Origin of the sequence: Paracidovorax cattleyae (assembly GCF_900104515.1) — a bacterium.
Taxonomy (GTDB): Bacteria; Pseudomonadota; Gammaproteobacteria; order Burkholderiales; family Burkholderiaceae_C; genus Paracidovorax; species Paracidovorax cattleyae.
In genome coordinates this window covers 224,115-330,615 of the sequence record NZ_FNJL01000001.1, presented here as the reverse complement: position 1 = coordinate 330,615, position 106,501 = coordinate 224,115, and the positions used below count along the sequence as shown (strand labels likewise).

Here is a 106,501-nt window from a genome sequence, read left to right as displayed (position 1 = left end):
CGCAGGTCTTCGAGCTCCACGCGTTCGTCCGCGCGCTTGGCGTGCGATTCGAGCACGGTGCGCGGGCCGGCGCCGTAGATCACGCCGGGAATGCCGCGCTCCACGTAGAGCCGCACGTCGGTGTAGAGCGGCGTGCCCACCGCCGGCGGGCGCTCTCCGAACACCGCTTCGGCATGGCGCTGGATCGCGTCCACCAGGGGGCGGTTGCCCGCGAGCGGGGTCATGGCGTTGGCCAGCAGCAGGCGGCGCACTTCCACGCGGATGCCCTCGAAGCCGGCGGCGGCCTCGTCGATCACGCGGCGGATCGCGGCTTCCACCTCCACGGGGTTCTCTTCCGGGATCATGCGCCGGTCGAGCTTGAAGACCACCTTGCCGGGCACGACGTTGGTGTTCGTGCCGCCTTCGATGCGGCCCACGTTCAGGTAGGGGTGCTTGATGCCCTCGACCTTCGACGTGACCTGCCGGTAGGCGGTGTTCTGCCGGTAGAGCGCGTTCAGGATGTGCACGGCCCCCTGCAGCGCATCGACACCCGTGTGCGGCACGGCGGCATGGGCCATCTTGCCGTGCACGGTCACTTCCATCTGCAGGCAGCCGTTGTGCGCGGTGACCACCTCGTAGCTGAAGCCCGCGGCGATCATCAGGTCGGGCTTCGTCAGGCCCTGAGCGAGCAGCCAGCCCGGGCCGAGTTCGCCGCCGAATTCCTCGTCGTAGGTGAAGTGCAGTTCCACCGCGCCGCGCGCCGGGCGGGCCACGGCCTCGAGCGCGCGCACCGCGAAGGTGAACGAGGCGAAATCGCTCTTGCTCACGGCCGTCGCGCGGCCGTACATCTTCCCCTCCGCGATCTCGGCGCCGTAGGGGTCGTGCGTCCAGCCTTCGCCGGGCGGCACCACGTCACCGTGGGCGTTCAAAGCCACCGTCGGGCCGCCCGCGCCGTAGGGGCGGCGCACGATCAGGTTGGTGACCGATTCCATGCCGCAGGCGCGCACTTCGGCGTCGGGCACGGCGTGCTTCTCCGCTGCGTAGCCAAAGCCCTGCAGCAGTTCCGCGGTGCGTTCGGCGTGCGGGGCGTTGTTGCCGGGCGGCGTGTCGGTGGGCACGCGCACGAGGGCCTGCAGGAACTGCACCTCCTCGTCGAAGTGCCGGTCGATCCAGACGTCGATGTCTGCGTAGGTGCTGCTGCTCATGGGTTCTTTTCCTGGGCGAGTTGGTTCAGGAGATGGGAGAAGGCGAGCGCGGCGAGCTGCATGTCGTCGCTCGTGGTGCTTTCCAGGGGGTTGTGGCTGATGCCGCCGTTCTGGCCGCGCACGAACAGCATCGCCTGCGGCAGAATCTCGTGCAGCTTCATCGCGTCGTGGCCGGCGCCACTCGGCATCCGGAAAACCGGCAGCCCCGCGGCCTCGACCGCGGCTTCCCAGCGCTGCTGCCAGGCCGCTGCGCTGGGCGCGGCGCTGGCCTGCATGGACCGCCGGGCCGTATGCCGCAGTCCGCGGCGGCCGGCGATCGCCTCCAGTTCGGCCAGCACGTCGGCGACGAGCGCGTCGCGCTGCGCGTCGGTGGGCGCGCGCAGGTCCAGGCTGAACGTGCAGCGGCCGGGAACCACGTTGACGGAGCCCCCGGGCACCTGCAGCTGCCCGATGGTGCCCACCGAGTCGCCGTCCTGCGCGGCGCGGCGCTCCACGTAGAGCGCCAGTTCCGCCACGGCGGTGGCCGCATCGCGCCGGCGGTCCATGGGCGTGGTGCCGGCATGGCTCGCCACGCCCAGCATCTCGCACACGTAGCGCGCGCTGCCGTTGATGGAGGTGACCACGCCCAGCGGCAGGCCGAGCTCGTTGAGCACCGGGCCCTGCTCGATGTGGACCTCGACGAAGCCCAGGTAGGCGGCCGGGTCGCGCCGCAGCTTCGGGATATCGTCGATGCACAGCCCGGCATGCTGCATGGCCTCGCGCAGGGTCACGCCGTCGGCGTCGCGCTGGTCCAGCCATTCGGGGCGGAAGTCGCCGATCAGGGCGCCGGAGCCGAGGAAGGTGGCGGCATAGCGCTGGCCTTCTTCCTCTGCGAAGCCCACCACCTCGATGCCAAAGGGCAGGCGGCGCCCCGCGCGGTGCAGCTCGCGCACGCAGGCCATGGGCACGAAGATGCCGAGGCGCCCGTCGTACTTGCCGCCGTTGCGCACGGTGTCGTAGTGGCTGCCCGTCATGAGCCATTTCTGCCCGGCGGGAGTGGCCGCGTGGTAGCGCCCGACCACGTTGCCCACGGCGTCCACTTCGACCTCGTCGAAGCCGCAGTCCCGCATCCAGTGGCTGATGCGCTGTGCGCAGGCGCGGTGCGCGTCGGTCAGGTAGGTGACGGTGAGCTGGCCCTTCTCGGCAAAGCCCGGGTCGCTGTGCTGCGCGAGCTTCTCCTGCCAGTCCCAGACGTCGTTGCCCAGCGCGGGCTCCACGCCGAACTTGTCGTTCAGGCGGATCTCGGCGATGCGGTGAATGTTGCGCAGCGCCTCGGCGAACTCGGCATCCGGGTGGCTGTCCAGGCGCCGCGCGAAGGTCTCGATGATCTCCTGGCGCGGCAGGCCCGTGCCGCGCGGGCCGCGCACGGCCAGGATGAAGGGGAAACCGAAGCGCGCGTTGTAGTCGGCATTGAGCTGCTGCAGGCGATCGAATTCCTCCGGCGTGCAGTGCGTGAGGCCCGCCCGGGACTGCTCCCCGGTCGATTCGGCCGTGAGCGAGCGCGCCACCATGGCCTTGCCGGCCAGTTCGGGGTGGGCGCGGATGAGGGCGAGCTGCGCCTCGCGCGAGGCCGCGTCCAGCACACTCACCATCGCATGCTTGAGCTGCGCGAGCGTGCGGAAGGGGCGATCGGCGAGTGCGCCCTGGGCGATCCAGGGCGAATGCTCGTACAGGCCGTCCAGCATCCGCGCGGCTTCGTCCACGGGCGCGGCGTTGAGCTGGTCGAGGGTCAGGGTCATGGCGTCACCTCCGGGCAAGGATGGGTCGCGGCCCAGTGGCGCGCGATGTCGATGCGGCGGCACACCCAGGCGTGCTCGTGGCGCTGGACGTGGTCAAGGAAGCGCTGCAGCGCCGTGATGCGGCCCGGGCGGCCCAGCAGGCGGCAGTGCATGCCGATGCTCATCATCTTGGGCCGGTCGTCGCCGGCCGGGTCGCCCTCGGCGTAGAGCGCGTCGAAGGTGTCCTTCATGTATTGGAAGAACGGGTCGGCGTGCGAGTAGCCCTGCGGCAGCGCGAAGCGCATGTCGTTGCAGTCGAGCGTGTAGGGCACGATGAGTTGCGTGGCATCGGTGCCGTCGGTCTTCTTCACCTTCATCCAGAAGGGCAGGTCGTCGCCGTAGTAGTCGCTGTCGTAGGCGAAGCCGCCGTAGTCGGCCACCAGGCGGCGGGTGTTGGGGCTGTCGCGGCCGGTGTACCAGCCCAGCGGGCGTTCGCCCGTGAGGCGCCGGATGATGTCCATGGCCTCGGCCATGTGGGCGCGCTCCACGTCCTCGGGCACGTTCTGGTAGTGGATCCACTTCAGCCCGTGGCAGGCGATGTCGTGGCCCAGCTCGGCGAAGGCGGCGGTCACCTCCGGGTGGCGCTGCAGCGCCGTCGCCACGCCGAACACGGTGAGCGGCAGGCCGCGGCGCTCGAACTCGCGCAGCAGGCGCCAGACACCCGCGCGCGAACCGTATTCGTAGATACCCTCCATGCTGATGTGGCGGTCGGGGTAGCTGGCCGGGTTGAACATTTCCGACAGGAACTGCTCGCTGCCCGCGTCGCCGTGCAGGGTGGCGTTCTCGCCGCCTTCCTCGTAGTTCAGCACGAACTGCACGGCGATACGCGCGCCCCCGGGCCAGCGCGCGTGCGGCGGATTGCGCCCGTAGCCCACGAGGTCGCGCGGGTAGGGCAGGGTGGCGTCGTAGATCGGCGGTGCGGTCATGGTGGTGGTGGCGTTGGGAAAAAGGGCTGCAGGGGGATCAGGAGAGCGCGCGGGACAGCTCGTTGGCGGGGTGCGCGCGGTCGAAGGCCAGGCTGGCCTCCACGTGGCGCAGGTGCTCGTCCATCAGGCGCACGGCCAGGTCGGCATCGCGGTCGGCGAGGGCCTGCACGATGTGGCCGTGCTCCTCGTGCGAATGCGCGGCCTCGTCGGCGCTCTGGTACATGAGGGTGATGAGCGCGCAGCGGGAAATCAGCTCGCCCAGCATCTGCGCGAGCACTTCGTTGCCCATGAGCTCGGCCATGCGCACGTGGAAATCGCCGAGCAGTTCGGTGCGTCCCGGCACGTCGGCCTCGTCCACCGCCTGCTTCTCGCGTGCGACGTGCTCGCGCAGGGCGCGCACCCGGGCGGGCGTCACCTCGCGCACGAAAGCGCGCGTCATCTCGGCTTCCAGCATGCGGCGCACGGCGAACACCTGCCGCGCCTCCTCGGCCGACGGCGCCGCGACGAACGCCCCGCGCGCCGGCTCCAGCGTCACGAGCCGGTTCTGCGACAGCTGGAAGAGCGCCTGCCGCACCAGCGTGCGCGATACCCCGAAATGGTCCGCCAGCTTCTGCTCGGCCAGCTTGGCGCCCGGCAGCAGGCGGTGCTCCACGATGGCCTTGGTCAGGCTCGCGACGATGGCGCTGGTGGTGGACGGTTCCATCCGGCCCATGATAGCGGCGGACCGGATTTTTGTATGCAATTTTTGTGCACCAAGTTCGGGGCGCGTTCCAAGGCATTCCCGCACCAGGGGGTGCGGATTACTGCTCAAGGCTCGCCGCGGTCCTCGGGGCGGTTTCTATCCAGCAGGTATCCATAGCGGTTGCACAGGAGATAGGGAATGAAGGAAACAGGCACCAGCCACCAGATGGACTTCCACCAGGCAAATGCCCAGCAGCCCCAGGCGAACAGGACGCATGCTCTTCGGAGAATGCGGGATGGCGGCAGTGTGTTCATGGCGCGATCTTCACTCCTGCCGTTCCCCAACGTACGTATACGAGGTAGGGCACGATGCGCACGGTTCCTGCCGGGGTGGGAAGGTGGATGGGAATCCGCGATACCTTGTCGATGAAACCGTTGAGCGGGCGCCCGATCCGCGCCATGTACACACCGGCGCCAAAAATTCCGTCGAGGCCATAACTGCTGGCACGAATCATCCCGGTGCGGGCGATACCAGCCGCGCCGGCTTGCGTGGTGAAGTGGATGAGGTGCCGCAGCTTGAACAGCAGGTGGCTCATGGTGCCCGCATCGGTGATCTGGATCGGCGTGCCGCCGTCCTCCCGGCGGCACGCCAAGGGTGCAATGGTCATTGAAGACTCTTGAATGGAAAAAGGGGGCAGCAGAAGCCGCTGCGCGCCAGCCTCCCGCCAGCGGCAGGGAATTCTCGGTGCCTTGGTGCAGTTGCCGGAGTCAATATGTATCCGTGACGTGTCGCCACGGATGCCTGCGCCAGAATCTGCGCATGACCTTCCCCGACCTGCCGTCTGCTGGTTCCTCGTTGCCCGCACCCGATCCCGCCACCGAACCCGTCCGCTTCCTGCGCCACCTCTACGATGTGGCCGTCCAGGCGGCCCTGCCGTTGCAGCGCATGGCCGCGTACCTGCCGCCCCCGCCCCGGGGCCGCACGCTGGTGCTGGGCGCCGGCAAGGCCGGTGGGGCCATGGCGCACGTGCTGGAGGCGCTGTGGCCGGCCGGGGCGCCGCTGTCCGGGCTGGTCGTCACGCGCTACGGCCACGTGCCGCCGCGGCCGCGCGGGGTGCCGGCGCGCATCGACGTGGCGGAGGCCGCGCACCCGGTGCCCGACGCCGCGGGCGAGGCGGTGGCGCGGCGCATGCTGGAGCTGGCGCGCGGCCTGACGGCCGACGACCTCGTGGTCTGCCTGATCTCGGGCGGCGGCTCCGCGTTGCTCACGCTGCCTGCCGAGGGCCTGGCGCTGGAAGACAAGCAGCGCATCAACCGGGCCTTGCTGGAGAGCGGCGCGGGCATCGCCGAGATGAACTGCGTGCGCAAGCACCTGTCCGGCATCAAGGGCGGCCGGCTGGCAGCCGCCTGTGCCCCGGCGCGGGTGGTGACGCTCGCGATCAGCGACGTGCCCGGCGACGATCCGGCGGTGATCGCCAGCGGCCCCACCGTGCCCGACGCGACGACCTGCGCGGACGCGCTGCGCATCCTCGACCGCCACCGCATCGCCCTGCCGCCGGCCGTGCGTGCGGCGCTGGAGGCCGGTTCGCTGGAAACGCCCAAGCCCGTGGAGGGCCAGGCGCCGGAAGTGCACCTGATCGCCACGCCGCGGCAGTCGCTGGAGGCGGCCGCCGCGGCGGCACGGTCCGCGGGGCTGCCGGTGCATATCCTCTCGGACGAAATGGAGGGCGAATCGCGGGACGTGGGGGCCGTGCATGCCGCACTCGCCCGGTCCGTGGCGCGGCACGGCGGTCCGTTCGCCCGCCCCTGCGCCATCCTCTCGGGCGGCGAGACCACGGTGACGGTGCGCGAGCGACCGCCCGGCGCCCCGCGGGGCCGGGGCGGCCGCGCCGGCGAGTTCTGCCTGGGCCTGGCCCGTGCGCTGCAGGGGCAGGAGGGGGTGTGGGCGCTGGCCGCCGACACCGACGGCATCGACGGAGTGGAGGACAACGCCGGGGCCTTCGTCGCACCCGATACGCTGGCGCGCGCCGCTCGGGCAGGCCTGCGCGTGGACGACCATCTCGCGCGCAATGACGCCTACGGGTTCTTCGCCGCCCTGGGCGACCTCGTGGTCACCGGGCCGACGCACACCAACGTGAACGACTTCCGCGCGCTGCTGGTGCTGTAGTGCCGGCCATGGCGGCCATGCCGCCTGCGGCGGACAGGTGCGTAGGACGGCGAGCACGCCGGGACGGGCGTAATTGCTGCACTGCAGCGGGAGCGGGCCGTCCATAGTGGGCCCGCATGACTGAATTTCCTACCATCAACGCCGAATCCATGCGGCGCGCACTCCCGGCCCCGCTGCCGGCTGCCGGGCCGGACCGCATGGATCCCGAACAATGGATACGCGGCAAGTTCACGCACCGGGGCCGCACGCTCGCCTACTGGCTGTGCCTTCCGCCGCGCGCCGAAGGTGCGCAGCCCTGCCCGATGGTGGTCATGCTCCACGGCTGCACCCAGGATGCCGGCGATTTCGCGGCCGGCACGCAGATGCATGTCCATGCACGCGACGCAGGGGTGGCGGTGCTGTACCCGGAACAGGCCCAATGGGACAACGCGCACCGGTGCTGGAACTGGTTCAAGCCGCAGCACCAGGGGCGGGACGGCGGCGAGCCCGCCGTGCTGGCTGCGCTGGCGCAGTCGATCGCTCAGGAGTACCGGATGGACCGGTCCCGCGTGTTCGTGGCGGGGCTGTCGGCGGGCGGGGCCATGGCGGACATCCTGGCTTGCAGCTACCCCGACATCTTCGCCGCCGTGGGGGTGCATTCCGGCCTGCGGGCAGGTGCCGCGAACGATGCCATGTCGGCGCTGTCCGTGATGCGCAGCGGAAGCCCGGCGCCCGGCGGTTGCGCGGGCCGCACCCGGGCAGTGCCGACGATCGTGTTCCACGGCGATGGCGACACGACCGTGCACCCCGGCAATGCCGGCGCAGTGATCGATGCAGCGGTGAAAGCCCACGAGAGCGAAACCCTGCAAGCCATGATTCCCCGGACGACGGCGGGTGTCTCGGTGGGAGGGCGGAGGTTCACCCGAACGGTCTATGAGGACGGCACGGGCCGCTGCGGCGCGGAGCTGTGGGAGCTCCATGGAACGGGCCACGCGTGGTCCGGCGGCGACGGCCAGGGCACCTTCACCGATGTGGACGGCGTGGACGCCAGCGCGGAAATGCTGCGCTTCTTCCTCGCCCACCCGATGCGGCCCGTGGCCTGACGGCGGGTAGGCGCGGGCCGCGGTCAGTAGCCCAGCGTGAGACCGTCCGGATTGCGCGGATCGGAGTAGCCGAACAGCACGCCGTCCTTGCGCTGGATGGTCTGCGTGCGGCCCATGGAGGGCTTGAGTGCCAGGTTGTGGCCGCGCGACTTCAGGATGGCCAGCGTGTCCGGCGAAAAGCCGTTCTCGATGCGCAGCTCGTCCGGGGTCCACTGGTGGTGGATGCGCGGTGCGGCCGCGGCCTCGGCGGGGTTCATGCCGAAGTCGATCACGTTGACCACGGTCTGCAGCACCGTGGTGATGATGCGCGCGCCGCCCGGGCTGCCGGTAACGAGGACCGGCTTGCCGTCCTTGAGCACGAGGGTGGGGCTCATGGACGAAAGCGGCCGCTTGCCGCCGGCCACCGCGTTGGCGTCGCCGCCCACGAGGCCGTAGGCATTCGCCACGCCGGGCTTGGCGGCGAAGTCGTCCATCTCGTTGTTGAGCAGGATGCCCGTGCCCTTGGCCACGATGCCGCTGCCGAAGTTGGTGTTCAGCGTATAGGTCACCGCCACCGCGTTGCCGGCCTTGTCCACCACCGAGAAGTGCGTGGTCTGGTCGCTCTCGTAGGGCTGCGGCTGTCCCGGCTTGATGTCCCTGGCGGGGCGCGCCTTGTTCGGATCGATGGTCTTCGCGAGCGAGGCGGCGTAGGCCTTGGAGGTCAGGCCCTTGAGCGGGACCTTCACGAAATCCGGGTCGCCCAGGTACTCGGAGCGGTCGGCGTAGGCCAGCTTCATGCTCTCGGCCATCATGTGCAGGGTCTGGGCGCTGCCCGGGCCCCACTGGGCGAGCGGCATCGGCTCGAGCATGTTGAGGATCTGCACGAGGTGCGCGCCGCCCGACGAGGGCGGGGGCATGGTGACCACTTCGTAGCCGCGGTAGGTGCCGCGCACGGGCGTGCGTTCCACCACCTCGTAGTCGCGCAGGTCCTGCAGGCCCAGGGCACCGGGATAGGGCGCCATCTCGGCCGCGATGCGCCGTGCGATCGGGCCCTGGTAGAACGCCTTGGCACCCTGCTGCGAGATGAGCCGCAGGGACTGGGCGAGGTCCTTCTGCACCAGCCGGTCGCCGATCTTCAGGGGCGCGTCGCCGCGCCAGAAGATCTGCCGCGTGGCCGGCCAGCGGCCCATGTTGTCGCGCTCCTGCGCCAGCGTCTTGGCCAGCGTGAGGCTCACGGGGAAGCCCTTGTCCGCCAGTGCGATCGCGGGTGCGATCACCTTCGACAGCGGCTGGGTGCCCCAGGTCTTGAGTGCATGCTCCAGGCCCGCCACCGTGCCCGGCACGCCCACGGCGTAGTGCGTGTAGAGCGACTTGCCGTCGATCACGTTGCCTTTCTCGTCCAGGTACATGTCGCGGCTCGCCTTGCGGGGTGCGATCTCGCGGAAGTCGAGCGCCACGCTCTTGCCGCTCTTCGCGTCGTACACCATCATGAAGCCGCCGCCGCCCAGGTTGCCGGCGTTGGGCAGGACCACGGCCAGCGCGAAGCCCACGCCCACGGCCGCATCGACCGCGTTGCCCCCGGCCCGCAGAATGTCCAGCCCCACCTTGGTGGCCAGTTCCTGCTCGGTGGCCACCATGCCGTTGCGCGCCACGACCGGATGGAAGACATCCATGTCCATGTCGTAGGCGCGGCCCGCCGCGCGCGCCGCCGGCGTCTGCTGGGGAGCACCTTCCGGGGCCTGCGCGGTGTCCGCGGGCGCCGTGGCAGTGCCTGGGAGGTTCGCGCAGCCCGCGATGGCCAGCAGCGCGAGCATGCTGCTTCCAGCGAGCAGCCAGGGGCGTTGGAGGCGGGGGGAAGTCATCGGTCGAAGCCCTTTCCTGTCGTTGTAGTGCATGCCGGCGCAGAACGCCGCCGGCAGGGGCGGACAGTGTAGAGCGGGCGTCCCGCCACGCACGTCACGGTTCGTTACAGCCGGCCCCGGTGCGGCGGGACGGGCATGGAGCCTGCATACACTGGGGCACCCAGACACCAGGAGACGCCCCATGGGCCTCAGCACGCACGTTCTCGACACCATGCACGGCTGCCCGGCCGCCGGCATGGCCGTTTCGCTCTACGACACCGCAGGCGGCCAGGCCCGGCTGCTCAAGGAACTGGTGCTCAACCAGGACGGCCGCACCGATGCGCCGCTCTTCGACAACGCCAGCCTGCGGACAGGCACCTACCGGTTGTCGTTCGAGGTGGGCGCGTACTTCCGCGCACGCGGCGTGGCGCTGCCCGAGCCCAACTTCCTCGACCGCGTGAGCCTGGATTTCGGCGTGGCCCATGCCGAGCAGCACTACCACGTGCCACTGCTGGTCAGCCCCTGGAGCTACTCGACCTACCGTGGCTCCTGAACTGCCGAGCCCGCAGGCGTCAGAGCTGGCCCTCGGTCAGCGTGTCGAGCTGGAACCGGCCCGACTTGTGCCACAGCCAGGTGTCGGTGTAGGTGACGCGGCCCATCCGCTCGGGCACGGGGTAGGGCGCCGCGGCGCGCACGGTGCGCTCGATTTCCGCGATCACCTCCGGCGCATGGCGCGGCGCGCGCATCCAGGACAGGCGGGTGACCTGCCCGTTGCGGTCGATATCGACCTGCAGCGTGCCGATGGCGTAGAGCAGGGGCGGGAGCTTGCCCCGGTAGATGCGCGCCTGGTTCAGGCCGTAGAGGTGCGTGGCGGCGTCCTGCCGGTAGGCGCGCGGATTGGCCGCGGCCGAGGTGCGCGCCGAGCCGCGCGTGGCGGGCTCCGGGCCCTTGACGTCGCCGGATGCCTCAGCGGCGGGGGCGCTGGCTTCGTCGGGCGCGGGGGCCGTCTCCGGTCCCGACTTGCAGGCGGCCACGAGGGAGGCGACGGCCGCCATCAGGCCGGCCAGCAGCCAGTGGCGTCCGGCACCCGTCGCGCCGTGGGAGGAGGGGAGGGAAGGCTTCATCGGAGGTCCGTTGCGGGCCGCGGGGAAAGGTGGCGGACATGCGCCGGGCCCTGGATGACCCAACGCGGGGGCGCGCCATGGCGTTGACGCCCGCCCTGCACGCCTTGATCCAGGGGCTGGCCGCGCGGCCGGCCTGCCTGGTCGAGGTGGAGTCTATCCAGGGATCGGTGCCGCGGGAGCGCGGCGCATGGATGGCCGTGTTCGCCGACGGGCCGCTGCTGGGCACCATCGGCGGCGGCCGGCTGGAATGGGATGCCGTGCGCGAGGCGCGTGCGCGCCTGGACGCGCCGGGGCCGGCCGCGCCGCCGGTGGTGCGGTTTGCCCTGGGGCCGAGCCTGGGCCAGTGCTGCGGTGGCGTGGTCCACCTGCGCTTCACCCGCGTGGAGGCGGCGGACCGCGCAGCGCTCGCGACGCGCCTGGCGCCCGCGCGCGCGCCGGTCGCGCTCTTCGGCGCGGGGCACGTGGGCCATGCACTGGCGCGCGTGCTGGCGCCGCTGCCCTTCGAGCTCACCTGGATCGACAGCCGCGATGGCGTCTTCCCTCCGGACGCGGAGGCCGGCGGGGCGCATTGCGAGCATTCCGAGCCCGTGCATGCAGCCGTGCCGGGGCTGGCGCCGGGCTCGCGCGTGCTCATCATGAGCTTCAGCCACGCGGAGGATCTCGACGTGGTCGCCGCCTGCCTCGCGCGGCAGCGCGCCCGTGCCGACCTGCCGTTCTTGGGGCTCATCGGCAGCCGCACCAAGTGGGCCACCTTCTCGCACCGCCTGCAGGCGCGGGGCTTCGGCGCGCAGGAACTGGCGCACGTCACCTGTCCCATCGGCCTGCCGGACATCGCGGGCAAGGAGCCCGAAGTGATCGCGGTGTCGGTGGCGGCCCAGTTGCTCGCCACCCTGCCGCCCACGCCGCTCGGATGACGCCATCCGGGCCGCTCCCGTCGCGCCGGGAACGGAACCTGCATACACTCGGGCCACAGGTCGCAGCGGTGCAAGGCGATGCCGTCTTTTCCGTCGTTGGGGCGGGGGGCGCATCCAGCGCGGCCTTCCCGCTGCTCAGAGCGCCCGCCGTGGTGAGCAGGTTGCCGCGCGGCCGCCTTCGATGCAACGGGCCGCGCACGAAGTTGAGAGCCACCATGGAAAGCTACCTCCTCGACTGGGCCAACCTGCTGCTGCGCTGGGTCCACGTCATCACCGCCATCGCCTGGGTCGGGTCGTCGTTCTATTTCGTCTTTCTCGATTCCAGCCTCACCCGGCCGGTCGATGAGCACCTCCAGCGCCAGGGCGTGAGCGGCGAACTCTGGGCGGTGCACGGCGGCGGCTTCTACCACCCGGTCAAGTTCGCAGGCGCGCCGCCCCAGTTGCCCAGGCATCTGCACTGGTTCTTCTGGGAAAGCTACAGCACCTGGATCAGCGGCTTCGCCCTGTTCACGGTGTCCTACCTCTGGAGCGCCAGCACCTACCTGATCGACAAGTCGCGCATGGACTGGGCACCGGCCACCGCCGTCGTGGTCGCGCTGGCGTTCCTGGCCGTGTTCTGGCTGCTGTACGACGCGATCTGCCGCGTTTTCGGCCAGCGGAAGAACGGCGACGCCATCGTCGGCGCGCTGGTCTTCGTGCTGGTGTGCGCGGCCTCGTGGCTGGCCTGCCACTGGTTCGCGGGCCGCGCGGCCTTCCTGCTGGTGGGCGCGATGATCGCCACCAGCATGAGCGCCAACGTGTTCTTCTGGATCATCCCGGGCCAGCGCAAGGTGATCGCGCAGATGAAGGCCGGCCAGCCGGTGGACCCGATCCACGGCAAGCGCGGCAAGCAGCGCAGCGTGCACAACACCTACTTCACGCTGCCGGTGCTGTTCTGCATGCTGTCCAACCACTACAGCTTCACCTGGAGCCATCCGCAGAACTGGCTGATCCTCATCCTGATGATGTTCGCGGGCGCATCCATCCGCCAGTTCTTCGTGATGCGCCACGGCTGGAAGCTGGGCCGCAATGCGCACCCGCTGCCCTACGCCCTGGTGGGCTGCGCCGTCATCGTCGGCACGATCTCCGGGCTGCGGCTGTCGCAGGCACCCGCCGTGCCGGCGGCGCCATCGTCCCCGGCCGCCGCTGCGCCCGTGGGCTACGCCCAGTTGCAGCCGGTGCTGGCACAGCGTTGCTACATGTGCCACGGCGAGCAGGTGCAGATGAAGAACCTGCGCCTGGATTCCGCCGAATCCGTGGCGCAGCATGCCCAGGCCATCTACCAGCAGGCAGTGGTGCAGAAGCTCATGCCGATGAACAATGCCACCGGCATGACGGATGCCGAGCGCGATCTCGTGCGGCGCTGGTTCGAGGGCGGCGCGCCGGCCCGCTGACCGCTGGCGGGCCGTCCCCGCCGCTCAGGCGGACGCTGCGGCGGTGGCGCCCGAGCCCTGCCAGGCGCGCAGCGGTACAGGCCCCGGAGCGTGCACCAGGGGATCGGTCCGTTCCGCCGTGCGCCAGGCCAGGCCGCTCGCGCAGCCCTTGGCTTCGTGCTTGGCCAGCGCAGCGGCATTGGCCACCTCCTCGGCATGGCGCATGGTGCCCGGCACCACGCGCGCCGCCCCGATCGCCAGCGTCGTGCAGGGGAAGAAGCGCTTCACCCCGTGCCGGTCTTCCGCCCAGATGCCGCCGTCCGCGCGCGCGGCATCGTCGAACAACTGGAACGCCTCGCGCGCGAATTCTTCCACGATGCGCTGGCAGCGCTGCAGCCAGTCGCCGCTCTGGAACAGCAGCATGAAGTCGTCCCCGCCCACGTGCCCGATGAAGTCCCGCTGCGCATCGCAGTGCGCCACGGCCAGCCGCGCCACGAGGCGGATCATCTGGTCGCCGCGCCAGTAGCCGTAGTAGTCGTTGAACGGCTTGAAGTGGTTCAGGTCGGCATAGCAGGCCACGAACTCCGTGCCGCTGTCGATCAGCCGCTGCATGTGCAGGCTGATGGGAATGTTGCCCGGCAGGAAGGTGAGGGGGTTGGCGTGACGCGCCGCCTCGATGCGGGCCTCGGTCACGCTGCGCACGAGTTGTTCGCCAGTGCCCAGGCCCACGTAGCGGCCGTTGTCGGTGACGATGAACCCGTCGCTCAGGTAGCGCTGGTCCTGTGAGGTCAGGATGCCCACGAGCTGGTCCACGTCGCAGTCGAGCTCGACCACGCGCGGCGCCGGGTTCGCGAAGGCCGCGCAGGCCTTGCGGCCGTGCACCTCGCGGAAGTAGAGCGTCGCGTAGTGGTTCATGAACTGCTGGCGGTTGATCAGCGCCACGGGGCGCGCACCGTCGAGCACCGGCAGGGCATGCAGTTCCGGATGCGCCTTGAAGAGACCGGCCACGGTGTCGTTGCTGGTCTCGGCCGTGGCCGTGGGCGCATGCACCACCAGCAGGTTGCGCAGGATGCCCGGCCGGGCGTTCTGGCCGCGGTGCGGCATGATCGCCACGCGGCGGTCGCGCACGGCGTCCAGGGCCGGCGCTTCGATCCGCCCGCGCGGTCCGGGCCCGGGCCGGCCCAGCAGGTAGCCCTGGCCATAGGGGATGCCGAGGTCGCGCAGCGCCCGCAGGTCGTCCTGCGTCTCGATGCCCTCGGCGATCAGGGTGGTGCCGAACGCGTCCGCGATGCCCTTGATGGCCTGCAGCATCTGCAGGCTCCCGGGATGCGCGCTGATGTCGCGCACGAAGTACTTGTCGATCTTCACGAAGTCCGGCCGCGTCTCGGACCAGAGCCGCAGGCTGGAGCGGCCGTCCCCGAAATCGTCGAGCGCGATGCGTGCGCCGCAGGCGTGCACCTGCTTGAGCGACTCGCGCAGCGAGGCCATGTCGCTCACACGCTCGTGCTCGGTGATCTCCAGCACCACGTTCTCCGCCGACACGCCCGCGGCCCGGGCCGCGCCGGCCAGCGTCATGCCGCGGCACAGCGATACCCCGCGCACCAGCGCATCCGCGCTGATGTTCACGAACAGGCGGCCCGCGCCGCCGGACGCCCCCCACTGCCGCAGGGCGATCGCCACGCACAGCAGCTCGAACTCCTGCAGCACGCCTTCCGCGAGCGCAGCCTCCAGCAGGCGGTCGGGCGTGTGCAGGGGCGTGCCCGCCGGGCCGCGGATCAGGGCTTCGTGGGCATAGACGTTGCCCTCGCGGAGATCGGCGAGGGGCTGGAACACGCAGTGGAGCCCGCCGCCCCGCATGAGCCGCACGAGCGGTCCCGTGCCGTCCCGCACCGCAGGCGACAGCGAAGCGACCACCGCCTGGAGCGCGCTGTCATGGCCGGGTGCGATTGTTACATTCATACACAATTGTCGCGAAGTTACTCCCACCCCATGACATCGGAATGACACACTCCGTGCCGCAGCGGGGAATTCCGCTACGTCGGAAGGTGCGTGTCGGCAGCACACGTCTGCATGGGCCACCGCGTACTTCGCCGGGGCGGCCTGCCCGTCGATGCGCAGCTTGCGCCGCAGGTGCAGCCGGTGCGTTTCCACCGTGCGCACCGAGGTGCCCATCTGCTCGGCGATGTCCTTGTTGGAGCGCCCCTCGGCCAGCAGCCCGAGCACCGCCGCCCACCAGCGCGCGCACGCCTTCGCTGAAATGGCTGCCGCCGGCCCGCACCGTCTCGATGGTCTGCACCAGCTGGCCGGCCGGCGCATCCGCATCCTTGCGCACGTAGCCGCGCGCGCCCAGGCCCACGGCACGCCGCACATACCCGGCGTCCTGGTGCATCGACAGCACCATCACGCGCTCCGGGGCCGCGGCGGCGAGATCCCGGGCCTCCTGCACCCCAGGCTGGTGCTGGACGTCTTCGACAGCGAGAACCGCAAGCAGGCGGCCGATTCCGGCAGCGGCTACGGGGCAACCTGCTCGACCTGCGCAGGCAGGTGGCGCCGGGCTTTGGCGTGGATGCGGACGAACGGGCATTTTCCGCCAACACGTCCTCGGGCATGTGCCATGCCATCCTCGGCATCGACTGGCCGCGCGGCGACGTGGTGGTGACCACCAACCACGAGCACGGCGGCGGCGACACGCCGCTCAAGATCGCCGCGGACCGCTATGGCATCGAGGTGCCGCGCATCGAGACGCCCGTGGGCAACCACCAGACCGCGGCCACCTGAGTGAACCTGTTCGACGAGCGCATCCGCGCGCTCGAGGCCCTGGGCAAGCGCGTGCGCGCGATGATGTGGTCCTCGCCCACCTGCAACACTGGCACCATGCTGTCGATCGCGGACCTGATGGGGGTGGTGAAGGCCCACGGCCTCATCAGCATCGTGGACGGTGCCCACCTGCCGGGCACGACGCGCGCGACATCGACCTGCTGGTCGATGCCATGTGGGATCTCTCGCGCAAGATCTGACGATCCGGGGGCGTAAAAAAAAGAGCGCGGGAAGCGATTCCCGCGCTCTTCGCCCTGGAGAAGGGGACTCGCGTCAGAACCGGTGGCGGATGCCGACGCCGAAGCTGTTGCCCTTGGTCTGTGCGGTGATGCGGTCGTTCATCAGCATCGCATAGACGTCGGTGCGCTTCGACAGGAAGTAGTCGTAGCCGACGGTGAAGGTCTTGCGGTCGATGTCGGTCTGCGTCATCTCGGTCTTCACCCACTCGACCAGCACCTTGCCCGACGGGCCGGTGGGGATGGAGGCGCCGATCTGCATGGTCTTGGCCTTGTTGTCGGTGTTGTCCGCCTTGGCCTCGCCATAGCTCAGGAAGGGCTTGACCACCTGGAAGTCGTAGGCGCCCAGCAGCATCCAGTCCTTCTTGGTCGTGCCCAGGTAGGCGCCCTGGCCGGGATTGGCGATCTGGTCGCGCTCGTAGAAGCCGGTCAGCGTGAGCGGGCCGCCGAAGTAGAAGAAGTTCGCGCCCACGTTCTTGCGGCCGTTGTTGCCCGCCTGCTCGCCGAACTGGTACTGGATGTTCGCGGAGAAGCCGCCGATCTTCGGTGTGCTGTAGACGATCTGGTTGCTCCAGCCCGTGTCGGCGGGCGTCGTAGAGGCCCAGCCCGTGCCGTTGAACAGGGGCACGTTCATGTGCAGGATCAGCGGCGAGAAGTTGAACGAGTCGCCCAGCGGATTGCCCACCACGGACGGCAGGAAGTTGGGCGCCATCCACCTGCCCAGCAGCACGGAGCCGAAGTTGCCCGACAGGCTGACGTTGGCATCGCGGGAGAAGAAGGTGTCGCCCGTGAAGCGGCCCTGCGTGCCGGTGTCGGTCTGCAGGAACGACGTCAGCTGGAAGCTGGCCGTCAGGCCGCCGCCCAGGTCTTCCGTGCCCTTGAAGCCGAACCACGAGGTGGTCAGGCCGCCGCTGTTGACCACCGAGCGGCGGTTGGCGTCGCCGGCCATCTTCATGGAGCCCGCGTAGATGTCAGACAGTCCGGTGAGCTGGACCGAACTCTGGGCGTGGGCACCGGCGGCGCACAACAGCGCGGCGCTCAGCGCGATCAGGTTTTTTTTCATAAGGCTCCTGTCCACAACGACAAAGACAAACACAAAGAGAAAGGAAATCGGATGGATGCACCGGAGCAGGGCGTATCGTGACGCCGTGCACCCGGAGAACGCACCACGGCAACCGTGGAATGCCCGCTCCGGCGGTGGCCGTTTGTAACCAGCAATTACCGTGCCGGCAAGATGGGCACTTCCCTTCCCGCACGGCCGGGCACATGCGGCGCGGGCAGGGTGCGCCGTCCCGCATCGCGCGCGGCGCATTTGACCTCGCTCAACACGCCCGGGACGCTGGCGCGCCACAGTGCGCTCCATGTTCCCCATCCCTTCCACCGATCCTTCCGTGCCGTTCGAGGTGGCCGCTGCAGGCCAGGTGCTGCGCCAGCGCCGCCAGCAGTCCGCTTCGGTGCTGCACCTCGATAGTGGCCGCGTGGTCTTCGCGGTGCGCGAGGAGGGTCAGCTCCGGCACCAGCTCGGTGCGGTGGACGGGCCCTTCTGGCTCGATGCCGCGTCGGCCCTGCTCGGCCAGCCCTGCCCCGTGGACATGGTGGCGGATTCGCGGGTGCAACTGCGCCGCGTGCCCCTGGAGGCGTTCCGCGACGAGGTGGCGCTGCTGCCGGACGCGGTGCAGCGCCTGGTGCGCGACATGGCCGCAGGCTACCTGCAGCAGACCGAACTGGCCGTGAGCCGCCTCGCGCAGGACGCGGAAGCCCGCTGCGCCCAATGGCTGCTGCGCCACGCCGAGCCCGGCGACGGCGGCGCGCTGCGCGTCACCCTCAGCCAGCGCAAGCGCCTCATCGCCGCGCAACTCGGCATCGCGCCGGAAACCTTCTCACGGGTGCTGCGGCACCTGCGCGAGCACGGCCTCATCGCCGGCACGGGCAACGTGCTCGTCCTGCCGCAGCCGGGCCAACTGCAGATGGTGGCGGGCGGCTGAGCGCCCTGCGGCGTCCGGCATCCGGGGCCCCTGGGCGGACGGCTCGTGGGCCGCCATGCCTGTTTCAGCGCTGGCCGCCCGTGCGACCCGTCCAGCCGCATGGCAGAGGGACAATGGAACCGTATTCCGGATTATTTATTTTCATCTGATTATTTAATTCGGGTTATTGTAATTTTATGAACGCCCGGGCTTTCCGTGGTGGTGCTGCCGATAATGGCCGCGTTATCAACCACCGGACTGCCGATGAAAATCCATTCGATTTCTCCCGTGAGGGAATGGCCGCACCACGCCCCGCCTGCCTTCCAGGCAGTCCCCATCCACTGCGAAGGAATATGGGAGAGGCGAAAATGAATATTCCGGCAGAACTGAATATTTCAATAATGGATTCGCCCTGCGTCCGGTACACCGGGCCCGGCCAGCGCATTCCCATCGTCAGCCTGGCCGCGCTGCGCTCGCGCGATGCAGTGAAGAAGCGGGAACTGGCGCTCGCACTCGGCGGGGTATGCCGCCAATTCGGTTACTTCTGCGTCGAGGAGCACGGCATTCCCGACGACCTGCTGCACTCCGCGCAGGAGGCCGTGCAGGCGTTCTTCGATCTGCCCCGGGCAGAGAAAATGTCCATCGAGCTGTCGCGGTCGCGCTACCACCGCGGATACGTGCCCCCTGGCGAGGAAACCGCCTATGGCAGCACCGTCCAGGACATCAAGGAAGCCTTCGACATGGCGATGGAACTGGGCCCCGACGATCCCGACGTGCGCGCCGGGAAGTTCTTCCACGGGCCCAATGCCTGGCCGGCGGCGCAGCCGCTGCTGCGGCCCACGCTGTCGTGGCTCTACCGCGAGTGGCTCGCGATGTGCGGCGACATCAGCGAGCTGTTCGCGATCGCGCTCGGCCTGTCCAACACCTACTTCGCCGAGCGCACGCTCAAGCCGCTCGCGCAATTGCGCGCCGCGCGCTATCCGCAGCAGCCCGCGGGCGGCCATTCACAGGCGATCGGCTGCGGCGAGCACACCGACTACGGCATCGTCACGGTGATCTGGCAGATGGACGAGGAAGGCCTCGAAGTCTGCGACCCGGCTGGCCGGTGGACCCGCGTGCCGCGCGTGCCGGGCACCTTCCTCTGCCTGCTCGGCAACGTGACGGGCATCTGGACGAACGACCACTGGCGCGCGACGCCCCACCGCGTTGTGAACGTGTCCGGAAACGTGCGCCATTCGCTCAACTTCTTCTTCGACCCCGACCACGACTGCGTGGTCGAGCCGATGGCGCAGTTCGTCACGGAAACGAAGCCCGCGCGCTATGCGCCCGTCACGATGGGCGCCCATCTGGCGCGCAACTTCGACGGGGTATTCGCCTACCGCAAGCCGTCCCCCGCCGAGGCGGGGCAGGCGGCATGAACATGGGAGTCCAACGCATGAAAGACGGCATGAAGAACATTCTGGTGATCGGCGGCGGCGTGGTGGGCCTGGCCACCGCGATGGAACTGAACGGCAGTGGAGCGAACGTGGTCCACGCCTACCCGCGCGAGGGCGATGCGCTTTCCGCTTCCCGCGCTGCCGGAGCGATGCTCGGCGCCTTCGGTGAAATGTCCGCCGACGACGGCCCCGAGGAGATGGAGGAGTTCGACTTCCGGCTGGCCGCGCAGCGCTACTACCCGCAGTGGCTGGAGCGCCTGCGGGAGGAGGCGGCCGTTCCCGTCTCCCAGGTCGAGGGCACGGTGATCATCGCGAACAACCTCGGGGCGCGGGACCGCGACGGCATCCGCCGCATGCACGCGGAGGCCGCTCTCCGCGGCGAGCCTGCCGGGTGGATCGAGCCTGGCGACGTCCCCGGCCTGAAGCCCAGCCCGGTCCACGCGCCGGCCCTGTGCCTCTACCTGAGGAACGAGCATGCGGTGCATTCCGGTGAATTGCTCGACGCGATGGCGGCAGTGCTCTCGCGGCGTCCGCGCTACCGGCACCTCGATGCGCGCGTGCGGGAGGTGCGCCCCGAGGGGCGAGCCTGGAAGGCAACGCTCTCGGACGGCAGCGTGCAGCAGGTGGATGCCGTGGTCCTGGCCAGCGGCTCCCGCTCGCTCGAGTGCCTGCCCCCGGGGCTGGCGGAGGACGCCGCGCTGCCGGCCCTGAGCTTCGGCAAGGGCGTTTCCTGCCTCATCAGCGAAGCGCCGGCGGTGGCCCACACCATCCGGACTCCCAACCGCACCTTCGCCTGCGGGATCCATCTGGTGCCCCGGCCCGGTACCGGCACCCTGTATGTCGGCGCCACCAATTTCACGGGCGTGGACGAGGACGCCGAGGCCAAGGTGCAGCCCGGCGAGCTGCACGGCCTGTTCGACGAGGCCATCCACCAGATCAACACGGACATCCGCACGAGCCGCATCGAGCAGATCCGCGTGGGCTTCCGGCCCATCGCCGCGTTCAAGCGGCCCCTGGTGGGCAGGACCCGGCTGCCGGATCTCTACATCGCGACCGGCACCTACCGCAACGGCGTGCTCATGGCGCCCCTGGTCGCAGCGATGATCGCTGCGGAACTGGGCCTGCGCACGGCGCCTTACCAGGGCAATCCCTTTTCCGTCCTGGAAGATGCGCAGCGGCCGGCGGGCTGGGACATCGACCGCCTGCTCGACGTCGGCGTGCGCGACCTGGTGGCGTTCCTGCAGGAGCCGCGCAGCCCGCTGCCCTACAGCCGTGCGCGGGAACTGGAGGCCTACCTGCGCAGCCTGCTGCAGGCCGCCGTGCGCAACGATGCGGGGGCCTCGTCCGATTCGCTGCACGCGATGATCCAGGCCCGGCTGAAAGATGCCCCGTTCAACGAGACGGTGCACAAGCTCTTCTACGAGATCGGGGACCGGGAGCAGCGGCCCGCGCTCCAGCCTGCCGAGGCCTGAAGCCGGGGCGCCATCGGGGTTCTCCCGGGGTCGCCCCCCGGGGTTCTACCCAAAGCCGTCCGGCGGAGCGCTGCGTATATTCGTTTGCAAGGGCCCGGCCTGTCCCGGGTGTGCATCCCTGCAACGAACCGACCGCTCCGCATGTCCCGCCCCCGCTGTTCCCGGCCGATTCCCGCGCAGAACGTGGGGCGCGCATGAGCGCGCCGCCCGCTCCGCCTGCGGCGGCCGGGCGCGGGCGCCTGCGTGCCTTCGCCACGGTGCACGACGGGCGCGAGGCGCACTGGCACATGCCCGGCCCGCTGGTGCTGCGCATGATCGCCGCCGCCGTGGCTGCCGTGCTGCTGGCCGGAGGGCTGACTGCCTGGCTGGTGGCGCGCTCCGCGCAGCACGAGGCGCTGGAGCGCCTGATGGAGCGGCAGACCGACGAGGTCGAGGCGATAGCGCTGCTGCTGTCCAGCAAGATCGAGCAGAACCAGCGCGTGCTGGCCGCGCTGGCCGAGAGCATTCCCACGCCGCTGCCCGATTCGCCGGGCGCGCTCGACGCCCTGCTCGGACAGGGGCTGCCCGCGGCGCGTTTCTTCGATGCCCTGCAGATCGCGCGGCAGGACGGCAGCCTCGGCCTGTACTGGCAGAACGGGCGGCTGCACCCCGGCGCGCAGCTGGATCCCGCCGAGCGCGACCAACTGCGGCGCACCTTGCTGGAGGGCAAGCCGCTCGTGTCCGGCGTGATCGGCAACGGTCCTGCCGACGCGCGCATCATGTTCAGCCTGCCACTGCGCGCGGCCGAGGACGGCGGGGTGCAGGGCGCGCTCGCCGGCACGCTGCGGCTGCAGTCGCAGGGCCTGCTGCCGCCGTCGATGGCGCTGCCGGCACGGGCCGGTTCGACGCTGGTGGTCTTCTCGCGCGACGGCGCCATCCTCGCGCACCCGGATACGGCCCGCGTGCTCGGGCTGGTGCGCAACGAGGCGGGGCTGTCGCAGGTGTACGAGCGGGCGCTGCAGGGCGGACAGGCGGCGGTCGCGGGGCGCGGATTCTCGGAGGTGGTGGGCGGGCAGCTCGTGAGCGTGGCGGGCGTGCCGCTGCCCCAGTGGCTGGTGGCGCGTGTGAGCGACGCACGCGCCTCGGACCTGGACCTGCTGGCCGGCGGCGGCCAGCGCGGGCTGGTGCGTGCCGCGGCCGCCACGGCCTGCGCGGCGCTGCTCGCGGCCATCGCCATCGCCGTGCTGGCCCAGCCCCTGGCACGGCTGTGCCGCCGCGTGGCGCGCGCCCGTCCCGCCGGCATCGCCGACGACGCCCCCTGGCCGTCCGGCGCAGGCGAGGTGGACGCCCTCGCGCAGGTCTGCCGCGCGCTGGTGGACGACTGCCGCCTGGCGCAGCACCGGGCGGGCGTGCTGCAGGACCAGTTCCAGGCCGTGCTGGACCATGCGCCCGCCGGCATCGTCATCACCCGCGCCGGGCACGTGATGGTCGTCGGGCTGGAGGCCTGCCGCCTGCTCGGCTACGAACCGCATGAACTGCAGGGTCAGCCCGCGCGGCTGCTCTATGCCAGCGATGCAGCCTATGCCGAAGTGGGCCGGCGCGTGCGTGCCGAGTTCGCCGCGCACGGCGCCTTCGACGGCGATGTCTGCTTCGTCCGCAAGGACGGCGGCGCGGTTTGGGCGCGGGTGCTCGGCCGGGCCGTGCGCGACGGCGCCGTGGCGGAAGGCGGCGGTACCGTGTGGATGCTGGAGGACCTGACAGCGGCGCGCGAGGCGCGGCGGCAACAGGACTGGCCCGCGGGGCACGATCCCCTCACGCAGCTCGCCAACCGCGAAGCGTTCCAGCAGCGCCTGCACGCCCTGCTGGCGGGTCGTGCGAAACTCTCCATGGTGGTGCGTCCGGTGGTTCGGAATGGTGCATTGCCTCTGGATTCGCTGCAGGACCCCGAAGGCCACGCGGACGCCGTGGTGCCCGCTGCTGCACCAGAAGAGGGCGTGCTGCTGTTTCTCGATCTCGACCATTTCACGGTGGTGAATGCGATCGCCGGGCACGACGCAGGCGACGACGTGCTGCGCCACGTGGGCCGGCTCATCGAGACGCAGGTGCGGCACGTGGGGTGGGCCGCCCGGCTGGGCGGTGACGAATTCGCGGTGGTGCTGCCCGGCTGCGCCCTGCCGCGCGGCGTGGCGATCGCCACCCAGCTCTGCGCGGCCGTGCATGCCTGGGAGCCGGCCTATGCCGGCCGCACGTACACGCTGGGCGTGAGCATCGGGCTCGTGCCGCTGGATGGGGACGCCTACGACGTGCCCACCGTGCTGCACGCGGCCGACATGGCCTGCTACGAGGCCAAGCGCGCGGGCCGCAACCGCGTCGAGGTGCGGTGGCTGCGGCCCGAACACCCGCACGAGAGCACCCCGGCGGACGGCAACGTGCAGGCCTGACCGGGGCGCGTCAGCGGGGCCTCCCGAGCACTACCGCGGAGTGGCCGTCTTGTCCATGACGGCTGTGGCAACATTCTGTTCTTCGGAACGCGGGCGGCTGCGGCATCGGCAACGGCGGCTCCGTCGGGCATAGTGCGTGCCGCACGCCGGGCGCCCGTGATGGCGCCGGCAGGGAGCCGGCAGCACCGCTGCCGCGGCGTGCGCCACAGGGAGGAATCCAAAGAATGTCGCTTGCGTACTGGCTTCGGGAGGAGCCTGCAGAGCCCGTCGAGGAGGGGCGTATCCAGCATGGGCCGGGGAAGGGGTTGCCCAAGCTGGTTTTTCAGAGTCTGGATGCTTCCAAGACCATCGTGAAGAAAATCGCGACCGTGGACCGGGTGCGGAGAAAAATCATCCTGATCCAGCCTTCGGACAAGGCTCTGTACCTGTCCGGCCTTAGAGAAAGAGGCGTTCCCGGATACGTTTACATTTTTGCCCACGCACGGTCGAACAGCCTTCAAGGGGTAACGCGGCAGGGAATCATCGTGGATCTCATCCACCGCAGCGGAATATGGCATGGGCAGCCCATCATGATCGATGCATGCAATGCTGGCGCTGACTCGGACGGTATTTCGAGCTCCCTGGCAGTGGCACTGCGTACATTCGTCACAGCCCCGACCACGACCACCTGGAACTACGCAATGGGGGGCACGGCGATCGGTCAGGGCGCTTTCGAGAAGCTGCCGGGCGTACTGGCTGGACTGCCTTTCCCGGATCTGTTCCGTCCCGGGCGCTGGCGTACCTGGGGGCCGGATGGGAAGCCGATTGCCATCACCCGGACCTCTCCACGTGACGGTGGCGAACTCGTCAAAGGTCCGCTGGCAGATGTGTTGATGAAAAAACCATGAAGATATTCCTCTGGTGGAAGAAGTCTTCCCTGGCTGCCAAACTGCTCCTGGCCTTGTTCATGCTGGCAGGCGCCTGGACGGCATGGTGGTGGGCCGACAGCGCGCGTTGTGATCGCCAGGACGAATTCACGTTGCGTGGCATTTGCCTGATCCAGATCCGTGACAGTGCCGAGCAGGGCGAGGTGCTGGCCCAATGGATCTACGGCAATTATCTCGAAGGGGAAGACCGGAAGCAGGAGGGGAACGGCTGGCAGCTTCGCGCCATGCACGGCGCCAGGAAAGGGGTTGAGCTGCACGACAACATGATCGGCTACTGCGACCGCATACCCGGCTTCGAGGCGCGCACGGTCGAAGCCATCATGCAGCGCGTGGCGTCGGACAGCCCCGATGCCCACCTGCGGCTGCTGCAGCTCTACACCCACCAGCGCTGCGGCGCGTTCGACCTGGACAAGGCCGCGGCGCAGATTCCGCTGCTCACGCAGTGCGCCTATCTTTCGCTGGGGCACTACCTGCGTGCAGCCCGGGACACCGGCCACCGCGTCGCTCCGGCGACGCGGCGCGCCATCCGGTCGAACCTGGCGCTGTGCGCGCAGGATGTCGCCCATCCACCGCCCATCGCCGACATGCTCAGCGAATTCATGCCGGTGCGCCAGGCGGACCTGGATGCGCTGTCGCGCGAGCTGGATGCGCTGGAGCGCTGACATGGCAGCAGGGCAGGGGACGCAGGCGATGGCGGCGTGGTGGCTGCGGCGCGGCAGTGGCGCGAAGTTCCTGCTCACCTTCCTGTCGGTGTTCGGGGCATGGACGGGCTGGTGGTGGATCGACAGCGCCCGCACCTGCCCCCGGCAGGAGGCAGCCACGCTGCACGGCCTGTGCCTGATGCAGGTGCGCGAGCGCGCGGAGCGGGGCGAAAGCGCGGCGCAGCGGACCTATGGCAGGTATCTGCAGATCCACGGCCGGGAGGCGGAGGCTCGGGCCTGGCAGTTGCGTTCCTTACAGCGCGCCGGCCCGGCGGCGCCCTGAGGGATGGCGCCCGGTCAGTCCGCCACGCCGCCCAGCGCGCGCAGCACGTTCTCGGCCGTGGCCGGCGACACCAGGTGCACGGGGCTGTCCGCCGAGGTGCCCTTCGGTGCCTGCGCGCGTGCTGCGGCCACCGCATCCCGCAGCGCTTCATAGACGCTCACGGCCAGCATGAAGGGCGGCTCGCCCACGGCCTTGCTACCGCCCACGTTGTCCTCGCGGTTGGCTTCGTGCCACAGGTCCACCCGGAAATGGGTCGGGATGTCGCCCGTGGCGGGGATCTTGTAGGTGCTGGGTGCGTGCGTCGCGAGCCGGCCCCGGCCGTCCCAGACGAGCTGCTCGGTGGTGAGCCAGCCCATGCCCTGCACGAAGCCACCCTCGATCTGGCCGATGTCGATGGCGGGGTTGATGCTGCGGCCCGCGTCGTGGAGGATGTCCACGGCGAGCACGCGGCTCTCTCCGGTGAGCGTGTCGATCGCCACCTCGGTGCAGGCCGCGCCGTAGGCGAAGTAGTAGAACGGGCGCCCGGTGAGCGTCGTCTTGTCGTAGTGGATTTTGGGCGTGCGGTAGAAGCCGTCGCTCCAGAGCTGGATGCGGTTGGCGTAGGCGGCCTGCACCACGTCGCGCCATGCATGCGAGCGCTTCGGCGAGGTGATCCGGCCGTTCTCGAAATGCACCGCGCCCGCGCCGCAGTGGTCCAGCCCCGCGACGAAGGCGGCGAGGTTGTCGCGCACGTGGCGCGCGGCGAACTGCGCCGCACGGCCATTGAGGTCGGTGCCGCTCGACGCCGCGGTGGCGCTGGCGTTGGGCACCTTGCTGGTGTCGCTTGCGGTGACCAGCACCCGGTCGAGCGGCACGCCCAGTTCGTCGGCCACGATCTGCGCCACCTTGGTGTGCAGGCCCTGGCCCATCTCGGTGCCGCCGTGGTTCACCTGCACGCTGCCGTCGGTATAGACATGCACCAGCGCGCCGGCCTGGTTGAAGAGCGTGGCCGTGAAGCTGATGCCGAACTTCACCGGCGTGACGGCGAGGCCGCGCTTGAGCGTCGGGTGGCGGGCGTTCCAGGCCGCCACGGCCCCGCGCCGCCCGCGGTACTGCGAGGACTGCTCCAGCCGGGGGAGCAGGTCGTGCAGGACGTTGTCCTCCACGGCCATCTGGTAGTGCGTGACGTTGCGGTTCTCCAGCCCGTAGAGGTTGGCCATGCGCACGTCCAGCGGATCCAGCCTGAGCGCGCGCGCGATGTCGCCGAGGATGGTCTCGATGGCGATCACCCCCTGCGGCCCGCCGAAGCCGCGGAAGGCCGTGTGGCTCTGGAGATGGGTCCTGCAGCGGTAGGAGGCGATCTCCACGTTCTCGAGGAAGTACGCGTTGTCGCAATGGAAGACCGCGCGGTCGGCCACGGGGCCGGAGAGGTCGGCCGAGAAGCCGCAGTTCACGGCCATGCGCAGGCGCAGGCCCTGGATGCGCCCGGTGCCGTCGAAGCCCACGTCCCAGTCGTAGGCGAAGGGATGGCGCTTGCCCGTGACCATGAAGTCGTCGTCGCGGTCCAGCCGCAGCTTCACGGGGCGCCTGGCCTTGCGCGCGGCCACGGCGGCCCACACGGCCAGGTGCCCGGCCTGCGTCTCCTTGCCGCCGAAGCCGCCACCCATGCGGCGGCAGGACACGGTGACGCGGTGGCTGTCGATGCCCAGCGCATGCGCGACCCAGTGCTGCACCTCGCCCGGGTGCTGGGTGCTCGAATGCACCTGCCACTGGCCCTGTTCCTGCGGCAGGACGTAGGCGATCTGGCCTTCGAGGTAGAAATGCTCCTGGCCGCCCACTTCGAGCGTGCCCTGCAGGCGGTGCGCCGCCGCGGCCAGGGCGGAGGCCGCATCGCCGCGGCGCACGGTGACGGGCGGCAGCACGTAGCTTTCCTGCGCCAGCGCCTCGTGCACCGAGAGCACCGGCGGCAGTTCCTCGATATCCAGCTGGACCAGCCGCGCGGCGCGGCGCGCCTGCGCCACGGTATCGGCCAGCACGAGGCCCACCACCTGGCCGGCGAACTGCACCGTGTCCTGCGCGAACACCGGCTCGTCGTGCGCGAAGGCGGCGAGCACCGGGTCGCCCGGCACGTCGGCCGCCAGCACGATGTCGCGCACGCCGGCCAGGGCTCGGGCCGCCGCGGCATCCACGCCGCGCAGGCGGCCGTGCGCCACGGGCGAGAGGATGGGCGCCGCGTGCAGCGTGCCCTTCCATTCGGGCAGGTCGTCGATGTACTGCGCCGCGCCCGCCACCTGGGCGCGGGCGCTCTCGTGGATGGAAGAGGCTCCCACGGCGCGGCGTGCGCTGCGGGGCGTGCCGTCCAGGCCGGGCGGTGGGGCTTCACCGGCCATCGGGCCGGCCGCACCTTCCGCATCGGCGCGTGCGGCCACCGGGTCCGCGTCCGCGTCGCGGCTCAGGGGCCCTTCGGGGGCGGTGCTGGTGGGCAGGGTGTCGTCGCGGCGGTTCATGCCTGTTCCTCCGCCTGCGCCGGTGCCACCGGCACGAGCTGTTCGAGCGACACGGGCAGCGCCTCGGTTCCTGCGGGGCGTTCCGGGCTCTCCAGCCAGCAGCGCCGCATCAGCGAGGCTAGCACGGCGCGCCGGTAGGCACCGCTGGCGCGCATGTCGGAAATGGGGGTGAACTCCGCCTGCAGGGCCTCGCCCGCGCGCAGCGCAGCGGCTTCGCTCCAGGGCTGGCCAGTGAGCGCAGCCTCGGCGCCGCGTGCGCGCGCCGGCACCGCCGCCACGCCGCCCGCACCGATGCGGGCCGATTGCACCGCACCATGGCGCACCGTGAGCAGCACGGCCAGGCAGACGGCGGAGATGTCGTCGTCGAAGCGCTTGGACACCTTGTAGGCGGCCAGCCGGTCGCCCGGCGCGGGCAGGGGAATGTCGATGCGCGCGACGATCTCGTCCGGCGCCAGCAGGTTGCGGCGGTAGCCCGTGTAGAAGTCTTCCAGCGGCAGGCTGCGCTCACCGCGCACGCTGGCCAGCACGATGCGCGCGCCGAGCGCGATCAGCACCGGCATCGAATCGCCGATGGGCGAGCCGTTGGCGACGTTGCCGCCCAGCGTGCCCGCATTGCGCACCGGCAGCCCGGCGAAGCGCTCGGCGAAGCGCCGCAGCGCCGGCCAGTGCGCGGCCAGCGCGGCGAAGGCGTCGTCCAGCGTGGCCGCCGCGCCGATGGAAAGATGGCCGCCCGCGGTATGGATGCGCCGCAGTTCCCCGGCACGGGTGACGTCCAGCACGCGCTCGAAGCGGCGGTGCTGCTTGGTGATCCACAGGCCCACGTCGGTGGTGCCGGCGACGATTTGCGCGTCCGGATGCGCGGCACGTGCGGCCAGCAGTCCGGCGAGCGTCTCCGGCGCCAGATAGCCGGGCGCGCCGTCCTGGGGTGCCGCCATCGGGGCCTGCAGTTCCCGCAGCCGCTCCAGCACCGCGCCTTCGTCCACCGGCTGGGCCGGCAGTTCGGCCATCCGCCCGGCGGCGTCCAGGATCGGGCGGTAGCCGGTGCAGCGGCACAGGTTGCCCGAAAGCTCCGCCACGGCCATTTCGCGCGTGACGGCGCGGCCCTGGCAGACATGGTTCTGGTACATGCCGAACAGGCTCATCACGAAGCCCGGCGTGCAGAAGCCGCACTGCGATCCGTGGCACTGCACCATGGCTTCCTGCGCGGGATGCAGCGGCGCGGGCGCGCCGGCCTCCCTCGCATCGGCGGGCGCGCCGCGCTGGATGAGCGGATCCTGCGCGAGGTCTTCCACCGTCCACAGCGCCATGCCGTCGATTGCGTGCGCGAGCCGGATGCAGCTGTTCACGGCCCGCAGGCGCAGCCGGCCCCCTTCTTCGGAGCCCAGCACCACGGTGCATGCGCCGCAGTCGCCCTCGCCGCAGCCCTCCTTGGTGCCGCAGTCGCCCAGGTCCTCGCGCAGCACTTCCAGCAGCGTGCGGTCGGGCGGCACATGGGCCAGCGTCACGGGCTGGCCACGGCGGAGGAAGCGGATCGGTCGGGAGGCAACGGTCATTCGCGGGGCTTTCTGGGGCGGGCGCCGGCGTCCAGGAACCAGACGGAGGCATGGAGGCCATGGATTGGAAGCGTAACCGGTCCCGGCGCCGCCTGCCACCGCAAATTCGATGCCAGCACCCGCACTCCCGCTAGCGGCCGCAGTCCTCGCAGACGTAGAAATACACCTCGCCCTCCTTCCCGTCCACCAGCGGCGCGAGGTAGGCCACGCCGCTGTCTGCCGCGAAGGTCATCCGCACGCGCCGCCCATCCGCGAACGATACGTCCACCCAGTCGCTCATGCATTCGCCGAAGGCGCCGTAATAGTTCATCACGTCGATCTGCGACACCGGCACGGCCTTGCGCAGGAACGTCCGCACGTGGCGGGCCGTGATCGTGCGGGACTTCGGGCGCGGTGCGGCGCAGGGCCGGTTGTCGGCATCGAAGTAGCGCGTGCTGCGGATCCGGATGCCCTGGACCGGGCCGAGCGCGTGGGGGTAGGGGCGGGCTTCCGTGCGGCGCTGGTCTGCCTGGGCAGGGGTCAGGTCCGGGGCGGGGCCTGCATGGACGGCAGCGGCGTACAGGGCCGAGCACAGGACGAAGCGGTGCAGCAGCGCACCGCGGTACGGAGAGAGAACCATGGTGTCGTCGGTGGAAGGCCGGATGTAGGCCGCAGGAACTCTTCGGATGATAGAGGGCGCCGGGTCGGCATTCCGCGCACCGGCACGGCACGGGGCTTGCATGGTCCTGTCGGGCGCTCTTCTTTCTGCGCCGCCCAATTCAATCCAAGAGACAATCGTCCGCATGAATGCTCCCCCCTCCCCGCCAGCTGACGCCGGTGCGCCGCCGCGCCTGCAGCTGTCGGGCATCACCAAGCGCTACCCGGCCGTGGTGGCCAACAGCGGCGTGTCGCTCACCGTGCAGCCCGGCGAGGTGCATGCGGTGCTCGGCGAGAACGGTGCCGGCAAGTCCACGCTGATGAAGATCATCTACGGATCGGTCAAGCCCGACGAGGGCGCGGTGTGGTTCGACGGCCGGCCCGTGTCCATCCGCAATCCGCAGGAGGCGCGGCAGCTGGGCATCGCGATGGTGTTCCAGCATTTCAGCCTGTTCGACACCCTCACGGTGGCCGAGAACGTCTGGCTGGGGCTGGACAAGGGACTGGCGCTGGCCGAGGTCACGCGTCGCATCGAGGGCACCGCGGCGCAGTACGGGCTGGACATCGATCCGCTGCGGCCGGTGCACACCCTGTCGGTGGGCGAGATGCAGCGGGTGGAGATCATCCGCGCGCTGCTCACCTCGCCGCGCCTGCTGATCCTGGACGAGCCCACGTCGGTGCTCACGCCCCAGGCGGTGGAAAAGCTCTTCGTGGTGCTGCGCCAGCTGAGCGCCGAGGGCTGCAGCATCCTCTACATCAGCCACAAGCTGCACGAGATCCGCGCGCTGTGCACGGCGTGCACGGTGCTGCGCGGCGGCAAGGTGACGGGCGTGTGCAACCCGTTGGAAGAATCGAATGCCTCGCTGTCGCGGCTCATGATCGGCGCGGAGCCGCCGGCCCTGCAGCACCGGCCCGCGCGCACGGGCGACGCCGTGCTGGAAGTCGAAGGCCTCTGCCTGCAGCGCGGCGATCCGTTCGGGGTGGAGCTGATCGACGTCGGCTTTGCCGTGCGGGCCGGCGAGGTCGTCGGCATCGCGGGCGTGTCGGGCAACGGCCAGAAGGAACTGCTCTACGCGCTCTCGGGCGAGGACACGCGTGCCGCACCCGCCATGGTGCGCGTGGCGGGCCGCCCGGCCGGCCGGATGGGCCCGCGCGCGCGCCGTGCGCTGGGCCTGCATTTCGTGCCCGAGGAGCGCCTGGGCCGCGGCGCCGTGCCCACCATGGGCCTGGCGGACAACCTGCTGCTCACGCGGTCCGATTGCGTGGGCGCGGGCGGCTGGGTGCGCACCGGAGCGCTGGCCGCGCAGGCGCGCCGCATCATCGAGCGCTTCCAGGTGAAGGCCGGCGGCCCGCAGGCGGCGGCGAAGTCGCTCTCCGGCGGCAACCTGCAGAAATTCATCGTGGGCCGCGAGATCGACGCCGGCCCGAAGCTCTTGATCGTCTCGCAGCCCACCTGGGGCGTGGACGTGGGCGCGGCCGCGCAGATCCGCGGCGAGATCCTGGCGCTGCGCGACGCGGGATGCGCGGTGCTGGTGCTGAGCGAGGAGCTGGACGAGCTGTTCGAGATCTCCGACCGCCTGCACGTGATCGCCAAGGGGCATCTGTCGCCCTCGATCGACCGGGCCGACGCCACGGTGGAGCGCATCGGCGAGTGGATGAGCGGCCTGTGGAATGCCGACGTGCAGGCGCACCTGGGCCGCCGGGCAAGCGAAGACCATCCGGAGGGCGTGCATGCTCAAGCTTGAACCGCGTCCGCAGGCCTCGCGCCTGTGGACCTATGGCTCGCCGCTGCTCGCGCTGGCCTTCACCGTGCTGATCGGCGTCCTGCTGTTCGCCGCCCTGGGCAAGGATCCGGTGCGCGGCCTCCAGGTGTTCTTCTGGGAGCCGATCAAGACGCAATATGCGATCGGCGAGCTGATGGTCAAGGCCACGCCGCTGCTGCTGATCGCGCTGGGGCTGGCCGTGTGCTTCCGCTCCAACGTGTGGAACATCGGCGCGGAAGGCCAGTTCGTCATCGGCGCCGTGGCCGCCGGCGGCATCGCGCTGCTGGCGGACAAGACCACCGGGCCGTGGATCGTGCCGGCCATCCTGGTGGCCGGCGTGCTGGGCGGCATGTGCTGGGCCGGCATCACCGCGCTGCTGCGCGACCGCTTCAATGCCAACGAGATCCTGGTCAGCCTGATGCTGGTCTATGTGGCCACGCTGGTGCTGGGCTACCTCGTCTATGGCCCCTGGAAGGACCCGATGGGCTACAACTTCCCGCAGACGCGCACCTTCGAGCGGGTGACGCAGATACCGCGCCTGATGCAGGGCTCGCGCGTGACCATCGGCCTGCCGATCGCGCTGGCCGCCGCGGCGGCGCTGTGGGTGTTCCTGTTCCGCACGCGGGCCGGCTTCGCCCAGCAGGTGGGCGGGCTCGCCCCGGCCGCCGCGCGCTATGCCGGCTTCTCGTCGCGCCGCGCGCTGTGGACGGCGCTGCTGGTCTCCGGCGGCGCGGCCGGCCTGGCGGGCGCGCTGGAAGTGGCCGGACCCCTGGGCCAGCTCACCCCCTACGTGCCGGCGGGCTACGGCTTCGCGGCCATCATCGTGGCCTTCGTGGGGCGGCTGCATCCCGTGGGCATGGTGTTTTCCGCGCTGCTCATGAGCATGTTCTACATCGGTGGCGAACTCGCGCAGTCGCGCCTCGGGCTGCCGAAATCGCTCACGGGCGTGTTCCAGGGCCTGCTGCTGTTCACGCTGCTGGCCTGCGACACGCTGATCGCCTACCGCGTGCGCTGGGTCGGTGCGCCGGCCCGGAAGGGAGCCGCGTGATGGAAGCGTACGCACTGCTCCTGGGCTCCACGCTCAGCGCTGGCACCGTGCTGGCGCTCGCCGCGCTCGGGCTGCTCATCAACGAGAAGGCGGGCATCGTCAACCTCGGCGCCGAGGGCATCATGCTCTGCGCGGCCATCGCGGGCTTCGCCACCGCCGTGCACACCGGCAGCACGTGGGCGGGCTTCGCGGCCGGCATGGGGGCCGGGGCATTGCTCGCCGCGGTGTTCGGCGTGCTGGTCATCTGGCTCAATACCAACCAGTACGCCACGGGCCTGGCGCTCAGCCTGTTCGGCGCGGGCTTCTCGGCCTTCGCGGGCATCCAGTACGTGCAGGCCAAGCTGCCCACCTTGCCGCAATACGCGCTGCCGTTGCTGGGTGACCTGCCGCTCGTCGGGCCGGCGCTGTTCCGCCAGCACCCGCTGGTGTACGGCGCGATGGCGCTCACCGCGGGCCTCGCCTGGTTCCTCTACCGCTCGCGCGCGGGGCTGGTACTGCGCTCCGTGGGCGAATCGCCCGAATCGGCCCATGCGCTGGGCTATCCGGTGCGGCGCATCCGCCTCGCGGCGGTGGTGGCGGGCGGCGCGCTGTGCGGCCTTTCGGGGGCCTACATCTCCACGGTCTATACGCCGCTCTGGGTCGAGGGCATGGTGGCCGGCCGCGGCTGGATTGCGCTGGCGCTCACCACCTTCGCCACCTGGCGCCCGGCACGGGTGTTGCTTGGTGCCTACCTGTTCGGCGGCGTGACGATGCTGCAGTTCCACCTGCAGGCCACGGGCGTGCAGGTGGCCAGCCAGCTCCTGAGCATGCTGCCCTACGTGGCGACCATCGTGGTGCTGGCGCTGATCTCGCGCAATCCGGCCTGGATCCGCGCGAACATGCCGGCCTCGCTGGGCAAGCCGTTCCACCCCGGGGGCTGACCGGGGCGGCGCGCCGTGCCATCATTGCCGTTTCCAAACGTTTCCGATTTCTTCTCTCACCTGTTTCCCCTGGAAGGACATTCGACATGACCGATCTGCACAAGCGCTCGCTGATGAAGGCCGCCGCGCTTTCCGCCCTGGCCGCCGCCGCGCTCGCGGGCTGCGGCAAGAAGGACGAGCCGGCACCGGCATCCACGCCCGCACCCGCGCCCGCCGCCTCGGCCCCCGCGGCCAAGGCCGAGCCGCTGAAGATCGCGTTCGCCTACGTCGGCCCGGTGGGCGACGGCGGCTGGTCGTTCGCGCACGACAACGGCCGCAAGGCCATCGAGAAGGAATTCGGCGACAAGGTCGTCACCAGCTTCGTCGAGAGCGTGCCCGAATCGGCCGACGCCGAGCGCGTGCTGCGCGACATGGCCGGCCAGGGCAACAAGCTGATCTTTGGCACCACCTTCGGCTACATGGAGACGATCCAGAAGATCGCCCCCGACTTCCCGGATGTGAAGTTCGAGCACGCCACCGGCTACAAGACCGCGCCCAACGTGCGCACCTACGACAGCCGCACCTACGAAGGCGCCTACATGGCCGGCGTGATCGCGGGCGCCATGACCAAGACCAACACGCTGGGCGTGGTCGGCTCGGTGCCGATCCCCGAGGTGATCCGCAACATCAACAGCTTCACGCTGGGCGCGCAGTCGGTCAACCCGAAGATCAAGACCAAGGTGGTGTGGGTGAACGAATGGTTCAGCCCGCCCAAGGAAACCGAAGCCGCCACCTCGCTGATCAACGGCGGGGCCGACGTGCTGTTCCAGAACACCGATTCGCCCGCCGTGCTCAAGACCGCCCAGGAAAAGGGCAAGCGCGCCTTCGGCTGGGATTCCGACATGACCGCCTACGGTCCCAAGGCCCACCTGGGCTCGGCCGTCATCAACTGGGGCCCGTACTACGTCAAGGCCACGCGCGACGTGCTGGAAGGCAAGTGGGCCACCGGCCAGAGCTGGTGGGGCGTGAAGGAAGGCGCGATCGACCTCGTCTCCATCGCCGACGACGTGCCTGCCGAGACCAAGGCCAAGGTGGACCAGGTCAAGGCCGGCCTGAAGGACGGTTCATTCGCGATCTGGAAGGGCCCGATTCTCGGCCAGGACGGCAAGGAACTGCTCGCCAAGGACGTGGTCGCCGACGACAAGTTCCTCTCGGGCATCAACTTCTACGTCAAGGGCGTGGAAGGCACCGTGCCGGGCGGCGACAAGAAGTGAAGCCGCGGGGCTTGCCCCGAATGGTGAAAGGGCCGCCCATGGGCGGCCCTTTTTTGTCAGCGCTCCAGTACCCGGCCCGGCCGCAGGCCCGTCGGCTTCCGGCCATCCCATACCTGCCGGCCGTTGACCCACACGCCCTTGATGCCGCGGCTCGCCTGCACGGGCCGGTCGAAGGTCGCCACGTCCTGCACCTGCACCGGATCGAACACCACGAAATCTGCCTTCCAGCCGGCGCGCAGCAGCCCCCGCTCGGCCAGGCCATAGTTCTCCGCGGCCAGTCCGGTCATCTTGTGTATGGCCGCTTCGAGCGTCAGCAGGCCCTGGTTGCGCACCAGCCGCGAGAGCACCCGCGTGAAGGTGCCCCACTGGCGCGGGTGGGGATGCGGATCGAAGGGCAGGCCGTCGGAGCCCACCATGGTGCGCGGGTGCGCGAGGATGCGCTCAACGTCGCGCTCGTCCATCAGGAAATAGATCGCGCCCGCGGGCGCGAGCCGCTGCAGCATGGCGTCGTCGTCCAGGCCCCATTCGCGCTGCAGGTCCGCATAGTCGCGGCCCTGGGCGGACGGCTCGCCGCGCGACCAGGCGATGAGCGTGCGGCGCGCGAGCCGCACACGGTCCAGGCGCAGCATGGTAGAGGTCGCGGGATACGGGTGGCAATCGAGGCACACGGGCTGCAGCAGGCCGGCCCGGTCGATGCGCGCGAGCGTCTCCACCGAGCGGCCGTGGTTGCGCTCGCCCGCCAGCTTGTGGTGCGAGAACACGACGCGGGCGCCGAGCGCGCGGCCGATGTCCAGGGCTTCCTCGATCGCTTCGTCGATGCGGTCGGACTCATCGCGCAGGTGGGTGGCATACACCATGCCGGCGCGGCCGCGCATGGCCTCGCCGATGTCGATGATCTCCTGCGTGGTGGCGTGCTGCGCGGGCGGATAGAACGTGCCCGTGGACAGGCCAAAGGCGCCGGCTTCCAGCGCCTCTTCCAGCAGGCGCGCCATGCGGACGGATTCTTCCGGCGTGGCCGGTCGCTGCAGGTCGTCCATCGCGCTCACGCGCAGGCTGGCGTGGCCCACCAGGGGAATCACGTTGACCGCGGCAGGGGCCTCGCGCAGCGCCTGCATCCACGCAGGGAAGTCGGGATAGCGGAACAGATCGGGGGGGCCGAGCAGGTCGAGCGGCTGGGGCAGGGCGCGGCCGGGCGGCACGGGCGCGAGGCTGATGCCGCAGTTGCCCGTCACCACCGTGGTCACGCCCTGCGAAACCTTGGGCACCATTTCCGGATGGGCCAGCAGGTAGCCGTCGTCGTGGGTGTGGGAGTCGATGAAGCCCGGCGCGACCACGCGTCCGGCGATGTCGATGACCACATGCGCGCCGGCCGCGCCGATGCCCGGCTCCAGCACGGCAGCGATCGTCTCGCCTTCGACCAGCAGGTCGGCGGGCCGCGGTGCCGCGCCGCTGCCGTCGATGAGCAGGCCGCCGCGCAGCAGCAGGCGCGCGTCCGGGGCTGCTGCGGCGGTGCCCGGGGTGGTGGCGGGCCCGACCATCAGTCGAGCTTCTCGATCTTGTTGCGCTCGATCAGTTCGCCCCAGCGCTTTGTCTCGCGGTCGATGGTGCGCTGGAAGTCGGCGGGCGTGCCGCCGGCCGGCACGGCCCCGAGCTTGGCCAGCCCTTCGCGCACGGCGGGCGTGGCCAGCGCGGCGTTGATCGCGGCGTTCAGTTTGGCGATGATCTCGGGCGGTGTGCCGTGCGGCGCGACCACGCCGCCCCAGGCCACGGTCTCGTAGCCCTTCACGCCGGATTCGTCCAGCGTGGGCACGTTGGGCAGCAGGGCGATCCGCTTCGCGCTGCTCACGGCCAGCGCGCGCACCTTGCCCGCGGCCACGAGCGGGCCGACTTCGGACGAGTTGGCGAACAGGTAGTCGATGCGCCCGCCCATCAGGTCCTGCAGCGCGGCCGGGCCGCCGTTATAGGGCACGAAGAGCACGTCGATGCCCGCCATGCTGCGGAACAGCTCTCCACCCATGTGCCCGGTGGTGCCCACGCCGGGCGCGCCGAACGACAGCTTGCCCGGTGCCTTGCGCGCCGCGGCGATCAGGCCGGCCACGTCCTGGATGGGTGATTCCCTGGGCACGATCAGCACGTTGTAGAGGTCGAAGGCATGGGCCACCGGCACCAGGTCGCGGTCCACGTCGTAGGGCAGTTTCCTGAACAGGGTGCGGTTCACGGCCAGCGTGTTCACGTTGCCGTAGCCGATGGTGTAGCCGTCCGCCGGCCGGCTCCTGATCTGCATGATCCCGATGTTGCCGGCGGCGCCGGGCCGGTTGTCGATCACCACCGGCACGCCGAGCGACTTCGAGAGTTCGTTGGTCACGATGCGCGACAGCACGTCGGGCGAGCCGCCGGCGGCCGATGGCACGACGAAGGTGATGGGCTTCTCGGGCCATGCGGCCTGCGCCGGCAGGGAGGCTGCCGACAGGCAGGCGGCCGAGGCCAGGAGCGCGAGGGAGCGGGACAGCATGCGGTGGATCATGGTGGAGCTTTCTCAGGGGAATGGGGATGGGGGGTGGGGACAGGCTCAGGGCAGCGGATTGCCCGCGCCGGTGCGCTCGACGATCAGGCGGTAGTGCTCTGGGCGGCGGTGCTTCGCGAAGTTGAAGACGTGCTCGCGGAAGTGCTCGCCGAGCGACAGGTCGGCGCGCACGCAGATCACCTCGTCCTCTTCGCTGGTGGTGCGCGCGACGATCTCGCCGCTGGGCGCGACGATGACCGAGCTGCCGATCATGTGGTGCCCGTCCTCCGTGCCGCACTTGGCGGCCGCAGCCACCCAGATGCCGTTCTGGTAGGCGTTGGCCTGCAGCGAGATCAGGTGCGTGGTGGTGCGCAGGTGGGCCGGTTCGTCCCAGTGGATGTTGACCGAGGGCGTGTTGTAGCCGAGCACCACGACCTCGGCGCCCTGCAGCGCCATCACGCGGTAGGTCTCGGGCCAGCGGCGGTCGTTGCACAGGCACATGCCCATGCGCACGCCGTCGGTGTCGAAGGCGCGGAAGCCCAGGTCGCCGACCTCGAAGAATTTCTTCTCCAGGTGCTGGAAGGGCGCCTCGGGCTTGTGGTCCGCATGGCCGGGCAGGTGGATCTTGCGGTAGTGGCCGCGGATGGCGCCGTCCTGCCCCACGATCACCGCCGAATTGAAGCCGCGGCCTTCGGCGGTCAGCTCCGCATAGCCGAGGTAGAAGCCGACGCCGAGCCGGCGCGCCTCGTCGAACAGCGGCTGCGTCTGCGGGCCCGGCAGGCTGCGCTCGAAGAAGCGCTCCTGCGCCTCCGCTTCCGGCATCCAATAGCGCGGGAAGAACGTGGTCAGCGCCAGTTCGGGAAACACCACGAACCGCGCGCCGCGGCCGTGCGCCTCGCGCAGCATCGCGACCAGGCGCGCCACCACCGAGGGCCGGCTGTCGGCCAGGTGGACGGGGCCCATCTGGGCGACGGCCAGGTCGAGGAAACGGCGGGCAGGGGCGGGGCGCGATGTCATGGAAACCTTCTTCTCTTCGTTGCAGCGGGGTGATGCAATCGATTATTCGAAGCGGTGTCCGGTGCGTCGAATGACGCTTTGTCGCGCAGGTTTAACCGGGTGTTAAGCCTTCGCATCCCCGCGGTGCGCACGGGCGGGCCCTGCACCGGCAGGGGGCGGAAAACCCGTCCCGCACTCCACCGTGGTGCGTCCCCGCCTGTCCTGCGCGGCGGAACTCAGCCGGTCGCGCCGTCGTCCGGGAAAGGCAGCGCCAGCCCGCACTGCAGCAGCACGCTGTGCAGGGCGTGCAGCAGGGCTTGGGCGGCAGGGGACAGCGGCTCGGACTGGAGGTGGACCAGGTCGGCCAGGATGGGCTGCGCGCCGCGTACCGGAATCACCTTGAAGCGAGACTCCAGCCAGCCCTGGAGCGAATACTCGTCCACCAGCGCGGCCCCCGCGCCCGCATGCACCAGGGCGCAGGCGTAGTGGGGCGAGGTGACCTCGACGTTGAAGCGCGGCGCCGCATCGCCGGCCGCGAACATCTGGTCGATGCGCAGCCCCAGCGGCGAGTCGTGCGGATAGCCGATGAGCTCGTGCGGCAGCAGCTCCTCCGTGCCGACCTCCTCGTACGCGGCCAGGGGGTGGCTGCGCGGGCAGATGCACAGCAGCCGGGCAGCCGCGAGAGGACGGGTGGTGAGGTTCGGATGATCGACCGGGAAGGTGGAAATGCCCAGGTCGGCCCGCTGCTGCAGGATGCGTTCCTTCAGCGCGTCGTGGTTCAGGCAATGGAAATGCACCTGCAGGTCCGGCAGCGTCGTCCGCAGCTGGGCGATCGCCAGCGGCACGATCATCTGCCCGAGGCTGGGGCTCGACAGGATGCTCACCAGGCCCCGGCGCCGCACCGCGAGCTCCCGCGTCAGGCTGCCGATGCGCTGCACGCCGCCATAGACCTGCTCGACCTCCAGGTACAGCCGCCGGGCCTCGGCCGTGGGATGCAGCCGCCCCTTGACGCGCTCGAACAGCGCGAAGCCCAGCCGGCCCTCGGTGTGCGACAGCAGCCGGCTGATGGCGGGCACGGACACGTGGAGCAGGCGCGCCGCCCCGCTGACGGACCCGGTGACCATCACGGCCCGGAAGGCTTCGATCTGTCGCAGATTCATGGCCCGATTCTGCGGCGTGCGGGCCGGGCGTGGCTGCCTGCGTGCCGCCGCTGCGCGGAACCCGCGCCGGGAATCAGGCGTTCAGCCTGTCCATCAGGCTGTACCAGGCCACGCCCGCCGCCACGTAGAACCGCTGCAGCCCGTGCAGCGGGATGGGCTGGATGGGGGTGACGGGGTAGGGGCAGCGCTGCGGAGGGCCGCCTGCCACCAGGGCCGCCACTTCCCGCCCCATGCTCGTGGCGAGCGCCACGCCGCGGCCGTTGTAGCCGAGCGCCAGGGTGACGCCCGGCGCAGGCTGGTGCAGGTGGGGCATGAAGTCGCGCGTGACCGCGATGCGTCCGGCCCAGCGGTACGCGTACTCCAGCGGACCCAGGCCGGGAAACATCAGCGCCGTGGCGCGCTCCAGGTGCGCGAAATCCGACGCGCCGGCCGGGTCCGTGAAATGTCCGCGCCCGCCCATCAGCAGGCGGCCCTGCGCATCCTTGCGGAAGTACAGCAGCAGCCGCTGCGAGGTGGAGCCGGTTTCTCCGCCGGGCAGGATGGCGTCGCCGCCCGGGCCGAGCGGGCGCGTGGCGACGATGAAGCTGTTGGCCGCCAGCACCGTGCGCGCCAGGCCCGGCCACAGGCCGTCGGTGTAGCCGTTGGTGGCCAGCACGACCTGGCCCGCCTCCACGCTGTGGCCCGCGGCCGTGGTGGCCACCCAGCGCGTGCCCTGCCGTTCCAGCTTCGCCAACGGCGAGCCGCCGTGCAGGTGCACGCCCAGGCCCTGCGCCGCGCGCGCCAGGCCGCGCGCATAGGCGAGCGGCTGCACGGCCCCGGCGCGCCCGTCCCACCAGCCACCCGCGAACGCCGGGCTGCCGATGCGCGCGGCCGCCTCGGTGCGGCCGAGCATGGCGGTGCGCACGCCGTGGCGCTCCCACTGCCGAGCGCGCGCATGCATGCCTGCCACCGCCTGCTCGGTGTAGCCCACCTGCAGCCATCCCGCGCGCACCGGGGCGCAGTCGATGCGGTGGCGGTCGATGAGGCCGAACACCAGGTCCGCCGATCCGGACACGGCCTGGATCAGGGGCTCCGCCCGGGCGGGGCCGTAGATGCGCAGCAGCTCGTCCGGGTCGTGCTTGAGGCTGGGGTTCACCTGCCCGCCGTTGCGGCCCGAGGCGCCCCAGCCGATGCCGTGTGCATCCAGCACGCGCACGCGCGCTCCGCCCTCGGCCAGGTGCAGCGCGGTGGACAGGCCCGTGTAGCCCGCGCCCACCACCAGCACGTCCGCCGCCTGCCGGTCCTGGAGCGGCGGTGCCTCCGGCGCCGGCGGCGCGGTGGCGGCCCAGAGCGAGTCCGCGGCCGGATGGGTGCCGATCGGGCGTGCCGAAGCGGCGCCGCTCATGCCGAGCTCCCCGTGGGGGCATGCAGCACCCGGCGCAGGAAGTCCTGGGTGCGCGCATGCCGTGGCGCGCCCAGCACCTGCGCCGCGCTGCCTTCCTCCACGATGGCACCGCCGTGCAGGAAGCACACGCGGTCGGCCACCTCGCGCGCGAAACCCATCTCGTGCGTCACCACCACCATCGTCATGCCTTCATCCGCCAGCGTGCGCATCACGCCCAGCACGTCGCCCACCAGTTCCGGGTCCAGTGCCGAGGTGGGCTCGTCGAACAGCATGGCCTCGGGCTTGAGCGCCAGGGCCCGCGCGATCGCCACGCGCTGCTGCTGCCCGCCCGAGAGCTGCGCCGGGTAGTGCCCGCCCTTGTCGGCCAGGCCCACCTTGGCGAGCAGCGCCCTGGCCTCCGCGCGGGCCTGGTCCGCGGGCACCCCCTGCACGTGCACGGGGCCTTCCATCACGTTCTCCAGCGCGGTGCGGTGGGGGAACAGGTTGAAGCGCTGGAACACCATGCCCATGCGGCGGCGCAGCAGGTGGATGCCGGCGGCGCCCTGGTCCACGCGCTCGCCGAAGGCGCGCACCTCGCCGCCCTGGTAGGACTCCAGTCCGTTGATGCAGCGCAGCACGGTGGACTTGCCCGATCCCGAGGGGCCGATGAGGCAGACCACCTCGCCGCGCGCCACGCGCAGGCTCACGCCCTGCAGCACGCGGTGCGCGCCGTAGGATTTCTCCAGGCCTTCGATCTCGATCATCGGCGGCTCCCCGCGCCCAGCCGGCGCTCCAGGCGCCGCAGGCAGGCCACCAGCGGCAGGCTCATCGCAAGGTAGAGCAGCGCCACCAGGGTATAGACGGTCATGTTCTGGAAGGTGGACGAGGCGATGAGCTGGCCCGCGCGCGTCATCTCCGCCACCGTGATGGTGGAGACCAGCGACGAGTCCTTGAGCATCATCACCAGCGTGTTGCCGTAGGGGGGCAGCGCGATGCGGAAGGCCTGCGGCAGGATCACCCGCCGCATCAGCAGGGCAGGGCGCATGCCCATGGCCAGCGCCGCTTCGCGCTGGCCCGGGTCCACCGCCTCGATGCCGGCGCGGAAGTTCTCCGCCTGGTAGGCGGAATAGGCGATGCCCAGCCCGATCACGCCGGCCTGGAAGGCCGTGAGCTGCACGCCGAAATCCGGCAGCACGAAGTAGATGTAGAACAGCTGCACGATGATCGGCAGCCCGCGGATCACGTTGATGAAGGTGGAAGCCGCGAGCGACACCGCGCGCACGGACGAAAGCTTGCCGAGCGCGAGGACCAGCCCGAGGGCGCTGCTGAGCAGGAAGGCGAGCACGGTGACCTGCACCGTGACCACCGCGCCCTGCAGCAGGATGGGCAGGAAATCGCGCGCATGCTGGAGGAAATTGGACATGGGGCTCAAATGCCCCACTTCTTCGTGATCTGCGCGAGCGTGCCGTCGGCCTTGACGGCCGCAATGGCCTTGTTCAGTCGCTGCAGCGTCTCGGCATCGCCCTTGCGCACCACCAGGCACACGTCGCCCACGTTCGACGGCTTGTAGCCCTCGGCCAGCTTCACGCCCTGGAAGGTGTTCTGGCGGATCTGGTAGGCCAGGATGGGCTGGTCCGCCAGGCCCGCCTTGATGCGGCCCAGGGCCAGGTCCCGCGTCAGGTCGGCCACCGAGTCGTAGCTGCGCACTTCCTTGAAGATGCCCTTCTTCTGCAGCATGTCGAGGAATACGGTGCCCACCTGCGCGCCGACCACTTCGCCCTTGAGGTCGTCCAGCGAGGCGTAGGCGCGGCCGTCGTCGGCCTTGACGATCAGGCCTTCCCCGTAGGAATAGACCGGATCGCTGAAATCCACCACCTGCTGGCGCGCGGGGGTCTTCAGCATGGCGGCAGAGACGATGTCGATCTTGCTGGCGGTGAGCGAGGGAATCAGCGCCGAGAACACCGTCTGCTGCACGTTCACGGTGAACCCGCCGGCCTTGGCCACCGCCTGCACGGTGTCCACCATCATGCCCTGGATGGTATTGGTCTTGATGTCGAGGAAGGTGAAGGGAATGCCGGTGGCGGTCGCGCCGACGTTGTAGCTCGCGGGCGCGGCGCCCTGCGCACAGGCGGCCGTGACGGCGGCGGCAGCCAGCAGGCCGGACATGAGGTGGCGTAGGCGGTGGATGAGGAAACGCATGGCGGGGCTCCTTGAACGAAAGGCGGGATGGACCACGGATGTGCGCCATGCACGCCGTTGGGGCGCGCCGGTCCGCACGGTGGGCATGGTGCAAGATCGATGCCATCATCGATTCACGATGAGCGATTTGAAATTAGTGAAAACTACTAATCGCTAAAAGAAAATCGATATGCGATTTCTTGGAGTGGCGGGGCTATACTGCCTTCATGGCCTCCACCCCTTCAGAAGATGACGTCAGCCGTCTGTTCAACCAGTCCGTCGAGAAAGGGCTGGACGTGCTGTGCGCCTTCGGCGCCCAGCGCCGGGGCATGACCTTCGCCGAGGTCGCCGAGGCCGCGGGCATCAACCGCAGCTCGGCGCAGCGCATGGTCTACACCCTCGAGCAACTGGGGTATGTGCGCAAGCATCCGCAGACGCGGCGCTACGAACTCACGCCGCGCGTGCTGCGCATCGGGTTCAACTACCTGGCCGGCAATCCGCTCATCGACCTGGCCAATCCGTTCCTGTCCGAACTCACCAACGTCACCACGGAAACCACCTGCCTCACCGAGGCCGACGGCGCCGAGATGGTCTATGTGGCGCGCTTCGTCAGCGCCCAGTTCGTGCCCGTGCACATGCCCATCGGCAGCCGCATCCCGATGTACTGCACCGCTTCCGGGCGGGCCTTCCTGAGCGCGCTGCCCGAGGCCGATGCGCTGGCGCTCATCCGCCAGGGAGAGCGCGTGGCCCACACCCGCCACACGCTGACCGACGAGTCCGCCATCCTGGAGCAACTGCAGTTGGCCCGGCAGCGCGGCTATGCGGTCAACCGCGAAGAGCTGTTCCTGGGCGACATGACCCTGGCCGCGCCGGTCGTCGGCGGGCGCGGCCGCCCCGTGGCGGCGGTGCATGTCGTGGCGCCCACCAGCCGCTGGACCCCCGAGGAGGCGGAAAAACGCCTCGCGCCGGCCCTGATCGCCTGCGCGCGCTCGCTGAGCAATTCCGTGCGCGCGCTGGCCTGACAATCCTTCCCACGATGATCGAACAACAACACTGGCATCCCGTCGCCCTGGCGCAAGAGGTCGGCGCCGCCCCCCTGGCCGCGCGCCTGCTGGACCAGCCCCTCGTCCTCTGGCGCGACGCTGCAGGCGTGCCGCATGCCTTCCCCGACCGCTGCCCCCATCGCGGCGCGCGCCTCTCGCTCGGCCGCGTGCACGAAGGCCGGCTCGAATGCCCCTACCATGGCTGGCAGTTCGAGGGTGGCGGCCGCTGCGTCCAGGTGCCTGCGCTGCCGCAGTTCCAGCCGCCGGCCGGGCACCGCGTGGAATGCTTCGGCGTGCGGGAAGCGCACGGCCTGGTGTGGGTGCGCCTGGCGCCGGGCGACGCCGCCCTGCCGGCATTCGCCGCGGAAGACGACGCGCGACTGCGCAAGCTCAACTGCGGGCCTTACGACGTGGCCGCAAGCGCGCCCCGCATCGTCGAGAATTTCCTCGACATGTCGCATTTCGGCTTCGTGCACGAAGGCTGGCTCGGCGCGCGCGATGCCGCGGCCATCGACGACTACCGCGTGGAGCCCACGCCGACCGGCCTGCTGGCCACCGGCTGCAAGGCCTGGCAGCCGCAGTCGAACCTGCATTCCACCACGGCGGCGCAGGTCGAATACACCTACGAAGTCACCGGCCCGTACGCGGCCGTGCTGACCAAGCTGCCGGAATCCGGCACCACCGCGGTGGAGGGCTGGCGCGAGTCCATCGCGCTCTACATCTGCCCGATCACGCCGGAGTCGAGCCGCGTGTGGTTCCGCCTGGCGGTGGCCGATTTCGATTCACCCGACGCCAGGCTGCGCGACTTCCAGCACACCATCTTCATGCAGGACCAGCCTGTGCTCGAATCCCAGGAGCCCAGGCGACTGCCGCTGGACCTGCGGGCGGAACTGCACACCGCCGCGGACAAGGCTTCTTCCGCCTACCGGCGCTATCTGCGCGGCTGCGGCATCACCTTCGGCGCCTGCTGAGGCGCTCCCGGCCGCGCCGGGCGCACGCGTGAGGGCTGGACAGTTCCGCATCCGGCTGCACAATGGAACCCGTGCCGGCTCCGATGCTCCATGCCCGGGAGGTGCGTGGCCACCGGGCGGCCCGGCCCCGCGGGCCTGCCTGGCGCACTACGCGCCCGCTGCCTGCCTGTTCGCCTGCCCACTGCATGCCCATGACAGACCATTCCCTCGACGCCCCATCCCTCGCGCTGATCGATGCCTGTTCGGAAGCCTCCCTCGCGCTGCTCGAACGCAACCTCACGCCCCACGGCATCCTGGCCGCGAGCCGCACCGCGGCGGCGGTGGCGCGGCGCTATACGCGGATCTTCGGGCGCGACGCGGCCATGTGCGTCATGGCGATGTGCGGCAGCGGCGTGCCGGCCCTGGAGGAGGGCGCCGTGGCCAGCCTCGATGCCCTCGCCTCGCAGCAGGCCCCCAACGGCCAGATTCCCAAATACGTCGATCCGGAGGGCCGCGACGCGGACTTCTGGTACCTCGGCTGCATCGACTCCACCCTGTGGTGGCTGATCGCGGTGGACCACGTGCGGCGCCATGGTGCGGTGGACGGCGACTGCTGGTCCGATGGCGTCGAGCGGGCCATCGGCTGGCTGCTCGCGCAGGAGCACCAGCATTTCCGGCTGCTGCAGCAGAACGAGGCCAGCGACTGGGCGGACATCATGCCGCGCTCGGGCTACGTGCTCTACACCAACGCCCTGTGGTTCGACGTCAAGCGCCGCTTCTCGCTTTGCCAGGCGGAGGACACGCAGCACCACTTCAACCATCTCTTCAACCCGTTCCAGCGCGACCTGCCCGAGTACCACCGCGCCCGGCTGCTGCAGCACTATGCCCGGCGCGGCCGGCGCGACCCGGGCCTGTTCCTGAGCTTCGTGAACCTGGCGGTGGTGGGCGACGAGGGCGATGTGTTCGGCAACCTGCTGGCCATCCAGTCAGGACTCGCCGACGAGGCCATGGCGCACAACATCGTCAACACCATCGAAGCCGCCCATGCGGGCAACTCGCTGCCCGTGCGCGTGGTGCTGCACCCGCTGTCCCACGAGCACGACCTGTGGCGGGCCTACATGGGCCGGCACCGCCAGAACCTCATGCACCAGTACCACAACGGCGGCATCTGGCCCTTCGTCGGCGGCTTCTGGGTGATGGCGCTGGCCCGCCTGGGCCTGCGCCGCGCCGGCTGGTCCGAACTGGCGAAGCTGGCCCATGCCAATGCGCTCGACGACTGGCGCTTCACCGAGTGGTTCCATGGCCGCACGCTGGCGCCCATGGGCATGGCCGGCCAGAGCTGGAACGCAGCCACCTTCCTGCTGGCCCGGCGCGCGCTGCAGGGGCAGGACTCGGCCTGGTAGCCCGCGCGGCCCCGGCCGGCCTTATGCTGTGCGCTGCGCGCATCCGTGCCGCGCCTTCCCGAGGCTTCCCATGACCGATTCCCGTACCGCCCTCCCGCCGCATGCCGGCGCCATCGCCCCGGAGCGCCTGCCCGACCTGCTGCGCACCATGCCCAAGGCCGAGCTCCACATGCACATCGAGGGCTCGCTCGAGCCCGAGCTGATCTTCGCGCTCGCCAAGCGCAACGGCGTGGCACTGCCCTATGCCGACGTGGAGGCGCTGCGCAGCGCCTACGCGTTCACCAACCTGCAGAGCTTCCTGGACATCTACTACGCCGGCGCGAGCGTGCTGCTGCACGAGCAGGATTTCTACGACATGGCCTGGGCCTACCTGCAGCGCGCGGCCGCCGACCACATCGTGCACACCGAGATGTTCTTCGATCCGCAGACGCACACCGCGCGCGGCGTCGGCATCGGCGTGGTGATCGAAGGCCTGCACCGGGCCTGCGAGGACGCCAGGGTGCAGCTGGGCGTAAGCGCTTCGCTGATCCTGTGCTTCCTGCGCCACCTCAGCGAAGAGGACGCCTTCGAGACGCTGGAGCAGGCACTGCCCTATCGGGACCGCTTCATCGGGGTGGGCCTGGACTCGAGCGAGGTGGGCCATCCGCCCGAGAAGTTCGCCCGCGTGTTCGCGCGCTGCGGCGAACTGGGACTGCACCGCGTCGCGCACGCGGGCGAGGAAGGGCCTCCGGCCTACATCTGGAGCGCGCTCGACGTGCTGCGTGCCGAGCGCATCGACCACGGCGTACAGGCCGTGCACGACCCGGCGCTGATGCGCCGGCTGGCCGCCGAGCGGGTGGCGCTCACCGTCTGCCCGCTGTCCAACGAGAAGCTGTGCGTCTTTCCCGACCTGGCGGACCACAACATCCAGGCCCTGCTGGATGCGGGCCTGGCGGCCACGGTGAACTCGGACGACCCCGCCTATTTCGGCGGCTACCTGAACACGAACTTCCTGCGCCTGTTCGAGGCCGTGCCCACGCTCACGGCGGCGCATGCCTACCAGCTCGCATCCAACAGCTTCGAGGCGAGCTTCGTTCCGGACGCGGACAAGCAGGCCTGGCAGCGTGCGCTGCGGGCCTGCTTCGACCGCTTCGCCGCGCCGCATTGAGACGGCATGGCCCCGCGGGTCATTGCGGATCGACGGCCGATAGTCTGTTGCGTGAGAATCACGGGCGCGCAAACCGGCGCTGGTCCGGGCACGCGCCGCATACCGCATGTCCACCACCAACCAGCTGCATCTCTGGGATGACCGTTTCTTCTACCTCACGGAGGCGATCCAGTCCGGCCTCACCGCCCGGGCTTCCGCCACCCTGCTGGCATCCGCCTCCGGCCGCCCGTTCGTCCTCGTCGCGCTCGATGGCACGGTGCTGCGCTGCACCGCGGCCCTGGTGGCGCCGAACGTGCCCCGCCAGCTCGACGCCGACGGCTGCGGCCTGCTCTCGCTGAACGTCGATCCGGCGTCCGGAACGTTCCGCAGGCTGGCCGCGCGCCTGGACGGCCAGGGCATCCTGCCGCTGGATGCGGCCGACTTCAGTGGGTTGCGCGAGGGCTTCGAAGGCGCGCTGCACGGCGAGCTGGACAGCCCGGCATTGCGCCGCCTCAGCGGCAGCATGCTGGACGCAGCCTGCGGCGCCGTGAAGCGCCCCCGCGGCGACCGTGCGTGCCTGGATCCGCGCGTGGAGCGCGTGCTGCAGCGGATGCGCGATGCCGGAAGCCATGGCATGGCGGTTCCGCTGTGCGACCTGGCGGCCGTGGCCTGCCTGTCGCCCGGCCGGCTCACGCACCTCTTCCATGAACAGACCGGCCTGTCGATCAAGCGCTACCTGCTGTGGTCCAAGATCCGCCGCACCGTGCAGATGATGGCCTCCGGCATGTCGCTCACCGGCATCGCGCTCGCGGGGGGCTTCACCGACGGCGCGCACATGAGCCGCACCTTCCAGCGCTGCTTCGGCCTGACGCCGTCCTTCCTGGCGGACGCGGGCCGCGTGGACGTGTTCGTGGACGACTGCGCGCACACGGCCTGGCGCGGAGCGCAGGCCAGCTGACGCATTCCCCCTCTGGCGACGTAGCCGCTGCGTACAAGCGCCCGGCAGCAATTTTTCCTATGCTCTGGCGGCCCCGGCCATGCAGCTGCCAAGGGGGCCCAGAGGAGACACACCACCATGCGCACTACGTTCCGCGGCGGCCTGAGGCCGCTTTCCCTTTGTTTCGTCGCCAGCCTGGCCGCCTGTGGCGGCGGTCACGGCCGCGGCGACCTGGCCCCCTACAGCGCGGAGATCCGCCGCACCGCCATGGGCGTGCCGCACATCAAGGCATCCACCTGGGGCGGGGCTGGCTTCGGCTACGGCTACGCGCAGGCGCAGGACAATCTCTGCACCCTCGCCGATGCCTTCGTCACCTACCGTGGCGAGCGCTCCCGCTACTTCGGCGGGTCCGCGCAGGTCATCTACAACAGCACGCTGGGCCGGCCGCTCAACATCGATTCGGACTTCTTCCACCGCCACGTCATCTCTGCCGACGTGGTGGAGAAAATGATGGCGGCCCAGCCGGAGAAGCTGCGCCAGATGGTCGAGGGCTTCGCCGCCGGCTACAACCGCTACCTGGGCGACCTCCAGGCCGACAGCGGTGCCCACGCGGCCTGCCGCAACGAAGCCTGGGTGCAGCCCGTCACCGTGCAGGACATATGGCGGCGCATGTTCGCCGCCAACCTCGCGGGGGGCTACAGCAACTTCGCGGCGGCCATCGCCAACGCCACCGCGCCCGCTGCCGCACGCTCGGACACCGCCGCGGCCGCGCCGCAGAGCAAGGGTGGCACGACCGCCGTCGCGGCCCTCGATGCCTCCCGCACCCGAACCCCGGACCTGCAGGTCGGCGGCACGGCCGGCATCGGCAGCAACATGTACGGCTTCGGCACGGCCGGAACGGGCGAGGGCAGTCCGCTGCTCTTCGGCAATCCACACTGGTACTGGAAGGGGCCCGATCGCTTCTACCAGGCGCAACTCACCATCGGCAACGAGCTGAACGTGAGCGGGGTGTCGTTCCTCGGCATCCCGGTGGTGCTGATCGGCTTCAACGACAACGTGGCCTGGAGCCACACGGTCTCCTCCGCGCGCCGCTTCGGCTTCTTCCAGCTCACGCTGGCCGCGGGCGATCCCACCACCTACCTGCGCGACGGCGCCCCCGTGAAGATGGCGGCCACCACCATCACGGTGCAGAACCGCACGGCATCGGGCACGGTGGACGTGACGCGCACGCTCTACAAGACCGACATGGGGCCGCTGGTGAACCTGTCCAGGCTCAACCCAGTCCTGGCCTGGAGCCAGTCCACCGCCTTCGTCATCCGCGACATCAACGGCGAGAACTACCGCACCTTCCGCAACTGGATGCGCTGGAACCAGGCCCGGTCGCTCGACGAGTTCATGGCCATCCAGCGCGAGGAATCCGCCATTCCCTGGGTGAACACCGTGGCCGTGGGGCGCGGCAGCGCCCGGGCCTGGTACGCGGACATGGGTGCGGTGCCCAACGTCTCCTCCAGCCAGATCGCCTCCTGTACCACGGCCTACGGCAAGGCGATCGCCGCCTCGCTGCCGGGTGTGCCGTTCTTCGACGGCTCCCGCAGCGCCTGCGACTGGCAGTCCGACCCGGACTCCGTGCAGAAGGGGGCCATCGACCCGTCGCGCATGCCCAGCCTGCTGCGCGACGACTACGTGGGCAACATGAACGACAGCTACTGGCTCGCCAACGCCAATGCGCCACTCACCGGCTACGCGCCCATCTTCGGCGCCACGGGCACGCCGCAGAGCCTGCGCACGCGCCTGGGCCACACCATGGCGCTGCAGCGCCTGGCCGGCACCGATGGCTACGGCGGCCGCCAGGCCAGCAGCGCCATCGTCCGGCAGATGGTGCTCAACAGCCGCGTCTTCAGCGCCGAGCGCTTCAAGGACCAGGCGATCGCCCTGGTCTGCACCTCGCCGCAGGTCACGGTCGGCGGCTCCTCCGTGGACGTGGCCTCTGCCTGCGCCGCCCTGCGCGCCTGGGACAACACCGGCAACAGCGATGCGCGCGGCTCGCACGTGTGGGATGAGTTCTGGAGCCGCGTGCAGGTACCGGCGGCCCAGCTCTACACCACGCCGTTCGACCCCGCCGATCCGCTGAACACGCCACGCGACCTGAATCCCGCGGCTGCCGGCGCGCTGCAGCAAGCCTTCGGTGCCGCCGTGGCCAAGGTGAAGCAGAGCGGCTTCGCGGTCGATGCGCCGCGCGGCGAGGTGCTGTTCTCGGTGCGCGGCGGCAGGAAGATGCCGCTGTACGGCGGCTGCGCCGGCATCGGCTACTTCACCATCACCTGCTCGGAAAATCCCATCGACCAGGGTGGGTATTCCATGGACGGCCAGCCGCACGGCAACAGCTACCTGCAGGTGGTCGCCTTCCCCGCGGGCGGGGTGCAGGCCCATACGCTGCTCACCCATTCCCTCTCGGACGATCCGGGCTCGCCGCACCAGGGTGACTACACCCAGGCCTACGCCGCGAAGCAGTGGGTGCGCGTGCCCTTCACGGAGGCCGAGATCGCCTCGGATGCGAATTTGCGCACCCGGACCGTGCGGCCGTAGTTCCCCGGGGCCGCAGGCTGGCGCACAATCTCGGCACCCCGGCCGGTGTGCCGCCGCGGCCCTTGCAGCCGCCGCGGCATGCCCGCGCCCGATCCGCGGGCGCATGCCGACCTTGATTGTTGGATTGGAAGCTTCCACCGTGTCCACCCCGCGCATTCCCCTCCTGGCCCTCAACACCCTGTCGCCGCAGCACCAGGCCCAGATCGCCGCTGCCTACGACCTGCACTACGCACCCACCCCCAACGACCGCACCCAGGCCATCGCCACGCAGGGCGGCCGCTTCCGCGCGGTGCTGACCATCGGCTCCATCGGCCTCACGGCCCAGGAAATCGAGTCCATGCCCGCGCTCGAGCTCATCTGCGCTTTGGGCGCCGGCTACGAGAACATCGCGCTCGACGCCGCCAGGGCGCGCGGCATCGCCGTGGCCAACGGCGCCGGCACCAACGACGACTGCGTGGCCGACCATGCCTTCGGCCTGCTCATCTCCATCGTGCGCGGCCTGCGCCCGCTGGACCGCCTCTGCCGCGAAGGCGTCTGGCGCGATGCCATCGGACTGCCGCCGAACGTGTCCGGCAAGCGCCTGGGCATCTTCGGCCTGGGCACCATCGGCCAGAAGATCGCGCGCCGCGCGTCCGGCTTCGACATGCAGATCGGCTACCACAACCGCAACCCGCGGGACGGCGTGCCGCACCAGTACTTCTCCAGCCTGCGCGACCTCGCCGAATGGTGCGACGTCCTGGTGTGCGCCACGCCCGGCGGCCCGTCCACGCGCCACGCGGTGAATGCCGAGGTCCTCGACGCCATCGGCCCGCTGGGCTATCTCGTGAACATCGCGCGCGGCAGCGTGGTCGATACCGGGGCGCTGGCCGACGCGCTGCGCGAGCGCCGCATCGCCGGCGCGGGCCTGGACGTGTACGAGAGCGAGCCGCATCCGCCCGAGGCCCTCATCGGGCTCGACAACGTCGTGCTCACGCCGCACGTGGCCGGCTGGTCGCCCGAGGCCGTGCAGTCCAGCGTGGACCGGTTCATCGCCAATGCGGAGGGGCATTTCGCCGGGCGCGGCGTGGTGTCGCCGGTCTGATGCAAAAGGCCCCTCCGGGCCCGCGACAGGCGGGCCGCGGATAAAATCCCGCCCCTGTCTTCCGCAGATGCGGACGAAAGGCTGCTGTCCCGGCAGCCTTTTTCTTTTTCCAGTTCCGGGACCATGTAGAGGACCACCATGTACAAAAACCTCGCTGCCGCGCTCGCGGCCGCCTGTCTTTTCCTTGCCCCTTCCGCCTTTTCCCGGCCTGGCGCGGCCGTTCCCCCCGCCGGGGGCGCTCCCGTGAAGGCCGGCTTCGTGTACGTATCGCCCATCACCGAAGCCGGCTGGACGCGCCAGCACGACGAAGGGCGCCGTGCCGTCGAGGCGGCCCTGGGGCCGCAGGTGCGCACGACCTATGTCGAGAACGTGGCCGAGGGCGCGGACGCCGAGCGCGTGATCCGCGACCTCGCCGCCACCGGCCACCAGATCATCTTCACGCCCAGCTTCGGCTACATGGAGCCCACGCTGCGCGTGGCGCGCGACTTCCCCGATGTGAAGTTCGAATCCATCACCGGCTACAAGACCGCCCCCAACGTGGCCACGGCCAACGCACGCTACTACGAGGGCCGATACCTCGCGGGCGTGGCGGCGGGCCGCATGACGCGCTCGCACGTCGCGGGCTTCGTGGCAGGCTTCCCGATTCCCGAGGTGGTGCAGGGCATCAATGCCTTCACGCTCGGCATGCGCTCCGTCGATCCGAAGGCCACGGTGAAGGTGGTCTGGCTCAACGTCTGGTTCGATCCGCCCAGGGAGCGCGACGCGGCGATGGCCCTGTTCAACGAAGGCGTGGACGTGGTGGCGTTCCATACCGGCTCCACCGCGGTGATGGCCGCGGCCCAGGAGCGCGGTCGCCTGGCCATCGGCTACCACTCGGACATGCGGGGCATCGGCCCGGACGCCCAGGTCCTGGCCGTCACGCACCAGTGGGGCGCCTACTACACCGAGCGCGTGCGCGCCGTCCGCGAGGGCCGCTGGAAGAGCGGCAACCTCTGGGGCGGCGTGCGCGAGGGCATGGTGCGCGTGGAAGGCTTCGGCAGCCGCGTACCGCCGGCCGTGCGCAGGGAGGTGCTCGCGCGCCAGGACGACATCGCCCGCGGGCGCCTGCACCCCTTCTCGGCCGGCGCAGTGCCCGTGCGGGACAACACCGGGCGCGAGGTGATCGCTGCCGGCCGCACGCTGGCGGACGAGCAGATCCTGCGCATGGACTGGCTCGTGGAGGGTGTGCAGCGCTAGGCAGCCTGCGCTCCCAGCCCCGGTGTCGCATCCACGTTCTGCAGGCGGGCTCCCGCCCATCCACTCCTGTTCGTTCATCCACCAAACCCCGCATGGCCAAGCGCCCCGACGGGCCGCCATGTCATCATTCCCGCATGCCCACGCCGACCCCGCCCCTGACCCCTGACGCCGCCACCCACGTGTACCGTGCCGCACTCCTGCGCTTCGACGCCGAAGGCAGGCCGCTCTACGATGAAGACGGATTCCTGGCCGTCGGTCCCGGCGCCGACGGCGTGCAGCGCGTGGTCGCCGCGGGTGATTGGCATACGCTCTCGCCCCGGTACCCGGGCCTGCCGGTCACGCATTGCCCCGGCCGCATCATCGCGCCCGGTTTCGTGGACATGCACGTGCATTTCCCGCAGACCGACGTCATCGGCTCGCCCGCGGAAGGGCTTCTGCCCTGGCTGGAAAACTACACCTTCCCGCACGAGTCGCGCTTCGCCGATGCCGCCTATGCCCGGGGCGTGGCCACCGTCTTCATCGACGAGCTGCTGCGCAACGGCGTCACCACGTCGCTCACCTTCGCCACCTCCCATCCCGCGTCGGTGGATGCGCTGATGGAAGAGGCCTCCACCCGCGGCATGCGCCTCATCGCCGGCAAGGTGCTGCAGGACCGGAACTCCCCCGACGGCGTGCGCGACGAAACCACGCGCTCGCTCGCCGACACCGAAGACCTCATCCGCCGCTGGCACGGCCGAGGCCGCCTGGGCTATGCCATCACGCCGCGTTTCGCCCCCAGCTGCAGCGAGGCCCAGCTGCGCGGCGCCGGCGAGCTGGCGGCCCGGTATCCCGACGTATGGATCCAGTCGCACGTGGCCGAGAACCGCGACGAGATCCGCTGGGCGCTCGAACTCTTTCCCCAGGCCCGCAGCTACCTCGCCGTGTACGAGGGCTTCGGGCTGATGCGCGATCGGGCCGTGTATGCCCACTGCATCCACTTCGACGACGAGGACCGCGCGCTGATGCGCGGCACCCGCACCGCCGCGGCCGTCAGCCCCACCAGCAACCTGTTCCTCGGCAGCGGCTTCTTCGACTACGAGGGCGCCGATCGCGTGGGCTTCCGCTACGGCCTCGCGAGCGACGTGGGGGGCGGCACCAGCTTCAGCCCGTTCCACACGATGCTCGCGGCCTATTACGTGGGGCGGGAGGGGCAGACCAAGCCCGGCCTCTCGCTGCCGCCCGGCCATCTCTGGTGGCAGCACACGGCCGGCGCGGCGCGCGCGCTGGGGCTGGAGGGGGTGATCGGCAACCTGCAGCCGGGTTGCGAGGCGGACTTCGTCGTGCTGAATCCCGCGGCCACCCCGCTGCTCGCGCGCAAGACGGCCCAGGCTTCCAGCCTGGACGAGCTGCTGTTCGCGATGATCGTGCTGGGCGACGACCGGCTCGTCGAGCGCACCGTGATCGCGGCGGCCCGATGAGTCTGCGGAGCCCGTGCAGCGGTTTTCCACAGCTATGAAAAGAGTAGTATCGCGTCCGCGCGCCGCCTTTCGACTGGCGCGCACGAGGAGAGAGAACCCATGAGCATCAAGAGCGACAAATGGATCCGCCGCATGGCCGAGCAGCACGGCATGATCGAGCCGTTCGAGCCCGGCCAGATCCGCGAAAGCGACGGCCGCAAGATCATCAGCTACGGAACCAGCAGCTACGGCTACGACATCCGCTGCGCGCCCGAATTCAAGGTGTTCACCAACATCCACAGCACCGTGGTGGACCCCAAGCATTTCGATGAGAAGAGCTTCGTCGATTTCCATGGCGACAGCTGCATCATCCCCCCCAACAGCTTCGCGCTCGCGCGCACCGTGGAGTATTTCCGCATCCCGCGCAACGTGCTCACCATCTGCCTGGGCAAGAGCACCTACGCGCGCTGCGGGATCATCGTGAACGTCACGCCCTTCGAGCCCGAGTGGGAGGGCTACGTGACCCTCGAGTTCAGCAACACCACGCCCCTGCCGGCGCGCATCTACGCCGGCGAAGGCTGCGCCCAGGTGCTGTTCTTCGAGAGCGACGAGGTCTGCGAGGTGAGCTACCGCGACCGCGGCGGCAAGTACCAGGGACAGGTCGGCGTCACGCTGCCCAAGGCCTGACTGCCGGCGCGCGACTGGCGCGTGTCCTACAGGCGGGCGGCCTGTTTCTCCGATGCGCAGGCCGTGGCGGGGCCCTAGCATCTGCATCAAGGTATGCCGTTGCATGTCGTGATGGTTGTCACAAAAGGCCGGCAGACTGACACATACGTTCTTTTGCCGAGGACTTCGCCATGCTTGCCTCCTCCGCGCTCCCTACCGCCCGGGCAGGCGCGCCCGCCGACTACCACTCCGAAGGGGCCCATCCCTGCGGCCCGCGCTACTGGCCCGCGCAGACGCTCGATGCGTTCCTGCTGCAGATGGCGGCCCGGGGCCATTGCATCAGCGCCGCCATGATGCTCGGCGACCGCCGCTATGCACTGGAGCAGATCGCGCGTGCGCGCCAGCTGCCCGGGGAGACCCTGCAGGCGCTGGTGAAGGAACTCTCCGACTATTTCGAGGACGCGGAGCCCGCGGCCGCCGGCCTGCACTGGTGCCACCGCTGAAGCGCCAGGCCGCTCCCGAGAAAGCCTTTCCCATGGACCACTTCCACGCAGAGCCGTCTTCCGCGCCATCCCGGATGGACGCATCCTCCCGCCCCGGCATCCGGCCGGGCGTCCTCGCCACGGGCGCCACCGTCATCGTGCTGCAGATCGCCGCCATGGCCTGGGTGCTGGAAGACCACGTGCGCCATGCCGAACAGCAGCAGCACGCCTGGGTCGCCAGGGGACTGCAGTCCACGGCTGGCAGCACCCTGCCGGTGGCGGGCCAGGCGATGCAGGCCGATGCCGGCTGGGCCCCCGCCACCCACCTGGCGGCCCGCTGAGTCTGCTCCGGCCGGCGTACCATCACGCACTGGCATGAATCTTTCAGGGTGCGCACGATGAGATGGGAAGGCAATCGCGAATCGGACAACGTCGAGGACCGCCGTGACGAAAGCGACGGCGGCGGGGGAGGGGGCGGCTTTCCGGTGTTCGGGGGACGCAGCATCGGTATCGGCACCATCGTCGTCGCCCTCATCGGCGGGTGGGTGTTCGGCATCAATCCCCTGACCATCCTCGGCCTGCTGAGCGGCGGCGGCGCGCCTCCCGCCCATGTGCAGACCCAGCAGCCTCCGGCCCATCGCCCGCCCGCAGACGACACCATGGCCAAGTTCGTCTCCACCGTGCTCGCCGACACCGAAGACGTCTGGGCCGATGTCTTCCGCCAGAACGGCTCGACCTACCAGAACCCCCGGCTCGTGTTGTTCCGTGGAGCGACACCCACCGCCTGCGGACGGGGCGAATCGGCCATGGGCCCGTTCTACTGTCCGGCGGATCGCAAGGTCTATATCGACCTCGGTTTCTACGAGACGCTGAAGAACCGCCTCGGCGCGCCGGGCGACTTCGCGCAGGCCTACGTGATCGCGCACGAGGTGGGCCACCACGTGCAGAACCTCCTGGGCATCAGCAGCCGGGTGGACCAGATGCGCGGCCGGGTGAGCCAGGTGGAATACAACCACCTGTCCGTGCGCCTGGAACTGCAGGCCGACTGCTTCGCGGGCGTGTGGGCCCACCACGCACAGAACGCGCGGCACATCCTGGAGCAGGGCGACGTCGAGGAAGCCATGAACGCCGCGGCGAAGATCGGCGACGATGCGCTGCAGCGCTCCGCGGGCCGTGCGGTCGTTCCGGACAGCTTCACCCACGGCTCCAGTGCCCAGCGCCAGCGGTGGTTCCAGGCCGGGCTGCAGGGCGGAAGCATCAAGTCCTGCGACACCTTCTCCGCCAGGAGCCTTTGAAGCAAAAGGCTTGCTGCTATCGAAGATGTAGCAAAAATAGCCACCCCGCCAGCCACGAGGACGTTCCCGTGGCTTCCGGGAAGGGCTGGTGCGACAATATCGGCCGCACATGACAAGTTCTTTCTCCAATTTATCGCTGGCCGAGCCGCTGGCGCGCGCCGTGGCCGAGATGGGCTACACGTCGATGACCCCCATCCAGGCCGAGGCCATTCCCGTGGTACTCGCCGGCAAGGATGTGATGGGCGCCGCGCAGACCGGCACCGGCAAGACGGCGGCATTCTCGCTGCCGCTCCTGCAGCGCCTGCTCAAGCACGAGAACAGCTCCACCTCCCCGGCGCGCCATCCCGTTCGCGCCCTGGTGCTGCTGCCCACGCGCGAACTCGCCGACCAGGTCGCCCAGCAGATCGCGCTCTACGCCAAATACACCAAGCTGCGCAGCACCGTGGTCTTCGGCGGCATGGACATGAAGCCCCAGACGCTGGAGCTCAAGAAAGGCGTCGAAGTCCTCGTGGCCACGCCGGGCCGCCTGCTGGACCACATCGAGGCCAAGAACGCGGTACTCAACCAGGTCGAGTACGTCGTGCTCGACGAGGCCGACCGCATGCTGGACATCGGCTTCCTGCCCGACCTGCAGCGCATCCTCAGCTACCTGCCGAAGACGCGCACCACGCTGCTGTTCTCCGCCACGTTCTCTCCCGAGATCAAGCGCCTGGCGGGCAGCTACCTGCAGGACCCCATCACGATCGAGGTGGCGCGCCCCAACGAGACCGCGTCCACGGTCGAGCAGCGCTTCTATAGCGTGGGCGACGACGACAAGCGCCGCGCCGTCCACCATGTGCTGCGCACGCGCGGCGTGAAGCAGGCTTTCGTCTTCGTCAACAGCAAGCTGGGCTGTGCGCGCCTGGCGCGCACCCTGGAGCGCGAGGGCCTGAAGGCCGCTGCGCTGCACGGCGACAAGAGCCAGGACGAGCGCCTCAAGGCGCTGGACGCCTTCAAGCGCGGCGAGGTGGACCTGCTGGTGTGCACCGACGTCGCGGCCCGCGGCCTCGACATCAAGGACGTGCCCGCGGTGTTCAATTTCGACGTGCCGTTCAACGCCGAAGACTACGTGCACCGCATTGGCCGCACCGGGCGCGCGGGCGCCTCCGGCCTGGCCGTCACGCTGGTGTCGAGCAGCGACGCCCGGCTGGTGGCGGACATCGAGAAGCTCACCAAGAAGAAGATCGAGCTCGAAGCGCTGGAAGTGGAAGAGGATCGTCCGCGCGGCCGCTTCAACGACGGCCGCCGTGCCTGGCGCGACGACGACTCCGGCGGCGACGCGCGTGGCCGGCGGGAAAGCCGTGGCGAAAGCCGCGACTCCCGTCCGCCCGTCGGTTACCGAACGCCCGCCGCGGCACGCGATCCGTTCTTCGACAGGCCGTACGAGGCACCGGCCGCCGAGGCGGCACCCACCTGGGAGGCCGCTTCCCGGCAGCAGCCTGCGCGCAGCGGCATTTCCGCCAACATCAAGCCCAAGCGCAAGGTCGCCGCGCTCTTCAAGGCCGCCCTGCCGGCCGTGGAAACCCCGTCCGGCCAGTGACCGGCCGCACGTCCGGGCCCATCGCGGGCCCGGAGCTCAGCCCGGTGCCTGTGCCTGTTCGCAGCGCACGCTGAGGCGCTCACGTTCCGACAGCGTGGCGCCGAACCGCACGGCGCTGAGGCAGCCTCCCCAGACACAGCCGGTATCCAGCGCCAGCAGGTCGGGGCGGTTCATCCAGCCGAGCGTGGACCAGTGCCCGAAAGCCACCAGCGTGTCGCGCGTGCGCCTGCCGGGCGCGTCGAACCAGGGAACCAGGCCGTCCGGCGCCGCATCCGCCGCCTCTGTGCTGTCGAAATCCATCCGGCCATCCGGTGTACAGAAACGCAGCCGCGTCAGTGCATTCACGATGGTGCGCCAGCGGTCCATGCCGGAAAGCCCGTCGCTCCACCGGTCCGGTGTGTTGCCGTACATGGCGTGCAGGAATTCCGGCAATGCGTCCCCCTGCAGTTGCGCCTGCACTTCTGCGGCATGCTCCAGCGTGGCGTCGACCGTCCAGGAGGGAAGTACGCCGGCGTGCACCATGAGCAGCCGTTCGCCGCCCAGGCGGTGATCGCGCGCCAGCGGCTGCTGCCTCAGCCAGTCGAGGAGTGCATCCCGGTCGGGGGCCTGCAGCACCCCGGCGAGGGTGTCGCGCCGCGACGGCTTGCGCGCGCCATGGGCGGCGGCCAGCAAATGCAGGTCATGGTTTCCGAGCAGGGCGCGCAGGCTGTCTCCGGCCCGTGCGCAGCGCCGCAGCACGGCCTCCGATTGCGGGCCGCGGTTCACGAGGTCTCCCAGCAGATAAACCGTATCGCGGCTGGGGGAGAAATCCACCGTGTCGAGCAGGCGCTGCAGCGCTGCGTCGCAGCCTTGAATATCGCCAATGCAGTAGAGAGCCATGGGGATGGGCCGTGGTGCGGCAGGGTTATGGAAGAGCGCTATTGTGATTCGACCGGAAGCCCCTGTCGGCCGGACGGACCGTGCAAGGGGCGGGATTCGAGGAGTTTCCGCTTTCAAAGTTCCCGGAGCGCAGCGCGTGGAGGTCCTTTTATGAATGCCCGTAAAACCTGCACGTATTCGAAAATAGTTTCTATAATGCAATCCTTGTTATCCACTCCACACGCATGACCGACATGAACACCAGCTACAAGGAACTGCTGAAGCAGCGCGAGCAACTCGAGCAGCAAATCAACGAGGCACGCCGCCGCGAGTTGTCGGATGCGATCGCCCAGGTGCGTTCGCTCGTGTCCGAGTATGGCCTCAAGGCGGAAGACGTATTCCCGTCAGGCCGTGCCCGCAGCGCGAGCGCCGGCACCAAGGTGGCCCCCAAATACCGCAATCCGGCCACCGGCCAGACGTGGACGGGCCGTGGCAAGGCGCCCAAATGGATTCAGAACGAAAATCGCGAACAGTTCGCCATTTGATGGCGCAGTCCGGAAGGCCCTTCGCCCTGGCCACCGGGCCGGCCGGCCTTTCCTGCAGAGCTGACCCAACCCGCCCTTCGGCGGGTTTTTTATTGCCCGTGACAGGGGTTTCATCGCCGCGGATTCCTCCGGGTCGGCGATGGTGAATGCACATGGCGTTTTGCGCCGGTGGATGGGGCGGCCCGATATGCGCGCAGGACTGGTGGCGCCGCGGCAATATCGACTGCATGTCCCATAGCACATTTTCTGCTGCGGTAATGCAGGAGTTTGGCGCTTTCCATGTGTATGGGTGATTCCCAAGGACGGTGGTGGTGGGGCGGCGAACGTGCCCGCAGCGGCCGGGTTGCGGTTGGCGAGCGCTGCGGCTGCGGGCACTTCGCCCTACATTTGCATTGAAATCCCGGACTGCCAAAATGGGAGCGTCGCCCCATTAAAGGAGTAGTGCTACATGGCCTCGAAGTCCCCCGTGGTTCCCCGCCACGCTTTCGCATCCACCTTGCAGACATTCACGACCGCGTCGGGTAAAAGCGGCCAGTTCTATTCCCTTCCCGCCCTGGCGCGGAAGTTCCCGTCCGTCAAGCGCCTGCCGGTATCCATCCGCATCGTCCTGGAGTCCGTCCTCCGCAATTGCGACGGCCTGAAGGTGACGCCCGAGCACGTGGAGGAGCTCGCGACATGGCAGGCGGTCGACGACCGCAAGGACGAGATTCCCTTCATCGTGTCGCGCGTGGTGCTGCAGGATTTCACCGGGGTCCCCCTGCTGGCCGACCTGGCCGCCATGCGCAGCGTGGCCCAGCGGCTCGGCAAGAAGCCCAAGAAGATCGAGCCGCTCGTGCCCGTGGACCTCGTGGTGGACCATTCCATCATGGTCGATTACTACGGCACGAAGAAGGCCCTGGACCTGAACATGAAGCTCGAATTCCAGCGCAACCGCGAGCGCTACGAGTTCATGAAGTGGGGCATGCAGGCTTTCGACACCTTCGGGGTGGTGCCTCCGGGCTTCGGCATCGTGCACCAGGTGAACCTGGAATATCTTGCGCGCGGCGTCCACGGGCGTGCCGATGGCGTCCATTACCCAGACACCCTGGTCGGCACCGACAGCCACACCACCATGATCAACGGCATCGGCGTGGTGGCCTGGGGCGTGGGTGGCATCGAGGCCGAGGCGGCGATGCTGGGCCAGCCGGTCTATTTCCTCACGCCCGACGTGGTGGGCTTCGAGCTGACGGGCCAGCTGCGCGAGGGCGTGACGGCCACCGACCTTGTGCTGACGGTGACCGAGATCCTGCGCCGCCACAAGGTGGTGGGCAAGTTCGTCGAATTCTTCGGGGAAGGCACGCGCACCCTGGCGCTGCCCGACCGGGCGACCATCGGCAACATGGCGCCCGAGTACGGCGCCACCATGGGTTTCTTCCCGGTGGACGAGAAGACCATCGACTACTTCAAAGGCACGGGCCGTACCAAGGCGGAGATCGAGGCCTTCGAGGCGTATTTCCGTGCGCAGGGCCTGTTCGGCGTGCCGCAGGCCGGCGAGATCGATTATTCGCAGGTGGTGCGCCTGGACCTGGGAGACGTCACTCCCAGCCTGGCCGGCCCGAAGCGGCCGCAGGACCGCATCGAGCTCGGCAAGGTGAAGGAGCAGTTCACCACGCTGTTCTCCAGGCCGGCCGCGGAGAGCGGCTTCAACCGGCCTGTGGAGCTGCTGCACACGCGCCACCACATCCATCGCGGCGAGGAGGACGTGCGCGAGGGCGTGCCGGCCGAGAAGGCCGCGCCTGCCGGCGGACCGCGCTTCCTCGTGGAGATGGAGCACAACAAGCCCCAGCTCGCCGTCAAGCATGCCGATCCCTCCGTGCGGCTGCCCGCCAGGGGCGCCGATCCCACGATCGGCAACGGTGACGTGCTGATCGCGGCAATCACCAGTTGCACCAACACGTCCAACCCGAGCGTGCTGCTCGCGGCAGGCCTGCTGGCGAAGAAGGCGGTGGAGGCAGGCCTGAAGGTCCAGCCGCACATCAAGACCTCGCTGGCGCCGGGCTCGCGCATCGTCACGCAGTACCTGAGCGAGACCGGCCTGCTGCCCTACCTCGAGAAGCTGGGCTTTGCCGTGGCGGGCTATGGCTGCACGACCTGCATCGGCAACGCAGGAGACCTCGCGCCCGAGATCAACGATGCCATCACGGGCAGCGACCTCGTCTGCGCCGCCGTGCTCTCGGGCAACCGCAATTTCGAGGCGCGCATCCATCCCAACATCAAGGCCAACTTCCTCGCGAGCCCGCCCCTGGTGGTGGCCTATGCCATTGCCGGCACGGTGCTGCGCGACCTGATGACCGAGCCGGTGGGCAGGGGGCGTGGCGGCCGCGACGTGTACCTGGGCGATATCTGGCCCAGCAGCGACGAAGTGCACCAGCTCATGAAGCATGCGATGAACGGCAAGGCATTCCGCGAGAACTACGGCCGGGTCAAGACCGACCCGGGCGCTCTCTGGGGCAGGATCCAGGGTGTTTCCGGCGACACCTACAACTGGCCCGCCAGCACCTACATCGCGGAGCCCCCGTTCTTCGCCAACTTCGCGCTGGAGGCGGCGGAGGGTGGCGGCACCTCGGTGCTGGGCGCGCGCATCATGGCCCTCTTCGGCGACTCGATCACCACCGACCACATTTCCCCGGCCGGCTCGATCAAGGAAACCTCGCCCGCCGGCCAGTGGCTGCTGCAGCACGGCGTGATGAAGCAGGACTTCAACAGCTACGGCGCACGCCGCGGCAACCATGACGTGATGATGCGCGGCACGTTCGCCAACGTGCGCATCAAGAACCTCATGATCCCGCCGAAGGAGGACGGATCGCGCGAGGAGGGCGGGCTGACCATCTTCCAGAACGAAGGCTCCCACCAGGGCACGAAGATGTTCATCTTCGACGCGGCGATGCAGTACATGGCGCAGAACACGCCCACGGTGATCTTCGCCGGCGAGGAGTACGGCACCGGCTCCAGCCGCGACTGGGCGGCCAAGGGCACGCAGCTGCTGGGCATCAAGGCGGTGGTCGCGCGCAGCTTCGAACGCATCCACCGGTCCAACCTCGTGGGCATGGGGGTGCTGCCGCTGCAGTTCCGGGGCTCGGACTCCTGGGAATCCCTGGAGCTGCGCGGCGACGAGACCATCGACGTGGTGCCCGACCCGGCGCTCACCCCGCAGAGCGAGGCGCGGCTCGTGATCCGCCGGCCCGACGGCTCGCAGCGGGAGGTGGCGGTGACGCTGCGCATCGACACCCCGATCGAGGTGGACTACTACCGTGCCGGCGGCATCCTTCCTTATGTGCTGCGCCAGTTGCTGACTGCCTGACGAGCGCGCGGCCGGGCAGACCGGCGGCAACCGTCCGCCCGGCGGGATCGATACACTTGTGACGATATGTTCAAGGCATAAACTCGTCACAGCCGGCCACCTCGACCCATCCATGCGCCTGTTCCGCCCGCCGTCCGCCGGCTCCGTCCGCCGCGCCCCGTTTTCCGAAAGCCCGGCGGTCACCGCCGTGCTGGTGGTGGCCGGCATGGCGGCGATGTTCGTCCCCGTCATGCAGCTGCTGGGCACGGGCCTGGACGGCCCCCACGGCGTCGAGCAGTTCCTGGACATGGTGGCGGTGCTGATCGGCGTGCTGGCCGTGTCGGTGTCGCTGCACATGCTGGATGAAAGCGCGCAGGGCCGCGCCAACATCCTGGTGGTGGGCCTGGCGACCGCTGCCGTGTGCAACTTCTTCCACGGCGTCCTGTCGCACCAGCCGCTGGGAGCGGGCCAGGACGCGCAGGTGGCGGTTTCGCACTACTTCTCTCTCTGGGGCCACGGTGCGGAGTCGGTGACGCTGCTCCTGTTCGCCCTGCGCGCGTCGGCCGCAGGCCCCGGCATGGCCTGGGCCCTGGTGTCGGCCCTGCTGTCCCTGGCCATTGTCTGGACGGCCACGACGGACGGCCCCCGCGACTGGCTGATCGCCTCGGGCCACGCGCCGATGCGTGTCGCCGCGCTGGTGTCCGGCGCTATCATGGTCCTGTCCGCCGGCCTTTTCTACGGCATGCGCCAGCGCAGCGCGGACGCCGCGGTGCAACGCCATGGCCGGCGCCGCACGATGGCCGCTGCCGCCGTGGCGATGGCGGCGGCGCAGCTCCTGGTGGCGCTTCCGCCGGACCGGCTTCATTGGGCCCGGATGCTGGCGCACGCCCTGCATGTGGTGGGCTACGCCGTGCTGTTCCAGGCGGTGTTCATCGCCGGTGTCCGCCTGCCCTATGCCCGGCTGCGGGAGGCGGAGTCCCGCCTGCGCGACAGCGAGTCGCGGCTGCAGCTGCTCGGCCGCAACCTGCCCGACAGCGTGCTCTATCAGATGGTCCGCGAGCCCGACGGCCGGCGCCGGTTCGTCCACATGGGCGAAGCGCTGGAACGGCTCGTGGGGGTGCGCGCCGCCGATGTCATGGAAGATGCTCAACGCCTGTTCGACCGCATCGATCCCGAGGACCGGGCGGCCCAGGCCGATGCGGACGAAGTCTCCTACCGCACCATGGGCGTGGGGGAGTCGGTGGTGCGGATGCGGCGCATGGACGGCGCGCCGCGGTGGATACGGCTGAGCTCCTCCCCGCGGTTGCTGAAGGGGGGGAGCGGCCGGGTCATCTGGGACGGCGTCCTCACCGACGTGACAGAGCAGCGGGAGGCGCAGGACCTCAGCCGGGCGCACGAAATCCAGCTCGCCAGCCTGCTGGGCCGCATGCCGGGGGGCATCTCCCGCCTCGACCGCGACCTGCGCATCCTCTATGTGAATCCGTCGCAGGCCCAGTGGCTGCGGCGCACGCCGCAGGAGCTGGAGGGGCGGCGCGCTTCCGAGGTCCTGTCCGCGGAACTCGTGCAGTCCCTGCATCCGCATCTGCTGCGGGCCCTGCAGGGGCGGCCGGTAGTGTTCGACTACCGCTCGCCCTACAGGGGTAAAGGACCGGAGTTCTTCCACACCACCATCATCCCGGAGACCGGGTCGGACGGTCGCGTCGTGGCGATCATGGTGTTCGCCGTCGATGTGACGGAGCAGAAGCACCTGGCACTGGAGCTGAGCCAGCAGCGCTCCCGGCTCGCGAGCCTTGTCAACGCCATCCCGGACGTGGTGTTTCTCAAGGATGCGTCCGGGCGCTACCTGTCCTGCAACCCGGTCTTCGAGCGCTACCTGGGCCGGCGCGAGCGCGACATCCTCGGCCTGGGCGACGAGGAGCTGATGGCGCCCATCGAGGCCGCCCGCGTGCGACAGCTCGACGAGCGGGCGATGGCCGCCTGGCAGCCCCTGGTGTACGAGGAAACGCTCACCTTCGCCGAAGACGGCTATGCCGGCTACTTCGAGACCATCAAGACCCCGATCCGCGACATGCGCGGGCACGTCACGGGGCTGCTCAGCGTGAGCCGCGACATCACCGACCGCAAGAAGGCCGAGCAGCAGATCGAGCTGCTGGCCTTCTTCGACGCCCTGACCGGGCTGCCGAACCGGCGCCTGCTGCTGGACCGCCTGCAGCGGGCTGGCGCCGCCTGCCAGCGCAACGAAAAGCTGGGTGCGCTGCTCTTCATCGACCTGGACAACTTCAAGGATCTCAACGACACCCTCGGCCACGACATGGGGGACCGCCTGCTCGTGCAGGTGGCGCAGCGGCTGCAGGAGTGCGTGCGCACCTCCGATACCGTGGCCCGTTTCGGGGGCGACGAATTCGTGGTCATGCTCGAAGGCCTGGACGCCGACACCGCGCAGGCAGCGCTGCAGGCCGAGCAGGTCGCGGAGAAGCTGCTGGCCCAGCTCAACCGGCCCTTCGAGATGGGGACGCAGCAGCACTACAGCACACCCAGCATCGGTATCACCCTCTTCGGAGATCAGCGGCGCAGCGTGGACGAACTGCTCAAGCGCGCCGATCTCGCCATGTACCAGGCCAAGGCCGCCGGACGTAACACCCAGCGGTTCTTCGACCCGGACATGCAGGCCCAGGTGACGGCGCGCTCGCAGCTGGAGTCGGATCTGCGCCAGGGCATCGCGCGGCAGGAGCTCACCGTGCACCTGCAGCCCATCGTGGACGGCAGCACGCGCCTGTGCGGCGCGGAGGCACTGGTGCGCTGGCAGCATCCCGTGAAGGGCCTGGTGAGCCCGGCCGACTTCATCCCGCTCGCCGAGGAGACCGGCCTCATCCTCCCGCTGGGCCGGCAGGTGCTGCAGACCGCGTGCGAGCAGCTCGTGCGCTGGGCTGCCCATCCCGCCACGGCCGCCTTCACCATCGCGGTGAACGTGAGCGCCCGGCAGTTCCGCCAGCCCGATTTCGTGGCGGAGGTGCTGGGAACGCTCGCGGGCACCGGGGCCAATCCGCAGCGGCTCAAGCTCGAGCTCACCGAAAGCCTGCTGTTGGGCGACGTGGAGGACACCATCGGCCGCATGGCGCAGCTCAAGCGGGTCGGCGTAGGCTTCGCGCTCGACGACTTCGGCACCGGGTATTCGTCCCTGAGCTACCTCAAGCGCCTGCCGCTGGATCTGGTGAAGATCGACCAGAGCTTCGTGCGCGACGTGCTCACCGATCCCAACGACGCCGCCATCGTCCGCACCATCCTGGCGCTGGCAAAGAGCCTCGACCTGCAGGTCGTGGCCGAAGGCGTGGAAACCGCGGGCCAGCTGAGCTTTCTCAAGCTGCACGGCTGCGAGGGCTTCCAGGGCTACCTGTTCGGCAAGCCGGTGCCGCTGGAGGACTTCGAGCGCGAGCACGACCTTACCGGTCCGGCGGAGCCCGCCGCTGCCCAGGGAACCGCCGGCGCGGTGCTCTGAACATGCGCATCGGCTGGATAGACGCCGGAGCGGCCGGCGAGTGCTCCGCGGCAGCGGCGTCCCTGGCATCGCAAGGCGGGCACTGGGGACATGCCTGGGACGTGGTCCCGATCTCCTGGATGTCGATGCGCGACGGGCCCGGCCCGGGCACCGGATTCGACGCCGTGGTGCTGGTGCCGCCACCGCACGCGGTGACACTGCCGGCATGGTCCGTGCAGCCTGGCCGGCGCCTGCCGCTGCTGCTGTACCTCGACGCGCACCCCCAGCAGGAGGCCCTGGCGGCCAGGGCGCTGCGTGCCGGTCCCGGAGACTATGTCCTGCGCTCGGGGCCGGGCGACGGCACCATGCGCGAACTGGCCCTGCGGCTGTCGGCCCTGCTGGCTTCCTGCGAGCGGGGCGGCATCGACGGGATGCGGCAGGGGATGGCCCGGCCGGAGGGGGGCGGGGCCGCCAGCCCGCCCGGCCATGCCGCGACGCCGGAAATGCTGCACACGGCGCTCGACCATATGGCGTCCGGCCTGCTCATCCTCGGGCCGGACCGCCGCGTTCTCTTCTACAACGACCGCCTGCCCGGGATGCTCGATCTTCCGCGCACATTGCTCGATGCCGTACCCACCCTGGCGGAAGTCAAGCAATGGCAGGCGCAGCGCGGCGATTTCGGACCGGGCTTCGAGCGGGTGGACGAGCGGGGACGCCCGTACGTGGAGAGCGGCGACGCCCTTCCGCCCCCCGGTGTCTATTGGCGCAAGACACCCGACGGCCGCATGCTTGAGGTCTTCACCGCGCCCCTGCCGGGCGGGGAGTGGCTGCGCACCTTTTCCGACGTGACCCCGCACATGCTCCTGCAGTCGGAATTGCGGCTCAGCGAGGCGCGGTTCCGCAGCCTGTGCGATCTGTCGTCCGACTGGTACTGGGAACAGGATGCCGAGCACCGTTTCGTCCACGTCAACCAGGGCCTCAAGGGCATGGGCATTTCACCGGAGGAAGTGGTCGGCCGGACACGGTGGGAACTGGGCGCTTCCAATCTCTCCGCGCAGGACTGGGTGGAGCATCGGCGGCTCCTGGCGGCGCGCCAGCCCTTCCGGGACCTGGAACTGCAGCGTACCGGGGCCAACGGGCGCGTGCACTGGGTGTCCGTGAGCGGGATCCCGGTCTTCAGCGCGGATGGCGCCTTTCTGGGCTACCGGGGCGTCGGCCGGGACATCACCGAGCGCAAGCGCGTCGACGCGGAAATCGAACGCCTGGCATTCTTCGATCCGCTGACCGGCCTGCCCAACCGGCGCCTGCTCACCGACCGCCTGCACCGCGCCATCGGCACGGCGGCGCAGGAACGCAGCCACGGCGCGCTGCTTTTCCTCGATCTGGACAACTTCAAGGACCTCAACGACACGCTCGGGCACGACATGGGCGATCGCCTTCTCGTGCAGGCGGCGCAGCGCCTGCTCGCCTGCGCTGGTGCGGCGAACACGGTGAGCCGGTTCGGCGGCGATGAGTTCGTGGTGCTGGCCGAAGGCCTGCCGGGCGACATGCACCGGGCCCGCGCCGATGCGGCCGTGCTGGCGAACCGGATCGCCGCGGCGCTGGGCAGGCCCTATGCGGTCGGCGGGATGGGATACCACCACACTACGCCCAGCATCGGGCTGGCGCTGTTCGGGGGTGGAACGGGGCACGCGGCCGGCGTGGACGACCTGCTCAAGCATGCCGATCTCGCCATGTACCAGGCCAAGGCCGCCGGTCGCAACACGGTCCGCTTTTTCGATCCCTCCATGCTGCAGGCGGTTCTCGCGCGCGCGGCGCTCGAATCGGAGCTGCGGCAAGCGCTCGAGTCGGACGAACTCCTGCTGCACTACCAGCCCCTGGTGAACGGCGACGGCAGCATGCTGGGCGCGGAGGCGCTGGTACGCTGGCGCCACCCGCAGCGCGGCCTGGTGATGCCCGGGGAATTCATCCCGGCGGCGGAGCAGGGCGGGCTGATCATCCCGCTGGGGCAATGGGTGCTGGAGCGGGCCTGCGCCCAACTGGTGGCATGGAGCCGCAGCGCCACCACGGCGCAGCTCGTGCTTGCAGTGAACGTGAGCGTGCGCCAGTTCCGCCAGCCCGATTTCGTGGACCAGCTGCTGCAGACCCTGCGCCGCAGCGGAGCGCAGCCGCGGCTGCTGAAGATCGAGCTCACCGAAAGCCTGCTCATGGCGGACGTGGAAGAGGTGATCGCGCGCATGGAGCAGCTGCGGGCGCACGGGGTGGGTTTCGCCATCGACGATTTCGGCACGGGCTATTCTTCACTCGCCTACCTCAAGCGGCTGCCGCTGGACCAGCTCAAGATCGACCAGAGCTTCGTGCGCGACGTGCTCACCGACCCCAACGACGCAGCCATCGTGCGGACCATCCTCGCGCTCGCCCGCAGCCTCGACCTGGAGGTGGTCGCCGAAGGGGTGGAGACCACGGGCCAGCTGAAATTCCTGCAGCGCCACGGCTGCAAGGCGTTTCAGGGCCACCTCTTCGGGCGGCCGGCACCCGCTGCCGTGCTGGAGAGGGCGCTGCGCCCGGCCCTCTGATCCGCCCGCGGCGGCACCCGGGTTTGACCTGCCTCGACCCCGGTGCCCGGGGCAACCCGCACAATCGACCCATGCAATACACACGACAGCCCGGGCTCCTGCTCGCGGGCGGCGGCATAGGAGGCCTGTCCGCGGCCCTGGCGGCTTCATGCGCGGGCTGGTCGGTGGACCTGTACGAGCGCGCGCCCGTTTTCAGCGAAGTGGGTGCAGGCGTGCAGCTCGGGCCGAATGCGGTGAGGCTGCTGCACGCCTGGGGGTTCGAGGCCGCTTTGCAGGCCGTCGCCGCGTATCCCGACAGGCTGCAGGTGCGCAGCGCGCTGGATGGCCGGGTGTTGGCGGCGATGCCGCTGGGCGCGGCCATCGCGTCCCGCTACGGAGCCCCTTACGTCGCCATCCACCGCGCAGACCTTCACGGCCTGCTGCTGGAGGCCGTGCGCAGCCGGCCCGGGGTTGAGCTGCATCTCGGCGAGACCATCGCGGATCACGGGGAGCATGCTGCAGGGATCACGGTGCGCACCGTGGCGGGCCACCAGGTGCAGGGCGACGCCTTCGTCGGTGCCGATGGACTGCGCAGCGCCACGCGCGCCCGGCTGCTGGGCGCCGAGCCCGCGCGGATATCCGGCCATCTGGCCTACCGGACGGTGGTGCCCCAGCATGCGCTGCCCCAGCGCCTGCGCACCGCGCAGGTCACGGCCTGGCTGGGGCCGGGGCTGCATGTCGTGCAGTATCCGGTGCGCCGCGGCGAACTCATGAACATCGTCGCCATCCGCCATGGACGGGCGCCCGAGGATCTCGACCACTGGGACCATGCCGGCAATGCGGGGGATCTGGAAGGGGCGCTGCGCCCCACCTGCGCGGCGCTGCAGGACCTCGTGCGCGCAGTGCCGCAGGCGGGCGGCGGCTGGCGTCTGTGGCCGCTGTCCGACCGGGCTCCGCTGTCCGGACCGCACGAGATGGCGCACGGCAGGGTGGCCCTGCTGGGCGATGCCGCCCATCCGATGCGGCCCTATCTGGCCCAGGGCGCCGGCATGGCTATCGAGGACGCCGCCGCGCTCGGGCTCGCCCTGTCCGGTGGCAGCGGCGATGTGCCTGGCCGCCTGGCGCGCTACGCGGGCGGTCGTTGGCTGCGCAATGCGCGCGTGCAGGCCAGGGCCGAGCGCAACGGCAGGATCTTCCACGCCACGGGTCCCGTGCGCTGGGCCCGTGACGCCTCCCTGCGCCTGCTCGGTGCGCGGCTGCTCGACCAGCCCTGGCTTTACCGGGGCGAGGCCGTGGACGCGATGGTTGCGGGTCCCGGCAGCAGCCGGTAGGCGAGCGCGCCTGCAGCGAGCCGCATGGCCCAGGGCGACTCCAGGGGGTCAGAGACTCGTGCGCAACTTCCAGATCTCCGGAAACAGCACCACATCCAGCATGCGCCGCAGGTAGCTCACGCCGCCCGTGCCGCCGGTGCCGCGCTTGAAGCCTATCACGCGCTCCACCGTGGTCACGTGGCGGAAGCGCCAGAGACGGAAGGCGTCTTCCAGGTCCGTGAGCTTCTCGCCCAATTGGTAGAGGTCCCAGTAGCGCTGCGTATCGCGATAGACGGTGAGCCAGGCGGTTTCCACCGCATCGCTCTCGGCATAGGGCTGCGTCCAGTCGCGGTCCGTGTGGCTCGCGGGCACGGGAATGCCCCGACGGGCCAGCAGCCGCAGCGCCTCATCGTAGAGCGATGGCGCTTCGTAGGCCGCCTGCACCAGCGCGAGCAGATCCGGCCGGTGCGCGTGCGGCTTGAGCATCGCCGCGTTCTTGTTGCCCAGCGAGAACTCGATGCAGCGGTACTGGTAGCTTTGGAAGCCGCTCGACTGCGCGAGGTAGGGCCGGATGGCGCTGTACTCGGGCGGCGTCATCGTGGCAAGCACATCCCAGGCATGGACCAGCTGTTCCATGATCTTGGACACGCGCGCGAGCATCTTGAATGCCGGCGGCAGGTCGCCCTGCGCGACATGGTCGATCGCGGCGCGCAGCTCGTGCAGCATCAGCTTCATCCACAGCTCGCTGGTCTGGTGCTGCACGATGAAGAGCATTTCATTGTGGTTGGGCGACAGCGGCTTCTGCGCGGTCAGGATCGCGTCGAGCTGCAGGTAGTCGCCATAGCTCATGTCGCGGCTGAAATCGAGTTGCGCGCGCTCCTCGTGCACGATGGCTTCGGGCTGGGACGCGTGCGCGGAAGGGGGCGCGGATGAAGGCGCGCTGGATGCTTGCGTGGCATGGGGGCACATGGTGCGATGTCTCCTGCCGGCCTTCAGGTCACGGCGTGTCGCTGGTTGAATTCGGGCCGGCGCCATTCGCCAGCGTCCAGGACGGCGCGCAGGTGCTCCACGGCATTCCACACGTCCTCGAAGCCGAGATAGAGCGGGGTGAAGCCGAAGCGCAGGATGTCCTTGTGCGGCCCCTGGCCGCCATCGCCCTTGCGGAAGTCGCCGATCACGCCGCGCGCGATCAGCGCCTGCACGATGGCATAGGCGCCGCTGCCCCGGCCGTCCACGCCCCGGCCTTCATCGCGCGTCAGGCACACCTGGGAGCCGCGCCGCGCATGCTCGCGGGGTGTCGCCAGGCCCAGGCCGTGGCCGGGGCAACGCTCCTCCACCAGCCGGATGAACAGGTCCGTCAGCGCCAGCGATTTCGCGCGCAGCGCCTGCATGCCGCCCAGCGGCCGTGCGGCGGTGAACACGTCCAGGCCGCATTGCAGTGCCGAGAGGCTGATGATGGGCTGGGTGCCGCACAGGTAGCGAGCGATGCCGGGTGCCGGCTGGTAGTCCGGCGTGAACGCGAACGGTGCTGCGTGGCCCCACCAGCCCGACAGGGGCTGCCAGAAGCGGTCGGCATGGCGCGGATGCACCCAGGCGAACGCCGGGGCGCCCGGGCCGCCATTGAGGTACTTGTAGCCGCAGCCGATCGAGAAGTCCGCACCCGCGCCGCGCAGGTCCACGGGCACGGCACCGGCGCTGTGCGCGAGGTCCCATACGCAGAGAATGCCCTGTGCGTGCGCCGCGGCGGTGACGGCCGCCATGTCGTGCATCGCGCCAGTGCGGTAGTTGACGTGCGTGAGCATCAGCACCGCCACGTCGCCGGTGAGCGCGGCAGGAATCTCTTCGGGCTCCACCAGCACCAGTTCCAGGCCGCGCTCGCGGCACAGGCCTTCGGCGATGTAGAGGTCGGTGGGAAAGTTGCTGCGCTCGCTCACGATGCGGCGGCGCGTGGGCGCGTCCTCGCGGGCGATGTTCAGCGCCGCGCTCAGCACCTTGTAGAGGTTGATGGACGTGCTGTCCGTGCAGACGACTTCGCCGGCCCCTGCGCCGATCAGCGGCGCGAGCTGGTTGCCCAGCCGCTGCGGCAGGTCGAACCAGCTCGCGCTGTTCCACGAGCGGATCAGGTCCGCGCCCCATTCCTGCTCCACCACCTCGGCGATGCGAGCAGGGGCGGCCTTCGGCAGCACGCCCAGGGAGTTTCCGTCGAGGTAGATCACGCCCTCGGGCAGCTGGAAATGGCCGCGCAGCGGGCGCAGCGGGTCGTGCGCGTCCAGGGCGCGGCAATCGTCGAGTGTGGTCATGGTGAGGGAAGGGCCAGAAAAGAGTCGGGAATGGATGGATGCGGCGGGCAGCCCGCGTCAGGCCAGCGCCCGCAAAACGGCGCGCACGGGCGAGGCGTCCGCGGTGGCGAGCTTCAGGGGCAGGGCGATGAGTTCGTAGTCGCCCTCGGGAACCGCATCGAGCACGAGGTTCTCCAGCACCCGCAGCCCGCGCCGGCGGATCACCTGGTGGCTGTCCAGCGACTTGCTGCGGGCGGGGTCGATGCTGGCGGTGTCGATGCCCACCAGGACCACGCCCAGGTCGGCCAGGCGTTCGATGGTGTCCGGTGCGTAGGCGGCCAGCGCGGCATCCCAGCGGTCCACCGGCATGCGCTCATAGGTGCGCACGAGCACGCGCTGCGGCAGGGCGGGCCGGTCGGCGCCCAGCGCGTGGGCAATGTGTTCCCATGCGACCAGCGGGCCCTTGCCGATCGCGTGGATCACGCGGCAGGGTCCGATGAAAGCGTCCAGGGACACGTCGCCGATCGACGCGCCCTTCGGGTCGTAGTGCAGTGGCGCGTCCGCATGCGTGCCCACATGGGGCGACATTGTCACCGCGCTCACGTTCACCGGGCATTGCGGCCCGATGGTGGCGCACCACTGCTGCGCATAGGCCGTGTCGCCGGGAAACACCGGGCTGCCGGCATGCACCGGCGCGGAAATGTCCCAAAGAGAGCGGGTCGTGGTCATGGGAAGGCTCCTCGCAGCGGCAACGCCGCCAACGCGCGCATCCTAGGCAGCCCGCATCCGCACGGTGTCGTTTAATCCCTACATGCCGGAAAATTGGAAAATCCTTCTCATTTCGGCGTTTCTGGGGAATATCTATGCAAACCGAACTGGATCGTACGGACCGGCAGCTGGTATCGGCCCTGCAGGACAACGGCCGGCTCACGTCCGGTGAACTGGCACAGATGGCCCATCTCTCGCAGTCCCCGTGCTGGCGCCGCGTGAAGCGTCTGGAAGAAGACGGCGTGATCGCGGGCTACCATGCGACCCTCAACCGGCGCGCGCTCGGCCTGGGAGTGATGGTATTCGTGATGATCGGAATCGATCACCAGACCGAAGCATCGTCCCTGCCTTTCGAGGAGGCGGTATGTGCCATTCCGGAGGTGGTCATGTTCCATGGCATCTCCGGCCCGGAGGATTTCATGCTGGTGGTCGTCACCCGCGACCTGGACGCCTATTCCGAACTGCTGCAGAACCGCCTGCACCGCCTGCCCGGCGTGCGCAGGGTGCACAGCTACTTTTCGCTGCAGGAATTCAAGGGGCGCATCGGCGGCCTGCCCGTGCCCTGACTCCGGCTAAAGGACGAAGCCTTCCGGAAGCGGCGCCATGCCGTGGCGCCGCCGGGCCTGCGCGCAGGCGCCGCGGCCCGCCTCGAATTCACGGCAGGGCGAAGGGCGCCATTCATAGATGCCGCAGGCGGCCCGCGTGCCCACCTGTCCGGACAACGCGGCGCATCGCGGCGCCGCGTGGTCGGTGCCACGCATGCGCCGCAGGCCGGCATTCACTTCGACCACGAGTCCGGCGGGAACGCAGCCGCCTTCCTCCTGCGACTCGTGCACCGAGAAATCGACGCGGAAACTCGCGCAGCAGGCGCCGCAGGTCAGGCAGGGGTGAAGGCTCATGGCGGCGCGATTGTGCCTCGGCTAGACCGCATGCCGCGCGGTGCATGGCGCAGGCGGCGCCGGGACGAGAGAAAATCGCGGCCGTGCGAGAACCTTTGCGTGCGACAGGGGTCTGTGATCCATCGCAAGGCCCAAATGGTTCTGCCAGGTAGAATGAGAATTAATATCATTGCTAACAATAGCTCCCATGAAGATGTCCGCTGACGATGCGGCCGGGCTCGCGCACGCCCGGCCTTCCTCCCCACACGCGCCCATGGGGCTGGACCAGCTGCCGCGCCGGTTGGCCGCGCACGTGGCATCCCTCCAGCCCGCGCGCGACGAGCGCGAGCAGGCGATCGTGCAGCGCCTCATGGAAATCGGCTTCCTGCCGGGCGAGCCCGTGCGCATCGTGGCCAGCGGCTTTCCCGGCGGCGATCCCCTTGCCGTCCGCATCGGGCAGGCCACCTTCGCCCTGCGGCGCCACGAGGCGGCCCTGGTCCGGGTGCAGCCCGGGGAGGTACCGGCATGACGGCGCAGACCTCGATCTCCGGCGCCCAGCCGCTGCGCATCGCCCTGCTGGGCAACCCCAACTGCGGGAAGACTGCCCTCTTCAACCTGCTGACCGGCGCCCGCCAGAAGGTCGCCAACTACGCGGGCGTGACCGTGGAGCGCAAGGAAGGTCACCTGCAGACGGCCGGCGGACGGCGCGTGCGCGTGCTCGACCTGCCGGGTGCCTACAGCCTGAACGCCCACAGCCTGGACGAAGCCGTCACGCGCGACATCGTCACCGGGCGGCGCGCGGGCGAGGCCCTGCCCGACCTGCTGGTGTGCGTGACCGATGCCACGCACCTGCGGCTCAACCTGCGGCTGGTGCTGGAGGCCCGCGCGCTCGGCCTGCCCATGGTGCTGGCACTCAACATGAGCGACATGGCCGAGCGCCAGGGCATCTCCATCGACCGCGAGGCGCTGTCGCGGGAACTCGGCATGCCGGTGATCTCCACGGTCGGCGTGCGCAGCGACGGCGCGCGGGAACTGCTGGGCTGGCTGGATACGGCCACGCCACCGCTGCCCACCGCCTCCGTGGCCGCGGGGGAGGGCCCGGCTTCCGCGTCCGAGCGTGCGATGCAACTGCACCAGGAAGTGCGGCGCGTCATGGCGGCGGCCGTGCGCGAACCCGCGGCCGCCAGCCTGCGCGCGGATGACCGCATCGATGCGGTGGTGCTCCATCCGTTCTGGGGCCTGGTGCTCCTCGCCGTGACCCTGTTCCTCATGTTCCAGGCCGTCTTCAGCTGGGCCGAGGCCCCCAAGGGCCTCATCGAGGACGGCGTGGCGGCGCTGTCGGGCTGGATCAACGCCCACATGGCCGAAGGGCCGCTGCGCAGCCTGCTCACCGACGGCATCCTGGCCGGCACGGGAGGCGTGCTGGTCTTCCTGCCGCAGATCCTGATCCTGTTCCTCTTCATCCTCGCGCTGGAGGACTCCGGCTACCTGCCCCGCGCCGCGTTCCTGCTGGACCGCATCATGGGCACGGTCGGCCTGTCGGGGCGCTCCTTCATCCCGCTGCTCTCCAGCTTTGCCTGCGCCGTACCGGGCGTGATGGCCACGCGCTCCATCACCCACTGGCGCGACCGGCTGGTGACCATCATGATCGCGCCGCTCATGACCTGCTCGGCGCGGCTGCCGGTCTATGCCCTGCTGATCGGCGCGTTCATTCCCGAGCGCGCGGTGGCCGGCGTGTTCAACCTGCAGGGCCTGGTGCTGTTCGCGCTGTACGCCGGCGGCATCGTGAGCGCCATGGCCGTGGCAGCCGTGGCCCGCCTGGCGCGGCGCCAGCAGGGCGCGACGCCGCTGCTCATGGAACTGCCCGCCTACCGCTGGCCCAGCCTGCGCGGCCTGGCGCAGGGCCTCTACGAGCGCGCGATGATCTTCCTCAAGCGCGTGGGCGGCATCATCCTGGCGGTGACCATCCTGCTGTGGTTCCTCTCCAGCTATCCCGCACCGCCGGACGGCGCCACGGGTGCCGCCATCGGCTACAGCTTCGCCGGCCGCATCGGCGCCTTCCTGGAACCGCTGGTCGCCCCCATCGGCTTCAACTGGCAGATCGCGATCGCCCTCGTGCCCGGCATGGCCGCGCGCGAAGTCGCCGTGAGCGCGCTCGGCACCGTCTATGCGCTGTCCGCCACGGGCGAGGAGGCTGCCGCGCAACTGGGCACGCTGATCGGCCAGACCTGGTCGCTCGCCACGGCGCTGTCGCTGCTGGTGTGGTTCGTGTTCGCACCCCAGTGCATTTCCACCATCGCCGCCGTGCGGCGTGAAACCAACAGCTGGCGCTATCCGCTCATCATGGCGGCCTACCTGTTCGCGCTGGCCTATGCCGCGAGCTTCGTCACCTACCGCGTGGCGCTCGCCCTGACCTCCGGAGGTGGATGAACATGACGGCGCAGGAATGGATCGTCGCGGCGGCCGTAGCCCTGGCCGCGGCCTATGTCTCCTGGAAATGGATGCCCGCGCGCTGGCGCGCCCGCCTGGGCGGCGTCCATCCTGCGCTGGCGGCATCGTCGGGTTGCGGGGGCTGCGACAGCTGCGGTAGTGGTAATGGCGGTGGCGGCTGTGCGACCTCGTCGCCGCAGGCCGGCAGCGGCGATGGGAAGCCGGTGGTGTTCCATCCCCCGGTGCGCAGCCAGGGCGCCGGAGCTTCCCGTACGCAGCAGGGCTCTTCCTCTTCCTGAGCCGTCCGCGCCGGGCTGCGGGCTGCGCCTCAGTCCCGGCCGCCGCTTCCCCGGCGGCCGGGCGGCTGGAATCCGAAACCCGGCTCCAGGATGTCCGTGCAGTTGCGGCAGTACAGGAACTGCGTTCCCCGGTCATCGCTGATGGAGCCCCAGCCGGTCCAGTTGTCGATGGACACCTTGAACCGCCGTCCATCCGTCAACTCCACGCGGCCTTCGGCGTTGCAGTCATCGACAAGCATTTCCTGGTCATAGCGCTCCGGGGTACCCGCGCGGGCGTGCGCCAGGAAAAACCGCAGGCGCTTCTCGTCGAGCACCATGTGGCTGCATCGGCCCTGGCCGAAGCTGCGGGCCGCAGGCTGGTCGATGGTGACCTGGCGCACATGCTGCGGTTGCCAGAATTCCTGGATCGGCCGACCTGCGGCAAGCGCAGTGCCGAAGCCCATGGTTGCGATGGCCGTGAATATGATGGGGCGCATCGTCATTGCCAAGATGCTGTTGCGGCTTCGGTGGCGTTCTTCCGGCTTACATCCGGGTGCTTGTGGATCTCGGCGGATGGAATTCGTAATGCTTTGGTTAGCCCATCCACCAAATAACGGAGTGATGCCTGTTGCTGTGATGTAAGTGGTTCAAATACTGCTCGATTGCCCATGAATGCTCTCTGCTGCTGATCATTCAATCCGGGCGGCATCGAGACGCCAGGGGGAAGCGATGCTACGCCGACAATCTCTATTCCCATGCTGTCACTATTGGACGGATAGCGTCCAGGCACAACTTTTTGCATTTCAATGCGGTGAGTCGTGGTCGGAGTGGCAGTCTTCAGCGTCTTGATTTCCGCTGGTGTGCAGCGATGCTCTGCCAGGCACCTTGCCCTCAACGGTCCTACATGACTGGTCCGCTTGAACACGGATGCCGTCTGATAAATGGTACCGTCCTTCAGAATCAGGAAGTGGGCGCCGTTCGCATTGGCCAGTCGATAACTGTTGAATGTGGATTTTTCGGTAGCTGCGCCCGTCTGATGAACGATGATGCCCGAAATCACTTGCATAGCCGTACGCTCTATCGTAGTAAACCGGTAAGGCCTGATTTTGGGATCGCGCACGACCATCCCCTCCGTATCGAAAAAGAGCATGTTCCCTCCTTGTATGGAGGTGCATGTTGTCACTTATGTGCGAATGCGCTGTTATCTCTTGTGACCCCAGTATCTGGATGCAGGGGCTCCGCTGCCTAGAAAGTCTTGCCCGCACCCAGCACCTCCAGCGCATGCCGTAGATTCTCCCGCGCCTGGGCCTCGTAGCGATCGCGGAACCAGGGAGTGGCATACAGGGCCGGCCGCTCCAGGAACGACCGGAGGATCGCGCAGCGCCCCGCCACGTAACGAGGCCAGCGCACGAACCGGTACTCGCGCCGCACGTTGCGCTCGAATCCGGCATAGACGGCCGGAGGCTGTCCGAGGATGGCGAGGTCGATGTCCACCACCCAGCAGGCATCCCCCCCGGGAGCCGGGCCTGCACCATGGCGCGTCGCCAGGATGTGGCGCTCCACGGTCTCCACCCGCGCGTTGCCGAAATCCTGGCCCTGCAGGAAGCGGCATGCCCAGCGCGCGCTGCGCTCCTCGTTGCGGCCCGACCAGGGCCAATAGACGGCGTCGTGGAACCAGAGGGCGAGGGCGATGGCTTCCGGGTCCTCCATGGGCTGCGGCCCGGCAGCGGCGCGCGCTGCCTCCCAGTGGTCCAGGCAGGCGCGCAGGTGGTGCGTGTCATGGTACGCACGGGGCCAGAACGACCAGTGGCGCAGCAGGCGCCGTCCCTCCGAGGTCCAGGCGGGCCCGTGCCGGGACAGCGACCGGCCCAGTGCTTCCCAGCGGGCCAGCAGAGCGTCCGGGCGGGAGTCCATGGCGGAGGCCGGGCCGCTCGGGGGGGCGTGGTCAGGCCATCCGGCCCAGCAGCAGGTATTCCATCAGTGCCTTCTGCACGTGCATGCGGTTCTCCGCCTCGTCCCAGACGACGGATTGCGGGCCGTCGATCACGTCGGCCTCCACTTCCTCGCCGCGGTGCGCCGGCAGGCAGTGCATGAACAGCGCGTCCGGGCGCGCCGCGGCCATCATCTCGGCATCCACGCACCAGTCGGCGAAGGCTTTCTTGCGGGCCTCGTTCTCGGCCTCGTAGCCCATGCTGGTCCACACGTCCGTTGTGATGAGGTCGGCGCCCCGGCAGGCTTCCAGCGGGTCGCCGAACACCTTGTAGTGCGAGCCGGCCGCCACGCCCGCGATGCGGCTGTCCACTTCGTAGCCCGAGGGCGTGCTCACGTGCACCGTGAAGTCCAGCAGCTCGGCCGCCTGCAGCCAGGTATTGGCCATGTTGTTGCCGTCGCCCACCCAGGCCACGGTCCTGCCCTGGATGGAACCCCGGTGCTCGATGAAGGTGAAGATGTCCGCCAGGATCTGGCAGGGATGGAATTCGTTGGTCAGGCCGTTGATGACCGGCACCCGCGAGTGCGCCGCGAAGCGCTCGATCTTGGTCTGCTCGTAGGTGCGGATCATGACCAGGTCCACCATGCGGCTGATGACCTTGGCGCTGTCCTCGATGGGTTCGGCGCGCCCGAGCTGGCTGTCGCCCGTGGTGAGGTGCACCACGCTGCCGCCGAGCTGGTACATGCCAGCCTCGAAGCTCACGCGCGTGCGCGTGCTGGCCTTCTCGAAGATCATGGCCAGCGTTCGGTCCGTGAGCGGATGGTGCTTCTCGTAGCTCTTGAACTTGCCCTTGATGACCGCCGCGCGCTCGAACAGGTAGGCGTAATCCTGGGCGGAAAGATCCTTGAATTGCAGGTAGTGCTTCATGTGGGAGGCGGTTTTCATTCGGCCAGGAAGGCCTTGACCAGCGGAGCGAGCAGGGACACGATCTCGTCGGCTTCCTCGCGCGTGAGGATGAGCGCGGGCACCATGCGGATCACGCTGTCCGCGGTGACGGACAGCAGCAGGCCTGCCTCGGCCGCGCGGCCCACGAGCACGCCGCAGGGGCGGTCGAGCTCGATGCCCAGCATCAGGCCCTGGCCGCGGATCTCCTTCACACCGGGCAGTCCGCCCAGCTCGCGCTGCAGGGCTGCCTTCAGGTGCGCGCCCACGTCGGCCGCGTTCTGCAGCAGGCCTTCTTCTTCCATGATCCGGATGGTTTCCACGCCCGCGCGCATGGCCAGCGGGTTGCCGCCGAAGGTCGTGCCGTGGTTGCCCGGCGCGAAGATGTTCGCCGCCCTGGGGCCGGCCACCACCGCACCGATCGGCACGCCCGAGCCCAGGCCCTTGGCGAGCGGCATCACGTCCGGCACGATGCCGGCCCACTGGTGCGCGAACCACTTGCCGGTGCGGCCCATGCCGCACTGCACCTCGTCGATCATCATCAGCCAGCCGCGCTCGTCGCAGAGCTGCCGCAGTTGCTGCAGGTACTCGATGCGCATCGGATTCACGCCGCCTTCGCCCTGGATGGTCTCGAAAAACACCGCCACCACGTCGGGATTGCCTTCCGTGGCCTGGCGGATGGCCTCGATGTCGTTCATCGGCACGCGGATGAAGCCTTCGACCAGCGGGCCGAAGCCGGCCTGCACCTTCGGGTTGCCGGTGGCCGACAGGGTGGCGATGGAGCGGCCGTGGAAGGCCTTCTCGTACACCACGATCTGCGGGCGCTCGATGCCCTTGTCATGGCCGTACTTGCGTGCCAGCTTGAGCGCAGCCTCGTTGGCTTCCAGCCCGGAGTTGCAGAAGAACACGTTCGTCATGCCGGAGCGCTCCACCAGCTGAGTGGCGAGCTGCTCCTGCAGGGGCACGTGGTAGTAGTTGGAGCTGTGGATCAGCTTGGCGATCTGTTCCTGCAGCGCGGGCACCAGCTTCGGATGGTTGTGTCCCAGCGTGTTCACGGCGATGCCGCCCAGCGCGTCGAGGTACTGCCTGCCGCCCACGTCCCATACCCTGCAGCCCTGGCCTCGCTCGAGCGCGATCGGCAGGCGGCCGTAGGTGTTCATCACGTGGGGCGAGGCGGGCTGGGCGGAAGCGCTCATGCAGAAATCTCCAGGCGTTCGATGCATATCGGGAAAGAATGCGCCGGTCCGGGGAGAAGGCCGGCCGGCGCGCGAAGCACGATTCTAGGTGCAGCCCATGACGGCGCCGTTGACGATTGCGCATCACAGCCATGCGGGCCGCCGGGGTGGCCGGGGCAGGGTCTTTGGGGCGGGTAGCTCTTATATAAGAGTTAGAATGCTGGTCAGTAGCGCCTGGCGGCGATCCTGCGGCGACTTCCCTCCACGACCCCCCGATCCCCCATGGTTTCCCCCAACTCGAAAGAAGTCTTCATCCAAGGCATCACCCACGACGGGAAAACCTTCCGCCCCAGCGACTGGGCCGAGCGCCTGGCGGGCGTCATGAGCCAGTTCCGGCCCGGCGGCGCCCGGCCCGGCAGCCACCTGAGCTACTCCCCCTGGTGCGTGCCCACCACCATGAATGGCGTGAAGTGCGTCGTGGTCCACCGCGACCTGCAATCGCACGAGCCCATGGCCTGGGATTTCGTCATGAACTTCGCTCGGGACAATGGCCTGCAGGTGGCCGAGGCCTGCCTGCTTCCGGACGGTGCACCCGCTCCCGGGAAAGCCTGAACACCGCCCAGGACTGGCTCGCCGCGCACCGTGCGCAGCAGTCCGGCCCCTTGAGGGGCGGCACCCAATCCATCCCCATTTCCCACGGCCCCGTCGCCGCGATGGTGCCGGCGGCAATGAAAAAGCCGCGCTGGCGGCATTGCCATCCAGCGCGGCCAGGCATTGTTGCCAGCGTCGGCCTCAGAGGGCCTGCATTTCCTTGTTCAGGCTGCGCGGAGCGGCCGGTGCCGCGGAGGCAGGCGCCGCCGGCTGCGTGGCAGGCTGGGAGAGATCGGCCGGAACGTCCAGGTAGGGCAGGTGCAGGGCCGTGCTGGTCATGCGCCGGATCTCGTTGGTCGTGGCGGCGCTGTCGTTGATCTTGCGGCCATACGACGGGACGATCCGCTGCAGGCGCGGCTTCCAGCCGGCGTCCGTCATCTGCCGGGGGAACGCCTTGGCCATCAGGTTCAGCATGATGTAGGGCGCCGTCGATGCGCCGGGAGAGGCGCCCATCAGGGCCGCGATGGTGCCATCGGCATCCGTCACGACTTCCGTGCCGAACTGCAGCACCGCTCCCTTTTCCGGATCACGCTTGATCACCTGCACGCGCTGTCCGGCGGTGATCAGGCGCCAGTCCTTGCGCCTGGCCTGCGGGAAGTAGGCCTGCAGCTCCCTGTAGCGGTCCTCGTCGGTGAGTTCCGCCTGTTGCACCAGGTACTTCACGAGGTCGAGGTTGTGGATGCCCACGCGCAGCATGCCCATGAGGTTGTCATGCGTGATGGAAGAGAACAGGTCGAACCAGGAACCGCTCTTGAGGAACTTCGTGGTGGCCAGGGCGAAGGGGCCGAAGAGCACGACCGGCTTGCCGTCCAGGTTGCGGGCGTCCATGTGCGGGACCGACATCGGCGGGGAGCCCGTCGATGCGATGCCGTAGGCCTTCACGTCATGGCGAGCGGTGAGTTCGGGGTTCTCGGTGGCGAGGAACTGCCCGCCCACGGGGAAGCCCGCGTAGTTCTTCGACTCGGGAATGCCCGATGCCTGCAGCAGCTTGAGGGCCGCACCGCCGGCGCCCACGAAGACGAAGCGGGCCTTGATGGTCTTTTCCTTGCCGCCCTCGGCCAGCTGGGCCACGGTCACGTTCCAGGTCTTGTCGGCGTTCTGGCGCAGCGCGCGCACTTCGTGCTGCAGGCTCAGCGTGAAATTCGGGCTCTTGCGCAGGCCTGCCATGAGCTGGTTCGTCACCGCACCGTAGTTCACGTCGGTGCCCAGGGGCATGTAGGTGGCGGCCACCTTCTGGGCCGGATCGCGGCCCTCGATCATCAGCGGAGCCCATTGGCGGATCTGGGCCTGATCCTCCGAATACTGCATGCCGTAGAAGAGCGGGTTGCGCACCAGCGCGGCATGGCGCTTGCGCAGGTAGGCGATGTTGTCATCTCCCCAGACGAAGCTCATGTGGGGGGTCGGGTTGATGAACGTGCCCGGTGCCTGCATGGCGCCCCGGCCGATCTGGTGCGCCCAGAACTGGCGCGACACCTCGAACTGCTCGGCGATGCCCACCGCGCGCCTGGTCTCGATGGAGCCGTCGGGGAGCTGCGGCGTGTAGTTCAGTTCCGCGAAGCCCGAATGCCCCGTGCCTGCGTTGTTCCAGCCATTGGAGCTTTCCAGGGCCACGCCGTCCAGTCGCTCGAAGACCTGGATTTTCCAGTCGGGTTGCAGTTCCTGCAGATAGGTGGCCAGCGTGGCGCTCATGGTGCCGGCACCGACCATCGCGACATCGATGGGCTGGTCGTTTTCGGCAGGGGGTACGGAGCGGGGGAAGAGGGGCCAGTACAGAAACAGTACAGCGGCCAGGGCGAGCACCAGCAGGGTGCCGGACAAGGCTTTGATCGTCTTTTTCATGGAACACGAAGGCAGCGCGCAAGGCAGCCTGCATCAGGGACGAGCAGGCCGAGCGCCACTACCGGAGAACAGGAATTTTTGGAAGCGGGATTCTCCCACCAAAGTGAAAACCTTTACAAAAATCAAGCTTCACTTTCCCAGGCCATGGTATTGCAGCGCGTAAGCCCGGAATAGGGACCCTGAAACGAAAAAACCGCCCGAAGGCGGTTTTCCGTTTTTTGCTGACAGCGCACCCGTTGCAAACGGCGGGCGGCAGGGCCACCCGGGCTGTTTTGCCTGAAGAGGGTCAGGCGGCCAGTGCCAGGGCTTTCACCTTGGCGGACAGGCGGCTCTTGTCGCGAGCTGCCTTGTTCTTGTGGAAGATGCCCTTGTCGGCGATCGTGTCGACCACGGACTGCATTTTCGCGAACAGTTCGGAGGCCTTCGTCTTGTCGCCGGCCAGGACGGCCTTCTCGACGTTCTTGACGGCAGTGCGGTACTTCGAGCGCAGCGAGGTGTTGGCTGCGTTCAGCTTCACGTCCTGGCGCGCGCGCTTGCGGCCGGAGGCGAGGCGGGGGTTCTTTTTCTTGGGCTTGGCAGATGCCATGATGGATTCCTTAGGTGTCTGAGGATGATGTCAGCAAAGCCGGCGATTATAGCCCAGGCCGCGGGGGCGCGGCTCCAGCGCCCCCGCGGCGGGGACGTGGGCCGCGGTGCGCAGCGCATACACTCCTGCCCGTGTCACTGTTCAAAGCCGCCTCCACCGTCTCCCTGCTGACCCTGGCCTCCCGTGTGACGGGACTGGCGCGCGATCTGCTCATGGCATCGATGTTCGGCGCCAGCGCGCTCACCGACGCCTTCAACGTCGCCTTCCGCATTCCCAACCTGTTCCGACGCCTTTTCGCGGAAGGGGCATTCAGCCAGGCCTTCGTGCCCGTGCTGGCCACGCACCGGGCGCAGCACGGCGAGGACGCCACGCGCGCGCTGATCTCGAGCGTGGCGACCACGCTCTTCTGGGTGCTGTTGTTCACCTGCCTGGCGGGCGTGCTGGGCGCGCCGCTGCTGGTCTGGCTGCTGGCCAGCGGGCTGTGGCAAAACCCGGAGGGCTACGAAGCGGCCGTGCTGATGACGCGCTGGATGTTCCCCTACATCGGCTTCATGTCGCTGGTGGCGCTGTCCGCCGGGGTGCTCAATACCTGGAAGCGCTTCGCCGTGCCGGCCGCCACGCCGGTGCTGCTCAACCTCTGCATGATTCTGGCTGCATGGCTGGGCGCGCCGCAACTGGCCGCGCGCGGCATCGAGCCCATCTACGCCATGGCGGGAGGCGTGATGCTGGGCGGCATCGCGCAACTGGCTGTGCAACTGCCGGCGCTGCACCGGCTCCGGCTGCTGCCGCGCATCGGCATGTCGCCCGGCGCGGTCCGGACTGCCTGGCGGGCGCCGGGGGTGCGGCGGATCCTCGCGCTCATGGGGCCGGCCCTGCTGGGCGTGGGCGTGGCGCAGATCTCCCTGATGATCAACACGCAGATCGCTTCTTACCTGGCCCCGGGCAGCGTCACCTGGCTTTTCTACGCGGACCGCCTGATGGAGTTCCCCACCTCGCTGCTGGGCGTTGCCCTGGGCGTGGTGCTCACGCCGCAGCTCGCGGCCGCCCGTGCCGCCGGCGACGCGCAGCGCTATTCCGCCATGCTGGACTGGGGCCTGCGCATTGTGGTCGTGCTGTCCGTGCCGTGCGCCGTGGCCCTGCTCACCTTCGCTCAGCCGCTGGTGGCCACGCTGTTCCACCATGGCGCGCTGCACGACGGCGACGTGGGGCAGATCGCCCTGGCGCTCGCGGGCTATGGCGTCGGGTTGCTGGGGCTCGTGGCCATCAAGGTGCTGGCGCCGGGCTATTACGCCAGCCAGGACATCCGCACTCCCGTGCGCATCGCGGTGGCCGTGCTGTTCGTCACCCAACTGCTCAATGCCCTGCTGGTGCCCTGGCTGGAGCATGCAGGCCTGGCACTGTCCATCGGGCTGGGCGCGCTCGTGAACGCCCTGTGGCTTCTGGTGGGGCTGCTGCGCCGCGGCAGCTTCCAGCCGCAGCCCGGCTGGGGACGCCTGCTGATGCAGGTCGTGGCGGCCAGCGCCCTGCTGGCGATTTTCCTGATCTGGGCCAGCCGGTACATCGACTGGATCGCGATGCGGGCCCACGAAGCGCAGCGTGTGGGGTGGCTCGCGGTGTTCCTGGCAGGAGCGGCACTGCTGTATTTCGGCGCGCTGTGGGCGGCGGGAATGAAGCTGCGCCAGTTGCTGCGCCGCTGAAGCCCGACAAAAATTTTACCAGTGCGTGGAATGCGTCTGCTTGACGCCCCCCGGCGCACGCCCGTACAACCTCTGGCATGGCTCTGAGCTATTCCCTCCCGACACCGCTTGAATATTTCGCCGCTCTCGTGCAGAGCGACGAGCAGTTTCCGTTGCTGGAAGCTGCAGCCTGCATCGCCCACGACGAATACCCCGAATTCGACGTGCAGCAGCTGCTCGGCGACATGGACCAACTGCTGGCCCGCGTACGCCGCCGGTTGCCGGAGGACGCCTCTTCCCTGCAGCGGCTGCGGTCGCTCAACCAGTTCTTCTTCCACGACCTGGGCTTCGGCGGCAACGTCAACAACTACTACGACCCGGACAACAGCTACCTGAACGCCGTGCTGCGCACGCGCCGGGGCATTCCGATCTCACTGGCCGTGCTGTGGATGGAACTGGCGCAGGGGCTCGGGCTGCATGCGCGGGGTATCTCGTTTCCCGGGCATTTCATGGTCAAGGTGCTGCTGCCGCGCGGGCAGGTGGTCCTGGATCCGACCACGGGCCAATCCCTGTCCCGCGAAGACCTGGCCGAGCGGCTGGAGCCGTTCCGGCGGCGCAGCGGACTCGTGGACGACTTCGAGGTGCCCCTGGGGCTTTACCTGCAGGCCGCCCCGGCGCGCGAGGTCATTGCCCGCATGCTGCGCAACCTGAAGGAAATCCACCGGTCCCAGCAGGATTGGGGCCGCCTCGCGGCCGTGCAGGAGCGGCTGGTGCTGCTGCTGCCCGATGCCTGGGGCGAATGGCGCGACCGCGGCCTGGCGCGGGCCGAACTGGGCCACGCGGAAGGGGCGGTGTCAGACCTCGAGACCTACCTGGCCCATGCCGAGGACGCGCTCGACGTCGATGCCATCGCCGCGCGGCTGGAGCAGCTGCGGCGCGCCGGAGACTGACGGGCCGAAGCAGCCGCCATGGCTTCTTGCCGGGTGTCCCGCGGGGTCGGAGCCGCCCCGCAGGGCACCTCACTGCCGCGCCGTGCGAATGTTGGCCGGCAGCGCCTGGGGATGGCTGGTGCGCAGCGGATTGATGTCCAGCCCGCCGCGCCGGGTATAGCGCGCGTACACCGAGAGCTTGATCGGGCGGCAGCGCGTCCACAGGTCCATGAAGATGCGCTCCACGCACTGCTCGTGGAACTCGTTGTGGTTGCGGAAGCTGACCAGGTACTGCAGCAGGCCGGCCTGGTCGATCTGGGCTCCGCTGTACTGGATGCGCACGCTGCCCCAGTCCGGCTGGCCGGTCACCAGACAATTGCTCTTGAGCAGGTGGCTGGTGAGCGTTTCCGTGACGGGGGCCTCGCCATGGTTCGCATGCAGCAACTCCGGGGCGGGGGTGTAGTGCGTGCACTCCAAGTCCAGGCGGTCCAGCAGCAGGCCGTCGAGTTCCTGAACGGGCTCGCGGTCGAACATCTCGGGCAGCACCAGTTTCACGCCTACCGTGGCCTGGCGGTCCGATCCGCGCCACGCGGCCTCGCTGATATCCGCCCGGATGCGTGCCTGCACTTCCGCGGCATCCGTGAATCGCGTGCTGTTGAAGCTGTTCAGGTAGAGCTTGAACGACTTGCTCTCGATGATGTTGGGCGTCTCGCAGGGAACGGTGATGTGCGCGAGCGCGACCTGCGGCTTGCCGCGCAGGTTCAGCCACGACAGCTCGAAGGCGGTCCACAGGTCCGCCCCGAAAAAGGGCGGGGCGCCCGTCATGCCGATCTCGTCGCGCTTGGGCTGGCGAGGCAGGGGGAACAGCAGCGAGGCGTCGTACTGGTCGGCGTAGCCGGAGACGCGGCCCAGCTGGGATTGGTCGGGAGTGTTCATGGTGTGTTCGCCTGCGTCATTCGAAGCGCCGTTCGCGCAGCCACTTCGTGGCGATCCATTTGTCGCCGGCGACGACGGGAGCGCCGCCATGGAGCGTGCGCGTGGAGGGGTGGGGGCGTTCGTAGCTGAAGAACACGGCGTTGCCACGGCGCGGAGCGACTTCCAGGTGCACGTCGGGGAAGGTGGTGCCGCCGCCCTTTTCCGGGTCGTTGAGGTAGATGACGATCGTGGCCACGCGCTGTCCGCCGCGGCGCAGGATGGTCGGCGTGCCGGGCTCCGCAGGATCGAAGTAGTCGTAGTGCGGCTTGTATTCGGCACCGGGCCGGTAATGCAGCACCTGAAGGCCCTCGCCGTTCTCCAGGGGCCAGTTCACGAGCCGGGCGATGCGCGCCTCCAGCCGGGCCACCACGGGGTTTTCCTCGCGCTGGAAGAACATGCCGTTGCTGGTGCGGTCGTCGTTGACTTCCTCGCCGCCCGTGCGCGTGGCGACGGTGAGCGACCGGGCCATGCGGGGACGGGCCGTATCGATGACGGCATCGCATTCCTCGGGCGACAGCAGGTTGCCGAACAGCACCACGCGCGGCTGGGCCATGACCATGAGCACGTCCACGCGGCGGTCGCCGACATCGATGCTGCCGGGGGACTCCGCCAAGTCCGGCTCGGGCACGCGCGAGGCTGCCGGATGGCCCTGCTGCACCGCCAGCGTGTCCAGCTGCTCGCGCAGCACGTGCTCCATCGCATAGGTGGCCACGTCCTCGCTCCAGCCCGCGTCGAGCATGGACTGCAGCACGGCGGGCGCACCGAAGCCCGCCTGGGCCTGCGCGATGATCCAGGTGCGCAGTTCCGGCGTGATGGACTGGGAGGGGGCGGCGTCCGTGTCGGTGCGCGCTGCAACGGGGCGGTTGGCGGACATGTGTGCGGTCGGGAAAGTGGGTGGGAGTACGGCCATCGGCAGGCGGGTACGTTAACCCCCGTGCCAAACACGGCCGCAGAGTGCGGTTTTTCGGGCGCGCCTCAGCCTCCGTCCTTGCGGCGGAAGACGAGGCGGTCCTGCACCGACGCGGAAGCGTCGAACGCATAGCCTTCGAGATCGAAGCCCTCCAGCTGGCGGGGCGCCATCACGCGGTGCTGGACGGCATAGCGCGCCATCAGCCCGCGGGCGCGTTTGGCATGGAAGCTGATGATCTTGTAGCGGCCGGCCTTCCAGTCCTCGAACACGCATTCGATCACGCGCGCCTTCAGCACGGAGGTGTCCACGGATTTGAAATATTCCTGGGAGGCGAGGTTCACCACCACGGGCGTGGCATCGGCGGCGAGGCGCTGGTTCAGGTGTTCGGCGATGCGCGTGCCCCAGAACCGGTAGAGGTTGGCTCCGGCGCCGGTGGCCAGCCGCGTGCCCATCTCCAGGCGGTAGGGCTGCATCCGGTCGAGGGGGCGCAGCACGCCATAGAGGCCGCTCAGGATGGCGACGTGGTCCTGCGCCCAGCGCAGTCCGTCGCCGTCCAGGCTGCGGGCGTCCAGGCCTTCATAGACATCGCCATTGAAGGCGAAGAGCGCCTGGCGCGCGTTCGCCGCCGTGAACCGCGGCGACCATGCGGCATAGCGCGCGGCATTGAGCCCGGCCAGCGCGTCGCTGATATCCATCAGGGACGCGAGCTCCTGCGGAGACTTCTCGCGCAGCACGCCGATGAGCTGCGTGGACTCGGGAATGAACGGGGGGAGGGTGTGGGCCAGCCCTGGCGGCAGCGGGGTGTCGTAGTCCAGGGATTTGGCGGGAGACAGCAGGAACAGCATGGGAGCGGATTCCCTCGGGGCAGCGGACGGTCCGGAAAAATGCGGACGGCCGGTGGCGCCAGTCACGTGGCGCCACCGGCCGTCGGAGCCCGTCAGGCGACGGACGAAGGCTGCTGCTCGAACGGCAGCTTCATGTCGCGCAGGTCGCGGCGGGTCTCCACGAGCACCAGCGGACCCTCATCCAGCACGACGGCCGGAGGCCGCTCGCGCGGTACGTGCACCGGGTGGGGCTCCGCGGCGATCGCCGCCTGCGCGGCCGCGATCTTGTCCGCATCGGAGTTCACCCACTGCAGGCCCGAGCTTTCGGCGATCCGGTTCAGCTCATCCACCGGCAGCTTGAATGCCTGGACACGCGGCAGTCCTGGCACGGCTGCGGCCGGTGCGGGCGCAGGTGCAGGCGTTGGCGCGGCGACCGGTGCGGGCGCGGGCGCGGGCGCGGGGACCGGCGCCGCAGCCGTGGCCACGGCAGGTGCCGGCGCTGCTGCCGGTGCCTGCGCAGGTTGCGCAGTGACCTCGTCCTGCGCTGCAGGCGCTTCCGCCGCGGTGGAGGGCGCCGGTGCGCCGCCCCCCTGGCTGAAGTAGCTGCGGCGCGGCGCTTCCTGGGAATGGTCTTCTCCGGCCGTTTGCTCCACGGCCTGCGCCGTGCCGGACTCGGACACCGGTGCGGATTCCGCCTCCGCGCCTTCGCGCGGTGCGCGCTCCCGGCGGTCACGTCCATAGCGGTCGCGCGACCGGCGCTCGCGGCGCGGCTCCTCGCCCGGGGCGGAACCCGTGGACGGGCCACCGGCTTCGCTGCCGGTCAGGTCCAGGTCGGGCAGCGAGGCCATCGGGGACGTGTCCACGAATTCGGCCTGGCCGTCCTCTCCGCGCGGGCGGCGGTCACCGCCGCGTTCACGGCGTTCCCGGCGCTCGCCGTTGCGAGGGCCCCGTTCGCCGCGCTCCTGCGGTGCGGCGCCCTGGCCTTCGATGCCGACGTCCGCGGCCGACACCGCGAGACCGGCGTCGGCGCTCATCGGCTGCTGGCGCGGGGCGTCGCCGGCATCCCGGCGCTCGCGGCCGCGGCCGCCTTCACGGCCCTCGCGGCCTTCACGGCCATTGCGGGGCGCGGGCTCTCCGTCTGCGCGGATGGAGGTGTCGCGTCCATTCTCGCGTCCACCTTCGCGGTCACGATCACGTTCCCGCGCCGGCCGGCCTTCGCGGCCTTCTGCATCGCGCGGCCCCCTGCCGTTGCGCTGCGCCTCGCCTTCGGCGCGTTCCGGGCGTTCTCCGCGCTCACCACGGCGGCCGCGGCCTTCCGCGCCACCGTTCTCGCGCTGACCGTCACGGCTGCTGCCATTGCCGTCGCGTCCGCCGCGCCGGCCGCCACGGCGTCCGTCACGCGGGGCATCGGCGGCAGGCGCCGGGGCTGGAGCCGCAGCCGGCGCGGACACCGGGGCCGGGCGCGGTCCGAAGCCGAAGAGGCTCTTGAGCCATGCGAAGAAGCCCTGTTCCTGCGGGGCTGACGGTGCAGGCGCAGGTGCCGGGGCGGGCGCCTGCGCCGGAGCGGGTGCGGCGGCCGCGTGCGAGCCGTTGCGTGCGCCCGCAGCACGGGGCGTTTCCGGACGCGGCTCGGCGACCGGGGCCGGCGCGTCGGGCAGCACGCCCTTGATCACCGGGGTCTGCTTGTTCGTCGGCTCCTGGGAGCGACGCGTCACCGTGGTTGGGTCCTCCATCTCCTCGGCCAGCCTGTAGCTCGCGGCGATATGGTCCAGGCGCGGGTCGTCGTGCTTCAGGCGCTCGAGCTTGTACTTGGGCGTCTCCATGGTCTTGTTGGGGACCATGAGCACGCTCACGCGCTGCTTGAGCTCGATCTTGGCGATCTCGGTGCGCTTCTCGTTGAGCAGGAACGAGGCCACTTCCACCGGCACCTGGCAGTGCACGGCGGCCGTGTTGTCCTTCATGGACTCTTCCTGGATCATGCGCAGGATCTGCAGCGAGAAGCCTTCCGTGTCGCGCACGTGGCCCGTGCCGTCGCAGCGCGGGCAGCGGATGTGCGCGCCTTCGCTCAGCGAGGGCTTGAGGCGCTGGCGGCTCATTTCCATCAGGCCGAACTTGCTGATCGTGCCGAACTGCACGCGGGCGCGGTCGTGGCGCAGCGCGTCGCGCAGGCGGTTCTCCACCTCGCGGCGGTTCTTGCTCTCCTCCATGTCGATGAAGTCGATCACGATCAGGCCGCCCAGGTCGCGCAGGCGCATCTGGCGGGCCACTTCGTCGGCGGCCTCCAGGTTGGTGCGGGTGGCGGTCTCCTCGATGTCGCCGCCCTTGATGGCGCGCGCGGAGTTCACGTCCACGGACACCAGCGCTTCCGTGTGGTCGATCACGATGGCGCCGCCGGAGGGTAGGGTCACCGTCCGGGCGTAGGCGGATTCGATCTGGTGCTCGATCTGGAAGCGGCTGAACAGCGCTGCATCGTCGCGGTAGCGCTTGACCTTGGCGGCATGCTCGGGCATGACGTGCGACATGAACTGCTGCGCCTGTTCATAGATGTCGTCCGTATCGATGAGGATGTCGCCGATGTCGTTGTTGAAGTAGTCGCGGATCGCGCGGATCACCAGCGAGGATTCCTGGTAGATCAGAAAGGCACCCTTGCCGCCCCTGGCGGCACCGTCGATGGCGGTCCAGAGCTTGAGCAGGTAGTTCAGGTCCCATTGCAGCTCGGGCGCCGAACGGCCGATGCCGGCGGTGCGCGCGATGATGCTCATGCCCTTCGGGTACTCGAGCTGGTCCATCGCCTCCTTCAGCTCGGCACGGTCCTCGCCCTCGATGCGGCGCGAGACGCCACCGCCGCGCGGGTTGTTGGGCATCAGCACCACGTAGCGGCCTGCCAGCGACACGAAGGTGGTCAGGGCCGCGCCCTTGTTGCCGCGCTCTTCCTTCTCGACCTGGACCAGCAGCTCCTGGCCTTCGCGGATCACGTCGTTGATGCGGGCCTGGCTGGGCGAGACGCCCTCGGCGAAGTACTGGCGGGAGATTTCCTTGAAGGGCAGGAAGCCGTGGCGGTCTTCGCCGTAATCGACGAAACAGGCCTCCAGGCTGGGCTCCACCCGCGTCACCACGGCCTTGTAGATATTGCCCTTGCGTTGTTCGCGTCCCTCGATCTCGATCTCGTAGTCCAGCAGCTTCTGGCCGTCCACGATGGCGAGGCGCCGTTCTTCGGGCTGCGTGGCATTGATGAGCATCCGCTTCATGATGCGTTTCCTTCTTCGTTTGGGTGCGGTGCGCCGTGCAGCGAAAGGCTGCACGCGTCCCGGGGTTCAACCGTTGACACAGGCTCTTCAGGAGCCATGGATGCCAGGGCCGACGCACTGAAACGAAGGAATTGCCGCTGAAAGCCAGGCGGCCGCGAAGCTGTTGACTAGCTTGGCAGCCGGGGAGGTGGGGCGTGGATGGGGGCGATGCAGGAAGCGCGCTTCTTGGCCACGAAGAATGTCGATGGCTGGGCACGCCATGCGGGCGCCTGCGGCATGCGGACGGCCCGCGCCAGAGGCTGCTGCCTCTGCCACAGGGCCATGATCCAAGCCATCAGCGCCAACATGTTTTTCGCTTTGATCCGCGGCAGGGGCGATCTCCGTGGAGAGGCGGCCTGCCGGTTGGGGATTCCGTTTGGGTGTTTCAATTCGTCAGCCGGGCCGTGCGGCATGCGGGCCTTCGCAGGCGACCGGCCTGCAATCTGCGCGCACGACGCCCGTTGGCATCGACCTTCCTGTGCGGCATGCCGGGTCGGGTGGACTAAACTCCAGACAAATCAACCACTTACACAACGTCGCACAGGTGAAACACATTATAGGGGCCAAACCGGTGCCCGGCCGTCCCCCCGCCGACTCCGAACCGGGTGCCGTGGCCGTGCGCCGGGTGGAGGTCGATGCCGAGTCCGCAGGGCAGCGGCTGGATAACTTTCTGATACGTGAACTCAAGGGCGTGCCCAAGACGCACGTCTACCGCATCATCCGCAGCGGCGAAGTCCGAATCAACAAGGGGCGGGCCGCGGCCGACACCCGCGTCGAGGCCGGTGACGTGATCCGCGTGCCGCCCGTACGCATCTCCGAAAAGGTGGCCGCCAAGGCGGAGCGGCCCGCACCGGCCAGGGAGTTTCCCCTGCTGCTGGAGGACGAGCACCTGATCGCCCTGGACAAGCCCGCCGGCGTGGCGGTGCACGGCGGCAGCGGCGTGAGCTTCGGCGTCATCGAGCAATTGCGCCAGGCGCGCCCGCAGGCCCGCTTGCTGGAGCTGGTGCATCGCCTGGACCGGGAGACCTCGGGCATCCTGCTCGTGGCCAAGAAGCGGTCGGCGCTCACCCACCTCCAGGACCAGTTCCGCGAGCGCGAAACCGGCAAGACCTACCTGACCCTCGTGGCGGGCGATTGGCCGGAACGCCTGAAGGTCATCGACGCCCCCCTGCACAAGTACCTGCAGGCCGACGGCGAGCGCCGGGTGCGCGTGACCACGGAGGACGATCCCGACGGCATGCGCTCCATCACCCTCGTGAGGGTGCGCAGCCGCGTGCCGGCCCGGCCGGCCGAGGGTCTGCCGGCCATGGCGCTGCTGGAAGTGACGATCAAGACCGGCCGCACCCACCAGATCCGGGTCCACCTGTCCAGCCGGGGCCATCCGATCGTGGGCGACGACAAGTATGGCGACTTCGATCTGAACCGCCGCGTCCAGAAGCACGGCCTGCGCCGCATGTTCCTTCATGCATGGCGGTTACAGTTCAGCCACCCCGCCAGCGGCGAGCGCATCGAGCTGCATGCCGACCTGCCGGCGGAGCTGTCCGGCTTCCTTCCCGCCGCTCCCGCTCCCACCTGACGCCCGCCGCCCATGTCCGCCTCCCGTGCCCGCCGCTTCGATCTCATCGCCTTCGACTGGGATGGAACCCTGTTCGACTCCACCGCCATCATCGTGCGCTGCATCCAGGATGCCGTGCGCGACGTGGGCGGGCAGGTGCCCAGCGACCGCGACGCCGCCTGGGTGATCGGCATGGGGCTGATGGAGGCGCTGGCGCATGCCGCACCCCACGTGCCGCGCGAAAAACATGCGGAACTGCGCAGCCGCTATGGCTACCACTATGCGCGCCACCAGAACGACCTGAGCCTCTTCGAGGGCGTGCTGCCGATGTTGGAAGAACTGCGCGCGTCCGGCCACCTCCTGGCCGTGGCCACCGGCAAGAGCCGCCGGGGGCTCGACGAAGTCCTGCACACGGTTTCGCTGCGCGGCATGTTCGATGGATCCCGGACGGCCGACGAAACCGCCAGCAAGCCGCATCCCCTCATGCTGCAGGAGCTGATGGCGGAGTTCGGCGTGTCGCCGGAGCGGCTGCTGATGATCGGCGATACCACCCACGACCTGCAGATGGCCCGCTCTGCCGGCTGCGCCGGCGTGGGTGTGAGCTACGGAGCGCACGAGCCCTCCGGATTCCATGCGCTGGAGCCGCTGCATATCGCCCATTCCGTGGCCGATCTGCACCAATGGCTGGTGCGCAACGGCTGACCGCACCGGTGCACCGCTGGAAGACCCCATATGCCCGCTGTCTCAGGATCGGCCATTCCCCTGTGCCCGAGCGATGCACTGCGGGAGGGCGACGATGCCGTTCCATTCGGTGTCGTGTGGGCCGGGCAGTCCTGCCGTGCCTTTGCCATCCGCTATCAGGGGCAGGCCCATGCCTACCTGAACCAGTGCACCCATGTGCCCATGGAGATGGATTGGCAGCCCAACCGCTTCTTCGATGACACGGGGCGCTGGCTGCTCTGCGCCTCGCATGGCGCGGCCTACCGCCCCGACACCGGAGCCTGCGCGGGTGGCCCCTGCCGCGGCGGACTGGTGAAGATCACAATTTCGGAAGAGTGCGGAGTGGTGCGCTGGCATACTGGTTCCCAGTTGCAACCCGTGGAATTTTGAGACATCCCATGACCGATCCGACCCGGAAAGAACCCTCCGGCCTGGAAGCTGATCCGTCGCCCACACCTGACCTGTGGGCCCAGAGTGCTCCTGAAAAAATAGCAAAAGATACGCCGTCCGTGGCTGGAAAGGCCCCCGGCTGGGAGCGTGACGTGCTGGAAAAGCTCGTCTTCGCCACCCTCTCCGAGCAGCGCTCAGCACGCCGCTGGCGTGTTTTCACCCGCATGGCGTGGCTGGTTTTCCTGGTCGCCGTGGCCTGGGTGTTGCTTGCGCGCGACGTTGCGACGCCCAGCAAAAGCACGCCCCACACCGCCGTGGTGGACATCAAGGGCGAGATCGCGTCCGGCGCGGAGGCCAGCGCGGAATTCGTGGTCGCGGCCATGCGCAGCGCCTTCGAGGATTCCGGCTCGCAGGCCGTGGTGCTGCTCATCAACTCCCCTGGCGGCAGCCCCGTGCAGGCCGGCATCATCAACGACGAGATCCTGAGGCTCAAGGCCAAGTACAACAAGCCGGTCTATGCGGTGGTCGAGGAAACCTGCGCATCGGCCGCCTACTACATCGCGGCCGGCGCCGACCAGATCTTCGTGGACAAGGCCAGCATCGTGGGCAGCATCGGCGTGCTGATGGACGGGTTCGGCTTCACCGGCACGATGGAGAAGCTCGGCGTGGAGCGCCGCCTCCTCACGGCCGGCGAGAACAAGGGCTTCCTCGATCCGTTCAGCCCGATGTCCGAGAAGCAGCGTACGTATGCGCAGGCCATGCTCGACCAGATCCACCAGCAGTTCATCCATGTGGTGCAGAAAGGTCGGGGCGATCGCCTCAAGACCACGTCGGATACGTTCAGCGGCCTGTTCTGGACCGGCCAGCAGGCCGTCGAGATGGGGCTGGCCGATCACCTCGGCAACCTCGACTACGTCGCCCGCGAGGTCGTCAAGGCCGAGGACATCATCGACTACACGCGCCGGGACAACGTGGCCGAGCGACTGGTGAAGAAGTTCGGCGCTGCCATGGGCGAAACCGCCGTCCGCGCCCTGGGCGCCAGCCTGCCGGCAGTGCGCTGAACAGGCGGGCTCCGCTCCTGCAAAAAAGAGGCGCCGCGGCGCCTCTTTCCTATTCCAGCCGCGGCTGCGGACCTCAGCGTCCGATGGCAAACACGACGGGTGTGCGGCTGTCCAGCACTTCGGGCTGCTGGCGCCAGTGGCGCACGAGCTGGCTGGCCGTGCGGGCGCTGGCCAGGGTCAGGCCGCTGGCGAATGCCAGGCGGGTGTGGGGCTGCAGCGTCTTGACCAGGGCCTGCCACAGCGCGGGATTGCGGTAGGGCGTTTCGATGAACAACTGTGTCTGCCCCTGCCGCAGCGCCAGCGCCTCCAGCTCCCGGATGCGCTGCGCGCGCTGGGCCGCATCCTGCGGCAGGTAGCCGTTGAACGCGAAGTTCTGGCCGTTGAGGCCACTGGCCGCCAGGGCGAGCAGCAGCGAAACGGGGCCGGTGAGCGGCTCCACGCGCACGCCCAGGTCATGGGCCGCGCGCACCACCGAGCTGCCGGGGTCCGCCACGGCGGGCATCCCCGCCTCGCTGACCAGCCCCATGTCGTGGCCCGCCATCGCCGCAGCCAGCAACGGGCCGGCATCGAAGCCGGCCGCGCCGCCCGGGGCGCCCTGGTGGTCCCCCTTCTTGTGGACCTCGCGCGGCAATTCGGTGATCGACTGGCCCTGCAGCGGCGCAGCCAGTGGATGGAGCGCGTCGATGCGCTTGAGGTAGGCGCGCGTGCTCTTCGCGTTCTCGCAGATCCAGTGGGTGAGCCGTGCGGCTTTCTGCAAGGTGCCTGCCGGGAGTGCGTCCTCCAGCGGGGCCTGCTCATCGCACCCGAAATCCAGGGGCGCGGGTACGAGATACAGCGTGCCGCGCTGCCGGGGCGTACCGGCCGCATCGGGCTGCGCAAGCGTGCGGGACTGCTCCGTCATGGCAGCACCAGTCCCGCGTTGCGCAGCATGCGGCAGGTGCGGATCAGCGGCAGGCCCACCAGCGCGGTGGGGTCGTCGCTCACGATGGCGTCCAGCAGGCTGATGCCCAGGCCCTCGCTCTTGGCGCTGCCCGCGCAGTCGTAGGGTTGTTCGGCGCGCAGGTAGCGCTCGATCTCCTCGTCCGTGAGATCCCGGAAGCGCACTTCCACCGGCGCGAGATCGGTGGCCTCGAAACCCGTGGCGGCGCAGGCCACGGTCACGGCGGTCTGGAACACCACGGTCCGGCCGCGCATGCGCTGCAACTGGGCCACGGCCCGTTCATGGGTGCCCGGCTTGCCCAGCGGGGTGCCGGACAGGTCGGCCACCTGGTCGGAGCCGATGACGACTGCGTCGGGATGGCGCTGTGCCACTGCGCGCGCCTTGGCCTGCGCGAGGCGCAGGGCGAGATCCCGTGGCGACTCGCCGGGTTGCGGGGTCTCGTCCACGTCGGGCGCGGACACATCGAACGGCACCCCCAGCCGGCCGAGCAGTTCGCGCCGGTAGCGGGAGGTGGAGCCCAGTACCAGTGGGCGGAGAGGGGAGGCGGGGGCAGACATGGCGGCGATTCTCTTACACTGCCGCCATGACCAAGGAATTCTCTCCCCAGCGCCTCGACGTCAAGGCATTCGCGCAGGCGGGCGGTCATCTGTCCGGCCATGATTCGCTCCTGAAATACGAGCGGCTGGCCCAGGAGGCCAAGGGGCTGCACCCCGACCTGCTCGTGGACTGGACGGCCGACGGCGAAGTGCGGACCACGCACGGCATCGGTGGCCAGGTATGGCTGCGGCTGCGCGTGCGCGCCGCCTTCCCCATGACCTGCCAGCGCTGCCTCGGACCGGTGGATGTCCCCCTGGAAGTCGATCGCGAATTCCGGTTCGTCGCCGACGAAGCGACCGCCGAGGCGCTCGACGACGAAAGCGAGGAAGACCTGCTGGCCATGAGCCGCGAGTTCAACCTGCGCGAACTGATCGAGGACGAGCTTCTCATGGCGCTGCCGCTCGTTCCCCGCCACGAGGAATGTCCTGCCACTGTGCGGATGGCCTCCAGCGACGAGGATTTCGAGGAGGCCAGCGCGGACAAGCCGAACCCCTTCGCGGCGCTCGCATCCCTCAAGACCGGCAAACACGAAGACTGAAAAACCATTTGGGCTATAATCATGGGCTTCGCGCGAATCCCCTCGTGTCTTCAATGGGCTGATCGCGTTTTTACCAACCCACCCTTTCAAGACCAGGAGCCACCATGGCTGTTCAACAGAACAAAAAGTCCCCCTCCAAGCGCGGCATGCACCGTTCGCACAACGCCCTGAACGTGCCCGGCATCGCTGTCGAGCCCACCACCGGCGAAACCCACCTGCGCCACCACATCAGCCCCAACGGCTTCTACCGTGGCCGCCAGGTGCTGAAGAACAAGTCCGAAGCCTGATCTCCGCTCGCGCGCCGAGGCCCGCTGCTACACATGCGGTAGCGCGGGCCTTTGCTTTGTCCGCTGCTTCTTTTTTCCGGATTCCACCCGCGTGCGATCCGGCGAGTCGCCCATGATCACACTGGCTGTTGACTGCATGGGGGGCGATCACGGCCCCCGCGTCACGCTGGCGGCCTGCCGCCAATTCCTCGAACACCATCCGCAAGCGCGGCTGCTGCTGGTGGGCCAACCCGAGAGCCTGGGCGGGTTCGCGCACGAGCGCGCGCAGATCGTCCCGGCCAGCGAGGTCGTCTTGATGGACGACCCCGTGGAGGTGGCCCTGCGCCGCAAGAAGGACTCCTCCATGCGCGTGGCGATCCAGCAGGTGAAGGACGGCGCGGCGCAGGTCGCCGTGTCGGCCGGCAACACCGGGGCGCTGATGGCCATTGCGCGCTACCTCCTGAAAACCCTGGACGGCATCGACCGGCCCGCCATCGCCACGCAGATGCCCAATGCCCGGGGCGGCGCGACCACCGTGCTGGACCTGGGCGCCAACGTGGATTGCAGCGCCGAGCATCTGCTGCAGTTCGCCGTCATGGGCGCGGCCCTGGTCTCGGCGCTGCACGAGGGCACGCAGGAGCCTGCGGTCGGCCTGCTGAATATCGGCGAGGAGGTCATCAAGGGCAACGAGGTCATCAAGCGCACGGGCGAGCTGCTGCGGTCCGCGGCCGAGTCCGGTGACCTGAACTTCCATGGCAACGTGGAGGGCAATGACATATTCAAGGGCACGGTGGACATCGTCGTGTGTGACGGCTTCGTGGGCAACGTGGCGCTCAAGGCCAGCGAGGGTGTCGCATCGATGATCGTCGGTGCGCTCAAGCAGGAGTTCAAGCGCAGCATCTTCACGAAAATCGCGGCAGTTCTGGCCTATCCGGTGCTATCTGCGCTGATGCGGCGCATGGACCACCGGCGCTACAACGGCGCGGCGCTGCTCGGGCTGCGGGGGCTTGTCTTCAAGAGCCACGGGTCCGCTGACATATTGGCGTTCGAGCAGGCTTTGATCCGCGCGTATGATGCGGCCCGCAACAACCTGCTCGATCGAGTCCGTTCGCGGGTTGCGCATGCCGCGCCCCTGCTGGGCCCCGCCGCCGCGCAGCCGACGCCCTGACGGACCTTTTCGGGCCCCAATGAATGAGCCGTTATTCCCGCATCACAGGCACCGGCAGCAGCCTGCCCCCGCGCCGTCTGACCAATGCCGACCTCGTGGCCGAACTGGCCGGGCGGGGCGTTGAGACCTCGGACCAGTGGATCGTGGAGCGCACGGGCATTCGCGCCCGGCATTTCGCCGAGCGCGACGTGTGCAGCAGCGACCTGGGGCTGGAGGCGGCGCGACAGGCGCTCGATGCCGCAGGCGTGCAGCCTGCGGACATCGACCTCATCATCGTCGCCACGTCCACGCCGGACATGGTCTTCCCTTCCACTGCGTGCATCCTCCAGAACAAGCTGGGCGCCAATGGCTGCCCTGCATTCGACCTGCAGGCAGTGTGCAGCGGCTTCATCTATGCACTGACGGTGGCGGACTCGATGATCCGCTCCGGCGCAGCCCGCCGCGCCCTCGTGGTGGGCTCCGAAGTGTTCAGCCGGCTGCTCGATTTCAACGACCGCACCACCTGCGTGCTGTTCGGCGATGGTGCGGGTGCAGTGGTCCTGGAGGCTTCCGAGGCGCCGGGCATCCTCGCGAGCGACCTGCACGCGGACGGCAGGCACGTCGGCATCCTGTGCGTTCCGGGCAACGTCTATGGTGGCGAGATCCTCGGCGATCCGCTGCTCAAGATGGACGGCCAGGCGGTCTTCAAGCTGGCGGTGGGCGTGCTCGACAAGGCCGCGCGCGCCGTGCTGGACAAGGCGGGGCTCTCCGAATCGGACGTGGACTGGCTGATCCCGCACCAGGCCAACATCCGCATCATGCAGGGCACCGCGAAGAAGCTGGGCCTGCCGATGGACAAGGTGGTGGTCACGGTGGACCAGCATGGCAACACCTCGGCCGCCTCCATCCCGCTCGCGCTCGACCACGCGGTGCGCTCCGGCCAGGTCCGACCGGGGCAGAACCTGCTGCTCGAGGGTGTGGGCGGCGGCTTCACCTGGGGCGCCGTGCTGCTCACCCTCTGAGGAGACTGCCGGCCGGGTGGCGCCATGCTGCGCTGCCCGTGCCGGCTTCTTTCACTGACCTGAATCCATGACAACGAAGAACTTCGCATTCGTCTTTCCCGGGCAGGGCTCGCAATCCGTCGGCATGCTCGACGCCTGGGGCGATCACCCCGCCGTGGTGCAGGTACTCCAGGAGGCTTCCGATGCGCTCGGCGAGGACGTCGGCCGGTTGATCCGCGAAGGGCCCAAGGAGGCCCTGGCGCTGACCACGAACACCCAGCCCGTCATGCTGGTCGCCGGCGTGGCCGCCTGGCGCGTGTGGCTGGCGGAAGGCGGTGCCATGCCCTCGGCGGTGGCGGGGCATTCCCTCGGCGAGTATTCGGCCCTCGTGGCAGCCGGCGTCCTGACGCTGGCCCAGGCTGCCCCGCTGGTGCGGCTGCGTGCCTCCGCCATGCAGGAGGCCGTGCCCGTGGGCGTGGGCGCCATGGCCGCCATCCTCGGGCTGGACGCCTCGAAGGTGGTGCAAGGCTGCGCGCAGGCCGCCGCGGGCTTTCCCGCCGGCAGCGGCGATGTCGTGGAGGCTGTGAATTTCAATGATCCCGCGCAGACCGTGATCGCCGGCACCAAGGCCGGCGTGGACAAGGCGTGCGAGGTCCTCAAGGCCGGCGGGGCCAAGCGCGCATTGCCGCTGCCCGTCTCCGCGCCGTTCCACTCCAGCCTGATGAAGCCTGCCGCGGAGAAGCTGCGCGCGGCCCTGGCGCAGGTGGTGCTGGCGGCACCGCGGATTCCGGTGGTGAACAATATCGACGTGGCCGTGGTGCAGGATGCGGACGCGATTCGCTACGCGCTCTACCGGCAGGCCTTCGGCCCCGTCCGGTGGGTCGAGTGCGTCGCAGCGCTCAAGGCGCGGGGCGTCACGCATGTGGTGGAATGCGGACCGGGCAAGGTGCTCGCCGGCATGGTCCGGCGCATCGACGCGGCGCTGGTGGCCTCCACCGTGCACGATCCCGCCTCGCTGCAGGAAACCCGTGAACTGCTGGCATAAGACTCCGACACCATGACCACTTCCCCATCCTCCGCCAACACCCCCCGGATCGCCCTGGTGACCGGGGCTTCCCGTGGCATCGGCGCCGCGATCGCCGCCGAGCTGGCGGCCCGCGGCTTCCGTGTCGTCGGCACTGCGACGACGGCAGAGGGCGCCGAACGCATCACGCAGGCCCTGTCCGGCCATGACGGCTGCCGCGGTGCTGCGCTCGACGTCAACGATGCAGCGGCGCTGGATGCGCTCATCGACGGCATCGTGAAGGAGCGGGGCGCCCTCCACGTGCTCATCAACAACGCAGGCATCACCCGCGACCAGATCGCCATGCGCATGAAGGACGACGACTGGGATGCCGTGCTCGACACCAACCTGAAGTCGGTCTTCCGCGCCTGCCGTGCAGTCATGCGCCCGATGATGAAGCAGCGCTATGGCCGCATCGTCAACATCACGAGCGTCGTGGGTGCCTCCGGCAATCCGGGGCAGGCGAACTACGCCGCGGCCAAGGCGGGCCTCGCCGGCATGACGCGATCGCTGGCCCGCGAGCTGGGCAGCCGGGGCATCACCGTGAATTGCGTGGCTCCCGGATTCATCCGTACCGACATGACGTCGGAGCTGTCCGAAGAGCAGAACAAGGCCCTGCAGATGCAGATTCCGCTGGGCCACATGGGGCAGCCCTCCGACATCGCCAAGGCCGTGGCCTACCTTGCTTCGGATGACGCGGGGTATGTGACGGGCCAGGAGTTGCATGTCAATGGCGGCATGTACATGTAATTGATGAAAGTTGACGCCGGTTGTTCCGCCCGGCGAGCCATTTCGAGGTGTATCCCGATACGGCTAGAATCGCGGATTCATTCACAACCCCCAAAGGGAAACCATGAGCGATATCGAAGCACGTGTCAAAAAAATCATCGCCGAACAACTCGGCGTGGAAGAGTCGCAAGTCACCAATGAAAAGGCTTTCGTGGCCGACCTGGGTGCCGACTCCCTCGACACGGTGGAGCTGGTGATGGCGCTGGAAGACGAGTTCGGCATCGAGATCCCTGACGAAGACGCAGAGAAGATCACGACGGTGCAGAACGCCATCGACTACGCGAACACCCACCAGAAGGCCTGAGCCTCCGGTCTTCGCCTTCCTCTCGGATCGCCCTGCGGTCCGGTATCAGCACGAAAGAGTCTTAGCGCATGAGCCGTCGTCGCGTCGTCGTGACCGGCCTGGGTTGCGTCAGCCCCGTCGGTAACACGGTGGCGCAAGCCTGGGCCCAAATCCTTGCCGGTCAGTCCGGCATTGGCCTCATCACCAAGTTCGATGCTTCGAACTTTGCCTGCAAGATTGCCGGCGAGGTCAAGGATTTCGACCTGAATGCCTATATCAGCGCCAAGGATGCGCGCACGATGGACAGCTTCATCCACTACGGCATCGCCGCAGCGGAGCAGGCTGTGCGCGATGCGGACCTGCCCGTGGGCGAGGCCCTGGAAGAGGAACTGGCCACGCGCATCGGCTGCATCATCGGCTCGGGCATCGGCGGCCTGCCGCTGATCGAGAACACGCATGCGGAACTGGAGAACCGCGGCCCCCGCCGCATCACTCCCTTCTTCGTTCCCGCGTCCATCATCAACATGGTGGCTGGGCATGTTTCCATGCGCTTCGGCTTCAAGGGGCCGAACCTCTCGGTGGTCACTGCCTGCACCACGGGCCTGCACTGCATCGGCGAGGGCGCCCGCAAGATCGAGTACGGCGATGCCGACGTGATCGTCGCAGGCGGTACGGAATCCACGGTGTCGCCCCTGGGCGTGGGAGGATTCGCCGCGATGCGGGCGCTGTCCACGCGCAACGACGATCCCGCCACGGCATCCCGTCCGTGGGACAAGGACCGCGACGGCTTCGTGCTGGGCGAAGGTGCCGGCGTGCTGGTGCTGGAAGAGTACGAGCATGCGAAGGCCCGCGGCGCGAAGATCTATGCCGAGCTGTCCGGCTACGGCATGAGCGCGGACGCCGGCCACATGACCGCACCCAGCATGGACGGCCCGCGGCGCGCCATGCTGTCGGCCCTGCGCAATGCCGGCATCAATGCCGACGAGGTCGACTACCTGAACGCACATGGCACCTCGACGCCCCTGGGCGATCTGAACGAGACCAACGCCATCAAGGCGGCCCTGGGCGACCATGCCAGGAACATGGTGGTGAGCTCGACGAAGTCGATGACCGGCCACCTGCTCGGCGGTGCCGGCGGCATCGAGAGCGTGTTCACCGTGCTGGCGCTGCATGACCAGAAGGTGCCTCCCACGATCAACATCTTCGAACAGGATCCGGAGTGCGATCTGGACTACTGCGCCAATACCGCGCGGGACATGAAGATGGACATCGCGGTGAAGAACAATTTCGGCTTCGGCGGCACCAACGGCACGCTGGTCTTCCGGCGCATTTGACGGCCTCACCGCCGTGGCGGCTACGGGGTATCCCGCATCCATGGCCCATCTCGCGCGGGAGGAATTCCTCTCCCCGGTACTGCGCCACCCCGCAGGCGCGGAGCAGAGGGTTCGTGGCTGGGTGCTCGGCGCCAGTCTTGCCGGCCTTGCGGCGTGGGCGGCCTGGGCCTTCTGCGGAAGCGGTGCGTCTGCCTGGACGGCTGCCTGCGGCCTGGCGCTGTGGAGCGGGGTCTCGATGCAGGGCTGGCGCGCTGCATCCCGGTGGTCCTCCGGGGTCCTGGCATGGGATGGCCTGCTGTGGTCCCTGGACCGTGGCAGGGCGTACCCCCCGGTGTGCGGGCGCCTGGAGGTCGCGCTGGATCTGCAGCGGTTCCTGCTGGTGCGCATCGTGGGCCAGGATGGCCGGAATGCCTGGCTGGGCCTCGAGCCCGGCCGCCACGCCGCCGGATGGCTCACGCTCCGCCGTGCGGTATATTCGCGCCCCAGACGGGAGCCCGCAGCCCAGAGGCCGACGATGCCCTCCGCTCATCGCCCCGATGCGTGAGCCCACGAATACATGAACGCTTCCCTGCCCCCGCCTTCCCCCGCCGACAGCGACCTCCAGCTCGTGGAGCGCACCGTGTCCGGCGACCAGCGGGCCTACGGGCTGCTGGTCGTGAAGTACCAGCGCCGCATCGAACGCCTCATCGGCCGCATGGTGCGCGACACGGACCTGGTGCAGGACATCGCCCAGGAGACCTTCCTGCGTGCCTACCGCGCATTGCACCAGTTCCGCGGAGAGGCGCAGTTCTACACCTGGCTCTACCGTATCGCGGTGAATACGGCGAAGAAGGCCTTGATGGACATCAAGCGCAATCCCGTCATTTCCGAGAACGCATTGCGAGGTGGAGAGGACGAGGATGAAACTTCCCGTATCGGACATGAACTAACCAGCGACGAAACCCCGGAAACCGTGCTGGCCGCGCAGGAGATTGCCGCGGCGGTCAACACGGCCATGGAGGCGTTGCCGGAGGATCTGCGCCAGGCGGTCACGCTGCGCGAGATCGAAGGCCTGACCTATGAAGAGATCGCCGAGGTGATGCAGTGCCCCATAGGAACGGTGCGATCGAGGATATTCCGTGCCCGGGAGGCGATTTCCGCCCGGGTGCGCCCATTGCTGGAAAAGCAGACAGGCAAGCGCTGGTGATGCGGGTGTGCCCGGCAGGCCGGGGCAGCGTGCCGGCCCAAGGACGATAGCAGGTGAGAAGCATGAAAGACGATCCGACAATGCGTGAGCAGCTTTCCGCGCTGGCCGATGGCGGCATCGGCGAGGCCGAGTGGGGCGAAGCCTTCGCTTA

At 69.3% G+C, this 106,501-nt stretch carries 96 protein-coding genes and 1 pseudogene (1 of these 97 running past the window's edge); 58 read left to right on the top strand and 39 right to left on the bottom strand.

Annotated features, from left to right (window positions below):
* The 6 genes from BLR05_RS01540 to BLR05_RS01520 form a co-directional block, all read right to left on the bottom strand.
* Positions 1 to 1,184, bottom strand: a 1,184-nt coding sequence (locus tag BLR05_RS01540) for a M20 family metallopeptidase (protein ID WP_092831930.1), incomplete at its 3' end; no start/stop codon positions are given.
* On the bottom strand, positions 1,181 to 2,962 hold the full coding sequence (gene uraD / locus BLR05_RS01535; protein ID WP_092831929.1) for a 2-oxo-4-hydroxy-4-carboxy-5-ureidoimidazoline decarboxylase: 1,782 nt from the start codon (positions 2,960 to 2,962) through the stop codon (positions 1,181 to 1,183). The genes uraD and BLR05_RS01540, both read right to left, overlap by 4 nt.
* Complete coding sequence (gene puuE / locus BLR05_RS01530) at positions 2,959 to 3,927, bottom strand: allantoinase PuuE (RefSeq protein ID WP_092831928.1); 969 nt, start codon at positions 3,925 to 3,927, stop codon at positions 2,959 to 2,961. Before puuE ends, uraD begins: the two co-directional genes overlap by 4 nt.
* Positions 3,928 to 3,964: 37 nt before the next feature.
* The gene (locus tag BLR05_RS01525; protein WP_019703603.1) at positions 3,965 to 4,639 is read right to left on the bottom strand and encodes a GntR family transcriptional regulator; all 675 of its coding nucleotides are present in this window, start codon (positions 4,637 to 4,639) and stop codon (positions 3,965 to 3,967) included.
* Positions 4,640 to 4,734: 95 nt separating this feature from the next.
* Positions 4,735 to 4,923, bottom strand: a complete 189-nt coding sequence (locus tag BLR05_RS25625; protein ID WP_143015843.1) for a hypothetical protein — start codon at positions 4,921 to 4,923, stop codon at positions 4,735 to 4,737.
* Positions 4,920 to 5,276: a hypothetical protein gene (locus tag BLR05_RS01520; protein ID WP_092831927.1), complete on the bottom strand. Its 357-nt coding sequence runs from the start codon at positions 5,274 to 5,276 to the stop codon at positions 4,920 to 4,922. Before BLR05_RS01520 ends, BLR05_RS25625 begins: the two co-directional genes overlap by 4 nt.
* A gap of 152 nt (positions 5,277 to 5,428) precedes the next feature.
* Here BLR05_RS01520 and BLR05_RS01515 point away from each other — a divergent pair, with 152 nt between their 5' ends.
* Both BLR05_RS01515 and BLR05_RS01510 read left to right on the top strand, forming a co-directional pair.
* Positions 5,429 to 6,775 (top strand): glycerate kinase type-2 family protein, encoded by a 1,347-nt coding sequence (locus BLR05_RS01515; RefSeq protein ID WP_092831926.1) that lies wholly within the window; start codon positions 5,429 to 5,431, stop codon positions 6,773 to 6,775.
* Positions 6,776 to 6,891: 116 nt separating this feature from the next.
* Positions 6,892 to 7,857, top strand: coding sequence for an extracellular catalytic domain type 1 short-chain-length polyhydroxyalkanoate depolymerase (locus BLR05_RS01510; protein WP_092831925.1), 966 nt, complete (start codon positions 6,892 to 6,894; stop codon positions 7,855 to 7,857).
* 23 nt (positions 7,858 to 7,880) lie between these two features.
* Here BLR05_RS01510 and ggt read toward each other — a convergent pair whose 3' ends face one another.
* Positions 7,881 to 9,650, bottom strand: coding sequence for a gamma-glutamyltransferase (gene ggt, locus BLR05_RS01505; RefSeq protein ID WP_092831924.1), 1,770 nt, complete (start codon positions 9,648 to 9,650; stop codon positions 7,881 to 7,883).
* Positions 9,651 to 9,879: 229 nt separating this feature from the next.
* Here ggt and uraH point away from each other — a divergent pair, with 229 nt between their 5' ends.
* The gene (uraH, locus tag BLR05_RS01500; protein ID WP_092831923.1) at positions 9,880 to 10,230 is read left to right on the top strand and encodes a hydroxyisourate hydrolase; all 351 of its coding nucleotides are present in this window, start codon (positions 9,880 to 9,882) and stop codon (positions 10,228 to 10,230) included.
* A 19-nt stretch (positions 10,231 to 10,249) separates the two neighbouring features.
* Here uraH and BLR05_RS01495 read toward each other — a convergent pair whose 3' ends face one another.
* Entirely contained in the window at positions 10,250 to 10,732 is a 483-nt protein-coding gene (locus BLR05_RS01495; protein ID WP_092831958.1) for a hypothetical protein, read from the bottom strand.
* Between the two features lie 146 nt (positions 10,733 to 10,878).
* On the opposite strand from BLR05_RS01495, the gene xdhC reads away from it, so the two are divergent.
* Together xdhC and BLR05_RS01485 are read left to right on the top strand one after the other, a co-directional pair.
* Positions 10,879 to 11,715, top strand: coding sequence for a xanthine dehydrogenase accessory protein XdhC (gene xdhC / locus BLR05_RS01490; RefSeq protein WP_092831957.1), 837 nt, complete (start codon positions 10,879 to 10,881; stop codon positions 11,713 to 11,715).
* A 215-nt stretch (positions 11,716 to 11,930) separates the two neighbouring features.
* Entirely contained in the window at positions 11,931 to 13,148 is a 1,218-nt protein-coding gene (locus BLR05_RS01485; RefSeq protein ID WP_092831922.1) for a urate hydroxylase PuuD, read from the top strand.
* Positions 13,149 to 13,172: 24 nt separating this feature from the next.
* On the opposite strand, the gene BLR05_RS01480 is transcribed toward BLR05_RS01485, so the two are convergent.
* Positions 13,173 to 15,086: an EAL domain-containing protein gene (locus BLR05_RS01480; protein ID WP_092831956.1), complete on the bottom strand. Its 1,914-nt coding sequence runs from the start codon at positions 15,084 to 15,086 to the stop codon at positions 13,173 to 13,175.
* 487 nt (positions 15,087 to 15,573) lie between these two features.
* Here BLR05_RS01480 and BLR05_RS26935 point away from each other — a divergent pair.
* Positions 15,574 to 16,082: pseudogene (locus BLR05_RS26935) on the top strand (aminotransferase class V-fold PLP-dependent enzyme); the annotation flags it as partial.
* Between the two features lie 135 nt (positions 16,083 to 16,217).
* Here BLR05_RS26935 and BLR05_RS01465 read toward each other — a convergent pair.
* Complete coding sequence (locus BLR05_RS01465) at positions 16,218 to 17,243, bottom strand: porin (protein WP_092831920.1); 1,026 nt, start codon at positions 17,241 to 17,243, stop codon at positions 16,218 to 16,220.
* A 298-nt stretch (positions 17,244 to 17,541) separates the two neighbouring features.
* Here BLR05_RS01465 and BLR05_RS01460 point away from each other — a divergent pair, with 298 nt between their 5' ends.
* The 7 genes from BLR05_RS01460 to BLR05_RS01430 all read left to right on the top strand — a co-directional run bounded on the left by BLR05_RS01460 (position 17,542) and on the right by BLR05_RS01430 (position 25,382).
* The gene (locus BLR05_RS01460) at positions 17,542 to 18,165 is read left to right on the top strand and encodes a Crp/Fnr family transcriptional regulator (protein ID WP_092831919.1); all 624 of its coding nucleotides are present in this window, start codon (positions 17,542 to 17,544) and stop codon (positions 18,163 to 18,165) included.
* A 380-nt stretch (positions 18,166 to 18,545) separates the two neighbouring features.
* Entirely contained in the window at positions 18,546 to 19,562 is a 1,017-nt protein-coding gene (locus BLR05_RS01455) for an isopenicillin N synthase family dioxygenase (RefSeq protein ID WP_092831918.1), read from the top strand.
* A gap of 29 nt (positions 19,563 to 19,591) precedes the next feature.
* Positions 19,592 to 21,052, top strand: a complete 1,461-nt coding sequence (locus BLR05_RS01450; protein ID WP_167361165.1) for an NAD(P)/FAD-dependent oxidoreductase — start codon at positions 19,592 to 19,594, stop codon at positions 21,050 to 21,052.
* Between the two features lie 194 nt (positions 21,053 to 21,246).
* Positions 21,247 to 23,472 (top strand): sensor domain-containing diguanylate cyclase, encoded by a 2,226-nt coding sequence (locus BLR05_RS01445; protein ID WP_092831916.1) that lies wholly within the window; start codon positions 21,247 to 21,249, stop codon positions 23,470 to 23,472.
* Positions 23,473 to 23,696: 224 nt separating this feature from the next.
* On the top strand, positions 23,697 to 24,359 hold the full coding sequence (locus BLR05_RS01440) for a DUF8616 domain-containing protein (protein WP_092831915.1): 663 nt from the start codon (positions 23,697 to 23,699) through the stop codon (positions 24,357 to 24,359).
* Positions 24,356 to 25,060 carry a hypothetical protein gene (locus BLR05_RS01435; protein WP_092831914.1) on the top strand — a complete coding sequence of 235 codons (705 nt, stop codon included), beginning with the start codon at positions 24,356 to 24,358 and terminating at the stop codon, positions 25,058 to 25,060. The genes BLR05_RS01440 and BLR05_RS01435 overlap by 4 nt, the downstream gene beginning before the upstream one ends.
* Before the next feature lies 1 nt (position 25,061).
* Positions 25,062 to 25,382, top strand: coding sequence for a hypothetical protein (locus BLR05_RS01430; RefSeq protein WP_225979152.1), 321 nt, complete (start codon positions 25,062 to 25,064; stop codon positions 25,380 to 25,382).
* Positions 25,383 to 25,396: 14 nt separating this feature from the next.
* Here BLR05_RS01430 and xdhB read toward each other — a convergent pair whose 3' ends face one another.
* The 3 genes from xdhB to BLR05_RS01415 form a co-directional block, all read right to left on the bottom strand.
* Complete coding sequence (xdhB, locus tag BLR05_RS01425; RefSeq protein ID WP_092831913.1) at positions 25,397 to 27,868, bottom strand: xanthine dehydrogenase molybdopterin binding subunit; 2,472 nt, start codon at positions 27,866 to 27,868, stop codon at positions 25,397 to 25,399.
* Positions 27,865 to 29,421 (bottom strand): xanthine dehydrogenase small subunit, encoded by a 1,557-nt coding sequence (gene xdhA / locus BLR05_RS01420; protein ID WP_092831912.1) that lies wholly within the window; start codon positions 29,419 to 29,421, stop codon positions 27,865 to 27,867. The genes xdhB and xdhA overlap by 4 nt, the downstream gene beginning before the upstream one ends.
* Positions 29,422 to 29,551: 130 nt before the next feature.
* Entirely contained in the window at positions 29,552 to 30,040 is a 489-nt protein-coding gene (locus BLR05_RS01415; protein ID WP_092831911.1) for a hypothetical protein, read from the bottom strand.
* Between the two features lie 163 nt (positions 30,041 to 30,203).
* On the opposite strand from BLR05_RS01415, the gene BLR05_RS01410 reads away from it, so the two are divergent.
* From BLR05_RS01410 to BLR05_RS01395, 4 genes are all read left to right on the top strand, one after another.
* Positions 30,204 to 31,802 (top strand): ABC transporter ATP-binding protein, encoded by a 1,599-nt coding sequence (locus tag BLR05_RS01410; RefSeq protein ID WP_092831910.1) that lies wholly within the window; start codon positions 30,204 to 30,206, stop codon positions 31,800 to 31,802.
* The gene (locus BLR05_RS01405; protein WP_092831909.1) at positions 31,789 to 32,868 is read left to right on the top strand and encodes an ABC transporter permease; all 1,080 of its coding nucleotides are present in this window, start codon (positions 31,789 to 31,791) and stop codon (positions 32,866 to 32,868) included. Before BLR05_RS01410 ends, BLR05_RS01405 begins: the two co-directional genes overlap by 14 nt.
* A complete protein-coding gene (locus BLR05_RS01400) occupies positions 32,868 to 33,788 on the top strand; it encodes an ABC transporter permease (protein WP_092831908.1) in 921 nt (306 codons plus the stop codon). Before BLR05_RS01405 ends, BLR05_RS01400 begins: the two co-directional genes overlap by 1 nt.
* Before the next feature lie 86 nt (positions 33,789 to 33,874).
* Positions 33,875 to 35,041, top strand: a complete 1,167-nt coding sequence (locus BLR05_RS01395; protein WP_092831907.1) for a BMP family ABC transporter substrate-binding protein — start codon at positions 33,875 to 33,877, stop codon at positions 35,039 to 35,041.
* 56 nt (positions 35,042 to 35,097) lie between these two features.
* On the opposite strand, the gene BLR05_RS01390 is transcribed toward BLR05_RS01395, so the two are convergent.
* The 8 genes from BLR05_RS01390 to BLR05_RS01355 all read right to left on the bottom strand — a co-directional run bounded on the left by BLR05_RS01390 (position 35,098) and on the right by BLR05_RS01355 (position 43,262).
* The gene (locus BLR05_RS01390; RefSeq protein ID WP_092831906.1) at positions 35,098 to 36,579 is read right to left on the bottom strand and encodes an N-acyl-D-amino-acid deacylase family protein; all 1,482 of its coding nucleotides are present in this window, start codon (positions 36,577 to 36,579) and stop codon (positions 35,098 to 35,100) included.
* On the bottom strand, positions 36,579 to 37,565 hold the full coding sequence (locus BLR05_RS01385) for a Bug family tripartite tricarboxylate transporter substrate binding protein (RefSeq protein ID WP_092831905.1): 987 nt from the start codon (positions 37,563 to 37,565) through the stop codon (positions 36,579 to 36,581). The genes BLR05_RS01390 and BLR05_RS01385 overlap by 1 nt, the downstream gene beginning before the upstream one ends.
* Before the next feature lie 45 nt (positions 37,566 to 37,610).
* Positions 37,611 to 38,561, bottom strand: a complete 951-nt coding sequence (locus BLR05_RS01380) for an N-carbamoyl-D-amino-acid hydrolase (protein ID WP_092831904.1) — start codon at positions 38,559 to 38,561, stop codon at positions 37,611 to 37,613.
* A gap of 215 nt (positions 38,562 to 38,776) precedes the next feature.
* Entirely contained in the window at positions 38,777 to 39,700 is a 924-nt protein-coding gene (locus BLR05_RS01375) for a LysR family transcriptional regulator (protein ID WP_092831903.1), read from the bottom strand.
* Between the two features lie 73 nt (positions 39,701 to 39,773).
* Complete coding sequence (locus BLR05_RS01370; protein WP_092831902.1) at positions 39,774 to 41,084, bottom strand: NAD(P)/FAD-dependent oxidoreductase; 1,311 nt, start codon at positions 41,082 to 41,084, stop codon at positions 39,774 to 39,776.
* Positions 41,081 to 41,827, bottom strand: coding sequence for an amino acid ABC transporter ATP-binding protein (locus BLR05_RS01365; protein WP_092831901.1), 747 nt, complete (start codon positions 41,825 to 41,827; stop codon positions 41,081 to 41,083). The genes BLR05_RS01370 and BLR05_RS01365 overlap by 4 nt, the downstream gene beginning before the upstream one ends.
* Entirely contained in the window at positions 41,824 to 42,486 is a 663-nt protein-coding gene (gene ehuD / locus BLR05_RS01360; RefSeq protein ID WP_092831900.1) for an ectoine/hydroxyectoine ABC transporter permease subunit EhuD, read from the bottom strand. Before ehuD ends, BLR05_RS01365 begins: the two co-directional genes overlap by 4 nt.
* Positions 42,487 to 42,491: 5 nt before the next feature.
* Positions 42,492 to 43,262, bottom strand: coding sequence for an ABC transporter substrate-binding protein (locus tag BLR05_RS01355; RefSeq protein ID WP_092831899.1), 771 nt, complete (start codon positions 43,260 to 43,262; stop codon positions 42,492 to 42,494).
* A 206-nt stretch (positions 43,263 to 43,468) separates the two neighbouring features.
* On the opposite strand from BLR05_RS01355, the gene BLR05_RS01350 reads away from it, so the two are divergent.
* The 14 genes from BLR05_RS01350 (at position 43,469) to BLR05_RS01285 (ending at position 59,061) form a co-directional block, all read left to right on the top strand.
* Positions 43,469 to 44,263: an IclR family transcriptional regulator gene (locus tag BLR05_RS01350; RefSeq protein ID WP_013593606.1), complete on the top strand. Its 795-nt coding sequence runs from the start codon at positions 43,469 to 43,471 to the stop codon at positions 44,261 to 44,263.
* Positions 44,264 to 44,277: 14 nt separating this feature from the next.
* Positions 44,278 to 45,255: an aromatic ring-hydroxylating dioxygenase subunit alpha gene (locus BLR05_RS01345; protein ID WP_092831898.1), complete on the top strand. Its 978-nt coding sequence runs from the start codon at positions 44,278 to 44,280 to the stop codon at positions 45,253 to 45,255.
* A gap of 191 nt (positions 45,256 to 45,446) precedes the next feature.
* On the top strand, positions 45,447 to 46,637 hold the full coding sequence (locus BLR05_RS01340; RefSeq protein WP_092831897.1) for an amylo-alpha-1,6-glucosidase: 1,191 nt from the start codon (positions 45,447 to 45,449) through the stop codon (positions 46,635 to 46,637).
* A 70-nt stretch (positions 46,638 to 46,707) separates the two neighbouring features.
* Positions 46,708 to 47,784, top strand: coding sequence for an adenosine deaminase (locus BLR05_RS01335; RefSeq protein WP_092831896.1), 1,077 nt, complete (start codon positions 46,708 to 46,710; stop codon positions 47,782 to 47,784).
* Positions 47,785 to 47,890: 106 nt separating this feature from the next.
* Positions 47,891 to 48,721 carry an AraC family transcriptional regulator gene (locus BLR05_RS01330; RefSeq protein WP_092831895.1) on the top strand — a complete coding sequence of 277 codons (831 nt, stop codon included), beginning with the start codon at positions 47,891 to 47,893 and terminating at the stop codon, positions 48,719 to 48,721.
* A gap of 117 nt (positions 48,722 to 48,838) precedes the next feature.
* Complete coding sequence (locus BLR05_RS01325; RefSeq protein WP_092831894.1) at positions 48,839 to 51,286, top strand: penicillin acylase family protein; 2,448 nt, start codon at positions 48,839 to 48,841, stop codon at positions 51,284 to 51,286.
* 103 nt (positions 51,287 to 51,389) lie between these two features.
* Positions 51,390 to 52,367, top strand: a complete 978-nt coding sequence (locus tag BLR05_RS01320; protein ID WP_092831893.1) for a 2-hydroxyacid dehydrogenase — start codon at positions 51,390 to 51,392, stop codon at positions 52,365 to 52,367.
* Positions 52,368 to 52,505: 138 nt separating this feature from the next.
* Positions 52,506 to 53,603 (top strand): BMP family ABC transporter substrate-binding protein, encoded by a 1,098-nt coding sequence (locus BLR05_RS01315; protein ID WP_092831892.1) that lies wholly within the window; start codon positions 52,506 to 52,508, stop codon positions 53,601 to 53,603.
* A gap of 134 nt (positions 53,604 to 53,737) precedes the next feature.
* Positions 53,738 to 55,060 carry a guanine deaminase gene (guaD, locus tag BLR05_RS01310; RefSeq protein ID WP_092831891.1) on the top strand — a complete coding sequence of 441 codons (1,323 nt, stop codon included), beginning with the start codon at positions 53,738 to 53,740 and terminating at the stop codon, positions 55,058 to 55,060.
* Positions 55,061 to 55,159: 99 nt separating this feature from the next.
* Positions 55,160 to 55,726, top strand: a complete 567-nt coding sequence (dcd, locus tag BLR05_RS01305) for a dCTP deaminase (protein WP_013593615.1) — start codon at positions 55,160 to 55,162, stop codon at positions 55,724 to 55,726.
* A gap of 170 nt (positions 55,727 to 55,896) precedes the next feature.
* The gene (locus BLR05_RS01300; RefSeq protein ID WP_092831890.1) at positions 55,897 to 56,208 is read left to right on the top strand and encodes a hypothetical protein; all 312 of its coding nucleotides are present in this window, start codon (positions 55,897 to 55,899) and stop codon (positions 56,206 to 56,208) included.
* A 32-nt stretch (positions 56,209 to 56,240) separates the two neighbouring features.
* Entirely contained in the window at positions 56,241 to 56,528 is a 288-nt protein-coding gene (locus BLR05_RS01295) for a hypothetical protein (protein WP_092831889.1), read from the top strand.
* A 57-nt stretch (positions 56,529 to 56,585) separates the two neighbouring features.
* On the top strand, positions 56,586 to 57,482 hold the full coding sequence (ypfJ, locus tag BLR05_RS01290; RefSeq protein ID WP_092831888.1) for a KPN_02809 family neutral zinc metallopeptidase: 897 nt from the start codon (positions 56,586 to 56,588) through the stop codon (positions 57,480 to 57,482).
* A gap of 109 nt (positions 57,483 to 57,591) precedes the next feature.
* The gene (locus BLR05_RS01285) at positions 57,592 to 59,061 is read left to right on the top strand and encodes a DEAD/DEAH box helicase (RefSeq protein ID WP_092831887.1); all 1,470 of its coding nucleotides are present in this window, start codon (positions 57,592 to 57,594) and stop codon (positions 59,059 to 59,061) included.
* A gap of 36 nt (positions 59,062 to 59,097) precedes the next feature.
* Here BLR05_RS01285 and BLR05_RS01280 read toward each other — a convergent pair whose 3' ends face one another.
* Entirely contained in the window at positions 59,098 to 59,940 is an 843-nt protein-coding gene (locus tag BLR05_RS01280; protein ID WP_092831886.1) for a symmetrical bis(5'-nucleosyl)-tetraphosphatase, read from the bottom strand.
* A gap of 233 nt (positions 59,941 to 60,173) precedes the next feature.
* On the opposite strand from BLR05_RS01280, the gene BLR05_RS01275 reads away from it, so the two are divergent.
* The 5 genes from BLR05_RS01275 to BLR05_RS01255 all read left to right on the top strand — a co-directional run bounded on the left by BLR05_RS01275 (position 60,174) and on the right by BLR05_RS01255 (position 71,144).
* The gene (locus BLR05_RS01275) at positions 60,174 to 60,464 is read left to right on the top strand and encodes an H-NS histone family protein (RefSeq protein WP_026431690.1); all 291 of its coding nucleotides are present in this window, start codon (positions 60,174 to 60,176) and stop codon (positions 60,462 to 60,464) included.
* A gap of 448 nt (positions 60,465 to 60,912) precedes the next feature.
* Positions 60,913 to 63,804, top strand: a complete 2,892-nt coding sequence (locus tag BLR05_RS01270; protein ID WP_092831885.1) for an aconitate hydratase — start codon at positions 60,913 to 60,915, stop codon at positions 63,802 to 63,804.
* A gap of 112 nt (positions 63,805 to 63,916) precedes the next feature.
* Positions 63,917 to 67,279 carry an EAL domain-containing protein gene (locus BLR05_RS01265; protein ID WP_092831884.1) on the top strand — a complete coding sequence of 1,121 codons (3,363 nt, stop codon included), beginning with the start codon at positions 63,917 to 63,919 and terminating at the stop codon, positions 67,277 to 67,279.
* A gap of 2 nt (positions 67,280 to 67,281) precedes the next feature.
* Entirely contained in the window at positions 67,282 to 69,834 is a 2,553-nt protein-coding gene (locus BLR05_RS01260; protein WP_092831883.1) for a putative bifunctional diguanylate cyclase/phosphodiesterase, read from the top strand.
* Between the two features lie 71 nt (positions 69,835 to 69,905).
* Positions 69,906 to 71,144: an FAD-dependent monooxygenase gene (locus tag BLR05_RS01255; RefSeq protein ID WP_092831882.1), complete on the top strand. Its 1,239-nt coding sequence runs from the start codon at positions 69,906 to 69,908 to the stop codon at positions 71,142 to 71,144.
* A 48-nt stretch (positions 71,145 to 71,192) separates the two neighbouring features.
* Here BLR05_RS01255 and kynA read toward each other — a convergent pair whose 3' ends face one another.
* The 3 genes from kynA to kynB are packed head-to-tail and all read right to left on the bottom strand — an operon-like array spanning position 71,193 to position 74,131.
* Complete coding sequence (kynA, locus tag BLR05_RS01250) at positions 71,193 to 72,092, bottom strand: tryptophan 2,3-dioxygenase (protein WP_092831881.1); 900 nt, start codon at positions 72,090 to 72,092, stop codon at positions 71,193 to 71,195.
* Between the two features lie 23 nt (positions 72,093 to 72,115).
* Positions 72,116 to 73,423 carry a kynureninase gene (gene kynU / locus BLR05_RS01245; protein WP_092831880.1) on the bottom strand — a complete coding sequence of 436 codons (1,308 nt, stop codon included), beginning with the start codon at positions 73,421 to 73,423 and terminating at the stop codon, positions 72,116 to 72,118.
* A 57-nt stretch (positions 73,424 to 73,480) separates the two neighbouring features.
* A complete protein-coding gene (gene kynB, locus BLR05_RS01240) occupies positions 73,481 to 74,131 on the bottom strand; it encodes an arylformamidase (protein ID WP_092831879.1) in 651 nt (216 codons plus the stop codon).
* Positions 74,132 to 74,265: 134 nt separating this feature from the next.
* Between kynB and BLR05_RS01235 the strand changes: the two genes are divergently transcribed.
* On the top strand, positions 74,266 to 74,736 hold the full coding sequence (locus BLR05_RS01235; RefSeq protein ID WP_092831878.1) for an Lrp/AsnC family transcriptional regulator: 471 nt from the start codon (positions 74,266 to 74,268) through the stop codon (positions 74,734 to 74,736).
* 6 nt (positions 74,737 to 74,742) lie between these two features.
* Here BLR05_RS01235 and BLR05_RS01230 read toward each other — a convergent pair whose 3' ends face one another.
* Entirely contained in the window at positions 74,743 to 75,069 is a 327-nt protein-coding gene (locus tag BLR05_RS01230; RefSeq protein WP_092831877.1) for a YkgJ family cysteine cluster protein, read from the bottom strand.
* Between the two features lie 187 nt (positions 75,070 to 75,256).
* On the opposite strand from BLR05_RS01230, the gene BLR05_RS01225 reads away from it, so the two are divergent.
* Genes BLR05_RS01225 through BLR05_RS01215 form a run of 3 tightly spaced genes read left to right on the top strand, consistent with a single transcriptional unit; the run spans position 75,257 to position 77,777 of the window.
* Positions 75,257 to 75,577 (top strand): FeoA family protein, encoded by a 321-nt coding sequence (locus tag BLR05_RS01225; protein ID WP_192883871.1) that lies wholly within the window; start codon positions 75,257 to 75,259, stop codon positions 75,575 to 75,577.
* Positions 75,574 to 77,478, top strand: coding sequence for a ferrous iron transporter B (feoB, locus tag BLR05_RS01220; protein ID WP_092831876.1), 1,905 nt, complete (start codon positions 75,574 to 75,576; stop codon positions 77,476 to 77,478). Before BLR05_RS01225 ends, feoB begins: the two co-directional genes overlap by 4 nt.
* 2 nt (positions 77,479 to 77,480) lie before the next feature.
* Complete coding sequence (locus tag BLR05_RS01215; RefSeq protein WP_167361164.1) at positions 77,481 to 77,777, top strand: hypothetical protein; 297 nt, start codon at positions 77,481 to 77,483, stop codon at positions 77,775 to 77,777.
* A gap of 29 nt (positions 77,778 to 77,806) precedes the next feature.
* On the opposite strand, the gene BLR05_RS01210 is transcribed toward BLR05_RS01215, so the two are convergent.
* From BLR05_RS01210 to BLR05_RS01190, 5 genes are all read right to left on the bottom strand, one after another.
* Entirely contained in the window at positions 77,807 to 78,253 is a 447-nt protein-coding gene (locus BLR05_RS01210; RefSeq protein ID WP_225979158.1) for a hypothetical protein, read from the bottom strand.
* Between the two features lie 2 nt (positions 78,254 to 78,255).
* A complete protein-coding gene (locus tag BLR05_RS01205; protein WP_092831873.1) occupies positions 78,256 to 78,906 on the bottom strand; it encodes a peptidoglycan recognition protein family protein in 651 nt (216 codons plus the stop codon).
* A gap of 95 nt (positions 78,907 to 79,001) precedes the next feature.
* Positions 79,002 to 79,670 carry an HD domain-containing protein gene (locus BLR05_RS01200; protein ID WP_092831872.1) on the bottom strand — a complete coding sequence of 223 codons (669 nt, stop codon included), beginning with the start codon at positions 79,668 to 79,670 and terminating at the stop codon, positions 79,002 to 79,004.
* 31 nt (positions 79,671 to 79,701) lie between these two features.
* The gene (gene argF / locus BLR05_RS01195; protein WP_092831871.1) at positions 79,702 to 80,631 is read right to left on the bottom strand and encodes an ornithine carbamoyltransferase; all 930 of its coding nucleotides are present in this window, start codon (positions 80,629 to 80,631) and stop codon (positions 79,702 to 79,704) included.
* A complete protein-coding gene (locus BLR05_RS01190) occupies positions 80,628 to 81,824 on the bottom strand; it encodes an aspartate aminotransferase family protein (protein ID WP_092831870.1) in 1,197 nt (398 codons plus the stop codon). Before BLR05_RS01190 ends, argF begins: the two co-directional genes overlap by 4 nt.
* Positions 81,825 to 82,085: 261 nt before the next feature.
* Here BLR05_RS01190 and BLR05_RS01185 point away from each other — a divergent pair, with 261 nt between their 5' ends.
* Entirely contained in the window at positions 82,086 to 82,415 is a 330-nt protein-coding gene (locus tag BLR05_RS01185) for a DUF3579 domain-containing protein (protein ID WP_092831869.1), read from the top strand.
* A 180-nt stretch (positions 82,416 to 82,595) separates the two neighbouring features.
* Here the strand turns inward: BLR05_RS01185 and mqo are convergent, their stop codons facing one another.
* Both mqo and rpsT read right to left on the bottom strand, forming a co-directional pair.
* On the bottom strand, positions 82,596 to 84,293 hold the full coding sequence (gene mqo, locus BLR05_RS01180; protein WP_092831868.1) for a malate dehydrogenase (quinone): 1,698 nt from the start codon (positions 84,291 to 84,293) through the stop codon (positions 82,596 to 82,598).
* 286 nt (positions 84,294 to 84,579) lie between these two features.
* The gene (gene rpsT / locus BLR05_RS01175) at positions 84,580 to 84,879 is read right to left on the bottom strand and encodes a 30S ribosomal protein S20 (protein ID WP_011794312.1); all 300 of its coding nucleotides are present in this window, start codon (positions 84,877 to 84,879) and stop codon (positions 84,580 to 84,582) included.
* 131 nt (positions 84,880 to 85,010) lie between these two features.
* Between rpsT and murJ the strand changes: the two genes are divergently transcribed.
* Positions 85,011 to 86,576 (top strand): murein biosynthesis integral membrane protein MurJ, encoded by a 1,566-nt coding sequence (murJ, locus tag BLR05_RS01170; RefSeq protein WP_092831867.1) that lies wholly within the window; start codon positions 85,011 to 85,013, stop codon positions 86,574 to 86,576.
* Positions 86,577 to 86,653: 77 nt separating this feature from the next.
* Complete coding sequence (locus BLR05_RS01165) at positions 86,654 to 87,505, top strand: SirB1 family protein (protein WP_092831866.1); 852 nt, start codon at positions 86,654 to 86,656, stop codon at positions 87,503 to 87,505.
* Positions 87,506 to 87,574: 69 nt separating this feature from the next.
* Here the strand turns inward: BLR05_RS01165 and queF are convergent, their stop codons facing one another.
* The 4 genes from queF to BLR05_RS01145 all read right to left on the bottom strand — a co-directional run bounded on the left by queF (position 87,575) and on the right by BLR05_RS01145 (position 93,441).
* Positions 87,575 to 88,420, bottom strand: a complete 846-nt coding sequence (gene queF / locus BLR05_RS01160) for an NADPH-dependent 7-cyano-7-deazaguanine reductase QueF (protein ID WP_092831865.1) — start codon at positions 88,418 to 88,420, stop codon at positions 87,575 to 87,577.
* Between the two features lie 16 nt (positions 88,421 to 88,436).
* A complete protein-coding gene (locus tag BLR05_RS01155; RefSeq protein ID WP_092831864.1) occupies positions 88,437 to 89,333 on the bottom strand; it encodes a 2OG-Fe(II) oxygenase in 897 nt (298 codons plus the stop codon).
* A gap of 101 nt (positions 89,334 to 89,434) precedes the next feature.
* On the bottom strand, positions 89,435 to 90,214 hold the full coding sequence (gene yaaA, locus BLR05_RS01150; RefSeq protein WP_092831863.1) for a peroxide stress protein YaaA: 780 nt from the start codon (positions 90,212 to 90,214) through the stop codon (positions 89,435 to 89,437).
* A 92-nt stretch (positions 90,215 to 90,306) separates the two neighbouring features.
* On the bottom strand, positions 90,307 to 93,441 hold the full coding sequence (locus BLR05_RS01145) for an Rne/Rng family ribonuclease (RefSeq protein WP_092831862.1): 3,135 nt from the start codon (positions 93,439 to 93,441) through the stop codon (positions 90,307 to 90,309).
* A 583-nt stretch (positions 93,442 to 94,024) separates the two neighbouring features.
* On the opposite strand from BLR05_RS01145, the gene BLR05_RS01135 reads away from it, so the two are divergent.
* The 4 genes from BLR05_RS01135 to BLR05_RS01120 are packed head-to-tail and all read left to right on the top strand — an operon-like array spanning position 94,025 to position 97,206.
* Positions 94,025 to 95,056: an RluA family pseudouridine synthase gene (locus tag BLR05_RS01135; RefSeq protein ID WP_092831860.1), complete on the top strand. Its 1,032-nt coding sequence runs from the start codon at positions 94,025 to 94,027 to the stop codon at positions 95,054 to 95,056.
* 12 nt (positions 95,057 to 95,068) lie between these two features.
* Positions 95,069 to 95,737 carry an HAD family hydrolase gene (locus tag BLR05_RS01130; protein WP_092831859.1) on the top strand — a complete coding sequence of 223 codons (669 nt, stop codon included), beginning with the start codon at positions 95,069 to 95,071 and terminating at the stop codon, positions 95,735 to 95,737.
* A 30-nt stretch (positions 95,738 to 95,767) separates the two neighbouring features.
* On the top strand, positions 95,768 to 96,145 hold the full coding sequence (locus BLR05_RS01125) for a Rieske (2Fe-2S) protein (RefSeq protein ID WP_092831858.1): 378 nt from the start codon (positions 95,768 to 95,770) through the stop codon (positions 96,143 to 96,145).
* An 8-nt stretch (positions 96,146 to 96,153) separates the two neighbouring features.
* On the top strand, positions 96,154 to 97,206 hold the full coding sequence (locus BLR05_RS01120) for a S49 family peptidase (RefSeq protein WP_092831857.1): 1,053 nt from the start codon (positions 96,154 to 96,156) through the stop codon (positions 97,204 to 97,206).
* 73 nt (positions 97,207 to 97,279) lie between these two features.
* On the opposite strand, the gene BLR05_RS01115 is transcribed toward BLR05_RS01120, so the two are convergent.
* Positions 97,280 to 98,107: an SAM-dependent methyltransferase gene (locus BLR05_RS01115; protein ID WP_092831856.1), complete on the bottom strand. Its 828-nt coding sequence runs from the start codon at positions 98,105 to 98,107 to the stop codon at positions 97,280 to 97,282.
* Positions 98,104 to 98,703: a Maf family protein gene (locus tag BLR05_RS01110; RefSeq protein WP_092831855.1), complete on the bottom strand. Its 600-nt coding sequence runs from the start codon at positions 98,701 to 98,703 to the stop codon at positions 98,104 to 98,106. The genes BLR05_RS01115 and BLR05_RS01110 overlap by 4 nt, the downstream gene beginning before the upstream one ends.
* A 26-nt stretch (positions 98,704 to 98,729) precedes the next feature.
* On the opposite strand from BLR05_RS01110, the gene BLR05_RS01105 reads away from it, so the two are divergent.
* The 11 genes from BLR05_RS01105 to BLR05_RS01055 form a co-directional block, all read left to right on the top strand.
* Entirely contained in the window at positions 98,730 to 99,281 is a 552-nt protein-coding gene (locus BLR05_RS01105) for a YceD family protein (protein WP_092831854.1), read from the top strand.
* 104 nt (positions 99,282 to 99,385) lie between these two features.
* Entirely contained in the window at positions 99,386 to 99,568 is a 183-nt protein-coding gene (rpmF, locus tag BLR05_RS01100) for a 50S ribosomal protein L32 (RefSeq protein ID WP_005794249.1), read from the top strand.
* Between the two features lie 112 nt (positions 99,569 to 99,680).
* Complete coding sequence (gene plsX, locus BLR05_RS01095; protein WP_092831853.1) at positions 99,681 to 100,715, top strand: phosphate acyltransferase PlsX; 1,035 nt, start codon at positions 99,681 to 99,683, stop codon at positions 100,713 to 100,715.
* A 23-nt stretch (positions 100,716 to 100,738) separates the two neighbouring features.
* On the top strand, positions 100,739 to 101,716 hold the full coding sequence (locus BLR05_RS01090) for a beta-ketoacyl-ACP synthase III (RefSeq protein ID WP_092831852.1): 978 nt from the start codon (positions 100,739 to 100,741) through the stop codon (positions 101,714 to 101,716).
* A 67-nt stretch (positions 101,717 to 101,783) separates the two neighbouring features.
* Entirely contained in the window at positions 101,784 to 102,740 is a 957-nt protein-coding gene (gene fabD, locus BLR05_RS01085; protein WP_092831851.1) for an ACP S-malonyltransferase, read from the top strand.
* Positions 102,741 to 102,752: 12 nt separating this feature from the next.
* Entirely contained in the window at positions 102,753 to 103,508 is a 756-nt protein-coding gene (fabG, locus tag BLR05_RS01080) for a 3-oxoacyl-ACP reductase FabG (protein WP_092831850.1), read from the top strand.
* Between the two features lie 103 nt (positions 103,509 to 103,611).
* On the top strand, positions 103,612 to 103,851 hold the full coding sequence (acpP, locus tag BLR05_RS01075; RefSeq protein WP_003058049.1) for an acyl carrier protein: 240 nt from the start codon (positions 103,612 to 103,614) through the stop codon (positions 103,849 to 103,851).
* 68 nt (positions 103,852 to 103,919) lie between these two features.
* Positions 103,920 to 105,164 (top strand): beta-ketoacyl-ACP synthase II, encoded by a 1,245-nt coding sequence (gene fabF / locus BLR05_RS01070; RefSeq protein WP_092831849.1) that lies wholly within the window; start codon positions 103,920 to 103,922, stop codon positions 105,162 to 105,164.
* A gap of 40 nt (positions 105,165 to 105,204) precedes the next feature.
* Positions 105,205 to 105,708, top strand: a complete 504-nt coding sequence (locus BLR05_RS01065) for a hypothetical protein (RefSeq protein ID WP_092831848.1) — start codon at positions 105,205 to 105,207, stop codon at positions 105,706 to 105,708.
* Between the two features lie 12 nt (positions 105,709 to 105,720).
* Positions 105,721 to 106,350, top strand: coding sequence for an RNA polymerase sigma factor RpoE (gene rpoE, locus BLR05_RS01060; RefSeq protein ID WP_092831847.1), 630 nt, complete (start codon positions 105,721 to 105,723; stop codon positions 106,348 to 106,350).
* Between the two features lie 62 nt (positions 106,351 to 106,412).
* On the top strand, positions 106,413 to 106,501 hold the beginning of the coding sequence (locus BLR05_RS01055) for a sigma-E factor negative regulatory protein (RefSeq protein WP_092831846.1). 538 nt of this gene lie beyond the right edge of the window; only the first 89 of its 627 coding nucleotides appear in the window; its start codon is at positions 106,413 to 106,415; the stop codon falls past the right edge of the window.

Coding starts and splice junctions, on each gene's coding strand:
- BLR05_RS01355 (WP_092831899.1), bottom strand. CDS start 43,262: ATGCGTTTCCTCATCCACCGCCTACGCCACCTCATGTCCGGCCTGCTG.
- BLR05_RS01445 (WP_092831916.1), top strand. CDS start 21,247: ATGAGCGCGCCGCCCGCTCCGCCTGCGGCGGCCGGGCGCGGGCGCCTG.
- BLR05_RS01110 (WP_092831855.1), bottom strand. CDS start 98,703: ATGTCTGCCCCCGCCTCCCCTCTCCGCCCACTGGTACTGGGCTCCACC.
- BLR05_RS01225 (WP_192883871.1), top strand. CDS start 75,257: ATGAAGATGTCCGCTGACGATGCGGCCGGGCTCGCGCACGCCCGGCCT.
- acpP (WP_003058049.1), top strand. CDS start 103,612: ATGAGCGATATCGAAGCACGTGTCAAAAAAATCATCGCCGAACAACTC.
- BLR05_RS01410 (WP_092831910.1), top strand. CDS start 30,204: ATGAATGCTCCCCCCTCCCCGCCAGCTGACGCCGGTGCGCCGCCGCGC.
- BLR05_RS01300 (WP_092831890.1), top strand. CDS start 55,897: ATGCTTGCCTCCTCCGCGCTCCCTACCGCCCGGGCAGGCGCGCCCGCC.
- xdhC (WP_092831957.1), top strand. CDS start 10,879: ATGGCGTTGACGCCCGCCCTGCACGCCTTGATCCAGGGGCTGGCCGCG.
- BLR05_RS01185 (WP_092831869.1), top strand. CDS start 82,086: ATGGTTTCCCCCAACTCGAAAGAAGTCTTCATCCAAGGCATCACCCAC.
- rpoE (WP_092831847.1), top strand. CDS start 105,721: ATGAACGCTTCCCTGCCCCCGCCTTCCCCCGCCGACAGCGACCTCCAG.
- mqo (WP_092831868.1), bottom strand. CDS start 84,293: ATGAAAAAGACGATCAAAGCCTTGTCCGGCACCCTGCTGGTGCTCGCC.
- BLR05_RS01285 (WP_092831887.1), top strand. CDS start 57,592: ATGACAAGTTCTTTCTCCAATTTATCGCTGGCCGAGCCGCTGGCGCGC.
- BLR05_RS01395 (WP_092831907.1), top strand. CDS start 33,875: ATGACCGATCTGCACAAGCGCTCGCTGATGAAGGCCGCCGCGCTTTCC.
- BLR05_RS01375 (WP_092831903.1), bottom strand. CDS start 39,700: ATGAATCTGCGACAGATCGAAGCCTTCCGGGCCGTGATGGTCACCGGG.
- BLR05_RS01335 (WP_092831896.1), top strand. CDS start 46,708: ATGACCGATTCCCGTACCGCCCTCCCGCCGCATGCCGGCGCCATCGCC.
- BLR05_RS01365 (WP_092831901.1), bottom strand. CDS start 41,827: ATGATCGAGATCGAAGGCCTGGAGAAATCCTACGGCGCGCACCGCGTG.
- BLR05_RS01260 (WP_092831883.1), top strand. CDS start 67,282: ATGCGCATCGGCTGGATAGACGCCGGAGCGGCCGGCGAGTGCTCCGCG.
- plsX (WP_092831853.1), top strand. CDS start 99,681: ATGATCACACTGGCTGTTGACTGCATGGGGGGCGATCACGGCCCCCGC.
- BLR05_RS01340 (WP_092831897.1), top strand. CDS start 45,447: ATGACAGACCATTCCCTCGACGCCCCATCCCTCGCGCTGATCGATGCC.
- BLR05_RS01130 (WP_092831859.1), top strand. CDS start 95,069: ATGTCCGCCTCCCGTGCCCGCCGCTTCGATCTCATCGCCTTCGACTGG.
- BLR05_RS01120 (WP_092831857.1), top strand. CDS start 96,154: ATGACCGATCCGACCCGGAAAGAACCCTCCGGCCTGGAAGCTGATCCG.
- BLR05_RS01210 (WP_225979158.1), bottom strand. CDS start 78,253: ATGCGCCCCATCATATTCACGGCCATCGCAACCATGGGCTTCGGCACT.
- BLR05_RS01485 (WP_092831922.1), top strand. CDS start 11,931: ATGGAAAGCTACCTCCTCGACTGGGCCAACCTGCTGCTGCGCTGGGTC.
- BLR05_RS01385 (WP_092831905.1), bottom strand. CDS start 37,565: ATGATCCACCGCATGCTGTCCCGCTCCCTCGCGCTCCTGGCCTCGGCC.
- fabF (WP_092831849.1), top strand. CDS start 103,920: ATGAGCCGTCGTCGCGTCGTCGTGACCGGCCTGGGTTGCGTCAGCCCC.
- BLR05_RS01390 (WP_092831906.1), bottom strand. CDS start 36,579: ATGGTCGGGCCCGCCACCACCCCGGGCACCGCCGCAGCAGCCCCGGAC.
- BLR05_RS01455 (WP_092831918.1), top strand. CDS start 18,546: ATGGATTCGCCCTGCGTCCGGTACACCGGGCCCGGCCAGCGCATTCCC.
- BLR05_RS01065 (WP_092831848.1), top strand. CDS start 105,205: ATGGCCCATCTCGCGCGGGAGGAATTCCTCTCCCCGGTACTGCGCCAC.
- argF (WP_092831871.1), bottom strand. CDS start 80,631: ATGAAAACCGCCTCCCACATGAAGCACTACCTGCAATTCAAGGATCTT.
- BLR05_RS01125 (WP_092831858.1), top strand. CDS start 95,768: ATGCCCGCTGTCTCAGGATCGGCCATTCCCCTGTGCCCGAGCGATGCA.
- BLR05_RS01430 (WP_225979152.1), top strand. CDS start 25,062: ATGGCAGCAGGGCAGGGGACGCAGGCGATGGCGGCGTGGTGGCTGCGG.
- BLR05_RS01380 (WP_092831904.1), bottom strand. CDS start 38,561: ATGACATCGCGCCCCGCCCCTGCCCGCCGTTTCCTCGACCTGGCCGTC.
- feoB (WP_092831876.1), top strand. CDS start 75,574: ATGACGGCGCAGACCTCGATCTCCGGCGCCCAGCCGCTGCGCATCGCC.
- BLR05_RS01525 (WP_019703603.1), bottom strand. CDS start 4,639: ATGGGCCGGATGGAACCGTCCACCACCAGCGCCATCGTCGCGAGCCTG.
- BLR05_RS01450 (WP_167361165.1), top strand. CDS start 19,592: ATGAAGAACATTCTGGTGATCGGCGGCGGCGTGGTGGGCCTGGCCACC.
- queF (WP_092831865.1), bottom strand. CDS start 88,420: ATGAACACTCCCGACCAATCCCAGCTGGGCCGCGTCTCCGGCTACGCC.
- puuE (WP_092831928.1), bottom strand. CDS start 3,927: ATGACCGCACCGCCGATCTACGACGCCACCCTGCCCTACCCGCGCGAC.
- BLR05_RS25625 (WP_143015843.1), bottom strand. CDS start 4,923: ATGAACACACTGCCGCCATCCCGCATTCTCCGAAGAGCATGCGTCCTG.
- uraH (WP_092831923.1), top strand. CDS start 9,880: ATGGGCCTCAGCACGCACGTTCTCGACACCATGCACGGCTGCCCGGCC.
- BLR05_RS01345 (WP_092831898.1), top strand. CDS start 44,278: ATGATCGAACAACAACACTGGCATCCCGTCGCCCTGGCGCAAGAGGTC.
- BLR05_RS01145 (WP_092831862.1), bottom strand. CDS start 93,441: ATGAAGCGGATGCTCATCAATGCCACGCAGCCCGAAGAACGGCGCCTC.
- BLR05_RS01480 (WP_092831956.1), bottom strand. CDS start 15,086: ATGAATGTAACAATCGCACCCGGCCATGACAGCGCGCTCCAGGCGGTG.
- rpmF (WP_005794249.1), top strand. CDS start 99,386: ATGGCTGTTCAACAGAACAAAAAGTCCCCCTCCAAGCGCGGCATGCAC.
- ggt (WP_092831924.1), bottom strand. CDS start 9,650: ATGCTCGCGCTGCTGGCCATCGCGGGCTGCGCGAACCTCCCAGGCACT.
- BLR05_RS01520 (WP_092831927.1), bottom strand. CDS start 5,276: ATGACCATTGCACCCTTGGCGTGCCGCCGGGAGGACGGCGGCACGCCG.
- BLR05_RS01495 (WP_092831958.1), bottom strand. CDS start 10,732: ATGGCGGCCGTCGCCTCCCTCGTGGCCGCCTGCAAGTCGGGACCGGAG.
- BLR05_RS01400 (WP_092831908.1), top strand. CDS start 32,868: ATGGAAGCGTACGCACTGCTCCTGGGCTCCACGCTCAGCGCTGGCACC.
- BLR05_RS01115 (WP_092831856.1), bottom strand. CDS start 98,107: ATGACGGAGCAGTCCCGCACGCTTGCGCAGCCCGATGCGGCCGGTACG.
- BLR05_RS01255 (WP_092831882.1), top strand. CDS start 69,906: ATGCAATACACACGACAGCCCGGGCTCCTGCTCGCGGGCGGCGGCATA.
- BLR05_RS01440 (WP_092831915.1), top strand. CDS start 23,697: ATGTCGCTTGCGTACTGGCTTCGGGAGGAGCCTGCAGAGCCCGTCGAG.
- fabG (WP_092831850.1), top strand. CDS start 102,753: ATGACCACTTCCCCATCCTCCGCCAACACCCCCCGGATCGCCCTGGTG.
- xdhA (WP_092831912.1), bottom strand. CDS start 29,421: ATGACCGTTGCCTCCCGACCGATCCGCTTCCTCCGCCGTGGCCAGCCC.
- xdhB (WP_092831913.1), bottom strand. CDS start 27,868: ATGAACCGCCGCGACGACACCCTGCCCACCAGCACCGCCCCCGAAGGG.
- kynU (WP_092831880.1), bottom strand. CDS start 73,423: ATGACCACACTCGACGATTGCCGCGCCCTGGACGCGCACGACCCGCTG.
- BLR05_RS01215 (WP_167361164.1), top strand. CDS start 77,481: ATGACGGCGCAGGAATGGATCGTCGCGGCGGCCGTAGCCCTGGCCGCG.
- BLR05_RS01280 (WP_092831886.1), bottom strand. CDS start 59,940: ATGGCTCTCTACTGCATTGGCGATATTCAAGGCTGCGACGCAGCGCTG.
- BLR05_RS01270 (WP_092831885.1), top strand. CDS start 60,913: ATGGCCTCGAAGTCCCCCGTGGTTCCCCGCCACGCTTTCGCATCCACC.
- BLR05_RS01515 (WP_092831926.1), top strand. CDS start 5,429: ATGACCTTCCCCGACCTGCCGTCTGCTGGTTCCTCGTTGCCCGCACCC.
- BLR05_RS01350 (WP_013593606.1), top strand. CDS start 43,469: ATGGCCTCCACCCCTTCAGAAGATGACGTCAGCCGTCTGTTCAACCAG.
- BLR05_RS01295 (WP_092831889.1), top strand. CDS start 56,241: ATGGACCACTTCCACGCAGAGCCGTCTTCCGCGCCATCCCGGATGGAC.
- BLR05_RS01465 (WP_092831920.1), bottom strand. CDS start 17,243: ATGAAAAAAAACCTGATCGCGCTGAGCGCCGCGCTGTTGTGCGCCGCC.
- kynB (WP_092831879.1), bottom strand. CDS start 74,131: ATGACCACGACCCGCTCTCTTTGGGACATTTCCGCGCCGGTGCATGCC.
- fabD (WP_092831851.1), top strand. CDS start 101,784: ATGACAACGAAGAACTTCGCATTCGTCTTTCCCGGGCAGGGCTCGCAA.
- BLR05_RS01200 (WP_092831872.1), bottom strand. CDS start 79,670: ATGGACTCCCGCCCGGACGCTCTGCTGGCCCGCTGGGAAGCACTGGGC.
- BLR05_RS01275 (WP_026431690.1), top strand. CDS start 60,174: ATGAACACCAGCTACAAGGAACTGCTGAAGCAGCGCGAGCAACTCGAG.
- BLR05_RS01190 (WP_092831870.1), bottom strand. CDS start 81,824: ATGAGCGCTTCCGCCCAGCCCGCCTCGCCCCACGTGATGAACACCTAC.
- ehuD (WP_092831900.1), bottom strand. CDS start 42,486: ATGTCCAATTTCCTCCAGCATGCGCGCGATTTCCTGCCCATCCTGCTG.
- ypfJ (WP_092831888.1), top strand. CDS start 56,586: ATGAGATGGGAAGGCAATCGCGAATCGGACAACGTCGAGGACCGCCGT.
- kynA (WP_092831881.1), bottom strand. CDS start 72,092: ATGTGCCCCCATGCCACGCAAGCATCCAGCGCGCCTTCATCCGCGCCC.
- BLR05_RS01205 (WP_092831873.1), bottom strand. CDS start 78,906: ATGCTCTTTTTCGATACGGAGGGGATGGTCGTGCGCGATCCCAAAATC.
- BLR05_RS01460 (WP_092831919.1), top strand. CDS start 17,542: ATGTTCCCCATCCCTTCCACCGATCCTTCCGTGCCGTTCGAGGTGGCC.
- BLR05_RS01165 (WP_092831866.1), top strand. CDS start 86,654: ATGGCTCTGAGCTATTCCCTCCCGACACCGCTTGAATATTTCGCCGCT.
- dcd (WP_013593615.1), top strand. CDS start 55,160: ATGAGCATCAAGAGCGACAAATGGATCCGCCGCATGGCCGAGCAGCAC.
- BLR05_RS01090 (WP_092831852.1), top strand. CDS start 100,739: ATGAGCCGTTATTCCCGCATCACAGGCACCGGCAGCAGCCTGCCCCCG.
- yaaA (WP_092831863.1), bottom strand. CDS start 90,214: ATGCTGTTCCTGCTGTCTCCCGCCAAATCCCTGGACTACGACACCCCG.
- BLR05_RS01155 (WP_092831864.1), bottom strand. CDS start 89,333: ATGTCCGCCAACCGCCCCGTTGCAGCGCGCACCGACACGGACGCCGCC.
- uraD (WP_092831929.1), bottom strand. CDS start 2,962: ATGACCCTGACCCTCGACCAGCTCAACGCCGCGCCCGTGGACGAAGCC.
- BLR05_RS01265 (WP_092831884.1), top strand. CDS start 63,917: ATGCGCCTGTTCCGCCCGCCGTCCGCCGGCTCCGTCCGCCGCGCCCCG.
- BLR05_RS01405 (WP_092831909.1), top strand. CDS start 31,789: ATGCTCAAGCTTGAACCGCGTCCGCAGGCCTCGCGCCTGTGGACCTAT.
- BLR05_RS01435 (WP_092831914.1), top strand. CDS start 24,356: ATGAAGATATTCCTCTGGTGGAAGAAGTCTTCCCTGGCTGCCAAACTG.
- BLR05_RS01315 (WP_092831892.1), top strand. CDS start 52,506: ATGTACAAAAACCTCGCTGCCGCGCTCGCGGCCGCCTGTCTTTTCCTT.
- BLR05_RS01370 (WP_092831902.1), bottom strand. CDS start 41,084: ATGAGCGGCGCCGCTTCGGCACGCCCGATCGGCACCCATCCGGCCGCG.
- BLR05_RS01330 (WP_092831895.1), top strand. CDS start 47,891: ATGTCCACCACCAACCAGCTGCATCTCTGGGATGACCGTTTCTTCTAC.
- guaD (WP_092831891.1), top strand. CDS start 53,738: ATGCCCACGCCGACCCCGCCCCTGACCCCTGACGCCGCCACCCACGTG.
- BLR05_RS01235 (WP_092831878.1), top strand. CDS start 74,266: ATGCAAACCGAACTGGATCGTACGGACCGGCAGCTGGTATCGGCCCTG.
- BLR05_RS01325 (WP_092831894.1), top strand. CDS start 48,839: ATGCGCACTACGTTCCGCGGCGGCCTGAGGCCGCTTTCCCTTTGTTTC.
- BLR05_RS01320 (WP_092831893.1), top strand. CDS start 51,390: ATGCCGACCTTGATTGTTGGATTGGAAGCTTCCACCGTGTCCACCCCG.
- BLR05_RS01415 (WP_092831911.1), bottom strand. CDS start 30,040: ATGGTTCTCTCTCCGTACCGCGGTGCGCTGCTGCACCGCTTCGTCCTG.
- rpsT (WP_011794312.1), bottom strand. CDS start 84,879: ATGGCATCTGCCAAGCCCAAGAAAAAGAACCCCCGCCTCGCCTCCGGC.
- BLR05_RS01510 (WP_092831925.1), top strand. CDS start 6,892: ATGACTGAATTTCCTACCATCAACGCCGAATCCATGCGGCGCGCACTC.
- BLR05_RS01230 (WP_092831877.1), bottom strand. CDS start 75,069: ATGAGCCTTCACCCCTGCCTGACCTGCGGCGCCTGCTGCGCGAGTTTC.
- BLR05_RS01105 (WP_092831854.1), top strand. CDS start 98,730: ATGACCAAGGAATTCTCTCCCCAGCGCCTCGACGTCAAGGCATTCGCG.